Source organism: Rhizobium sp. Rhizsp82 (genome assembly GCF_047325115.1).
In the GTDB taxonomy this organism is placed as follows: Bacteria; Pseudomonadota; Alphaproteobacteria; order Rhizobiales; family Rhizobiaceae; genus Rhizobium.
This window is the reverse complement of sequence record NZ_CP168571.1, coordinates 658,424-771,749: the sequence shown is the minus strand read 5'-3', so window position 1 is coordinate 771,749 and position 113,326 is coordinate 658,424. Positions and strand designations below refer to the sequence as shown.

107 protein-coding genes (2 of these 107 cut by a window edge) are annotated in these 113,326 nt (G+C 62.5%); 46 read left to right on the top strand and 61 right to left on the bottom strand.

Annotated elements, in window-relative coordinates:
- Window positions 1-268, top strand: partial view of a cation:proton antiporter gene (locus ACEN84_RS27800; RefSeq protein ID WP_413712445.1) — the end only. 1,274 nt of this gene lie to the left of the window's left edge; only the last 268 of its 1,542 coding nucleotides appear in the window; its start codon lies off the left edge, out of view; its stop codon occupies window positions 266-268.
- A 3-nt stretch (window positions 269-271) separates the two neighbouring features.
- Here the strand turns inward: ACEN84_RS27800 and ACEN84_RS27795 are convergent, their stop codons facing one another.
- From ACEN84_RS27795 to ACEN84_RS27785, 3 genes are all read right to left on the bottom strand, one after another.
- Window positions 272-967, bottom strand: a complete 696-nt coding sequence (locus tag ACEN84_RS27795; protein WP_413712444.1) for a RibD family protein — start codon at window positions 965-967, stop codon at window positions 272-274.
- Between the two features lie 83 nt (window positions 968-1,050).
- Window positions 1,051-1,545: a GyrI-like domain-containing protein gene (locus tag ACEN84_RS27790; RefSeq protein ID WP_199628172.1), complete on the bottom strand. Its 495-nt coding sequence runs from the start codon at window positions 1,543-1,545 to the stop codon at window positions 1,051-1,053.
- 75 nt (window positions 1,546-1,620) lie between these two features.
- Entirely contained in the window at window positions 1,621-2,445 is an 825-nt protein-coding gene (locus ACEN84_RS27785) for a helix-turn-helix transcriptional regulator (RefSeq protein WP_413712443.1), read from the bottom strand.
- Between the two features lie 98 nt (window positions 2,446-2,543).
- Here ACEN84_RS27785 and ACEN84_RS27780 point away from each other — a divergent pair, with 98 nt between their 5' ends.
- Window positions 2,544-3,431, top strand: coding sequence for an SDR family oxidoreductase (locus tag ACEN84_RS27780; protein WP_413712442.1), 888 nt, complete (start codon window positions 2,544-2,546; stop codon window positions 3,429-3,431).
- A gap of 39 nt (window positions 3,432-3,470) precedes the next feature.
- Here ACEN84_RS27780 and ACEN84_RS27775 read toward each other — a convergent pair whose 3' ends face one another.
- Window positions 3,471-3,593, bottom strand: a complete 123-nt coding sequence (locus tag ACEN84_RS27775; RefSeq protein ID WP_281438222.1) for a hypothetical protein — start codon at window positions 3,591-3,593, stop codon at window positions 3,471-3,473.
- 81 nt (window positions 3,594-3,674) lie between these two features.
- A complete protein-coding gene (locus tag ACEN84_RS27770) occupies window positions 3,675-4,052 on the bottom strand; it encodes a response regulator (RefSeq protein WP_112711070.1) in 378 nt (125 codons plus the stop codon).
- A 192-nt stretch (window positions 4,053-4,244) separates the two neighbouring features.
- On the opposite strand from ACEN84_RS27770, the gene ACEN84_RS27765 reads away from it, so the two are divergent.
- Both ACEN84_RS27765 and ACEN84_RS27760 read left to right on the top strand, forming a co-directional pair.
- Window positions 4,245-4,400, top strand: a complete 156-nt coding sequence (locus ACEN84_RS27765) for a LuxR C-terminal-related transcriptional regulator (protein WP_413712441.1) — start codon at window positions 4,245-4,247, stop codon at window positions 4,398-4,400.
- 107 nt (window positions 4,401-4,507) lie between these two features.
- Window positions 4,508-4,858, top strand: coding sequence for a hypothetical protein (locus tag ACEN84_RS27760; RefSeq protein ID WP_413712440.1), 351 nt, complete (start codon window positions 4,508-4,510; stop codon window positions 4,856-4,858).
- 41 nt (window positions 4,859-4,899) lie between these two features.
- On the opposite strand, the gene ACEN84_RS27755 is transcribed toward ACEN84_RS27760, so the two are convergent.
- On the bottom strand, window positions 4,900-5,769 hold the full coding sequence (locus tag ACEN84_RS27755; protein ID WP_413712505.1) for an MYG1 family protein: 870 nt from the start codon (window positions 5,767-5,769) through the stop codon (window positions 4,900-4,902).
- A 193-nt stretch (window positions 5,770-5,962) separates the two neighbouring features.
- Between ACEN84_RS27755 and ACEN84_RS27750 the strand changes: the two genes are divergently transcribed.
- Complete coding sequence (locus tag ACEN84_RS27750; RefSeq protein ID WP_203430757.1) at window positions 5,963-6,298, top strand: hypothetical protein; 336 nt, start codon at window positions 5,963-5,965, stop codon at window positions 6,296-6,298.
- Between the two features lie 44 nt (window positions 6,299-6,342).
- On the opposite strand, the gene ACEN84_RS27745 is transcribed toward ACEN84_RS27750, so the two are convergent.
- The 9 genes from ACEN84_RS27745 to ACEN84_RS27705 form a co-directional block, all read right to left on the bottom strand.
- A complete protein-coding gene (locus ACEN84_RS27745) occupies window positions 6,343-9,480 on the bottom strand; it encodes an efflux RND transporter permease subunit (RefSeq protein ID WP_112711075.1) in 3,138 nt (1,045 codons plus the stop codon).
- Window positions 9,481-9,489: 9 nt separating this feature from the next.
- Window positions 9,490-10,725 carry an efflux RND transporter periplasmic adaptor subunit gene (locus ACEN84_RS27740; protein ID WP_413712439.1) on the bottom strand — a complete coding sequence of 412 codons (1,236 nt, stop codon included), beginning with the start codon at window positions 10,723-10,725 and terminating at the stop codon, window positions 9,490-9,492.
- 153 nt (window positions 10,726-10,878) lie between these two features.
- Complete coding sequence (locus ACEN84_RS27735) at window positions 10,879-11,433, bottom strand: PadR family transcriptional regulator (protein WP_199628176.1); 555 nt, start codon at window positions 11,431-11,433, stop codon at window positions 10,879-10,881.
- A gap of 98 nt (window positions 11,434-11,531) precedes the next feature.
- Complete coding sequence (locus ACEN84_RS27730) at window positions 11,532-12,449, bottom strand: succinylglutamate desuccinylase/aspartoacylase family protein (RefSeq protein WP_413712438.1); 918 nt, start codon at window positions 12,447-12,449, stop codon at window positions 11,532-11,534.
- 26 nt (window positions 12,450-12,475) lie between these two features.
- Window positions 12,476-13,846, bottom strand: coding sequence for a dipeptidase (locus tag ACEN84_RS27725; protein WP_413712437.1), 1,371 nt, complete (start codon window positions 13,844-13,846; stop codon window positions 12,476-12,478).
- Window positions 13,843-14,589: an SDR family NAD(P)-dependent oxidoreductase gene (locus ACEN84_RS27720; RefSeq protein ID WP_413712436.1), complete on the bottom strand. Its 747-nt coding sequence runs from the start codon at window positions 14,587-14,589 to the stop codon at window positions 13,843-13,845. The genes ACEN84_RS27725 and ACEN84_RS27720 overlap by 4 nt, the downstream gene beginning before the upstream one ends.
- The gene (locus ACEN84_RS27715; protein WP_413712435.1) at window positions 14,586-15,602 is read right to left on the bottom strand and encodes a ketopantoate reductase family protein; all 1,017 of its coding nucleotides are present in this window, start codon (window positions 15,600-15,602) and stop codon (window positions 14,586-14,588) included. The genes ACEN84_RS27720 and ACEN84_RS27715 overlap by 4 nt, the downstream gene beginning before the upstream one ends.
- Window positions 15,599-16,300, bottom strand: a complete 702-nt coding sequence (locus ACEN84_RS27710) for a creatininase family protein (RefSeq protein ID WP_130281402.1) — start codon at window positions 16,298-16,300, stop codon at window positions 15,599-15,601. The genes ACEN84_RS27715 and ACEN84_RS27710 overlap by 4 nt, the downstream gene beginning before the upstream one ends.
- A gap of 14 nt (window positions 16,301-16,314) precedes the next feature.
- Window positions 16,315-17,325, bottom strand: a complete 1,011-nt coding sequence (locus ACEN84_RS27705) for a GntR family transcriptional regulator (RefSeq protein ID WP_413712434.1) — start codon at window positions 17,323-17,325, stop codon at window positions 16,315-16,317.
- Window positions 17,326-17,498: 173 nt separating this feature from the next.
- On the opposite strand from ACEN84_RS27705, the gene ACEN84_RS27700 reads away from it, so the two are divergent.
- From ACEN84_RS27700 to ACEN84_RS27675, 6 genes are all read left to right on the top strand, one after another.
- Window positions 17,499-19,076 carry an ABC transporter substrate-binding protein gene (locus tag ACEN84_RS27700; RefSeq protein ID WP_413712433.1) on the top strand — a complete coding sequence of 526 codons (1,578 nt, stop codon included), beginning with the start codon at window positions 17,499-17,501 and terminating at the stop codon, window positions 19,074-19,076.
- Window positions 19,077-19,156: 80 nt separating this feature from the next.
- The gene (locus ACEN84_RS27695) at window positions 19,157-20,095 is read left to right on the top strand and encodes an ABC transporter permease (RefSeq protein WP_413712432.1); all 939 of its coding nucleotides are present in this window, start codon (window positions 19,157-19,159) and stop codon (window positions 20,093-20,095) included.
- Window positions 20,092-20,940 (top strand): ABC transporter permease, encoded by an 849-nt coding sequence (locus tag ACEN84_RS27690; protein WP_413712431.1) that lies wholly within the window; start codon window positions 20,092-20,094, stop codon window positions 20,938-20,940. Before ACEN84_RS27695 ends, ACEN84_RS27690 begins: the two co-directional genes overlap by 4 nt.
- Entirely contained in the window at window positions 20,937-21,944 is a 1,008-nt protein-coding gene (locus ACEN84_RS27685; protein ID WP_413712430.1) for an ABC transporter ATP-binding protein, read from the top strand. The genes ACEN84_RS27690 and ACEN84_RS27685 overlap by 4 nt, the downstream gene beginning before the upstream one ends.
- On the top strand, window positions 21,941-22,948 hold the full coding sequence (locus ACEN84_RS27680; protein ID WP_413712429.1) for an ABC transporter ATP-binding protein: 1,008 nt from the start codon (window positions 21,941-21,943) through the stop codon (window positions 22,946-22,948). The genes ACEN84_RS27685 and ACEN84_RS27680 overlap by 4 nt, the downstream gene beginning before the upstream one ends.
- Window positions 22,949-22,960: 12 nt before the next feature.
- Entirely contained in the window at window positions 22,961-24,475 is a 1,515-nt protein-coding gene (locus ACEN84_RS27675) for a carboxypeptidase M32 (RefSeq protein WP_413712428.1), read from the top strand.
- Window positions 24,476-24,478: 3 nt separating this feature from the next.
- Here ACEN84_RS27675 and ACEN84_RS27670 read toward each other — a convergent pair whose 3' ends face one another.
- Both ACEN84_RS27670 and ACEN84_RS27665 read right to left on the bottom strand, forming a co-directional pair.
- Window positions 24,479-25,393, bottom strand: a complete 915-nt coding sequence (locus ACEN84_RS27670; RefSeq protein ID WP_413712427.1) for a proline iminopeptidase-family hydrolase — start codon at window positions 25,391-25,393, stop codon at window positions 24,479-24,481.
- A gap of 54 nt (window positions 25,394-25,447) precedes the next feature.
- Entirely contained in the window at window positions 25,448-26,230 is a 783-nt protein-coding gene (locus tag ACEN84_RS27665) for a LuxR family transcriptional regulator (protein ID WP_413712426.1), read from the bottom strand.
- A gap of 122 nt (window positions 26,231-26,352) precedes the next feature.
- Here ACEN84_RS27665 and ACEN84_RS27660 point away from each other — a divergent pair, with 122 nt between their 5' ends.
- The 6 genes from ACEN84_RS27660 (at window position 26,353) to ACEN84_RS27635 (ending at window position 33,759) form a co-directional block, all read left to right on the top strand.
- Window positions 26,353-27,243: a proline iminopeptidase-family hydrolase gene (locus ACEN84_RS27660; RefSeq protein WP_413712425.1), complete on the top strand. Its 891-nt coding sequence runs from the start codon at window positions 26,353-26,355 to the stop codon at window positions 27,241-27,243.
- Window positions 27,244-27,294: 51 nt separating this feature from the next.
- On the top strand, window positions 27,295-28,233 hold the full coding sequence (locus tag ACEN84_RS27655) for an ABC transporter permease (protein ID WP_413712424.1): 939 nt from the start codon (window positions 27,295-27,297) through the stop codon (window positions 28,231-28,233).
- A complete protein-coding gene (locus tag ACEN84_RS27650; protein ID WP_413712423.1) occupies window positions 28,230-29,081 on the top strand; it encodes an ABC transporter permease in 852 nt (283 codons plus the stop codon). Before ACEN84_RS27655 ends, ACEN84_RS27650 begins: the two co-directional genes overlap by 4 nt.
- Window positions 29,078-30,787, top strand: a complete 1,710-nt coding sequence (locus ACEN84_RS27645; RefSeq protein ID WP_413712422.1) for a dipeptide ABC transporter ATP-binding protein — start codon at window positions 29,078-29,080, stop codon at window positions 30,785-30,787. The genes ACEN84_RS27650 and ACEN84_RS27645 overlap by 4 nt, the downstream gene beginning before the upstream one ends.
- An 18-nt stretch (window positions 30,788-30,805) precedes the next feature.
- Window positions 30,806-32,320: an ABC transporter substrate-binding protein gene (locus ACEN84_RS27640; RefSeq protein WP_413712421.1), complete on the top strand. Its 1,515-nt coding sequence runs from the start codon at window positions 30,806-30,808 to the stop codon at window positions 32,318-32,320.
- A 68-nt stretch (window positions 32,321-32,388) separates the two neighbouring features.
- Window positions 32,389-33,759: an amidase gene (locus ACEN84_RS27635; RefSeq protein WP_413712420.1), complete on the top strand. Its 1,371-nt coding sequence runs from the start codon at window positions 32,389-32,391 to the stop codon at window positions 33,757-33,759.
- Here ACEN84_RS27635 and ACEN84_RS27630 read toward each other — a convergent pair.
- Genes ACEN84_RS27630 through ACEN84_RS27595 form a run of 8 tightly spaced genes read right to left on the bottom strand, consistent with a single transcriptional unit; the run spans window position 33,743 to window position 44,011 of the window.
- Complete coding sequence (locus ACEN84_RS27630; RefSeq protein WP_413712504.1) at window positions 33,743-35,602, bottom strand: ABC transporter ATP-binding protein; 1,860 nt, start codon at window positions 35,600-35,602, stop codon at window positions 33,743-33,745. The two genes, ACEN84_RS27635 and ACEN84_RS27630, sit on opposite strands and share 17 nt — an antisense overlap.
- Before the next feature lie 38 nt (window positions 35,603-35,640).
- Window positions 35,641-36,519, bottom strand: coding sequence for an ABC transporter permease (locus ACEN84_RS27625; protein WP_413712419.1), 879 nt, complete (start codon window positions 36,517-36,519; stop codon window positions 35,641-35,643).
- 3 nt (window positions 36,520-36,522) lie between these two features.
- Complete coding sequence (locus tag ACEN84_RS27620; RefSeq protein ID WP_413712418.1) at window positions 36,523-37,455, bottom strand: ABC transporter permease; 933 nt, start codon at window positions 37,453-37,455, stop codon at window positions 36,523-36,525.
- A 12-nt stretch (window positions 37,456-37,467) separates the two neighbouring features.
- A complete protein-coding gene (locus ACEN84_RS27615; protein WP_413712417.1) occupies window positions 37,468-39,084 on the bottom strand; it encodes an ABC transporter substrate-binding protein in 1,617 nt (538 codons plus the stop codon).
- 33 nt (window positions 39,085-39,117) lie between these two features.
- Window positions 39,118-40,233 (bottom strand): mandelate racemase/muconate lactonizing enzyme family protein, encoded by a 1,116-nt coding sequence (locus ACEN84_RS27610; protein WP_413712416.1) that lies wholly within the window; start codon window positions 40,231-40,233, stop codon window positions 39,118-39,120.
- 21 nt (window positions 40,234-40,254) lie between these two features.
- Complete coding sequence (locus ACEN84_RS27605; RefSeq protein WP_413712503.1) at window positions 40,255-41,724, bottom strand: NAD-dependent succinate-semialdehyde dehydrogenase; 1,470 nt, start codon at window positions 41,722-41,724, stop codon at window positions 40,255-40,257.
- 11 nt (window positions 41,725-41,735) lie between these two features.
- A complete protein-coding gene (locus ACEN84_RS27600) occupies window positions 41,736-42,986 on the bottom strand; it encodes an iron-containing alcohol dehydrogenase (protein WP_413712415.1) in 1,251 nt (416 codons plus the stop codon).
- A 20-nt stretch (window positions 42,987-43,006) separates the two neighbouring features.
- Window positions 43,007-44,011: an Ldh family oxidoreductase gene (locus ACEN84_RS27595; protein ID WP_413712414.1), complete on the bottom strand. Its 1,005-nt coding sequence runs from the start codon at window positions 44,009-44,011 to the stop codon at window positions 43,007-43,009.
- 83 nt (window positions 44,012-44,094) lie between these two features.
- Here ACEN84_RS27595 and ACEN84_RS27590 point away from each other — a divergent pair, with 83 nt between their 5' ends.
- Window positions 44,095-44,790, top strand: a complete 696-nt coding sequence (locus ACEN84_RS27590; protein ID WP_413712413.1) for a GntR family transcriptional regulator — start codon at window positions 44,095-44,097, stop codon at window positions 44,788-44,790.
- A gap of 29 nt (window positions 44,791-44,819) precedes the next feature.
- Here the strand turns inward: ACEN84_RS27590 and ACEN84_RS27585 are convergent, their stop codons facing one another.
- The 4 genes from ACEN84_RS27585 to ACEN84_RS27570 all read right to left on the bottom strand — a co-directional run bounded on the left by ACEN84_RS27585 (window position 44,820) and on the right by ACEN84_RS27570 (window position 49,998).
- A complete protein-coding gene (locus ACEN84_RS27585; RefSeq protein ID WP_413712412.1) occupies window positions 44,820-45,977 on the bottom strand; it encodes a mandelate racemase/muconate lactonizing enzyme family protein in 1,158 nt (385 codons plus the stop codon).
- A 41-nt stretch (window positions 45,978-46,018) separates the two neighbouring features.
- Window positions 46,019-47,104, bottom strand: a complete 1,086-nt coding sequence (locus tag ACEN84_RS27580) for an ABC transporter ATP-binding protein (RefSeq protein WP_413712411.1) — start codon at window positions 47,102-47,104, stop codon at window positions 46,019-46,021.
- A gap of 14 nt (window positions 47,105-47,118) precedes the next feature.
- Entirely contained in the window at window positions 47,119-48,600 is a 1,482-nt protein-coding gene (locus ACEN84_RS27575) for an ABC transporter permease (RefSeq protein ID WP_413712410.1), read from the bottom strand.
- A 270-nt stretch (window positions 48,601-48,870) separates the two neighbouring features.
- Entirely contained in the window at window positions 48,871-49,998 is a 1,128-nt protein-coding gene (locus tag ACEN84_RS27570) for an ABC transporter substrate-binding protein (protein WP_413712409.1), read from the bottom strand.
- A gap of 178 nt (window positions 49,999-50,176) precedes the next feature.
- Between ACEN84_RS27570 and ACEN84_RS27565 the strand changes: the two genes are divergently transcribed.
- On the top strand, window positions 50,177-50,917 hold the full coding sequence (locus tag ACEN84_RS27565; RefSeq protein ID WP_413712408.1) for a GntR family transcriptional regulator: 741 nt from the start codon (window positions 50,177-50,179) through the stop codon (window positions 50,915-50,917).
- A 19-nt stretch (window positions 50,918-50,936) separates the two neighbouring features.
- Here ACEN84_RS27565 and ACEN84_RS27560 read toward each other — a convergent pair whose 3' ends face one another.
- Both ACEN84_RS27560 and ACEN84_RS27555 read right to left on the bottom strand, forming a co-directional pair.
- Window positions 50,937-52,355 (bottom strand): family 16 glycosylhydrolase, encoded by a 1,419-nt coding sequence (locus ACEN84_RS27560; protein WP_413712407.1) that lies wholly within the window; start codon window positions 52,353-52,355, stop codon window positions 50,937-50,939.
- 298 nt (window positions 52,356-52,653) lie between these two features.
- Window positions 52,654-53,658, bottom strand: coding sequence for a GlxA family transcriptional regulator (locus ACEN84_RS27555; protein WP_413712406.1), 1,005 nt, complete (start codon window positions 53,656-53,658; stop codon window positions 52,654-52,656).
- A 232-nt stretch (window positions 53,659-53,890) separates the two neighbouring features.
- Between ACEN84_RS27555 and ACEN84_RS27550 the strand changes: the two genes are divergently transcribed.
- Both ACEN84_RS27550 and ACEN84_RS27545 read left to right on the top strand, forming a co-directional pair.
- Window positions 53,891-55,990, top strand: coding sequence for a putative bifunctional diguanylate cyclase/phosphodiesterase (locus ACEN84_RS27550; RefSeq protein ID WP_413712405.1), 2,100 nt, complete (start codon window positions 53,891-53,893; stop codon window positions 55,988-55,990).
- 435 nt (window positions 55,991-56,425) lie between these two features.
- A complete protein-coding gene (locus tag ACEN84_RS27545; protein ID WP_413712404.1) occupies window positions 56,426-57,256 on the top strand; it encodes an inositol monophosphatase family protein in 831 nt (276 codons plus the stop codon).
- Here ACEN84_RS27545 and ACEN84_RS27540 read toward each other — a convergent pair.
- The 6 genes from ACEN84_RS27540 to ACEN84_RS27515 form a co-directional block, all read right to left on the bottom strand.
- Window positions 57,253-58,101, bottom strand: coding sequence for a glycerophosphodiester phosphodiesterase (locus ACEN84_RS27540; RefSeq protein WP_413712403.1), 849 nt, complete (start codon window positions 58,099-58,101; stop codon window positions 57,253-57,255). The two genes, ACEN84_RS27545 and ACEN84_RS27540, sit on opposite strands and share 4 nt — an antisense overlap.
- Window positions 58,094-59,170 (bottom strand): ABC transporter ATP-binding protein, encoded by a 1,077-nt coding sequence (locus ACEN84_RS27535; RefSeq protein WP_413712402.1) that lies wholly within the window; start codon window positions 59,168-59,170, stop codon window positions 58,094-58,096. The genes ACEN84_RS27540 and ACEN84_RS27535 overlap by 8 nt, the downstream gene beginning before the upstream one ends.
- A 33-nt stretch (window positions 59,171-59,203) precedes the next feature.
- A complete protein-coding gene (locus ACEN84_RS27530; protein WP_413712401.1) occupies window positions 59,204-60,034 on the bottom strand; it encodes an ABC transporter permease in 831 nt (276 codons plus the stop codon).
- A complete protein-coding gene (locus tag ACEN84_RS27525; RefSeq protein ID WP_413712400.1) occupies window positions 60,031-60,921 on the bottom strand; it encodes an ABC transporter permease in 891 nt (296 codons plus the stop codon). Before ACEN84_RS27525 ends, ACEN84_RS27530 begins: the two co-directional genes overlap by 4 nt.
- The gene (locus ACEN84_RS27520; protein WP_413712399.1) at window positions 60,921-62,066 is read right to left on the bottom strand and encodes an extracellular solute-binding protein; all 1,146 of its coding nucleotides are present in this window, start codon (window positions 62,064-62,066) and stop codon (window positions 60,921-60,923) included. The genes ACEN84_RS27525 and ACEN84_RS27520 overlap by 1 nt, the downstream gene beginning before the upstream one ends.
- A gap of 154 nt (window positions 62,067-62,220) precedes the next feature.
- Window positions 62,221-62,973, bottom strand: a complete 753-nt coding sequence (locus ACEN84_RS27515) for a phosphodiester glycosidase family protein (protein ID WP_413712502.1) — start codon at window positions 62,971-62,973, stop codon at window positions 62,221-62,223.
- A 169-nt stretch (window positions 62,974-63,142) separates the two neighbouring features.
- Here ACEN84_RS27515 and ACEN84_RS27510 point away from each other — a divergent pair, with 169 nt between their 5' ends.
- On the top strand, window positions 63,143-64,297 hold the full coding sequence (locus ACEN84_RS27510; protein WP_112711105.1) for an MFS transporter: 1,155 nt from the start codon (window positions 63,143-63,145) through the stop codon (window positions 64,295-64,297).
- An 8-nt stretch (window positions 64,298-64,305) separates the two neighbouring features.
- Here ACEN84_RS27510 and ACEN84_RS27505 read toward each other — a convergent pair whose 3' ends face one another.
- Genes ACEN84_RS27505 through ACEN84_RS27485 form a run of 5 tightly spaced genes read right to left on the bottom strand, consistent with a single transcriptional unit; the run spans window position 64,306 to window position 69,203 of the window.
- Window positions 64,306-65,073: an SDR family NAD(P)-dependent oxidoreductase gene (locus ACEN84_RS27505; protein ID WP_413712398.1), complete on the bottom strand. Its 768-nt coding sequence runs from the start codon at window positions 65,071-65,073 to the stop codon at window positions 64,306-64,308.
- Between the two features lie 3 nt (window positions 65,074-65,076).
- On the bottom strand, window positions 65,077-66,135 hold the full coding sequence (locus ACEN84_RS27500; RefSeq protein WP_413712397.1) for an ABC transporter ATP-binding protein: 1,059 nt from the start codon (window positions 66,133-66,135) through the stop codon (window positions 65,077-65,079).
- Window positions 66,136-66,156: 21 nt separating this feature from the next.
- Window positions 66,157-66,987 (bottom strand): carbohydrate ABC transporter permease, encoded by an 831-nt coding sequence (locus ACEN84_RS27495; protein WP_413712396.1) that lies wholly within the window; start codon window positions 66,985-66,987, stop codon window positions 66,157-66,159.
- Window positions 66,988-67,015: 28 nt separating this feature from the next.
- Window positions 67,016-67,951, bottom strand: a complete 936-nt coding sequence (locus ACEN84_RS27490) for a carbohydrate ABC transporter permease (RefSeq protein ID WP_413712395.1) — start codon at window positions 67,949-67,951, stop codon at window positions 67,016-67,018.
- 1 nt (window position 67,952) lies between these two features.
- Window positions 67,953-69,203 (bottom strand): extracellular solute-binding protein, encoded by a 1,251-nt coding sequence (locus ACEN84_RS27485; RefSeq protein WP_413712394.1) that lies wholly within the window; start codon window positions 69,201-69,203, stop codon window positions 67,953-67,955.
- A gap of 141 nt (window positions 69,204-69,344) precedes the next feature.
- On the opposite strand from ACEN84_RS27485, the gene ACEN84_RS27480 reads away from it, so the two are divergent.
- Together ACEN84_RS27480 and ACEN84_RS27475 are read left to right on the top strand one after the other, a co-directional pair.
- Window positions 69,345-70,238, top strand: a complete 894-nt coding sequence (locus ACEN84_RS27480) for a BadF/BadG/BcrA/BcrD ATPase family protein (RefSeq protein ID WP_413712393.1) — start codon at window positions 69,345-69,347, stop codon at window positions 70,236-70,238.
- 20 nt (window positions 70,239-70,258) lie between these two features.
- Window positions 70,259-71,284, top strand: coding sequence for an SIS domain-containing protein (locus ACEN84_RS27475; protein ID WP_413712392.1), 1,026 nt, complete (start codon window positions 70,259-70,261; stop codon window positions 71,282-71,284).
- 2 nt (window positions 71,285-71,286) lie between these two features.
- Here the strand turns inward: ACEN84_RS27475 and ACEN84_RS27470 are convergent, their stop codons facing one another.
- Window positions 71,287-72,504, bottom strand: coding sequence for an ROK family transcriptional regulator (locus tag ACEN84_RS27470; RefSeq protein ID WP_413712391.1), 1,218 nt, complete (start codon window positions 72,502-72,504; stop codon window positions 71,287-71,289).
- Window positions 72,505-72,607: 103 nt separating this feature from the next.
- Between ACEN84_RS27470 and ACEN84_RS27465 the strand changes: the two genes are divergently transcribed.
- Complete coding sequence (locus ACEN84_RS27465) at window positions 72,608-73,657, top strand: phosphotransferase (protein WP_413712390.1); 1,050 nt, start codon at window positions 72,608-72,610, stop codon at window positions 73,655-73,657.
- Window positions 73,654-74,961 (top strand): aspartate aminotransferase family protein, encoded by a 1,308-nt coding sequence (locus tag ACEN84_RS27460; protein WP_413712389.1) that lies wholly within the window; start codon window positions 73,654-73,656, stop codon window positions 74,959-74,961. Before ACEN84_RS27465 ends, ACEN84_RS27460 begins: the two co-directional genes overlap by 4 nt.
- On the opposite strand, the gene ACEN84_RS27455 is transcribed toward ACEN84_RS27460, so the two are convergent.
- A complete protein-coding gene (locus tag ACEN84_RS27455) occupies window positions 74,958-75,866 on the bottom strand; it encodes a LysR family transcriptional regulator (protein ID WP_413712388.1) in 909 nt (302 codons plus the stop codon). The genes ACEN84_RS27460 and ACEN84_RS27455 overlap by 4 nt on opposite strands.
- 214 nt (window positions 75,867-76,080) lie before the next feature.
- On the opposite strand from ACEN84_RS27455, the gene ACEN84_RS27450 reads away from it, so the two are divergent.
- Complete coding sequence (locus tag ACEN84_RS27450) at window positions 76,081-77,196, top strand: acyl-CoA dehydrogenase (RefSeq protein WP_413712501.1); 1,116 nt, start codon at window positions 76,081-76,083, stop codon at window positions 77,194-77,196.
- Between the two features lie 11 nt (window positions 77,197-77,207).
- Window positions 77,208-78,368: a CaiB/BaiF CoA transferase family protein gene (locus ACEN84_RS27445; protein WP_413712387.1), complete on the top strand. Its 1,161-nt coding sequence runs from the start codon at window positions 77,208-77,210 to the stop codon at window positions 78,366-78,368.
- Here ACEN84_RS27445 and ACEN84_RS27440 read toward each other — a convergent pair.
- Complete coding sequence (locus ACEN84_RS27440) at window positions 78,362-79,390, bottom strand: GlxA family transcriptional regulator (RefSeq protein WP_413712386.1); 1,029 nt, start codon at window positions 79,388-79,390, stop codon at window positions 78,362-78,364. The genes ACEN84_RS27445 and ACEN84_RS27440 overlap by 7 nt on opposite strands.
- Before the next feature lie 189 nt (window positions 79,391-79,579).
- Here ACEN84_RS27440 and ACEN84_RS27435 point away from each other — a divergent pair, with 189 nt between their 5' ends.
- From ACEN84_RS27435 to ACEN84_RS27400, 8 genes are all read left to right on the top strand, one after another.
- Window positions 79,580-81,208, top strand: coding sequence for an ABC transporter substrate-binding protein (locus ACEN84_RS27435; protein ID WP_413712385.1), 1,629 nt, complete (start codon window positions 79,580-79,582; stop codon window positions 81,206-81,208).
- Window positions 81,209-81,420: 212 nt separating this feature from the next.
- Window positions 81,421-82,434 (top strand): ABC transporter permease, encoded by a 1,014-nt coding sequence (locus ACEN84_RS27430; protein WP_413712384.1) that lies wholly within the window; start codon window positions 81,421-81,423, stop codon window positions 82,432-82,434.
- 4 nt (window positions 82,435-82,438) lie between these two features.
- Window positions 82,439-83,281 (top strand): ABC transporter permease, encoded by an 843-nt coding sequence (locus ACEN84_RS27425; protein ID WP_112711112.1) that lies wholly within the window; start codon window positions 82,439-82,441, stop codon window positions 83,279-83,281.
- Window positions 83,282-83,284: 3 nt separating this feature from the next.
- A complete protein-coding gene (locus ACEN84_RS27420; protein ID WP_413712383.1) occupies window positions 83,285-84,295 on the top strand; it encodes an ABC transporter ATP-binding protein in 1,011 nt (336 codons plus the stop codon).
- Window positions 84,292-85,320: an ABC transporter ATP-binding protein gene (locus tag ACEN84_RS27415; protein WP_413712382.1), complete on the top strand. Its 1,029-nt coding sequence runs from the start codon at window positions 84,292-84,294 to the stop codon at window positions 85,318-85,320. Before ACEN84_RS27420 ends, ACEN84_RS27415 begins: the two co-directional genes overlap by 4 nt.
- Complete coding sequence (gene otnK / locus ACEN84_RS27410) at window positions 85,320-86,654, top strand: 3-oxo-tetronate kinase (RefSeq protein WP_413712381.1); 1,335 nt, start codon at window positions 85,320-85,322, stop codon at window positions 86,652-86,654. The genes ACEN84_RS27415 and otnK overlap by 1 nt, the downstream gene beginning before the upstream one ends.
- A 3-nt stretch (window positions 86,655-86,657) precedes the next feature.
- Window positions 86,658-87,314: a class II aldolase/adducin family protein gene (locus tag ACEN84_RS27405; protein WP_413712380.1), complete on the top strand. Its 657-nt coding sequence runs from the start codon at window positions 86,658-86,660 to the stop codon at window positions 87,312-87,314.
- A gap of 93 nt (window positions 87,315-87,407) precedes the next feature.
- Window positions 87,408-88,646 carry an aminotransferase class III-fold pyridoxal phosphate-dependent enzyme gene (locus ACEN84_RS27400; protein WP_112711117.1) on the top strand — a complete coding sequence of 413 codons (1,239 nt, stop codon included), beginning with the start codon at window positions 87,408-87,410 and terminating at the stop codon, window positions 88,644-88,646.
- A 60-nt stretch (window positions 88,647-88,706) separates the two neighbouring features.
- On the opposite strand, the gene hydA is transcribed toward ACEN84_RS27400, so the two are convergent.
- The 5 genes from hydA to ACEN84_RS27375 form a co-directional block, all read right to left on the bottom strand.
- Window positions 88,707-90,101 carry a dihydropyrimidinase gene (gene hydA, locus ACEN84_RS27395; protein ID WP_413712379.1) on the bottom strand — a complete coding sequence of 465 codons (1,395 nt, stop codon included), beginning with the start codon at window positions 90,099-90,101 and terminating at the stop codon, window positions 88,707-88,709.
- Complete coding sequence (locus ACEN84_RS27390) at window positions 90,102-91,361, bottom strand: cysteine desulfurase-like protein (protein WP_413712378.1); 1,260 nt, start codon at window positions 91,359-91,361, stop codon at window positions 90,102-90,104.
- A 29-nt stretch (window positions 91,362-91,390) separates the two neighbouring features.
- Window positions 91,391-92,128, bottom strand: coding sequence for an amino acid ABC transporter ATP-binding protein (locus ACEN84_RS27385; RefSeq protein WP_112711120.1), 738 nt, complete (start codon window positions 92,126-92,128; stop codon window positions 91,391-91,393).
- The gene (locus ACEN84_RS27380; RefSeq protein ID WP_112711121.1) at window positions 92,125-92,799 is read right to left on the bottom strand and encodes an amino acid ABC transporter permease; all 675 of its coding nucleotides are present in this window, start codon (window positions 92,797-92,799) and stop codon (window positions 92,125-92,127) included. Before ACEN84_RS27380 ends, ACEN84_RS27385 begins: the two co-directional genes overlap by 4 nt.
- A gap of 71 nt (window positions 92,800-92,870) precedes the next feature.
- Window positions 92,871-93,665 (bottom strand): transporter substrate-binding domain-containing protein, encoded by a 795-nt coding sequence (locus ACEN84_RS27375; protein WP_413712377.1) that lies wholly within the window; start codon window positions 93,663-93,665, stop codon window positions 92,871-92,873.
- A 165-nt stretch (window positions 93,666-93,830) separates the two neighbouring features.
- Here ACEN84_RS27375 and ACEN84_RS27370 point away from each other — a divergent pair, with 165 nt between their 5' ends.
- The 4 genes from ACEN84_RS27370 to yghU all read left to right on the top strand — a co-directional run bounded on the left by ACEN84_RS27370 (window position 93,831) and on the right by yghU (window position 97,066).
- A complete protein-coding gene (locus ACEN84_RS27370; RefSeq protein ID WP_112711123.1) occupies window positions 93,831-94,520 on the top strand; it encodes a FadR/GntR family transcriptional regulator in 690 nt (229 codons plus the stop codon).
- A gap of 112 nt (window positions 94,521-94,632) precedes the next feature.
- On the top strand, window positions 94,633-95,415 hold the full coding sequence (locus tag ACEN84_RS27365) for a pyrroline-5-carboxylate reductase (protein ID WP_413712376.1): 783 nt from the start codon (window positions 94,633-94,635) through the stop codon (window positions 95,413-95,415).
- Between the two features lie 36 nt (window positions 95,416-95,451).
- A complete protein-coding gene (locus ACEN84_RS27360; RefSeq protein WP_413712375.1) occupies window positions 95,452-96,141 on the top strand; it encodes an HAD-IA family hydrolase in 690 nt (229 codons plus the stop codon).
- Window positions 96,142-96,172: 31 nt separating this feature from the next.
- Complete coding sequence (gene yghU / locus ACEN84_RS27355) at window positions 96,173-97,066, top strand: glutathione-dependent disulfide-bond oxidoreductase (RefSeq protein ID WP_112711126.1); 894 nt, start codon at window positions 96,173-96,175, stop codon at window positions 97,064-97,066.
- Between the two features lie 75 nt (window positions 97,067-97,141).
- On the opposite strand, the gene ACEN84_RS27350 is transcribed toward yghU, so the two are convergent.
- Window positions 97,142-97,720 (bottom strand): TetR/AcrR family transcriptional regulator, encoded by a 579-nt coding sequence (locus tag ACEN84_RS27350; protein ID WP_413712374.1) that lies wholly within the window; start codon window positions 97,718-97,720, stop codon window positions 97,142-97,144.
- A gap of 126 nt (window positions 97,721-97,846) precedes the next feature.
- On the opposite strand from ACEN84_RS27350, the gene ACEN84_RS27345 reads away from it, so the two are divergent.
- Window positions 97,847-98,407 carry a DUF308 domain-containing protein gene (locus ACEN84_RS27345; protein WP_413712373.1) on the top strand — a complete coding sequence of 187 codons (561 nt, stop codon included), beginning with the start codon at window positions 97,847-97,849 and terminating at the stop codon, window positions 98,405-98,407.
- A gap of 34 nt (window positions 98,408-98,441) precedes the next feature.
- On the opposite strand, the gene solA is transcribed toward ACEN84_RS27345, so the two are convergent.
- The 6 genes from solA to ACEN84_RS27315 all read right to left on the bottom strand — a co-directional run bounded on the left by solA (window position 98,442) and on the right by ACEN84_RS27315 (window position 104,240).
- Window positions 98,442-99,584, bottom strand: coding sequence for an N-methyl-L-tryptophan oxidase (gene solA, locus ACEN84_RS27340; protein WP_413712372.1), 1,143 nt, complete (start codon window positions 99,582-99,584; stop codon window positions 98,442-98,444).
- Window positions 99,585-99,601: 17 nt separating this feature from the next.
- Window positions 99,602-101,089: an HAL/PAL/TAL family ammonia-lyase gene (locus ACEN84_RS27335; protein WP_413712371.1), complete on the bottom strand. Its 1,488-nt coding sequence runs from the start codon at window positions 101,087-101,089 to the stop codon at window positions 99,602-99,604.
- Window positions 101,086-101,862 (bottom strand): ABC transporter ATP-binding protein, encoded by a 777-nt coding sequence (locus ACEN84_RS27330; RefSeq protein WP_112711131.1) that lies wholly within the window; start codon window positions 101,860-101,862, stop codon window positions 101,086-101,088. Before ACEN84_RS27330 ends, ACEN84_RS27335 begins: the two co-directional genes overlap by 4 nt.
- A gap of 13 nt (window positions 101,863-101,875) precedes the next feature.
- A complete protein-coding gene (locus tag ACEN84_RS27325; protein ID WP_112711132.1) occupies window positions 101,876-102,580 on the bottom strand; it encodes an ABC transporter permease in 705 nt (234 codons plus the stop codon).
- The gene (locus ACEN84_RS27320; RefSeq protein WP_413712370.1) at window positions 102,580-103,305 is read right to left on the bottom strand and encodes an ABC transporter permease; all 726 of its coding nucleotides are present in this window, start codon (window positions 103,303-103,305) and stop codon (window positions 102,580-102,582) included. Before ACEN84_RS27320 ends, ACEN84_RS27325 begins: the two co-directional genes overlap by 1 nt.
- A 95-nt stretch (window positions 103,306-103,400) precedes the next feature.
- The gene (locus tag ACEN84_RS27315; protein ID WP_112711134.1) at window positions 103,401-104,240 is read right to left on the bottom strand and encodes a transporter substrate-binding domain-containing protein; all 840 of its coding nucleotides are present in this window, start codon (window positions 104,238-104,240) and stop codon (window positions 103,401-103,403) included.
- Window positions 104,241-104,415: 175 nt separating this feature from the next.
- Here ACEN84_RS27315 and hutC point away from each other — a divergent pair, with 175 nt between their 5' ends.
- Entirely contained in the window at window positions 104,416-105,171 is a 756-nt protein-coding gene (gene hutC, locus ACEN84_RS27310) for a histidine utilization repressor (protein WP_130281490.1), read from the top strand.
- 15 nt (window positions 105,172-105,186) lie between these two features.
- Here the strand turns inward: hutC and ACEN84_RS27305 are convergent, their stop codons facing one another.
- A complete protein-coding gene (locus ACEN84_RS27305) occupies window positions 105,187-105,414 on the bottom strand; it encodes a helix-turn-helix domain-containing protein (RefSeq protein WP_203430617.1) in 228 nt (75 codons plus the stop codon).
- A gap of 252 nt (window positions 105,415-105,666) precedes the next feature.
- Between ACEN84_RS27305 and ACEN84_RS27300 the strand changes: the two genes are divergently transcribed.
- The 4 genes from ACEN84_RS27300 to ACEN84_RS27285 all read left to right on the top strand — a co-directional run bounded on the left by ACEN84_RS27300 (window position 105,667) and on the right by ACEN84_RS27285 (window position 111,926).
- Complete coding sequence (locus ACEN84_RS27300) at window positions 105,667-106,797, top strand: calcium:proton antiporter (RefSeq protein WP_112711137.1); 1,131 nt, start codon at window positions 105,667-105,669, stop codon at window positions 106,795-106,797.
- Window positions 106,798-106,812: 15 nt separating this feature from the next.
- Window positions 106,813-107,373, top strand: coding sequence for a DedA family protein (locus ACEN84_RS27295; RefSeq protein ID WP_112711138.1), 561 nt, complete (start codon window positions 106,813-106,815; stop codon window positions 107,371-107,373).
- A gap of 157 nt (window positions 107,374-107,530) precedes the next feature.
- Entirely contained in the window at window positions 107,531-108,733 is a 1,203-nt protein-coding gene (locus ACEN84_RS27290) for an efflux RND transporter periplasmic adaptor subunit (protein WP_413712369.1), read from the top strand.
- A 40-nt stretch (window positions 108,734-108,773) separates the two neighbouring features.
- Window positions 108,774-111,926 carry an efflux RND transporter permease subunit gene (locus ACEN84_RS27285; protein WP_413712368.1) on the top strand — a complete coding sequence of 1,051 codons (3,153 nt, stop codon included), beginning with the start codon at window positions 108,774-108,776 and terminating at the stop codon, window positions 111,924-111,926.
- A 10-nt stretch (window positions 111,927-111,936) separates the two neighbouring features.
- Here the strand turns inward: ACEN84_RS27285 and ACEN84_RS27280 are convergent, their stop codons facing one another.
- The 3 genes from ACEN84_RS27280 to ACEN84_RS27270 all read right to left on the bottom strand — a co-directional run.
- Window positions 111,937-112,266 carry a hypothetical protein gene (locus ACEN84_RS27280; RefSeq protein WP_413712367.1) on the bottom strand — a complete coding sequence of 110 codons (330 nt, stop codon included), beginning with the start codon at window positions 112,264-112,266 and terminating at the stop codon, window positions 111,937-111,939.
- The gene (locus ACEN84_RS27275; protein WP_413712366.1) at window positions 112,263-113,051 is read right to left on the bottom strand and encodes a DUF2092 domain-containing protein; all 789 of its coding nucleotides are present in this window, start codon (window positions 113,049-113,051) and stop codon (window positions 112,263-112,265) included. Before ACEN84_RS27275 ends, ACEN84_RS27280 begins: the two co-directional genes overlap by 4 nt.
- Before the next feature lie 207 nt (window positions 113,052-113,258).
- A protein-coding gene (locus tag ACEN84_RS27270; protein WP_413712365.1) for a cysteine rich repeat-containing protein crosses the window boundary here: on the bottom strand, window positions 113,259-113,326 show its end. The gene runs 733 nt beyond the window's last position; only the last 68 of its 801 coding nucleotides appear in the window; its start codon lies beyond the right edge, outside the window; it ends in the stop codon at window positions 113,259-113,261.

The window sequence follows — 113,326 nt, the reverse complement described above, 5'->3', positions numbered from 1 at the left end:
GGAACCGGAAACCGGCGCCGAGGCCGACGCCTTGCGCTCCGTCTACAAGGATCATCACGCCCGAGCGTCCCGAGAGCCCGACCGAACACCCTCCGACCGGCGCCGAAACCTGGCGATGGCGGTCGTCATCGCCCAGCGCCAACGTCTCGAAGAATTGCGCGATGCCGACCAGATCGGCCCGACGCAATATCTCGAGCTGCAGGAAGACCTCGACTGGAAGCAGCTCTCCGTCGGCACCGACGAAGAGCGGCGGATCACCGAGAGCTGACGCTCAGCCTGGTGACTGCACCTTGTAGCGCAATGCCACGACACCGTGTTCACGCGCTTTGGCCGATTGCAGCGAGAGCTGCACCTTGCCCTTCAATCCACCCTCGAAGGCGATGATCGCCTGTCCGCCGGTGGCATCGATCGCCGGCGCCAACAGCAGGTAGATCTCGTCGACTAGACCCTCGGCGAGGAAGCTGCCATTGATGCCTGCGCCGCCCTCAAGCAGCAGGCGCTCGATTCCGAGCTCGCTATGCAGCGTCTCAAGCGCCGCCCTGAGATCGATCGCCGGACTATCAGAGACGATGTAGGAAACGCCGTCGCCCGCCAGTTCGGCCAGATGGCTGTCACTGACGCCACTGCCGAGCAGCACGACGACATGGTCGCCGCCGATGTCAGGCGCTTTGAAATGCAGCTTCGCGCCGGGATCGACACCGATCGCATAGACCGGCGCATCCTTCCGGGCGAAATGGAACGGACGCTTGACGTCGCCGGCAACAGCCGGCGGATGAGGCGTACCCTTCGCCATCTCCGCCATCGTGATGCGACCGACGAGCCAGGCATCGCCCCGCAGCGCCTCATGCGTCTCCTCATAGATCGACGACCACTCCTTGCGCCCGGCATCGGGATTGTCGGTCCAGGTGCTCGGGTGCAGGCCACCGTCTATGGAAGACATCATCAGGCAGGTCACATGCGGCTTCATCAGGTTTCCTCGATTCGAAAAGCGTTCGGGGAAACGCCCGATAACGGCGAAAGTTCAGAGCCTTGGCGATCCCGGACATGATCCTAGCCGCTGGCGAGCTTGAACAGCAAGGTGGTGCGCAGCTTCGCCGGATCGGGCTCATCGACGGGGTTGTTGTGATAGTGTTCCAGCCGGGCTGCGAAGCGATCTCCCTCAGACGTTTCCTCCATGTCCCAGCGAATGCCGCGCTCTTTTGCCCAACCGATCAGCATCGCCGTGACCTCATAGAGATCGTCATAGGGGCCGGTATAGGTCGTCTCGATATAGCGCCCACCCGGCAACTCGCCTTCCATCAAGGCGCCGGACAGCGGGATGGCCGCATCCGTCGTCATCCCTATCTCGATCTCGAGGTCAGGCATGTCGATCAGGTTATATTTGATGAACTCCATTCCGTCGGCGGCGACGCCGGCATTCGCGAATGCGGCGAACAATTCTCCGAAGGCCGGGCCGACGGCGTCTCCGAAAGGCATCGTAACCTTGCGGCGCACCGCGACATAGCGCTGCGGGCCGCGTTCCGTCTGGCGTGGCAATGTGAGCATGACGTCCTCCTCTATTCCAGACAAGGACGACTGGTGCCGGCGGCATCCGACACGGGTGCCGCATTTTTGCGCCGCTCACTCCTGCCCGTTGGCGAGCTTGCGAATCCGGTCCGCGGTGGCGGGATCAACAGGGTGATAGATCACCAGCCCGAGATCCGGCCGGCCATCGACGGAAAAGGCGGAATATTCGAGCTCGATCGGGCCGAGCTTCGGATGCTGCAACCGCTTGACCCCGTCACCATGGATGCGGACGTCATTCTCCTTCCAGTGATGGGCGAAATCGGGGCTGGAGGCCGAAAGCTCTTCCACCAGACGGCTGACTTCCGAGCCCGCCCCGGCGCGCGCCACATCGGCGCGAAATGCCGCGACGACGAAGCCGGCGAGCGTCTGCCAATCGTGCTGCTTGGCGCGGATCGCAGGATTGGAGAAGATCAGCCGGAGGATGTTGCGCTGCTCCGGCGGGATCGTGCTGTAATCGGTCAGGACAACGGCGGCAGCACGGTTCCAGGCGACCACATCCCACATCGCCGTCTTGATGAAGGCGGGACTGGAATCGAGCGAGTCAAGTAGCCGCTGCAGCCGCGGCGTCACACCTTCGACGGGCGTGTAGCGCACTTCAGGCGGACGGCCGAGGCCGAGCATGAAGAGATGCTCGCGCTCCGGCTCGGTCAGCATCAGCCCGGCCGCGATCCGGTTCAGGACGTCGGCAGACGGCGCGCCGCCGCGCCCCTGCTCCAGCCAGGTGTACCATGTGGGGCTGATATTGGCGCGCTGCGCCACCTCCTCACGGCGCAATCCCGGTGTGCGCCGGCGGCCGGAAAAGCCGAACGCGGCCGGGTCGAGCCGGGTACGGCGATCCTTCAGAAAAGCGGCGAGCGAACCTGCATTGTTGATCGGCATGGCGATCCTGTTAGCGATTATACTAGGATAAAGTCACTACTTTAACAGGATGGATAGTAGCCGATAATGGGCGCAGATCAAACATGAGGAGACATGCTGTGCGCATTTTCTTGACAGGAGCAACCGGCTTCATCGGTTCGGCCATCGTGCCCGAACTCATCAGTGCCGGCCACGAGGTCGTCGGCCTGACGCGCTCCGATGACGGGGCGCGGGCGCTCGAAGCCGCGGGGGCAACCGCCTATTTCGGCACGCTGGAAGAACCCGACAGCCTGCGCCGCGGCGCGCTCGAAGCCGACGGCGTCATCCATACGGCCTTCGACCACGACTTCTCGCGCTTCGTCGCAAATTGCGAGAAGGACGGTCGTGTGATCGCGGCGCTCGGCGATGCCCTCGAAGGCTCCGACCGCCCGTTGCTGATCACATCAGGGACCGGCATGGGCAATGCCGAATTCGGCGAACTGGCGAGCGAAGACGTCTTCAACACCAGCCATCCCAACCCGCGCATTACCTCCGAGCTTGCCGGTCAAAAGCTGCTCGAAAAGGGCGTCAACGTCTCGGTGGTCCGGCTGCCGCAGGTGCATGATACGCGAAAGCAGGGCCTGATCACGCCACTGATCGAGATCGCCCGCGACAAAGGCTTTGCCGCCTATCTTGGCGAAGGCCGCAACCGCTGGCCGGCCGGCCATGTCTCGGACGTCGCGCGCCTCTATCGCCTCGCCGCCGAACGGGGCGAGCGCGGCGCGCGCTACAATGCCGTCGCAGAAGAAGGCATCGATGCCCGGACGATCGCCGAAGCGCTCGGCCGCGGTCTCGGCATCCCGGTCAAATCGCTCACCGCCGAGGAGGCACCCGGTTATTTCGGATGGATGGCGATGTTCGCCGGCATGGACTTCCCGGCCTCGAGCGCCAGGACACGGGAAAAGCTTGACTGGCACCCATCCGGCCCCGGCCTGATCGCCGATCTCGATGCCATGAACTACAATTGAAGCTGATGCAGCCGGGCGGCAAAGCCCGGCTGCAGACTCCTATTGCGCGGAAACGCGCCAGACGGTGTTGCCGAAATCACTGGCAACCAGCAGCGCCCGGCGAATGGCGCGCAGCGACGCCTTGTAACGCTGAATTGGGATGCCTGAAGTTGAATATGTCATGGTCCTCACCCGAGCGGGGCCCTGCCCGCCCGGATCAAACCTTACGCAATTCAGTTTGTTCAGGCGTTCACGCGATTGAGACTAGAGCGCAGACGCCCGGGCCGGATGCCCGCGCCGCCAGTCTTCTGCCGCCTGCAGCGCGGTGGCGATCCGCTCGTCGCTGAACGGTTTGCCGACAACGGCGAAGGCGCCATCAAAACCTTGCGATACAGCCTGCGGCGCGCCCGTCACGAAGATGACGCTGATGCCGAAACGGTCGATCAGACGGCGCGCCAGCTGCGTTCCGCTCGTTCCATCGGACAAGCCCACATCCACAAGCGCCACATCCGCCCGTGGCGCAAAGGCCAGCGCCTGTTCGATGGTCGCCGCCGGACCAAGGGCGCGGTGGCCGCTTTCGGTGGTTATTCGTTCCAGTTCGAGGGCGATGAAGCCCTCGTCTTCGACAATCAAGACGTTCATGTTCCTATCTCCTCGCGTCAGGAGGAGATTGCCCGCGCCGGGCGATTTTCAAGCGAGGCGATCGGGATTTTCGCGCAACATGAAATCTGATCGCATTTGCGCGATCAGGCCGTGCAATCCGGCCGCTGGCGTACCATATTAAAGGGTATGTCGATCCAGGTCACAAAACGCGAGAAGGAAATCCTCGAGCTGATGAGCGCCGGCAAGACCGCGCAGGAGATCGCCATGATTCTCGGTTGCTCCGTGCACACGGTGCGCACCCATATCGACGCCCTGAAGGACATTTTTGCTGTTTACAAGGACACCGCGCTCGTTGCGGCCGCCCTGCGCAAGGGCGTCATCGATTGACTTTCAGGCTGCCGCACTGAAAAGCATGCGGCTTCGTGCGTGGCCATCAGTTCGCCACGATGCGCTACTTTAGCTTCGCCTGTCTGCCCCAAAACGAGAATCATTGAATGACAAATCTTACGAAAATCGGCCTCGGCCTGCTTCTGGCAGTGGCTGGCGTCGTCTCGACGTCGAGCATCGCTTCCGCGCAGTATTACGATCCCTATGACCGTCCGCCGCCGCGTTTTGCGCCGCAGCCGGATTGGCGCCGCCCTCCGCCGCCCCCGCCGGGTTACGGCCGTCCGCCGCGCGGCTGCGATCCGCGCTGGGCTGAAGACAAGGCCCGCGATTTCGGCTTCCGCCGTGCACGCGTCGTCGACATCACGCCGCGCCGCGTCATCGTCCAGGGCTGGACGCGCCGCGGGCAGGATGAAATCAGCTTCGCCAATGTGCGCGGCTGCCCGGTTATCGGCCGTTAATTCTGAAATCGCTGACGTCCCACCGGGACGTCAGCCTCTCTTCAGGCCGAGGTGACGTCTTCGACGGCAAGACGTGCCAGTTCCAGAGCCGCCTCGCGGGTCTTCGCCGCGGCGATGAACCGGCCCTTGTGGCAGAAGGTAGCGCCGGCAACGCCGGATGCCTTTTCCAGCTCCCCATTCGAAAGTCCCGCCCATGCCGCCGGCAGATCGGCGCGCAGCTCGAAACCCTCGTCGGCACGGCGGATCCCGGTAACGCACCAGTCGTTTTCGCGAGGATGGACGACGAAGAGCAGATGTTCCGCGCCCGCCTTGATGATCGCCGGACGGAAAGGCATGCCCATCGGCAGTTCCAGAACGCGGTTGTCGCCCGTCGTCTTGATCGCTTCCAGCACCAGCGCCTCGGCGCGAAGCTTGGCATCCTGAACGCGGATGCCGCCTTCAACGAAGATCGCGGCAACGGCGAGCGCCGCATGGAACGCCCGCTCGTCGGCATCCTCGCCGCGCGCATCGAAAGACGGCTTCAGCGTGTCGAAAAGCGCAGGCAGCGTCAGACCGGCGAGTTCGCCGGCGATCGACGGGTCGATGGCGCCGTTATCGACGAGATCGATCGGCAGCACGAATTTCCGGTCGAAAGCCGCATGAACCGCAGCCGCCCGTTCGGCAGGAACGCCGAGTGCTGCAAGATAATCCATGCCGTACTGCCGCCAGATCAGGCCGAACGAGCTGAACGGCCGACCGTCTTCGCGCACCGGCGCGCCGCGCTGATGATGGTCGAAGATGCGAAGCTCGGGATCGAAGGCGCCGCCGACGTCATAGACGATGCGATCGGCTGCCGGTGCAATCCATTCCGGGCTGCGCGACCGCACGATCCTGGCTGCAGGAAACAGCTTCGTCAGCACGACGCTCGACATCAGCTCGTCGGCATGGAAGCCGCCGGAATGGGTGACCAGAAATTCAATGTTCACGTGAAGACCTTCGACAGGGAGATGTTGCCTGAGCCAATAGCCGCAGAGCGCCTGAAGCTCAATCGCTATCCGCCCACTCTCTGGCGGATCGGTACCGATTCCGGCATAGTCCCGATATCAGCGGTTGGCGGAGGCGCGTTTGGTCGAGAAAATATCGAAGATTTCCGCATCCGCGGCGCCGATCGCAACACGCATCGAACACAGCATTTCGGTGGCAGAACCCGAAATCGCATGGGCAGCACGCCGCCAGGCGGAAATCGACGAGGGGCTTGAGGACCGCAGGAAGTCAGGCGAGCACCCGCATCCAGAAAGTAATGCCGAAGACGCCGGCAGCCGCCATCTCGATCTGCATCACTCCGAAAGCCCGGAGCAGACCGACGACGCCGAGAAGCTGTCGGGCGAGAGCGAGCGCATCGGCACCGGCAATCTTGATGAAGAAGACGTGCCGTTCGGCGAGCATTCCGGCTACATCTGAAGGACTGGCCTGAGGCGCAGCGATGCGCGCCTCAGGCCCTGATATCACTTCGCCTCGGCGACGGCCTCGCCGGGCTCCTCTTCCACCGGCCGCGCCTTGAACACGCGACGGACGGTGACGAAGAGCAGCGGGATGAAGAAGACGCCGATGACGGTGGCCGAAATCATGCCGCCCATGACGCCGATACCGATCGAGTTCTGGCTGCCCGACCCCGCGCCGCTTGCGACCGCCAGCGGCAAGACGCCGAGGATGAAGGCGAGCGAGGTCATCAGGATCGGCCGCAGGCGCTGGCGCGCCGCCTCGACCGTCGCCGTGACCAAATCCTTGCCGGACTTCTGCTGATCGATCGCGAACTCGACGATCAGGATCGCATTCTTCGCCGCAAGGCCGATCGTCGTCAGCAGGCCCACCTTGAAGTAGACGTCGTTGTTCTGGCCGAAGAGCAGCGCCGCGGCGAGCGCGCCGAAGACGCCGATCGGAACGGAGAGCATGACCGCAAACGGGATCGCCCAGCTTTCATAGAGGGCTGCAAGCGCCAGGAAGACCACGAGGATCGAGATCGCGTAGAGCTGCGCTGCCTGGTTGCCGGAGAGACGTTCCTGCGCCGAAAGGCCGGTCCACTCGTGGGTGAAGCCACCCGGCAACTGCCCGACGATCGCGTCGATCTCGTTCATCGCATCACCCGACGAAACGCCCGGCGCCGCAGCCCCCTGGATTTCGACGGCGGACGAGCCGTTATAGCGTTCCAGACGCGGCGAGCCGAACTTCCAGTGGCCGTCGGCGAAGGCCGAGAACGGCACCATCTCGCCATCGGAATTCTTCACATACCACCGGTCGAAATCCTCGGGCTGCATGCGGAACGCCTTGTCGGCCTGGACATAGACCTTCTTGACGCGGCCGCGGTCGATGAAGTCGTTGACATAATTGCCGCCCCAGGCGGTCGACAGCGTCGTGTCGATATCCGAGAGATTGAGGTTGAGCGCGCTCGCCTTTTCCTGGTCGATATCGACGGAATATTGCGGCGAATCCTCCTGGCCGTTCGGGCGCGTGCCGACGAGCTTGTTGCTCTTGCCTGCGGCAGCGAGAAGCTGGTTGCGCACCTGGATGAGCTGCTGGTGGCCGGCGCCGTTCATGTCCTTCAGATAGAAGTCGAAGCCGGCATTGTTGCCGAAGCCAGGGATCGCTGGCGGCGACAGAGCGAAGACATTGGCGTCCTTGATCTTCGAGAATGCTCCCATCGCCCGCTGCGCAATGGCCTGAGCCTTCGCCTGCGGCGTCGTTCGCTGGTCGAAATCCTTGAGCTTGACGAAGGCGAGGCCGACATTCTGCCCCTGCCCGCCGAAGCCGAAGCCGACGACGGCCATGACGCCGGTGACGTAATCCTTCTCATCGTTGAGATAGTGGTCCGTCACCTGCTTCAGCACCTTCTGTGTGCGGTCGGCGGTGGCGCCGACAGGCAATTGGACGCTGGTGATCAGGATGCCCTGGTCTTCATCCGGCAGGAACGAGCTCGGCAGACGGGTGAAGAGATAGCCGGTTGCGACAGCAATCAGCAGGAACATGGCGATGAAGATGCCGGACCTGCGGATGATGCCGCTGACGCTGCGCTGGTAGCCGCGAGTGCCACGGTCGAAATTGCGGTTGAAGAAGCCAAAGACGCCGCGGCTCTTGGCACCGTGCTTCGGCTTTTTCAGGATCGTGGCGCAAAGCGCCGGCGTGAGGATCAGCGCGACGACTACCGACAGCAGCATGGCCGACACGATCGTCACCGAGAACTGCCGGTAGATGACGCCGACCGAGCCTGAGAAGAAGGCCATCGGGATGAACACCGCTGAAAGCACGGTCGCGATACCGATCAGCGCACCGGTGATTTCCTCCATCGACTTGATGGTCGCCTCGCGCGGCGAAAGCCCCTCTTCCTCCATCACGCGCTCGACATTCTCGACGACGACGATCGCGTCATCGACCAGAAGACCGATTGCCAGCACCATGCCGAACATCGTCAGCGTATTGATCGAGTAGCCAAAGAAGGCGAGCACGCCGAAGGTGCCGAGCAGCACGACAGGAACCGCGAGCGTCGGAATAAGCGTCGCCCGGAAACTCTGCAGGAAGACGAACATGACGATGAAGACAAGAACGATCGCTTCAACGAGCGTCTTCACCACGTCTTCGATCGACAGCTTGACGAAGGGCGTCGTGTCATAGGGATAAACGACCTCGACATTCGGCGGCAGCGTGCCGCGCAGCGTCTCGACCGTCGACTGAACCGCCTCTGCCGTATCGATGGCGTTGGCGCCGGAGGCGAGGTTGATCGCCAGGCCGGCGGCCGGATTGCCGTTATAAGTCGAGAAGCTCGAATAGCTCTCGGCGCCGAGCTCGACGGTCGCGACGTCGTTCAGCCGCACCAGCGAACCGCTGCTGGCGCTCTTCAGGATGATGTTCTGAAATTGCTCGGGCGTCTGCAGGCGACTCTTTGCCGTCACCGTCGCATTGAGCTGCTGGCCCTTGCGCTGCGGCAGCGCGCCGAGCTGGCCGGCGGCGACCTGGGTATTCTGCGCCTCGATCGCGTTCGTCACATCGCTGACCATCAGCGAGTATTTCGCGAGCTTGTCCGGATCGACCCAGATGCGCATCGCGTAGCCGGAGCCGAAGAGCTGCGTGTCGCCGACGCCGGGAACGCGCTTCAGCGTGTCGTTCAGCGAGCTGTTGACGTAGTCGGCCAGGTCGGTCGATGTCAGCTTGCCGTCCATCGAGACGAAGCCGATGACCATCAGGAAGTTCGAGGTCGACTTCGTTACCGTCAGACCGGTGTTCTGGACGCTCTGCGGCAGCTGCGCCTCGACGAGCTGCAGCTTGTTCTGCACCTGCATCTGCGCAACGTCGGGGTTGGCGGCGCTGGTGAAGGTCAGCGAGATCGAGGCCTGACCGGTCGATTGCGAGGTCGAGGTCATGTAGTCGAGATTGTCGATCCCGGTCATGCCCTGTTCGATCACCTTGGTGACGGAATTTTCGACCGTTTCGGCGTCGGCACCCGGATAGGTGCCGGAAATGCGCACGGTGGTCGGCGCGATCTGCGGATATTGCGAGATCGACAGTGTCGTGATCGACAGGATGCCGGCAAGCATGATGACGATGGCGATGACCCAGGCAAAGACCGGCCTGGCAATAAAGAACCGGGACACGGGCTTACCTCACTTCGTTACCGGCGTGTTCGCCGCTTCCTTGACCGGGGCAGCCTCAGCAGCATCGGCCTGCTTGATCTCGCCGGTCGCGTCGTCGAGCGTCACGTCGTCGACCTTGACATCCTGGCCGTCCCTGACGCGCTGGATGCCCTCGACGATGACGCGGTCGCCATCATTGATGCCGCCGGCCACCAGCCAGCTGTTGCCGATGCTGCGCTGAACGCTGAGCGTCCGCCGCTGCACCTTGCCGTCCGTGGAAACGAACATTGCCGTCGGATCGCCCTTGGTGTCGCGGGTGACTGCACGCTGCGGCACGAGGAAGCTGTTGGGCGCCACGCCCTCTTCGATCGTCGCGCGCACATACATGCCGGGCAGCAGCAGCCGGTCGGGATTGGGGAAGGTCGCGCGCGCCGTCACGGTTCCCAGCGTCTGCGAGACGGAGGATTCGAGGAATTCGAACTTGCCGGGCTTGTCGTATTTCGAGCCGTCCTCGAGCTTGACGTTGACAGAGACATTGTCGCCCGTCGTCTTGATCCGTCCATCCGCGATCGACTTGCGCAGGGCGAGAAGATTGGTGCTCGATTGCGTGACGTCGACATTGATCGGGTCGAGCTGGTTGATGGTGGCGAGCGCCGTCGTCTGCTCGGCGGTGACGAGCGCGCCGACCGTGACAGCCGATGCGTCGATGCGGCCACCGATCGGCGCGCGGATCTTCGTATAGCCGAGGTTGATGCGCGCGGTCTCGAGGGCAGCGCGCGCCGAGGCGACATCGGCGAGAGCCTGCGCCAGCGTCGAGCGGGCGTCGTCGAGATCCTGCTTGCTGACCGCGGCCTGAGAGGTCAGGCCCTGGTAGCGATCGACCTTCGCTTGGGCGCTCGGAACCGCACCTTCAGCCTTCTGAAGCGTGGCAACCGAGCTGTCAAAGGCTGCCTGGTAGGGGCTCGGCTCGATTTCGTAGAGAACGTCACCTGCATTGACCTCGCTGCCCTCCTTGAAATTGCGGGCGCGGATGATGCCGCCGACCTGGGGGCGGACCTCGGCGATCAGCGATGCGGCGGTGCGGCCCGGTACTTCGGCGGTGATCGTCACCGATTGCGGACGCAGCGTCACGGCGCTCACCTGCGGCTTGGCATCGGCGACGGCTTTCTGCTGCTGCGGCGCCTGCTCGTTGCAGGATGCGAGCGCAAGCGTGAGCGCGGTGGCATAACCAAGGTTCGCAAGCCATCTGGTCTTGGCGATAGGCATTCAAGGCTCCTGTGTCGCCTGACGATCGCTTGGGAGGCAATGCAGGCAGTTCGTGATTTGTAATGACGGCCGCCGCTATAACGGCGGACCGCGAAATCGGTTTCGTCCGCACCCCGCCGCAGCTCGTCAAAGCGCAGGCGGCACGGCAAGCTCTCAGCTCTGCTCGATCTTGCGGGCTGCCTCATCGAGAGCCTCGGCGACAGCGCTGATCGTCTCCTTGGTGACGGCGCCTTGCCGCAATTTCATCCGCAGAGCCATTTTGATGTTTTGCATGCCGCGCACCACTTCATCGGGCGCGTCGCGCGGCGGACCACGCTCACCGGCGATGACGGCGCGCGCCAGGATATCGTCGATCTGCTTTCTGTTGGCATCGACGAAGAGCCGCCCTTCCGCCGTCGGCCGGTAGAGCTTGCGGCCGCCGTCTTCGAGGGTGATCGAGGCGTAGCCCATATCGTCGAGCCAGGAGAGCGTTGGATAGATGACGCCGGGGCTCGGTGAATAGCTGCCGCCGAGACGCTCCTCGATCGCCTTGATCAGTTCATAGCCGTGCGCCGGACGCTCGACGATCATCGCCAGGATAAGAAGACGCAGATCCCCATAGTCGAACAGCCGCCGCCCGCGCCCGCCACGCGGATGGCGCCCGGGGTGATCCTCCCGCTCGTCTTCAGGGCGGGCATCATCGGAAAAATGCAGGTCTCGGCCGGTCATGCGGCGGAACCTATCGTCCCGATATATCGGCAATCAAGATATATCGCGATATATGACGAAAATTTAATCTCGCGTGACGGTTCCGTGATGCGCGGGCGTCAGACCGGTGTCCCGACGCCAAGCAGCGCTTCCTTCTCGTTCACCGAGAGGCTGGTCAGCCGGTAGAGAATGAAGCCTGCTTTTTCCGAGCGGATGGTGGCCAGCGTTTCGCCGAAGACGTTCCTGATTTCGCCAAGCACCTCGCCTGCAATCACGGGGTCGCCGAGATCCTTTGCCGGATACCAGAGGCCTTTGACGGATGCGGTTGGTACCCACATGGTCACGACGTCAAGCTTTGTTACCGGGGCCTTGCCCGGGAGCATGCCGATATGCTGCATCACCCGGCGGATACCGTCGGTCATCTGCGTCACCGTCGTCTCGCCCCAGAGACCGTTGCCGCTGACCTCCGGCAGGATGCTGGGAATGCCGAGCTTGTGAGAGGCATCGACCGTATAGCCCGAACCGCCGGCTGCGACCGCGATCTTGATGCCGAATGCGGCAGCAAGCGCCTGCGATTTCTCGCAACCGGCCGGGAAGATCGTGAAGGGTTCGAGGCCCTCGTCGAGATCGCCGCCATGGCAATCGATATAGGCATCGGCCTTCGGGAAGACTTCTGTGACCAGCCAGTGGGCAAGCTGCTCGCTGGTCGTGCCGTCAGGCTTGCCGGGGAACATCCGGTTCAGGTTCTTCCCGTCCTGCGGCATGATGTAGATGTTTCGCCGGTGAAAGGCCTCGACATTGAGGACCGGCAAGACGAGCAGCGTGCCCCTGATCTCCTCCGGCCGCGTCTTCATCAGCCGCACAGCCGCCTCGATCGAGCAGTATTCCGAGCCATGGACGCCCGCGGTGACCAGCAGGCATGGCCCCGCCTCGGCTCCTTCGATGATTGCATAGGGGATTTCGAGTTCCGCCGTCGGCTTGATATGGCCGAATTCGGATCGGGGCTTTCCGGTTCTCAAGGCTGGCAGGGCGGTCATCGCTTATCCTCCATCACTAGATCGTCTCAGGCGGCGGCAAGCCGCCGCAGCAGCATGGTCCAGGCGCGCATGCCCAGCTTGAAATTCGACAGCCGGAAGAATTCGTTCGGTGCGTGGTAATCCTCATCCGCCGTCGAAAATGAGAAGAAGATCGCCGCGCAGCCGAGATGCTTGCGAAAGGCGCTGCCGATCGGGATCGTCGCGCCCATGGCAACACGCAGCGGCTTCTGGCCGAGCAACTCGCCAAGCACCTCTTCCGAAATCTTCAGCGCCGGCAGATCAGGATCGACGAAATCGGCCTCGCTGCCCGGCCCATGGCGATGGATTTCCAGCTGAAAACCCTTCGGCAGGCGCTGCTGCAGGTGGCGGGTGATCGCAGCGATAACCGTATCCGGCTTCTGCCCGGCAACGAGGCGGCAAGTGATCTTGGCGCCAGCGGTATTCGGGATGACGGTCTTGGTGCCCTTGCCCTGATAGCCCCCCCAGATGCCGTTGAACTCCAGCGTCGGCTCCAGCCACTGGCGGATCAGCAGTTCGCGGCCGGTATTGATCGGATCGCCGGCGCTAACGCCGATCTCGCGGTAATAGGCGGCACTGTCGAAATTCGAGGCGTCGATCGCTGTCAGGATGCGTGGATCGGGCGGTGTGGCACCATCGAGAAAACCTTCGACGCTCACCCGGCCATCCGGGCCATGCATTGAAGAAAGCAGTGCCGAAAGCGCAGCAATCGGGTTCGGTGCGCTGCCGCCGTGGCGGCCGGAATGCAAATCCTTGGCCGCGCCCGTCACGGTGATATCGAGGGCAGCCAGACCGCGGCTTGCGACGGTGATGGACGGCTTGTCCGGCCGCCACATGGCGCCATCGGCCGAAAGCACCAGATCGCAGCGGAGCTTCTCGCGATACTTTTCCAGCGTCGGCGCAAAATGCGGGCTGCCGGATTCCTCCTCGCCCTCGATCAGCACCTTCAGATTGACCGGCAACCTGCCTTCGACGCGCATGAAGGCTTCGGCGACGAGGATCGGGATCAGCAACGGCCCCTTGTCGTCCGAGACGCCGCGGGCATAGAGCCTGCCATCGCGCTCGTCCGGCTCGAAGGGCGGGGTCTGCCATTTCTCCAGCGGGTCCGGCGGCTGGACGTCATAGTGGCCGTAGACGAGGAAGGTCGGCAGTTTGGGATCGGCGATGATCTCGCCATAGACGGCGGGATGGCCGCCGGTTTGTAGCATCTCGACGGAAGCGAAGCCTGCTTTCCGCAGCCGCTCGGCCACGAAGGCGGCCGCCTGATGGATCCCATCGATGAAGGCCGGATCGGTACTGACGCTCGGAATCCGGCAAAAAGCCTTCAAGTCTTCGAGGGCTGCCGGATAATTCTCTTCCAGATAGGTCTCGACGCTCATTTTCCGCCATCCACGCTGATCACCTGGCCGGAGACCCAGCCGGCATAATCGGAGGCGAAGAACATCACCATAGCGGCAATATCTTCCGGCACGCCGAGGCGCTTCAGTGCAATGTTCTGCAACAGCCGCGCCTGCCCTTCCTCGCCCATAGCATCCCACTGCCGCTCGGTCGTGGGGTTGGAGCGGACGAAGCCGGGCGCGACGTTGTTGACGGTGATGCCCCAGGGGCCGAGCTCATGGGCGAGCTGCCGCGTCAGGCCGATCTGCCCGGCCTTGGCGCTGGCATAGGCCTGGATGCCGGTCAGTGAAATACCGAGGCCGGCGCCGCTCGAAATATTGATGATGCGGCCGGACTTGCGCTTCTTCATGACAGGCGCGACCGCCTGCGACATGAAGAAGGCGCCGGACAGATTTACGTCGAAAATCGTCTGCCAGTCGCTCTCGGATATTTCCTCGATCGGCCGGCCGACCTGGCCACGCACGCCGCCGGCATTGTTGACGAGGATGTCGACATCGCCGAACCCAGGCACCAGCGCTTGGACATCGGTGCGATTGCCGACATCGAGCACATGGGCGCTCGTCCTGTCGCCGCAGAGTTTCACCGTCTCCGCCAGCCCCGCCGCATTGACGTCGCAGACATGGACCCGTGCGCCGCGGCTCGCAAACCCCTCGGCAATCGAGCGGCCGAAGCCATGCGCTGCCCCGGTCACGACCACCGTCTTTCCTTCGAAGGAAATGTTCATGCCAGCCTCGCAAGCTCTTCGATATTCTCCATCGAAAGCGGCCGTTTGCCGTCCTCGATCTCGTGGATCATCTCGATGACCCGGGCGGCAAGCGGTGTCGGCACGCGCGATTCCTTGCCGATCTCGACCACCGGCAGCACCTGCGCATCGACCTCGGTCTTGCGCTTGCGCACCGCGAGATCGCGCCAGATGCCGGAATGTGATTTCACCGATTTGCGGTTGTGCACCGACATGTCGTCGAAGGACTTGTTGGTCTGCTCTGGCGTCGCCAACGGCCCGAAGGCTGCCGGATCGAAACCGTCGAAGGCTTCCAGCCGGATATTGTTGATGGCGGCGACGGTCGCCACTTCGAGCGCCAGCTTGCGCAGCACCGGTCTCGCGACCGGATCGTCGAGCACATCGGCGATGCTGTCATTGGTGAGCGCGGTCCCGAAGAGCAGCGCGCCGTAGATCAGTTTGCCCCAGAGAAAACCCCAGATATTGTTGGTGATCAGCGCCTTGGGCTCGAACTGCTTCATCAGGTCGTAGATATCTTCGGCCCGGTCCGTAAACCGCCCGTCGAGCTCGCCGATCACCACGGCGCCGTGACCGCTATATTGGACGACACCGGGTTCCAGATAATCGGCGCCGAAATTGACGAAGCAGCCGATGACCCGGTTTTCGCCGGTGATCCGCGCGATCACCCGCTCGTTGAGGCCATTCTGCGCCGAGACGACATAGCCGTCGGAGGCGAGATGCTCGACCAGCATCTGTGCTGCCGCTTCGGTGTGATGCGCCTTCACGCAGAGGAATGTCCGGCTGTAGGTGCCCTTGAGATCCTCGGGCAGACAGGCCTTCGCCTGCACCACGTCCTCGAAGATCGGGCCGACGATCTTCAGCCCCTTCGCATTGATGGCATCGACATGGTCCTTGACGTTGTCGACGAAGATCACCTCATGGCCGGCCCGGATGAAGGCGGCGCCCAGCGTGCCGCCAATGGCGCCCGCGCCCCAGATCAGGATCGGATCGCTCACGCCCAGCCTCCTTCGAGAAGCGCGCGGGTCTCTTCGACTGCCACATCCCAGATTGCCTGCATTTCCTCATCTGGCCGCTCGTAATAGCCGCCGAAATTGCCGTCGCCGAGATAGGCCTTCACGGCGTCCGGCGACATCACCCGCATGCGGGCCAGATCGATCATCGGCTTCTGCTGCGTCGGCTGCTTGACACCTTCAAGACGCGTCCAGGGGAAGTTCTCCATCCAGGAGGCATGCGAGGCGACCGTATCGATTTCCTGTACCTTGGCGAAGGTCTTCGGCGAGTTCCACCAGTTGTGGAACTTGACGGCCGTGTCGGGATTGTCTGCCATCCACTCGATCGCCATGCTGCCCGCCGGCTGATTGCCGCCGTGACCGTTGACGATGAGGATGCGGCGAAAACCCTGCAGCCTCAGCCCATCGAGAATGTCACGCACCAGCCGGATATAGGTCTCCTGCCGGATGCTGATCGTGCCGGGATATGAGAGGAAATACGGCGTGATGCCGTATGCGACGACCGGGAACACCGGAATGCCGAGCGGCGCCGCCGCATCGGCCGCCACCTTCTCGGACAGGATGGAATCGACCGAAAGCGACAGGCCGGCATGCTGCTCGGTGCTGCCGAGCGGCAGGATCGCCCGGTCATCGGTCTTCAGATAGGCTTCGATCTGCTGCCAGTTGGTCTCCGATACTCTCATCGCATCTGCCTTTCCTAGACCTTCGCGTCGGCCTCGTTCCGTTTCGGGCTTTCCTCGCCCTGCGCCTGGACGCCCGCAGCACGGATGATCGGCACGATCACCCGTTCGATATCGGCGGTATCAGGAGCATGACGGTATTCGATCGCCTGCACGCCCTCGGGCAGCAGGCCGGTGACGCTCTCGGCGCCGGATGCGTAGATGACGACCGAGACCTTCAAGAGCAGCTCTTCGAGGTCCTTGGCCTCCAGCGTCGTGGCGCTGATCTCGCTGACATGCGGGGCGAAGCGCTGCACGCCGCTCTTCATGATCGGCAGGAAATCCGGGAAGCGGGAGACCACGGCGATCGAGGCCAGCGAATCCAGTGAGGCCAGCGCCCGGCGCGTCTCCTCCGATGGCGTGAAGCTGATCGTCACCACCTTGGTATTGGCAACCAGCGTCGCCACTTCGCGATGCCGGTTCGCAAACGTCACAGCAAGGTCGGCGGAATTCGCCCGCGCCTTGGCGGCTGGATCGCGCTCGATCGAGGCGACCGTCAGCGGCTCCACCGTCACCTCGCGGCCGAGACGGGCGGCGATGAAGCGAGCGTAACTCGCCGTCGCATCCTGGAAGATGCCGATCATGACGATCCGCAGCCGCGGACCGATGCTGTCTCGATAGAAGGCCCGCGCGTTGACGAGCGAGACGAGGTCGGCAGTGCGGATGCCGAGCCGCTGGCTCTCGTCGATCAACTGGTCGATATGGAGATGCAGATCGGTGGTATCGGCGCGCGCCGCAAGCCGCGCCTGGTGGCTGTCGCTGACGAAGGTGCCGGAACCGGGACGCGTATCGATCAGCCCCGCGGCCTTGAGATCGGCATAGACCTGGCTCACCGTCATCGGTGCCACGCCGACCTTTTCCGCCAGATCCCGAACTGATGGCAGCGCTTCGCCGGGCGCCAGTTCACCGCAGGCGATACCGTATTCGATAAGGCCCTGAAGCTGCGTGCGCAGCGGAACTGGCAAATCCCGGTCGATGAAGAAATCCATGAAATCCGTTCGGCTAGCTGTTCTATTTATATATAACGGTTAGCTCGAAATCCGCTTGCAGGCAAGCGAAGCGTCTTAGGGTTGCTGGATAAAAACTGGTTGACAGCCATTTTTTGGCGTGAAATCGTTATAGCCAATAATAACAGTCAGACCAAATATAAAAGGGGAATGCCATGAGAATGATCGCTCGGGCGGCCATTGCCGCTGCAGTTCTATTGAGCACCGGTGTGTCTGCATTTGCCCTGGAGCGGGGCGGCACGCTGGTCTACGGCCGTTATGCCGACAGCCTGTTTCTCGATCCGGTGCTGAACGACGCCAATGTCGATATCTGGATCCTGTCCAACCTCTACGACACGCTGCTTCTGCCGACCGATGACGGCAAAGGCGTGCAGCCGGGTCTCGCCAGCGCCTACAAGCTTGCCGACGACGGCATGAGCGTGACGCTGACATTGCGCGACGGCATCAAGTTCTCCGATGGCTCCCCGATCACCCCCGGCGACGTCGCCTGGTCGCTGAAGCGCGCCTCCAAGAAGGACAACGGCATCTGGGGCTTCATGATCGAGTCCATTGATGACGTGACGACCGAAGGCGACAAGACCGTCATCATCAAGCTCAAGCATCCCGATCCAGCCATTCTGGCAGCGCTCACCGTCTTCAACACCGGCATCCTGCCCGAGAAGACATTCGAGGCATCGCCGGGTGCCACGGAGGAGGAAAAGGCCAAGGCCTTCGCCGAGCATCCCGTCGGCTCCGGCCCGTTCATGCTGAAATCCTGGGATCGCGGCTCCAGCATGAAGCTGGTGCGCAACGAATATTACTGGGGCAAGGGTGAGGACGGCAAACCGCTGCCTTATCTCGATGGGATCGATTTCGAGCTCATCCCGGATGATGCCACGCGCATCCTCAAGCTGACCTCTGGCGAAATCGACGGCGCCGAATTCATTCCCTATTCTCGCGTCGAAGAGCTGAAGTCGGCCGGCAATCTCGACATGGAGCTCTTCCCGTCGACCCGCGTCGAATACATTACCCTGAACGTGCGCCCGCAGCTTGGCGGCAAGGACAATCCGCTGTCCAACGTCAAGGTGCGCCAGGCGATGAACTATGCCGTCAATAAGGACGCGATCATCCAGATCGTCACCCACGGCGTCGGCACGCCGCAGACCTCCTACATGTCGACGGCAACGCCGCTGCATGTCGGCGACAAGCCGCTCTATCCCTATGACATCGAGAAGGCGAAGAGCCTGATGAAGGAAGCGGGCTTCGGAAACGGCTTCTCGACCAGCATCCTCGTTCTCGCCGGCAACCAGGACGAAGTCGGCATCTCCACGGCGCTGCAACAGATGTGGGCGCAGATCGGCATCAAGCTCGAGCTGCAGCAGGTCGACAACCCGACCCGCACCCAGCAATATCGCGACGGCACGTTCGTGATGCGCAACGCGGCCTGGACCGACGATATCGCCGACCCGAACGAGATCACCTCCTACTTCGTCTATTCGAAGACGATCGACGCGCTGCATAGCGGCTGGAAGAACGACGAGGCCGACCAGCTCTTCGAAGCGTCGCAGAAGGAAATGGATCCGAAGAAGCGCGCCGATCAATATGCAAAGATGCAGGAGATCTACAACGATCAGGGTCCGATCGTGCCGCTCTACGAGACGCCCTATCCGGTCGCTCTCAGCAAGAAGGTTCACGGCTTCCTGCAGATCCCGCTTGGCAACAATATCTTCGCCAAGACCTGGAAGGACAAGTAACGCCTGACCTCAGCCTGCTGCGCGGGCCTCACAGCGAGGCCCGCGGCCTTTTTCGACCAGAGGAAGACCAGGAGCGGCTATTGCCCCTTTTCAGTTTTATTATCCGCCGCATACTGCAGATGATCCCGACGGTGATCTTCATTCTCATCGTCACTTTCGTTCTCGTGCGCCTGCTGCCCGGCGACCCCGCCAGCGCCATGCTCGGTGATCGCGCGCTCGATGCCGATGTCGAACGCATCAATCGACAGCTCGGTCTCGACCAGCCGCTTCCCGTCCAGTTTCTCTATTATGTAGAACGCATCGTGACCGGCGACCTCGGCAACTCAATCGGCCTCAAGGTTTCGGTCATGTCGCTGATTCTGCAGCGCCTGCCGGTCACCCTGATGCTGACCTTGATGTCGGCAGTGATCGCGCTCGCCCTCGCCGTGCCGCTTGCCTTCGTTGCAGCACTGAAGCGCGAGCAGCTGCCCGACAGCATCATTCGCGGCACATTCCAGGTCGGGCTTTCGATGCCGGTCTTTTATGTTGGCATCGTGCTTCTGACGGTGTTTGCCGCACAGCTGAAGCTCTTCCCGGTCGGCGGCTATGGCGACAGTTTCGGCGACCGGCTATACCACCTCTTCCTGCCCGCCCTCACGCTGGCGCTGAGTTTCGCCGCCGTGCTGATGCGCAATCTACGCGCCTCGATCATCGGCGTCATGAGCGCCGAATATGTCGATTTCGCCACCGCTAAAGGCCTCCGGTCGCGCGTCATCCTGATCCGACACATCCTGCGCAATGCGCTGATCTCCACGGTGACGCTGTTCGGCCTGCAGATCGGCTCGCTGTTCGGCGGCGCCGTGATTACCGAGACGGTCTTTGCCGTTCCCGGCGCCGGACGCCTGCTGATCGACAGCATCTATGGCCGCGACTACCCAGTCCTTCAGGGCCTGACCATCGCGCTGGCCATCCTGGTTTCGCTCACCTTCCTGGTCACCGATATCGTCCAGGCCTGGCTCGACCCGAGGATTGCCCGATGAGCGCGCCCACGGCCAAAGCCGCTCACAGCCTCGTCCAGTGGCGCAAGCCACCCCGCTCGCTGATCTGGGGCGGCATCATTCTCGGCCTCAGCCTGATCGTGGCGATCTGGCCGTCGCTGTTTGCTCCCTATGATCCAACCAGCTTCGACTACAACGCGCTGCTGAAACCGCCAAGCGCGGCGCATCCCTTCGGCACCGACAGTTTCGGCCGCGATGTGCTGTCGCGCGTCATCCATGCCTATACGCTCGACATGCAGATCGCCGTCTTCGCGACGATCGGGCCCTTTATCTTCGGCACCATCGTCGGCGCCTTCATCGGTTATGCCGGTGGCATCTGGGAGGCGATCTTCGGGCGTATCGTCGATGCGACCATCACCTTCCCCTTCCTCGTGCTGGTCATCGCCATCGTCTCCGTGCTCGGCCCCGGCCTCGGCAACATGTATGTCGCCGTCGGCGTTGTCGGTTGGGTCTTCTATGCCCGGCTGGTCGCCGCCGAGATCAAAGTGCAGAAGCGGCTCGATTATGCCGATGCCGGCAAAGTCATGGGTTACGCGCCGCTGCGCATCGTCTTCCGCCATCTGCTGCCGAACGCCATCACCCCGGCGATCGTCTACTGGATGACCGACATGGCGCTCGCCATCCTGCTCGGCTCAAGCCTCGGCTATCTCGGCCTCGGCGCCCAGCCGCCCGCGGCCGAATGGGGCGTGCAGATCGCCGACGGCAAGAACTTCATGAACACCGCCTGGTGGATTTCGGTCTTCCCGGGCGTCGCGATCGTCATCACCGGCCTTGGCTTCAGCCTGGCCGGGGACGGCGTCGCCGAACTGTTGAGGGTCAGACGATGATGGGCGCAGCCAGCGAAAACAGCGGACTGATCGTGCGCGGCCTGACGACGACCTTCGATACGCCGCGCGGCCAGGCAATCGCTGCCGCCGATGTCGATTTCGACGTCGCGCCGGGCGAAGTCGTCGGTCTCGTCGGTGAATCCGGTTCCGGAAAGAGCGTTACATTGCGCTCCATCATGCGCCTGATCCGCGAGCCCGGCCATGTCAGCGGCCGTGTCGAGTGGCGCGGGCGCGATCTGGTCGCCATGCCGGCTGAGGAACTGCGCAAGGTGCGCGGCGGCGAGATCGCAATGATCTTCCAGGAGCCGATGACCGCGCTCAACCCGGTTCTTCCTGTGGGCGTGCAGATCGAGGAAAACCTCGTTGCCCATACGACACTCAATGCCCGCGATCGCAAGGCGCGCGCCCTCGAACTGATGAACATCGTCGGCATTCCCGCCGCCGAGCGGCGTCTGCAGGAATATCCGCACCAGTTTTCCGGCGGCATGCGCCAGCGCGCCATGATCGCCATCGCGCTCGCCTGCTCGCCCAAGCTGTTGCTCGCCGACGAACCGACAACGGCGCTCGACGTCACCATCCAGGACCAGATCCTGAAACTGCTGCTCGACCTGCGCGATCGTCTGTCGATGAGCGTCGTGCTCGTCACCCACGATCTCGGCGTCGTTGCCGCCACCTGCGACCGGATGGCCGTGATGTATGCCGGAAGGATCGTCGAGACCGGGACGGTCGCCGATGTCTTCCGCCAGCCGCACCATCCCTACACGCGCGGGCTGCTCGGTTCCGTGCCGCGCTCGGGTGCGGCGCGCACCGCGCTCCAGTCCATCGAGGGAACGCCGCCAAGCCTCACCAACCTGCCCGAAGGATGCGCCTTTCATCCGCGTTGCAGCTTTGCGACCGAGCGCTGTCTGAAGGAACGGCCGCCGCTGGAAACGGTGGGCGCTCCAGGGCGGGCGGCCGCATGTTTCCATCACAGCCAGGTGGCCGCAGCGGAGGCGATCCTTTGAACGCGACCCTCCCCATCCTCTCCATTGACGGCATCTCGAAGCGTTTTGCCGGCCCCTACTCCCTGACGCGGCGCCTGCAGGGCAAGCCGCCGCTCGCCGTCCAGGCGCTGCGTGATGTGACGCTGGAAATTCATCGCGGAGAGACGCTTGGCATCGTCGGCGAGTCCGGTTGCGGCAAGTCCACGCTGGCGCGCTGTCTCGTACGGCTTCACGAACCAGATGGCGGGGCGATCCGCTTCGAGGGCGAAGACATCGCGCGCCTGCGCGGCGGCGAGCGCCGTGCCTTCAACCGGCGGGTCCAGATGATCTTTCAGGATCCCTACGGCTCGCTCAATCCGCGCATGACGGTGCAGCAGATCCTCGGCGAAGCGCTCTCCGTCCACAGGATGCGGCCAAAGGCCGAGATCCCGAACCGGATCGCCGAACTCCTGGAGCTGGTGCGGCTGCCGCAGGATGCCGCGGCGCGCTATCCGCACGAGTTCTCCGGCGGCCAGCGGCAGCGCATCGGCATTGCCCGAGCGCTTGCGGTCGAGCCCGATGTGATCGTGGCCGATGAACTGGTCTCGGCGCTCGATGTCTCGGTGCAGGCGCAGGTCGTCAACCTGTTGCTCCAACTACAGGAACGGCTGCATCTGACCGTCGTCTTCGTCGCCCATGATCTCAGACTGGTGCGGCACATCTCGCATCGCGTCGCGGTCATGTATCTTGGCCAGGTCGTCGAGGTCAGCACCTCGGAAGCCCTCTTCACCGCGCCGCGCCACCCCTATTCGAAGGCGCTGCTCGATGCCGCGCCGGAGCTCGACCCGTCGCGCCGCAGCCGAACGGTTGCCGCTCGCGGCGAGTTGCCGAGCCCGCTCGACGTTCCGCCCGGCTGCGCCTTCGCCAGCCGCTGTCCGCATGCTTTCGACCGCTGCCGGATCGAACGCCCGCTTCTGACGCCGCGCGGCCACGGCCAGCTCGCCGCCTGCCACATCGAGGATTTCGGCGCCCCTCCGGCGCAGTAAGGATTTGAGACAATGACCTATGCCAGTTTCGAAGCTGAGATCGCCCGGATTAACGATGTGCTTTGCGCCGTGAACCTGCTGACCTGGGATGCCCGCACGATGATGCCTCCGGGCGGTGTCGATGCGCGCGGCAAGCAGATCGCCACGCTGGTCGGCCTCGCCCGCGATCTCGCGACCGGCGACAGCCTTCAGCGCGCGATCGAGGATGCGCGGGCCGAACTCGCGGGCGCGGCACTTGGCGACCGCCGCAAGCTTGCCATCAAACAGGCCGCCGAAGCGATCGGCACGCTGTCACGCATTCCGGCAAAGCTGGTCAGCGACGCGGCCGAGCTGAAGACCGTTGCCCAGGCGGCCTGGAGCAGGGCGCGTGCCGCCAATGATTTTGCGGCCTTCGCGCCGATGCTGGAACGGACGATGGAGATGCAGCGCGAGATCGCTGCAGCGATCGGCTATGCCGAGCATCCCTATGACGCGCTTGTCGGCACTTACGAGCCGGGTATGACCTGGTCGCGGCTACAGACGATCTACGAAGAGCTGCGCGACGGCCTGCTTCCGTTGCTCGCCCGGGCCAAGGAAGCGAGCGTTCGCTCCGAAATCCTCGACCGGGCCTACCCGGTCGAAAAGCAGCGCGCCTTCTCAAGCCTGATTTCCAGCCGCTTCGGCTATGATTTCAACCGCGGCCGCCTCGACGACACCGTCCATCCTTTCGAGATTTCCTTCACCCGCTCGGATGTGCGCATCACCGGCCGCTTCCGCGAGACCTGGCTGCCGGGCGGCCTGTTTGCCGTTTGGCACGAGGCCGGTCACGGCATGTACGAGCAGGGTATATCGGAGGAATTCAGCCGCTCGGTCTTCACCACCGATTTCGTCAATCTCTACGCCGTCGGCGGCACCAGCTTCGGCACGCATGAATCGCAATCGCGCCTCTGGGAGAACCGCGTTGGCCGCTCGCGCCGCTTCTGGGAACTGAACTTCACCGATCTGCAGAAGACCTTCCCCGACCAGCTCTCGGACGTCACGCCCGAAGATTTCTGGCGGGCCGTCAACGCCGCCCACCCCGGCTTCATCCGCGTCGAGGCCGATGAACTGACCTACGACATGCACATCATGCTGCGCTCCGAAATCGAGGCAGGGCTGATGGCGGGCGACATCCGGGTGAATGAGCTGCCGGCGATCTGGCGCGAGAAGATCAAGGCCTATCTCGGCCTCGACGTGCCCTCCGATACGCTCGGCGTGCTGCAGGACGTTCACTGGTCCTCCGGCATGGTCGGCTCTTTCCCGACCTATACGATCGGCAACATCATGTCCTCGCAGTTCTTCGCCGCCGCCTGCAAGGAGCACGCCATCGCCGACGGGCTTGAGAGCGGCGATTACCTACCGCTGAAGACCTGGCTGAACGGCAACGTCCACCAGTTCGGCCGGTCGAAGAGCGCGAGCCAGCTGCTGATGGATGCGACGGGATCGGATCTGTCGACCACGGCCTATATCGCCGACCTCGCACGCAAGGTCGACGATCTCACCGCGTAATCGTCAATCGTATTTCGACAAGAAGCCGGAGACGGTGGCGAGGCAAAGCTCCTTTTCCTCGACATGCGGCATATGGCTGGAATGCTCGAACAGTACCCATTCGCAACCCTTGACCCGGTCGACATAGGGCTTGACCACGAGCGGCGTCGCCTCGTCGTATTTGCCGGAGATCAGCAGCGTCGGCGCCTCGATCAGCGGCAGCCGGTCCTCGATTGTCCAGTCCTTCATCGTGCCGATGACGTGAAATTCCGTCGGGCCGTTCATGTTGCGGTAGACGGTATTGTCCTCGTCCATGGCCGCGAAAGTGCGCGCCACATCGTCCGGCCAGGGCGTGACGCGGCAGACATGCCGGTCGTAGAAGACACGCGAGGCGGTGATATATTCGGGATCGGTGATCGTTCCGGCTTCTTCGTGCTTCAGCAGCGTGTCCTGCACATCCTGCGGCAGCTCTTCGCGCAGGCGATTGGCCTCCGCGACCCAGGTATGCATGTTGGCGGGCGAATTGGCGATGACGAGGGCCTTAAGGCCCTTCGGCTGGCGCACCGCATGTTCGGCGCCGAGCATCCCGCCCCAGGACTGGCCGAGAAAGGCGTAGCGATCCTGAATGCCGAGATGCTTCAGGAGCGTATCGAGTTCTTCGAGGAACAGCGCGGGCGTCCAGAAATTCGGTCCCTTCTCGGGGAGCCGCGTCGAATGACCGTTGCCGAGTTGATCGTAATGGATGACGGCACGGCCATCGAGCGCGGCGATACCCTTGAAGGAATCGACATAGTCGTGCGTGCAGCCGGGACCGCCATGAGCAACGACGAGCGGCAGCTTTCCCGAATCCAGTGGACCGGTGATGCGATACCAGGTGCGGTAATCGCGAAAGGGCAGATAGGCTTCTGTCGTCTGAACGGCGGCCACTGGCGTCTCCATCGTGGGGGCAATGATGGAAAAAACATAGCGGCGCCGCAAAGCCGAAGGCAGCTATCAGAAGTTATAGGATGGACGCTCGTCGAGAAGCCGGTAATGCGTGGCGCGCACGACCGCCTGCGTGCGGTTACGGGCGCCGAGCTTCTTGGCCGCGGCGTTCAGATGCATCACCACAGTCGGCACCGACCGGTCGATGATCCGCGATATCTCCTTGGCCGAAAGGCCTTCGGCGGAATAGCGCAGGCATTCGCGCTCGCGCTCCGTCAAGCGGATCTTGCCGACGCTGCGGGCCTCGGCATCGAAAAGCGAGAAGGCGGCCTCGTGGAAGACATGCGCCAGGAGATTGAAATCGGCGATATAGCGCAGCGCATGCCGCTCGAAATCGCCATTGGCGCCGAAACGGATGCCGGTCACCGTCGCATAGTCGCCGCCCGGCATATGGACCGGCACGGTTACACCCGTCGACATGTCTCGTTCGTTGAGAAAGCGGGTCACAGGCGCCGTATCGGCGCTCATGAAGCGGCTGATCGGCGTGTCGGCGTCTGCGTCATAGTTCCAGTAGAACGGCGCCGACGTCCGCAGCGCCACCTGCTGCACCGGGTCTATACGGAAATAGCCGCGGTCGAACCAATATTCCCGCATGTCCTCGGAAATGTTGCGCAGCTTCAGCAGCGACGGGATCATTACCTCGCCGTCGAGATCATAAGGCACCGGCGTGTAATCGTAGATCAGGGCCTCGAAACCGAGCGCCTTCATGGCCTCGAAAACCTGGTCGATCCGCCCCTCCAACGTCTGGTGGGCTGAGAATTGCCGTCTGATCGTGCCGATCTCGTCAAGCATGGCAGGCTCCATCGGTGGCTCACCACCTATCACTTCTTATAGCTGGCAAAGACTGCGGTTTAAGATAAAAATTTAGCCATGCCCAATTATTGAGCAAGCGAAATCTTCTGCCGGAGCGGTCAATGTGGCGTGAAATCGAGCCTGAGGCGCGACATGAAATCGAGGTCGACGGCCACAAGGTGATAGCCTACAGCTTCGGGCGCGGAAGCGAAACGGTTTTCTGCCTGAATGGCGGCCCCGGTCTGCCCTGCGATTATCTGCGCGAAGCCCATTCCTGTCTGATCGACAAGGGCTACCGCGTCGTCGCCTTCGACCAGCTCGGCACCGGCGCTTCGGACCGCCCCACCGACGCCTCGCTCTGGACGATCGGCCGCTATGTCGAGGAGACGGAGACCGTGCGCAAGGCGCTCGGCCTCGGCAAGGTCCATATGCTCGGCCATTCCTGGGGCGGCTGGCTGGCGATCGACTATGCGCTGACCTATCCCGAAAACCTCCAGACGCTCATCCTCGAAGATACCGTCGCCGACATGCCGCATCTGATCTCGGAACTGGAGCGGCTGCGCGCCGCACTCGGTCCGGAAACGGTGTCGATGATGCAGAAGCACGAGGCGCAGGGCACCTACAATCACCCGGAATACCTGGCGGCGGTCACGATCCTCAACTATCGCCACGTCTGCCGCCTGCCGGAGTGGCCCGCCCCCGTGCGCCGCTCGCTCGACGACTGGAACATGGGTCCCTACGAGACCATGCAGGGGCCGAACGAGTTTCTGTATATCGGCAATCTGAAGGACTGGAACCGCATTCCCGACCTGCCGAGCGTGACTGTCCCGGTGTTGATCACTACCGGCGAGCATGACGAACTGACGCCGGCCTGCGCGCTCAGGATGAAACTGGCCCTGCCGAATGCCGAGCTCAAGGTTTTCGCCAATGCCAGCCACATGCCCTTCTACGAGAACCCGAAGGATTATTATCCGGCGCTGATCGATTTCCTGTCGCGGCATGGGGCAAGCTGATGCAGTGTAGCGAGATCGAAGCCCGGCGAAGACAGGGGGGCCAGCGCCGCCATGCATCGTTATAAATTCATATTGACCCGTCCATTTCAGTTTCTGCCTGTTATTTTCGGCATTAGCGTTATCACTTTCATCCTCGTGCGCCTGATCCCCGGAGACCCGGCTCGCAATATTCTCGGCACCCGCGCCACACCGACCGCCCTTGCCAATATCCGCGCCCAATACGGCCTTTACCAGCCGATGTGGCTGCAATATTTCTACTTCCTGAAAAACCTCGGCAACGGCGAGATGGGCAAGTCGATCCTCTACAAGATCGATGTCCTGCCGCTGATCGCCACCCGCATCGAGCCGACCATCGCGCTGGTTCTCACAAGCGTCATCCTGTCGATCCTGATCGCTGTACCAATGTCGGCGATTGCGGCGCGAAATGCCGGCCGCGCTCCCGACCATGCGGTGCGCGTCATCTCCACCTTCGGCATCGGCTTTCCGCCATTCTGGCTCGGCCTGATGCTGATCATCCTGTTCAGCGTCGAACTCGGCATTCTGCCGGTCTCCGGCTACGGGACGACAATCGGCGACAAGCTCTCGCATCTGATCTTGCCGAGCCTCACCGTGGCGCTGTCGCTCTCGACGGTGCTGACCCGCAGCCTGCGCTCGGCGATGCTCGAAGCCCTGAAATCCGATGTGGCAACGGCTGCTCGCGCCCGCGGCATGCCTGAAAGCATCGTCTTCTGGCGCCATGTGCTGCCGAATTCGCTGGTACCGACGATCAATCTGCTCGCCGTCAATATCGGGTGGCTGATCGGCGGCACCGTGGTGGTCGAAAGCGTCTTCGCCCTGCCCGGCATGGGCCAGCTTCTGGTGCGCGCCATCTTCTCGCGCGACTATATGGTGGTTCAGGGCGTCGCCATGACATTCGCCTGCGCCACCGTTCTCGTCAATTTCCTGGCTGACATCGTCACCGTCGCCGTCGATCCGCGGGTGAAACTATGAGTGTCGGCACCTTCTCCCCCGCACCAATTGCCTGGCGCCGTTTCTTCGGCCGCCGCCTGACGCTGGTCATCGGCGCCGGCATGCTGCTGTTCTTCCTGCTGCTGGCGATCGGCGCACCCATCATCGCGCCCTATGACCCTATCCTGCAGAATGCCGACGCCCGGCTTCAGTCGCCGTCACTGGCGCATCTGTTCGGCACCGACAATTTCGGCCGTGACATCCTCTCGCGCGTCATCTGGGGCACCCGCATCGACCTGCAGATCGCCGTCATCGGCGTGCTCTTCCCGTTCCTGATCGGCACGACGGTCGGCACCGTCGCCGGCTTCTTCGGCGGCATCGTCGATGCCATCTTCATGCGCATTGTCGACATCATCCTCGCATTCCCGTTTCTGGTGCTGATGCTGTCGATCATCGCCATTCTCGGACCGGGGCTGAGTAGCTTCTATATCGCCATGGCGCTGGTCGGCTGGGTCTCCTATGCCCGCCTGATCCGCGCGCAGATGCTGGTCCTGAAAAGCTCCGACTATGCCGTCGCAGCCGTCAGCCTCGGCTTCAGCCGCACGCGCATCATGTTCCGCCATCTGCTGCCGAACGCCATTGCAGGTTCGATCGTCTTCTCGATGTCGGACGCCACGCTTGTGCTGCTGAGCGGCGCAGCGGTCAGCTATCTCGGCCTCGGCGTGCAGCCGCCCCTCGCCGAATGGGGCGTCATGGTCGCGGAAGGCCAGAGCTTCATCACCACGGCATGGTGGATCACGCTCTTCCCGGGCCTGTCGATCGTCTGCCTCGCCTTTGGTTTCAGCATGCTGGGTGATGCGCTCGGCGAACTTCTTGGGGTTCACGAATGAGCGCGTCCGTGCTTTCCGTTCGCGACCTGACGGTCAAGGTCCATCTCGACGGCGGGACGCGAACGCTGATCGACAACGTCGCGCTCGATCTCGCCAAGGGCGAGATCCTTGGCCTCGTCGGCGAGAGCGGCTCGGGCAAGAGCCTGCTCTGCCGCTCGCTGGTGCGGCTGATGCCGTCGTCGCTGATCAAGATCGAGCAGGGCACGGTCCTTCTCGAAGGCCGCGATCTGACCGCCGTCAGCGATGCCGAAATGCTTCAGGTGCGCGGCGGCGAGATCGGCATGATCTTCCAGAACCCGACCAGCCATCTCGACCCCGTCATGCGGATCGGCGACCAGATCGCCGAGGGCATCCGCTATCATCAGGGACTGGGCGCAAGAGAGGCGCGGGCCGCCGCCGTCGAAATCCTGACGCAGGTCGGCTTTCCCGATCCCGCCAGGCAATATGACAGCTATCCGCACGAGTTTTCCGGCGGCATGCGCCAGCGCGCCATGATTGGCGTGGCACTCTCGTGTAACCCGAAAATTCTGATCGCCGACGAACCGACCACGGCACTAGACGTCACGATCCAGGCGCAGATCCTGAAGCTCCTGATGGATATCCGCGACAAGCGCGGGCTGTCGATCATCCTCATCACCCACGATCTCGGCATCGTCGCCCAGACCTGCGACCGCATCGCGGTGATGCGCAACGGCAAGCTCCTGGAACAGGGGCCGAAGCGGACGATCCTGTCGCGCCCGCAGGATCCCTACACGATCAACCTGATCAACAGCCACCCCTCGATGCCCGATGAGGCGGCACCGCCCGTAGCCGTGATCGCGCCAGCCGAGACAGCCGTTCGCCCGCTGCTCGAAATCGACGATCTCCATGTTCGCTTCAAGACCGGCGGCAGCCTGTTCAAGGCGAGCACCAAGACCGTGAGTGCCGTAGCCGGTGTGAGCCTGCGCGTCATGCCCGGCGAGACAATCGGCATCGTCGGCGAGTCCGGCAGTGGCAAGAGCACACTGGCGCGGGCCATCTTGGGCCTGACCCCGATTTCCGCAGGCCACGTCTCCTTCGACGGCATCGATCTGGCGCAGCAGCGAACCGCCGGCCTTGCGAAGCTGAGACGCGAAGCGGCCATGGTCTTCCAGGATCCCTATAATGCGCTGAACCCGCGGCTCACCATCGGCCAGATGCTCGGTGAGGTGCTGAAGGTTCAGGGCAAGGTGCCCGTCGCCGGCATTCCGGCACGGATCGGCGAACTGCTCGATCTCGTCGGGCTGGAGCGTGAATTCGCCAGCCGCAAACCGCGCAGCATGAGCGGCGGCCAGTGCCAGCGCGCCGGTATCGCCCGGGCGCTGGCCGTCGATCCGAAGCTTGTTATCGCCGACGAGTGCGTCGCCGCGCTCGACGTGACGATCCAGGCGCAGATCATCGCGCTGTTCCGCGAACTGACGGCGAAGATGAACCTGACGCTGATGTTCATCGCCCACGATCTGGCGATCGTCCGCAATCTCTGCGAACGCGTCGTGGTCATGTATCACGGCGAAATCGTCGAGGAAGGGCTATCCGAAGAGGTCTTCTCGCGGCCGAAACATCCCTATACCGCGGCGCTCATTGCCGCCATTCCCGACATCGATCCCGACCGGCCGCTTCTCGGCGGCTCCAGCATCGGAGAAGACATGCCGTCGATGCCGGCTCAGCCTGCCAAACGCATACCATAACAAAGAAGGGAACAGCACATGACCAACAGGTGGAAATCAATCGGACTTGCCGCATTCATCGCCGGCCTCTCGCTGACGGCAAGCTATGCCGAAGCAGCCGGCGTCCTGACCATCGGCCGCCGCGAGGACTCGACGACCTTCGATCCGATCAAGACGGCTCAGAACATCGACAACTGGGTATTCTCGAACGTCTATGATGTGCTGGTGCGCGTCGACAAGACCGGCACCAAGCTGGAGCCCGGCCTTGCCGAAAGCTGGACCACCTCGGAAGACGGCCTCACCTATGTCTTCAAGATCCGCGACGCCAAGTTCTCCGACGGCTCGCCGCTGACGGCCGAAGACGCCGCCTTCAGCCTGCTGCGCATCCGCGACGACGCGGGCTCGCTCTGGAGCGACAGCTACAAGGTGATCGACACCGCCGTCGCCACCGATCCGCATACGCTGACCATCAAGCTCAAGAACCCATCGGCGCCGTTCCTGTCGACGCTGGCACTGCCGAACGCCTCGGTGATCTCCAAGGCGGGCATGGAATCGCTGGGGCCTGACGCCTATGCCGAAAAGCCGATCGGATCCGGTGCCTTCACCGTCGATGAATGGCGCCGCGGCGACCGTATCATCCTGAAGAAGAACCCGAATTTCTGGCAGGCCGACCGCGTCAAGCTCGACGGCGTCGAGTGGATCTCGGTTCCCGACGACAACACCCGCATGCTGAACGTCCAGGCTGGCCAGCTCGATGCGGCGATCTTCGTGCCCTTCTCGCGCGTCGAGGAGATGAAGAAGGATGCCAACCTCAACGTCCTCATCGATCCGTCGACCCGCGAAGATCACCTGCTGATCAACCATGCCCATGGCGATCTTGGCAAGAAGGAGGTTCGCCAGGCGCTCGATCTGGCCATCGACAAGAAGGCGATCGTCGATGCCGTGACCTTCGGCCAGGGTACCATCGCCAATTCCTATATCCCGAAGGGCGCCCTCTACTATTACGCCGACAACCTGCAGCGCCCCTATGATCCTGAAAAGGCAAAGAAGATGCTGGCCGACGCCGGCGTTTCCAACCTGACGCTGAACTACCTGATCCGTGCCGGCGACGAAGTGGACGAGCAGACCGCGGTTCTCGTGCAGCAGCAGCTCGCCAAGGCCGGCATCACCGCCAACCTGCAGAAGGTCGATCCGAGCCAGGAATGGGACATGACGGTTGCCGGCGATTACGACATCTCGGTCAACTACTGGACCAACGACATCCTCGACCCGGACCAGAAGACCACCTTCGTGCTCGGCCATGACTCCAACAACAACTACTCGACCAACTACAAGAACGAGGCGGTGAAGGAACTGGTCGCCAAGGCACGCCTGGAACTCGACCCGAAGAAGCGCGAGCAGATGTATGTCGACCTGCAGAAGACCGCGAAGGACGACGTCAACTGGATCGACCTCTACTACAGCCCCTACATCAACGTGGCGCGCAAGAATGTCGAGAATTTCTACCAGAACCCGCTCGGCCGCTTCTTCCTGGAAGACACCGTCAAGAACTGAGGCATAGAGCTGAACACCGCGTTCCGCCGCTGACCGGCGGCGGAACGTTTTTCCTGGAGGAGCGGGCGATGGCTACCGATGAAACCGCCTTTATGAGCGTGAGCGAACTCGGGCGCGCCTATCGCGCCGGCACGCTGTCGCCAGTCGATGTCGTCACCGCCGCGCTTCAGCGGCTCGAGGCGCTCGAACCCGGCCTCAACGCCGTCGCCCACCGGCTGGACGCATCGGCACTGGCAGAAGCCAAGCGGGCAGCGGAAGAGCTGCGCGCCGGTAACGATCGCGGTCCGCTGCATGGCATTCCTGTTGCGATCAAGGACCTGATCGAGGCCGAAGGCGCGCCGACCGGCTATGGCAGCAAGGTACGGGCACCTGTGATCGCGGACGCAGACGCTCTGCTGGTACAGCGGCTGAGGCAGGCCGGCGCGATCATCTTCTGCAAGGCGAACCTGCTCGAATATGCCTATGGCATTGCCCATCCCGATATCGGACAGACCAACAATCCGCATGATACCCGACGCACCTCCGGCGGCTCCAGCGGCGGCTCGGCGGCGCTGGTTGCCGCGGGCATCGTGACGCTGGCGATCGGCACGGATACCGGCGGCTCGATCCGCATCCCGGCCTCCTATTGCGGCATCGCCGGACTGAAGCCGAGCTTCGGCCTAGTGCCACTCGACGGCGTCTTCCCGCTGTCCTGGACGCTCGACCATGCAGGGCCGCTCGCCCGCGATGTCGCCGATACGGCGCTGCTGCTCGAAGCGCTGAGCGCCACTCCCCTGCCGCTGACCCCGCCATCGCTATCAGGCATCCAATTCGGCGCGGTGCGCTTTCACTGCGAAAGCCCGGAGCTGACACCGGCGGTCGCCGCCAATCTCGCCTGGGCGCTCGATCGTCTCGCCGCGGCTGGCGCCATCGTCAAGCCGATCGACATTCCGGAACTCGCCCGCGCCAATTCCGAACTGCGCCGCATCATCCTGCCCGAGGCTTCCGTCATCCACGCACCACTCCACGCCGAAAATCCGGCGGGCTATGCACCGCGCACCCGGGCGCAGGTCGAAGCCGGTTTCGAGGCGAAAGCCGTCGATTATCTCAGCGCCCAGGGTTTCCGTGCCGAACTGCGCAATGCCGTCGAAGCCGCTTTCGGTAATGTGGATGTGCTGATCGGCCCAAGCGTCCCCTTCCCGTCACCGGTCGAGGATCCTGAATTCACCGAGGATGGCGAGGAAGGCGAAATGCTCTCCAGCGGCTTTGCCAACATGACCGGCCAGCCCTCGATCAGCATACCCTCCGGCATGGACGGCCACCTGCCGCTCGGCCTGCAACTGACCGGACCGCTCGGCGCCGACCACCGCCTGCTGCAGATCGCCTTCGGCGTAGAGACGGCGCTCGCAGCATGGCGAAAGCCGTCAACAGCGACACGAACTACTACTCGTCGATCATGACCTTGTGCGTTTCCGTGACATTCCGATAGGTCCTTTTCGGCGGCATGTAGTCGATCGGCCGTATGGGGTTTTTGACCTCATGAGGCTCCAGCTGCCGTTTCGACTGCCGCCTCTCCGGATCGGGGATCGGGACGGCGTCGAGCAGCTTGCGCGTATAGGGATGCTGAGGGTTCCCGAATATCTCTTCCCGCGTTCCCGTCTCGACGATCTCGCCGAGATAGATCACCGCAACGCGGTGGCTGATCCGCTCCACGACCGCCATATCGTGCGAGATGAACAGATAGGAAAGGCCGAGGCTTCGCTGCAGCTCCATCATCAGGTTGATCACCTGCGCCTTGACTGACACATCGAGAGCCGCCACGGATTCGTCGGCGACGATCAACTTTGGAGACAGCGCAAGGGCGCGCGCAATGCAAATGCGCTGGCGCTGCCCGCCGGAGAACTGATGCGGCAGCCGCCCGGCCATTGCGGGGTCGAGACCAACCTTGATCAGCAGGTCGGCTACCAGCCGCTCAGCCTCCTGCTCCGTTCCCAATCGATGTGTCAGAAAAGGCTCGGCAATCGCCTGCCCGACCGTGCGCCGCGGGCTGAGGCTTGCGAAGGGATCCTGGAAGATCATCTGGATATTGCGGCGCGCTACCCGCAGCTGTTCCGCCGGCATATCGATCAGCTCGTCGCCGCAGAGGTGGACCGAACCGCCCTTCGGCTCGATCAGCCGCATGATGGAACGGCCGATCGTCGATTTGCCGCAACCGGATTCTCCGACCAGCGACAGGGTTTCGCCCTCACGCAGATCGAAGGAGACGTCCTCCACTGCGTGGATCCGGCTGGACACCTTACCCAGCAATCCGGCACGTATATCGAAGCGGGCGCTGAGATTTCTGACCTCCAGTAGCGGCTTGCCAGCAGCGGTAGCCTCCGGCCTCGCCACATCCTGCTGGGTGATCTCACCCGAACGCTTGTCGGCGATCGGAAAAGGTTTTGGAGCGAACTCCCCCTTCATCGCTCCCAGCACCGGCACGGCGTGCAGAAGCGCGCGCGTATAGGGGTGATTGGCCTTGCGGAATATCGCTTCGGTCGGCCCTGTCTCGACCGCCTCGCCTTCCAGCATGACGACGGTGCGTTCGGCGATCTCGGCGACGACACCCATGTCATGGGTGATGAACATCACGGCCATGTTCTCCTCATCCTGCAATTGCTTGATGAGGTTGAGGATCTCGGCCTGGATCGTGACATCGAGCGCAGTGGTCGGCTCGTCGGCGATCAGCAGCTTCGGCTTGCAGGCAAGCGCCATGGCGATCATCGCGCGCTGCCGCATGCCACCGGAGAAATTATGCGGATAATCATGGTAGCGCCGTTGCGCGGCCGGAATCTTGACGCGCTCCAGCAATCTCAGCGCTTCAGCTTCGGCCTCCTGCCCGCCCAGCGACCGGTGAACCGTCAATGCCTCGACGATCTGCTCACCGATCGTGAAAACCGGATTGAGGCTGGTCATGGCCTCCTGGAAAATCATCGAGATCCCGTTGCCGCGGACCTTGCGCATCTCTTCTTCCGGTAGGCTGAGAAGCTCACGGCCATTCAGCCGGACGGCCCCTTCGATCCTGGTTTTCTCGTCAGGAAGCAGCCGCATGATCGAGAAGGCGGTCACGCTCTTGCCGGAGCCGGATTCGCCGACGATCGCCAGCGTCTCTCCGGCGCGGATGTCGAACGAAATGCCCTTGACGACGCTGTTCCAGCCGCCGGCCGTGCGGAATGATGTCCTCAGGTTCTCGACTGCGAGAACCGGCGACGATCCTATGTCGGAGAGAACCGGGTTGTCTGTGAGCGCTCCGTTTGTCGCCATGGCGGTCACCGCGTCCTTTTCCTCAAGATTGGTCGCCGTCATTCGGCAGCATCCGGATCAAGTGCATCGCGCACGGAGTCGCCGATGACGTTGAAGGCAAGCACGACAATGGTGATCGAAGCACCGGCGCCGATGATCGACCAGGGCGAGCCGAAGACATTGCTGAGCCCGTCGCGGATGATATTGCCCCAGCTTGCCTGCGGCGGCTGCGTTCCGATGCCAAGAAAGCTGAGCGCCGCTTCGAGACGGATCGCCGATGCGATCCACAGCGTCAACAGCAGGACGATCGGCGCCGAGATGTTCGGCAATATGTGCCTGGTGATGATCACGGGCGTGCGCACGCCGATCGCGATGGAGGATTCGATATAGGGTTCCTGCTTGATGGAGAGCGTCGAGGCGCGCGACACACGCGCAAAACCCGGAACGAACGCAATCGTCAGGACGGCAACGACATTCCAGAAGCCGCCGCCAAGTGCTGCCGAAATGATGATCGCCAACAGCAATTCCGGAAAGGCCATCATCAGATCGATGAGGCGCGTGACAATGCGGTCGGTGATGCCGCCGAAATAACCGGCCATGACACCAAGCGTGGTGCCGATGATCGCCGCCAGGGCGGGCGCGATAAGCCCGAATATAAGGGAATTTCGCGAGCCGTAGATCAGTCGCGAAAGAACGTCGCGGCCGAACTGGTCTGTGCCCAGCCAATATTCCGCCGAGGGATAGGCGCTGATGGCAAAATAGCTCTGCTTCAGCGGGTCGTAGGGGGCAATCCAGGGCGCAAAGGCCGCAATGCCGCAGAAGATCAGGATGACGATCGACGCCAGGATCGTCGAGGGCTTCGACAGGATCGCCTGACGGATGATCCGGAAATAGTTCGTCTCGAGGACGATGACCGGGGCGTTGTCTGCAAGAGCCATGTCTTATCCCCTGATGCGTGGATCGACGAGCGTGTAGACGATGTCGACGATGAGATTGATGAGGACGACGAAGAAGGCGAAGACGACGACACCGCCCTGGATGAGCGGATAGTCGCGCACCGAGATCGCGTTGATCAGCGTCTCGCCGATGCCTGGCCGGTTGAAGACGAGTTCGATCGCAACCGAACCAGAAAGCGTTGCCAGCAGGCTGAGGCCGAGACCGGTCACGACCGGCAACAGCGCGTTACGAAGACCGTGTTTGTAGATGATCTTGCTGCGCGGAACGCCCTTGGCCTTGGCGGTGCGCATGTAATCCTTGGACAGTACTTCCAGAAGCGAGGTCCGCGTCAGGCGGCCGAGGAAGGCGATCTTGACCATCGCCAGCGTCACCGCCGGCAGGATCAGATGGTAGATGCGATCGATGAAGCCGTCGCCACCGCCGTTGATCGGGAACCAGCCGAGATTGAGCGCGAAGGCAATCAACAGGAGCGCGCCGAGATAGAAGTCAGGAATGGCATAGCCGATCAGCGAGAAGATCCGCATGCCGGAATCCGGCAGACGGTTGCGTTTGACGGCGGCGAGAACGCCGAAGGGAATGCCGAAGACGACGCCGATCAGGGTCGCGCAGATCGTCAGCTCGATCGTGTAAGGCAGGCTTTCCGCCAGGATATCGGCAACCGGCCGGTGCTGCATCAGCGATTGGCCGAAATCCAGACGGATCATATCCCACAGGAACGAGAAATATTGCTGCCAGAGAGGCGCGTCGAGACCGGTCTGCGACCGGAACAGCGCGAGCTGTTCCGGCGTGGCATAATCTCCGAGCGCCACCAGCGCCGGATCGCCCGGCAATATCCGCAACGCCACGAAGACGAGCGTCAGCACCAGAAATACCGTCGGGACGGCGTCCAGAAGTTTTACGGAGATAATACCGGGCATGACGACCTCGCCTCAAGCGACGCGCTTGGCTTTGGCAAGCGACCAGTATGCGGGACCGGATTCGACCTTATAGCCGATATCGACCCGCGGGTTTCTGGCGATGACATAGGACAACGCGATGATACCGAGCAGCGGGAGATCAGTCAGGACCTTCTTTTCCGCCTCCTGGATGATCGCGATGCGCTTGTCGAAGTCGGGCTCGTTCTGAGCCTTGGTGAGAAGGTCATCGATCCCGGGTATGGCGACGCCGTAATGGCTGTAGTTCCCCTGCCCCTTGCCGTCAGCCTTCACCTCTGCAGACGCGGCGAGCTGTGAGGCGAGCGTCAGGGTCGGAACGGGCGGGAAGCTCGAAGAATAGAGTGCGAGCGCGTTCTTGTCCTGCCGGTTGTCGGAGTGGAAGGTCGTGTGATCGATGATCTTCAGGTCGAGATTGATCCCGGAGGCGCGAAGCTGCTCCTGGATCATCAGCATGATCGACGCATAGTCTTCACGCTGGCTGACATAGCAGGGAATGGTCACGCCATCAGGGAAACCGGCTTCTGCCAGCAACGCCTTGGCCTTCGCCGGATCGGGCTTGTATTGCAGTTCCGGCGGGAGGTCTTCCACCTTCACCGAACCGGCAAACTGCGAAGCGATAACGCCGACCATCGGACTTGCGATGCCCTGGAAGGCGGCGGCGATCGCCGCATTGTCAATGCCATAGCGGATGGCCTGGCGAACCTTCAGATTGTCCAGCGGCTTGCGCGTCAGATTGATGTTCAGCGTATTGTGCGAGCCGGGCGCCGTCGCGTCGAAGATCGTGTCGGCGGAACGCTGCTTCATCGAATTGATCCAGCCCGGCGCGCGAACGCCCTCGATCATGTCGACCTGGCCTGAAGCGAAGGCCAGCGTGCGTGCCGTCGTATCGGCAATGAAGGTGATGCGCAGGTTCGGTGTTGCGGCCGGTCCATCGAAATGTTCCGGGAAGGCCGTCAGCAGCAGACCTTCGGTCGGGCTGAACGACTGCAGCTGGAACGGACCCGTGCCGATCGGATCGGTGTTGTAGGCATCGCCCTTTTCTTCGAACGCCTTTTTCGACATGATCGAAACGCTAAGCGTCGAAGCGCAGCTGCCGTTGAAGAGCGGATCGGCGCTTTTGAGCGTGAAGCGGACCGTCATCGGGTCCACCGCCTCACAGGTGGCGATATTCGAATAGAAGACCTTGTTTGCGGTCACCTGCTTCGGATCGAGCTGGCGCTGGAAGGTGAAGACGACATCGTCTGCGGTGACCTCCCCATAGTTCTTGTGGAACTTCACGCCCTTGCGGATTTTATAGGTCCAGGTCTTCGCATCCGCAGAGGATTCCCAGCTTTCCGCGACGCTTGGCAAAAACTCGTCGGGCTTGACCGCCCAGCGGCCTTCCGGAGGCTTCACCAGCGTATCGAAAAGCTGGTTGATCGCCCAGTTGTCGCCGCCGTTGAGGCCGGTCTGCTGCGGGTTTAGACCGACCGGTGCTCGCGACGCCAATGCGATGGTGATCGTATCATTGTCGGCGGCCTGCGCCGCCTGAAACCCGAAGGTCGAGGCGACGGCTGCGGTGGTGGCCAAGAGGCCGGATTGAACGAGAAACTCTCTGCGTGATGTTGTCATATTCCTTCCTCCCAAGGATATTGTTTTCGCGGACTAGTTCTGGATCGGGATCTTGCGCCGCTCCATTTCAGCCGCATCGAATTCCATGCCGAGGCCTGGTGCCTGCGGCAGTTCGAACCGGCCGTTCTTCGGCTCCGATGGATTGACGAATACGGAAGCTCCTCTCTCCCAGTTATCCGCCAGCTCCACAGGCTTGGCCAAATGCATGATCGTGCTGAGGACATGCATATTTGCGAGATGCCCGACGGTCGGCTGCGTCTGGTGTGGCACGAGTTCGACGCCCGCCGCATGTGCGACCGCTGCACATTTCATAAGGCCAGTGATCCCGCCCATCTTGATGATGTCGGGCTGCACCATGCGGACGCCAGCATCGATGAGATCGCGAAGCGCCTGCAGCGTGTATGTCTGCTCACCTGCCGAAACGGTGATGTCGAGACGCTGCGCCACCTCTCCCATGGCGCGCACGTTGTAGTGCTGGACCGGCTCTTCGAACCAGGTATAGCCGAGATCCTCCAGCACGCGGCCGACACGCATGGCGCCGCCGACGGAGTAACCATTATTCGCATCGAAGCCGAGAACGAAATCGTCGCCGAGCAGCTTGCGGACAGCCTTTGCCTTGGCGATATCTCCAGGAATATCGACGTCCTGCCGGCTGCGGTCGCCATCCCAACGGATCTTGACGGCGGCGGGGTTTTCCTTGGCGAGGCGCCGTTCGACCACGCGCACCACCTCGTCCACCGTTCGAGCAGCGTTTCCGCCGACGGAGGCATAGCAGGTCAGGCTGGTCTTCCAGGCGCCGCCGAGCAGCTTGTAGACCGGCTGGCCGAGATATTTGCCCTTCAGGTCCCAGAGCGCGATATCGAGCGCTGCAAGTGCTGACGTCGTGATGCCTTCGGGTCCCAGCTTGACGCAACGATGAAAAAGCTCGTCCAGCAAGACAGCATGATCGAGCGCATCCTTGCCGATCAGGAACGGCGCCATGTCTCGCGCGATGACGACGAGCGAGGCATAGCCTCCCTGCATCGGTGACGCTTCACCGAGGCCGAACAGGCCATCTTCGGTCTCGATGCGGACAAAGGCGCTTTTCGATGCATTCGGGCCATCGCCCAGCGCCAGTTGAAATGGCTCGATCTTTGTTATCTTCAACATATTTCCTCCCAATGCTGCCGATCACCATGTGACGGCGATGTATTTCGTCTCCGAGAATTCCAGGATGCCGTGATGGGCGCCCTCCCGCCCGAGACCGCTCTGTTTGACACCACCGAAGGGAGCCGCCGGATCGGAGACCAGGCCGCGATTGAGCCCGACCATCCCGGCTTCCAGCCTTTCGGAAACCCTGAGACCACGTGCGAGGTCACGGGTGTAAACATATGAAATCAGACCGTATTCTGTGTCGTTTGCTGCTGCGATCACCTCCTCCTCTGAGGTGAAGGTCGTCAGCGCTGCGATCGGTCCGAAGATTTCCTCGCGGGTGATGGTGGATTCGGTTGCGACATCGCGAATGACCGTCGGCGGATAGTAGAAGCCGTCCCGCGCAAGCGGCTTGCCACCGGTCAGAACCTTTGCGCCGCGGGAAGCGGCATCGGCAACGAGACCATCTATACGGTCGAGTGCCTTGCGATTGATGACCGGTCCGCATTGCGTCGCCTTGTCGTATCCGGGGCCGACAGCCATGGCGCCCATCCGGGCTGCAAGCTTTGCGGCAAACTCATCGACCACGCCCGCCTGGACGTAGAAACGGTTGGCCGCAGTGCAGGCCTCGCCGCCATTTCGCATCTTGGCGATCATCGCGCCGTCGACCGCAGCATCGATATCTGCGTCATCGAAAACAATGAAAGGTGCGTTGCCGCCAAGCTCCATCGAGCAGGAGATCACGGTATCGGCTGCCTCATGAAGCAGCTTGCGGCCGACCTCTGTCGAGCCGGTGAAAGACAGCTTGCGGACGCGGGGATCGTGGAGCATCTTGCTGACGACAGGGCCAGACCGTTCCGTCGTGATGACGTTGACCACGCCATCGGGCACGCCGGCCTCGGCATAAAGGGCGGCAAGCGCGTATGCGGTGAGCGGCGTTTCCGTCGCCGGCTTCAGGACGCAGGTGCAGCCGGCGGCGAGCGCCGGAGCGATCTTGCGTGTCGCCATTGCCGCAGGAAAATTCCAGGGGGTGACAAGAACGGCGACGCCGATCGGCTGGTGCTGCACGATGATCTTGTTCGCGCCCGAAGGCGCCGTCGAGATTTCGCCGTTGAGGCGCACCGCCTCCTCCGAAAACCAGCGGAAGAACTCCGCGGCATAGGCGACTTCGCCCTGCGCGTCGCTGAGGGCCTTGCCGTTTTCGAGGCTGATGAGCTCGGCCAGCATCTGCTTGCGTTCGATCATCAGCTCGAAGCAGCGCCGCAGAATTTCCGAGCGTTTGCGTGGGGCCGTCGCTGCCCAGCCAGCCGCTGCCTGGTGAGCGGCGGCGACGGCATCCAGAGCGTCCTCGATCGAGGCATCCGCGACGGCAGCAATCACAGCCCCCGTCGACGGGTCGATGACATCGAGCCGCTTGCTTGTGCTTCCGCTACGCCACGTGCCGCCGATGAACAGGTCCGTCGGAACAGCATCAATATCGAAGCCGATCTCAGGTTTGATCTTCTCCATGAGGGTCATGGTCAGCTTGCCTTCCTTAAGCGAGAGTCGGCCCGCAGGCCGTCGCGGTTGCCGCCGAACGAGGCTTCCACGAGAATTTTCATTGTCTCAAGTTCGAGTGGCCGCGGATTGTTCTTGATCAACCTGGCGCTTCCCATCGCCTGCTCAGCAACCTGCGGCAGCTGTCCGCTGGTGACGCCGAGATCGGCGATCGTTCTGGGAATGCCGATATCAGCAAACAGCGCTGCGACGGCGTCGATCGTGGCATCCGCCTGCTGCTCAAGCGAAGCGGTCTTGATGTCCAGTCCCATCGCCTGACCGATCTCGGCCAGTTCGGGTTCGCAATAGCCGCGATTGAACTCCATCACATAGGGCATCATCACAGCGACGCCGGCGCCGTGCGCAGTATGGGTCATGGCTCCCACCGGATACTGGACGGCGTGGGCCGCCGCTGTACCAGCAGTGCCGAACGCGAGGCCGGCTGCCGTCGCTCCGAACATCAAACGCTGCCGGGCTTCGAAATCCTGCCCGTTGTCGCAAGCTCGCTTCAGGCTCGCCGATATGTGCTGGATCGCCAGCAAGGCATAGTGGTCGCTCAGTGCGTTCTTGCCGAGAAACACGTGCTCGTGCGCGATGGTCCCGGTCGGCTCGCGCCGCACGGTGGTGAAAGCCTCGATCGCATGCGTCAAGGCGTCGGCTCCAGATACCGCCGTCAGCCCCGGTGGGCACGAATAGGTCAGCTCCGGATCACAGATTGCCGTGTGGCATATGAGATGGGGGCTGGCGATGCCGACCTTGACCGCCCTGTCCGGATCGGTGATGACGGCGACAGGCGTCACTTCGGAGCCGGTACCCGCGGTGGTCGGCAACAGGATCAGCGGCAGGACTGGCCCGGGAACCTTGAACTCGCCGTAATAGTCTGACGCCCGTCCCCCGTGGCTCAAGAGCAGCGCGGCGACCTTGGCGGCATCCAAGCAACTGCCTCCGCCAATGCCGATGACCATGTCTGCGCCGAAAGAGGCTCCGGCCTCCAGCGCACTGTTGATGCATCCGAGCGGCAGCTCGGCGATCGTCTGATCAAAGACCTTCACATCGATGCCTGCCGCCTTCAGGCTGTCGATGAGCACCCGAAAATCCTTCTCGGCGCTCAACCGCTCGTCGGTGACTACCAGGGCCTTGCGGCCAAGCGTCGATGCAAATCCGGGCAAGGCGGCGCGCTGGCCTGTGCCGAAGACCAGGTTTCGCGGGCTGCGTAAAGTTCCAAACAGCGACAACGTCCTTCCTCCCGGTTTCGCTAGGCTGTTGCTTCAAGACAGGCGAGCGCCTGCAGGCGCGCTAATACTTCGTCGGCGATCGGAATTCCTTCCCTCAATCGCTTGTCCCGGCAGGCCCTTCCGCGTTCGCCGGGTATCAGGACCTCCGAAAACCCGTCTGCCGGCGGCAGCGTCCGGATTTCCTCGAGATAGGCCTGCAGATCGCGCCTCGGCCCGTCGATGACGATGAAGACATCACCCTTGTTGCAAATGCTGTCGTCGTCGAGCGTGCCCTTGACATCCCGGCCGATGGCCGCGCCGGAAAGACTGCTGACGATCAGTTCGAATGCCAGACCGAGCGCATAACCCTTGGCCTGGCCGAAGGGTCCGATCGCGCCCTGCTTGGCGGCAGCGGCGTCGGTCGTCGGGTTTCCGGCGCCGTCCACAGCCCAGCCCTCAGGGATCGGCTCTCCGCGATTTGCGTGATCGTGGATTTCCCCCATCGAGACGACGCTCGTCGCGGTGTCCATCATGAAAGGCGCGCTACCTGTAGGGATGCCGATGGCGATCGGGTTGGTTCCGAGCATCGCCCGTCGCCCACCCCAGGGATGAACGAGCGCCTCGCTGGTCGAAAGGGCGATCACCGTATAACCTTCTTCGGCGACACGCTCGGCATACCATCCCAACATCCCGATATGGTTTGAATTGGTGATCGCAGCGAGGACGACGCCGTTTTCGCGGGCGCGCTGCTTCAGGGCCTCCAGCGCGGCATTGGCAACCACCGGGCCTAGCCCACGCTGGCCATCAACAGCAAGGAATCCGGGCGAACGCCAGACGTGCTCTCCGATAGCATCCGGATCGGTCACACCGTTTCTGATCCGCTGGACGATGCGCTCCAACCGCAGAAGACCATGTGAGGGAACGCCGCGAAGCTCAGCTTCCATCAGCAGGTCGACCTGCTGGCGGCGATGATTGCTGGCGACGCCGGCACGTTCGAGAACGTTACCGGCCAGAGCCCCGAGCTTGCTTGCTTCAACAACAGTCACAATATAAAATCCGATCGGATATCTGATTGCGATGTGCGCACCATGCTGCTAAAAGGATGGGGCGTCAAGGAGCAATTTGAAGAATGACAAGAGACCTGAAGGGCACCCCTACTGGAGAGACCGGACTTCTCCGTCGCCCACCGCGCCTCGGCGAGGAAGTCTACAACGCCATCTACGCGCAGCTGATGTCGCTGAAGATCCCGCCGGGCGGGCGCATCTCCGTCGATAACCTTGTGCGCGAGCTCGGTGTCTCCCAGACGCCGATTCGCGAGGCGTTGTCGCGGCTGGAGGCCCAGGGCCTCGTTATCAAAACGCACCTGATCGGCTACAGCGCCGCGCCGCAATTGGATCGGCAGCGGCTGGAACAGCTTTACGATCTGCGCCTTCTGGTGGAGCCGCATGCGGCCGCCCGCGCCGCCGAGGCGATGAGCGAGGAGGCAATCGCCGCACTGGAGGCGATCGACGTCGAGATGCGCTCCGTGCGCAATGGCGACGCGAGACTTGCCTATGGGCAGTTCGCGCAAAGCGATGGCACGTTCCACGACATGATCGCCCTCGGAAGCGGCAATGCGCTGATCCACGAAACACTGGCCCGGCTCCACACGCATGTGCACCTCTTCAGGCTCTATTTCCATGCAAGAGCAACGAGCGACGCCAATGCCGAACACGCCCTGATCATCCAGTCGATCAAGGCGCGCGATCCGCAGGCTGCCGAACGGGCAATGCGCGAGCACATCGAGCGCTCGCGAACGCGCTTCATGACGATTTTTCAGCTGTGACGGGAGCCGTCACAGCTGACCTTCGTGACTCATTGATCAACAACCGATCCATCCGCATGCAGGCGGGTGTGCAGCTTTCTTGCCCTGTAAGGATAGTTTTTCGCAGCATCCTCGCGCAGGCTGATGCCGATCCCCGGTTCGTCGCTGATCGTCAGGAAGCCATGCCCATCATGCCGCGAGGCGCCAGTCAGGAAGCTGTCGCTATCCGGCCGCTTGTCGGTCACGTCCCAAGTATCGTTCGGGAACTCCTGCAGCACGAAATTCGGCGCTGTCGCGGCAATCTGCAGGCAGGCGGCGGTGGAGACCGCACTCAGCGGATTATGCGGGACGACACCGACATGCGAGGCTTCGGCAAGTGCCGCGATCTTGCGCGCTCCCGAGATACCGCCAACCAGGCAGACGTCCGGCCGCACCATCTGCACCGCGTTGCGGGCAAGCAGCATCTGGAACTCCCACAATGTCGTCATACGCTCGCCAGTGGCGATCGGAATGCCGATCTTGTCAGCGACATAACCCATCTCATCGAGATTGTCCGGCGTGACCGGATCTTCCATGAAGAGCGGGAAGAATTCCTCGATACCCCGGCCGAGCTGAACCGCCTCGAAGGGCGTCATCTGCCGGTGGATCTCGATGCAGAGATCCATCTCGCGCCCGGCAATCCGCCGATATTCACGAACCGTGTCGATCGCGTCGCCGATCTTTTGCGCATGCGTCTGGAAATATGGAACCTCGCGGCGGGAATCCAGGAACGGCGTCAGGTGACCGACCGCCGTGAACCCCATTTTCTTGGCGTTCTCTATCCCTGTGAACAATTCGTCCTTGGTCTCGCCGAAGACATGATAGTAGGCGCGAGCCTTTTCACGAACCTTACCGCCGAGCAATGCGTGAACCGGCGCTTCGAAATGTTTGCCGGTGATATCCCAGAGCGCGATATCGATGGCGCTGAGCGCCGCCATAATCGCCGCGCCGCGGAAATGTGCCCAGCGATACATATATTGCCAATGGTGCTCGATGCGCAGGGGGTCCTGACCGAGAAGGTAATCCTTGAAGCGCGTGACCGCGCCGGCGGTCGCTTCATGGAACCCCCAGGCTCCACCCTCACCTAGCCCGACCAGCCCGTTGTCGGTCCGGATCTGGACGAAGAAGTACTTGTCGATGAAAATGCTCTCGATGCTTTCAATACGCATGGTCAACCCTTCCGTCTTTCAGGCCTAAGGAGGCGTCTGGCCTATTGCTCTGCAATGATGATGACGTCGTCCGGCTCGATCCGGACCTTGATGCTCTCGCCAACGAGCGGCGGTCTTCGCGCCGGCAACTCGGCCCTCAGCCTCACGTCACCTACCCGCAACGTGCAGGTGATCAGCGGACCGAGGAAACCGACTGTCTCGACCGTGGCATCGAAGACATTCACCCCGTCGGCGCTCTCGCTGGCGCGCGTGATGCTTTCAGCGCGGATGCAGGCGATCACCTGCCCCGAGGCGCGAATATCGCTCTCTCGCGAGAAATGTCCTTCTACGGTTATACCGCCGGCAAGAGCCACGAGCGCCGACCGGTCGGGCACTGAGCGAATGACGGTGGCGTCGACGATGTTGGCATTGCCGATGAATTCCGCGGCGAAGCGGCTCGCCGGTCGCTCGTAGAGATCGCGCGGCGTTCCTGATTGGACGATGCGGCCGTCCTTCATCAGGATGATGCGATCGCTCATCAACATCGCTTCCGACTGGTCGTGCGTGACATAGAGCGACGTCTGACCAAGCCGCCGCTGCAGGTCGACGAGCTCGAAACGCATGCGATCGCGCAGGCCGGCATCAAGATTGCTCAGCGGTTCATCGAAAAGAAGGAGTTTCGGCGACGTGACGACCGCGCGCGCTAGGGCCACACGTTGCTGCTGACCGCCGCTGAGCTCGGTACCGTACCGCTGCGCAAAGCCGTCGAGCCCAACGAGCTTGAGCGCTTCGCCAACCTTGCGCTTGATGTCTGCCACCGGCTCGCGACGGGTACGCAGGCCGTAAGCGACATTCTCGAAGACCGACATGTGCGGCCATACGGCGTAAGACTGAAAAACCATGTTGATGCCGCGCTTGTCCGGCGGAATATCGCTGCCATCCGACGCCATCATCGTATCGCCAAGGCGGATCGTCCCACCGGAAGAGCTTTCAAGACCCGCGATGCACCGAAGCGTAGTGGTTTTCCCGCAGCCGCTCGGACCGAGCAGCGATACAAATTCACCATCTTCGACTGAGAAGGAGATGTCACTGACGGCAACCACAGCGCCGTAGGAGACGACAAGATCTTCGACATTCAATCTGGCCATTGTGCTTTCCTTTCTCAGGCCGCCTGCGACAGCTTCACGCGCAGCACGAACCGGCCGACAAAGATGCCAAGACCAAGAATTGCTGTTTGAAGGAGGCCGATGATGGTGGCGTTCTGGACGTTTCCGAATTCAAGATAGTCCCAGGACATCACCGACAGGACCTTGTTGCTCGGAGAGGCAAGCAGGATCGCGGCGCTGATCTCCCGGATCGAGAAAATGAACACCAGTATCCAGGCGGAAAGCACGCCGGGCTTGATCAGCACGAAGGTGATCTTACGGGCCGTATGCCAGTGCGAACCGCCGCAGACGGCCGATGCTTCTTCAAGCGATTTGTCAATTTGGATCATCGACGTGTCGATCATGCGGTAGGCAAAGGGGATGTAGGAGGCAACGAACGCGATCACGAGAATCCAGATCGTCCCGTATGCAGGCGTCATCAGGTAGGTCCAGAAGATCCCGGTGCCGAAGACGATCCCCGGTACAGCGATCGGAAACATTGCGACATAGTCAAGGAAGCCACTACCGCTGACCCGCAGACGGCGCACCGCATACGCGATGGCAATGCCGAGCGCCACGCAGAGCGTCGGCGACAGAAGGCCGACAAGCAGCGTGTTCCAGATCGATTGCTGAACCGCGACGGAGCCGAGGACAGCCTTGAAATTTGCGAGCGTAAAGTTTGCATCGAGGATCGACGACGACGTGAAGCTGGTAAAGGCCACATAAAGCAGCGCGAGATATGGCAACACGATTGCCAGCAGCACATAGAGGAAGATGAAGGCAAGCGCCGGGACCTGAAAACCCCGCAGCCTGACGAGGCGAGTGCGGTAGCCTCTCGCCGTCACGGTCACGAAGCGTGTGGCGACCCTGGACGCATAGCGGTAGCAGGCAACACCGAGAAGCGAGATCCAGAACAGCAGCGTACCGATGGCCGCTGCGCGCGGGTAATCGAGCGGAAAAGTCGCCACCGCCCGGTAGATATCGACGGCAAGGAACGGCATCGCCTGGGTGCCGCCGAGGGCTGCGGGAATAGAAAAAGTGCCGCAAGTCAGAACGAAGACGAAGAAGAATGCCGAGATGATAGCCGGGCGCACGATCGGGAACGTGATTTTCCAAGCCGTGGCGAAGGTTCCCGCTCCGTTGAGATATGAGGCTTCCTCCATGGAAGGATCCATGCCCTTGAGCGCCGAGGAGACCGTCATGTAGGCATAAGGCACGTTGTAGAGCGCCATGATGAGAATGACGCCGGTCGCCGTCACGACATTGACGATACTGCCCTCGATCCCGAAGACATTTCGGGCCATGACATTCAACAGCCCGGCGTTAGGCGATGCGAGGATCAGCCATGCCAAAGCGCCGACAAACGGCGATAGATAGAGCGGGGCAATGACGCATTGCTCCATGAAGCTGCGCATGCGGATATCCGTGCGGGCCAATAGCCAGGCCAGCGCAATGCCGGCAAGGCAGGCGATCAGCGAAACCAGCAGAGACGCACCCACCGTCACTGCAAGCGTTCGGAGAAACGGCAATGTCGTATAAACCGCTTCGAAACTACGCAGCGAAAATTGAGATCGAGGATCGACGAAAGTTCCGGTCCGTGCTGCGCCAAGAAACATCAAGACGATGGGCAAGAGGACCAGGATCGTCAGAAGGAGACCGAGGCAGATAGGAAGAGCGAGCCCTCCCCTTCGGCGGCGACGGCGAACCGTACGGTGACCGATGCCGGCCACCGTCTGTGCAGATGCTTGCGATATCGACACGTCAGATCCTCAGCGACCGTAGATCTGGTTCCATTCGGCGATGATCGGCTTCGCCGGATCGACGTAGCCCGGGTCATTCAGATAATCGAGGTAGAGATCGGCTGGATCGGCGTACCAATCCTCCTTGTACCAGTCGGCCTTGCTGGCCTTGCGCGGATCTACGGTATCGTCGCGTGCCGATGACACACCCGAGAGCTTGAACCATTCGGCCTGGCCTTCCGCGCTTGCTGCCCATTCCTGGAAAAGCTTGGCGGCATTCGAATGCGGTGCATGCGCCGAAATTGCCTGGACGGTCAGGTTCGCCGGTGTCGGACTCGGGAAAATCCAGCGGATCGGCGCACCCTTGAGGTAGAGATTGCCCATATCGCTCTGCGACGCCTGATCAACGATCGCGTGCTCTCCTGCCCCGAGACGGTCATACATCGGCGACTTACTCTCGTAGATCTGCGGCTTAAGCGCGGCAAGCTTCTTCTGGTAGGTAGGCCCGAACTGATCGCGTTTTCCGCCGAGAAACATATAGACGAAGGAATAGCTGCTGCCGCCCGAAGCCGGCGTTGAGCTCGCATAGCGACCCGCCCAGCGCGGATCTGTCAACGCCTCCCAGCCGCCCTCACGAATGAATTTGTCTTCCTCTGGCGTGACCTTCTGGCTGTTCCACGCAATCCCCATGGCGTTAACGAAGATCGTGTACCAGATGCCTTCCTTCTTCATCGACGGCTTGATCCCTGCCCCGGATGGCGGGGTGTATTCGCCGATCAGACCTTCATCATGAGCAGACTCGATCAGCACCGTGTCGGTGATCTGAATGACATCGGCCATATGCTGGCCCACGCGCTCCTCCGTCAGCCACCGGTCGAAGAGCGGATAGCTCGGACCGCGCACGTTCTGCGTCGTGATGCCGTATTTTTTGGTGAAGGCCGAAGTCCATGTGCCGGTAATGTCGATTGCTGTCGTGTGATAGTAAGTCAGCGTGCCCTCTGCCTTGGCAGCGGCGACGAGATCGGCATCCGGCCCCGTTTGGGACAGCGCTGGCTTAACCGCCGGAATGAGGGTCGCTGCTGCGCCGAGAGCACCGAGCTGCAGCAAATGTCTACGAGATATGCCCCGATCGAAGCCGGGAATGGCCTTCATCGTCATTGCAATTCCTCCCTAGCGAGACGCTGGGCTCCTCTTCCCGCGCCTTCTAATCATATATTTGCGCAAATATAGGAAGTGTCAATTCGGAATTGGCTATTTGCGCAAATATATGATCTGATGCATCAGAAAGCGAAGCTCGCTATTGTGAGAACTTCGAATCGATGCCGAGGGAAAAGACATGAAGGCGCCAACCGGCCCCGCGGGGATACCGCCGCTGAATGAACCTGTTTATCTTCGCGTCAAGCGGGCAATCCTGGCCGACCTGGTTGCCGGGGCATTTCTGCCCGGAATGCATCTGACGATCGACACCCTGACGTCACGCTATGGCGTAAGCCACATGCCAATCCGTGAGGCTCTGCGCCAGCTGGAGGGCGAAGGCATCCTGATCTCGCTTGCCCATCGCGGTTTCAAAATCGAGAGTGTTACGGAAGACTATATTCGCAACATCTACGACATTCGCGTCGGCATTGAATCGCTACTCGCACACCGTGCAGCAGAACTCGCTACCGATGACGACATCCGGGACATCAGGGAGATGCACGAAGCGCTGTGCGTGATGATCCGCAGCGGCGGCGGTGTTCCCGCGGCGCTTGAAAACGTCAAGTTTCACAAACGCCTCTATTCTATCGCTCGCAATCCGGAGGCGGAGCTCATTCTCGAAGGCAGAACCCGTGTTGTCAGAACGGTTGGCGACGGGCTTGGCGGTTATACGCCAGAAGTCTTCGAGATCGTCATCGCCGAGCACGAGAAAATGGTCGAAGCGATGGAGCGCAAGGACCCAAAGGCCGCGCGCGACGCGGTCTTTGACCACGTTACCGCCGCGCGCGATCGGCTGCTCAGGAAGATGGCGCTCAGCCACCGGTTCCCCCCGGACGGAGCGACGGAGGATACAACCGAGACAAAGCTGGCCTCAGGGTAGGCCGCGTAACGGCCGGGCTCTAGACATAAAACTCCACCGCCGGTTCCGGCGGCACCGTGCTGTCGGTCAGTTCATAGGCTCGGATATAATCGATGTTCATCTCCGAGCCTCCCGCCAGACCGTCGGCGGGTGAACCTGCGGCACCGCCGACGGCGAGGTTGACGAGCATGTACATCGGATCGTGCATGTCGTCGGGGGTGTCTGCCTGGGCGACGGCGACGTCGTCGAAGTACCAGGTGATGTGGTCCTCGTCCCAGAGGACACCGTAGTTGTGAAAGCCTTCGGTGCTTGCGACTTTCACCGGCGTTGAATCGATGATGTGCGAGCCGCCGTCGTCGCTATGGACTGTTACGTTGACCGTGTTCGGATCCTGGCCGCGCATTTCCACGACATCGAGCTCCGGCGGCCATGAGCCGTCTTCCGGCAGCAGCCAGAAGGCTGGCCAGACACCCTGATCATCCGGCATATCGGCGCGGATTTCGAAATAGCCGTAGGTCTGTGAGAAGGAGGAATGGGTGTTGAGCAGACCCGATGTGTAGTCATAACCGTCGATCTGCTGCTGCAATGCCGCCGATGCCGGGTTGGCGGAAATCGTCAGGATGCCGTCGTTCACGCTGAAGGGATTGGCGGATGCCGTCGGTTCGTAGGAAGGGTTGATGTACCATTGCTGCTCGCCGTTGCCGCTCAGGGTTCCGCCGCGCTCCGGCGCCCACCAGAACTTGGCGTCCCAAGTGCCCTGATCGCCATCTCTCAGCGACAGGTTGTTGAAGTCGTCGTTGAACGAGAGCGAAAGATGCGAGCGGTCGAGCGTCAGCTGGAATTGAGCGGCGCTCAGCTGATCGATATCGGCATTGGCGAGAACCAGGCTCTCGCCGTTGCCGGTGTCGATGCGGACATCGACGCCCTCCTGCGTCGAATGCGCGACGAGATCGGCAAAGGACGAGAAGCTGTCCATTCGGATCACGTCGTCGGCGCCGAAATCGGTGATCAGGTCGCTACCGCTGCCGTGGTTGAAGACGAAGGTATCCACCCCGCCGCCGCCGATCAGCACATCGTTGCCCGCGCCGCCATCGATCGTCTGGCTGCCGGAGGCGCCGGAGATGATATTGTCGCCGTCATTGCCGAAGGCATAGCGGCCGTTGCCCGTCACCGTCAGGTTCTCGAAGTTATCGGGCAGCGTGTAGTCCATCCAGGTGTTGATCGTATCCGTGCCGGAATCCGCCTGCTCCACCGCGGTGTTCTTGGCGGAATAGAGGTAATAGATGTCATCGCCGGTGCCGCCCTGCATGGAGACTTTCACGGCGCTGTCGCCCCACATGGAGTCATTGCCCGCCGTGCCCGTCTGGACCGGGCCGGCCTTGGTTGCGGAGAACCATGCGGTCGATGAGCCGCTGTAATAGAGGGGTCTGCCGACGGCGTTCACGATAGAAGTGGTCATCTCAGCTCCTTCGGTGGATTCTGGCTGGCCGCTTGGGATCGGCTTTCAGCCGCTTTTCGCGCATTCCAGCGCGACTACAAACGAAGGTTGAGGCATTGACTGCGGAAAGGCGAGCGCCAATGGATGGCGCGAGACCAGCGCGACATTGTCTTGCCAACATGCCGTTAACGCCGCAGCGCCCCGAAATGAAGGCGAGCGGCGGCACTGTGCCGATACCGCACCGCAGCACGCGCTACTGAGGCTTTCCATGCCGGTTTGAAGCAACGCAGCGCGCGATACTGTGGCGGCCGTTCAGGCGTCAGCTCAGAAGACCGCTGAGCTTCAGGTTCTTGCGCACCGTCGCCGGCGGCATGTCGAAGCGCTGGCGGAACTTCTTGATGAAATGCGAGGAGTTCTGGAACCCGGCGCGAATCGCGACCTCGGCGAGCGGGATCTTGGTGGTCTTGACGAGGCGCATCGCCTCGTCAAGCCTCACCGAAAGATAGGCCGACGCCGGGGAGACGCCGAGCGCGGTGCGGAAGGAACGCTCCAGCTGGCGCCGCGACAAGCCGCTCTGCGCGGCGATATCCTCGATATCCAGCAGGTCTTCGACATGCTGCTCCATGGTCAGCAACGCTTTCTCGACCCGTGCATCGTCGATCGTGCCGCGCCCGAGCGGATTGCGCGGCTGCATTTCCTTGGCATCGCGGCGGCGGGCGATCTGCAGGATCTCGAGCGCGTTCTTCTCTGCGAATTCGCCGACATGCCGATTGAGCAGGAAGGCAGCAAGATCGGCGGCACTGCTGCCGCCGGCGCAGGTGATCACCTTGCCGTCTTCGACGAAGAGCTCATGCGAGGTGACCGAAATCTCCGGGAAGCGCTCGCGGAAATCGCCGTGATGCAGCCAGCTGACGCAGGCCCGCTTGCCCTGCAGAATCCCGGCCTCGGCGAGGATGAAGCTTCCGGTGCAGAGGCCGATGATCGGCACGCCCGCATGCGAGGCGTTAACGACATAGGCGACGGCCTGGCTGTCGAGCACCTCGACCTTCTCGTTGATCCGCCCGCCGACCACGACGATGTAGTCGAAATCCGTCGGCGGCTTCAGCGGCGCATTCGGCGGCACCTGCACGCCAGAGCTCGAGGTCACGAAATGCTTGTCGGCGCTCATGACCAGCCAGTCGCATGCGATCCGTCCGGAATTGTCGCGCTGGTCGCTGCCGAGCCGCAGCGTATCGACGAAGAGCGAGAAGGCACTGAGCGTAAAATTCTTTGCAAGCAGGAAGCCGATTTTCAGCTTCAGGGAATTCGCTCTGTTTTCACGCATGGGAAAGTCCGTCCGGCAGCCTGGTGCGCCGATTATAGGATGGAAGATGAACCGGGCGCGAGATCGTTTGCGACTGCAGGCGGCGCTGGCGGCATCGTTCGAAGCAGGCTAGCGGGTGTCCTGTAGAGGCGACATTTGTACGCAGCCATACACGCCAAAAAGGACGGATTTCCTTCATGGTTGCATAAGAGGTTGTCTTTATCGTCCGGTCGAAATCAGTGAGACCCCGGCAATGACAAAGCAAGCGGCACCCTCTCCAGCACCGGCATTCGACCCCGCCGGCGACCTCGAAAACATGATTGCCGCGCTGCGCGGCCAGCATGCCGAGCTCGTCGAACGTTATGAATGGTTGGAGGCGATGATCAATCATGTGCCCGACTTCATCTATGCCAAGGACAGGCAGGGGCGTTTCCTCTTCGCCAACCGCGCGGTGGTGCTGAACAACGGCTTCGAGACCGTCGGCCAGCTGATCGGAATGACGGATGGCGAGATCCATCCGCACACCCATGCCGAGGATATCGATGCCGTCGAGCAGCGCGTCATCGAGACCGGGAGTTCCGATCTCGGTGTCGAGGAGCGCCGCATGAAGGGCGAAGGCTGGCTGATGATGTCGCGCGTGCCGCTGCGCGACCGCACCGGCGCGATCATCGGCGTCGTCGGCGCCTCGCGCGATATCACGGCGCGCAAACGTGCCGAAGAGTTGATGGCGGCGCAAACGAGGCTGCTGCAGGATGTGGCGCGTGGCGTCGAGCTCAATTCCTTCCTGAAGGACGCGCAGCTGCTGCTGGAGCGGCTGCTTCCCGGGCGATCGGTCAGCATCGTTCTGGACGGAGTCGAGGATGCCGGTATCGAAGCCCCGCGAATGGAATTCCAGATTGCCTGCCGCGATGGCAGCAGTCACGGAAGCCTGTTGGTATCGGAGAGAGAATGCCCGGGGGAAGCCGGGCTCTCGGAATTTCTGGCCGGCGTCGCCCAGACCATCGGTATTGCGATCGACCGCCATCGCGACACCGCCAGGATCGCCTTTCTCGCAGAACACGATGCGCTGACCGGCCTGCCGAACCGAACGCTGCTCGACCGCAAGCTCGGCGATCTCCTCGCGGTCGACGAGAATGCGGTCTGCGTCGCCTTCATCGATCTCGATAATTTCAAGCTCGTCAATGACAGCCTCGGCCACACGGCGGGCGACGAGCTTCTGAGGATCGTTGCGGCGCGTATCGCGGCGGAAATCGGCAGCAAGGGGCTGGTATCGCGGATCGGCGGCGACGAGTTCATCGTCGTGGTCGAAGCGAGCGGCAACGATCCGTTGCCGCGGCTGCGCAAGATTGCCGATGCGATCGCCCGTCCCTGCAACATCGACGGCGTCGAGATCAGAGTGACCTGCAGCATCGGCGTCGCCTCGTCCAGAGAGCATGGGCGGGCGGCGAGCGAGCTTGTCGCCAATGCCGACATGGCGCTCTACCGCGCCAAGGATGCCGGCCGCAATGCAATCCAGCTCTTCACACCTGAAATGGCCGAGGCGGCCCGCCACAAGCTGCTGCGCATCGACGATCTCCGCCGCGCCGTTGCCGAAGATCAGTTCCTGCTGCATTTCCAGCCGCAGAAGCATATCGCCAGCGGCGAGATTTCGGGCATCGAGGCGCTGCTGCGCTGGCAGCATCCGCAGGCGGGGCTGATCTCCCCGGCTGAGTTCATTCCGCTTGCCGAAGAGACCGGGCTGATCGTCGAACTCGGCGAAATCGTTCTCGACAAGGCCTGCCGCCAGCTGCGGGCGTGGCTGGATAGCGACCTGCCCGCGGTGCGCATGGCGGTGAACGTGTCGGCGCGGCAGTTCCGCGAGCCGTCGCTTCCCGCGAAAGTCGCCGCAGCGCTTTCCGCCTCGGGCCTCGACCCGGCGCTTCTCGAGCTCGAACTGACCGAAAGCCTGATCATGGAAGACGTCGACGGAGCGATCGCCCGCATGCGCGAGCTGAAGCGGCTCGGCGTCAGCCTGTCGATCGATGATTTCGGAACCGGCTATTCGAGCCTCAGCACCCTGAAGCTCTTTCCGCTTTCGCGTATCAAGATCGACCGCTCGTTCATCACGGACATTCCCGGCGATCCTGGGGATATGGCGATCACCTCGGCAATCGTTGCGCTCGGACATACGCTCGATCTGGAAGTGATCGCCGAAGGCGTCGAGACGGAGGCGCAGGCGGCGTTTCTGGCGGAGACGGGTTGCGACGCACTCCAGGGCTTTCTCTTCGCCCGACCGCTGCCCGCCGCTGATATCGGCAAACTGCTGGCAGGGTCCGTCGTGGTGGAGAAACGCAGAAAGAAACGACCGGCCTGACGCTCGGTTACAATGGGTCGCATTTGTTGACGGAACGGCGGCCGTGCCTTGGCGGTTCTCTCCTTCGAAGGAGTACACAAATGACCAAGGCAATGACCGAACCCTATTCCATCCGCACGCTGGGCCTCCAATATGGAATCGAGCCCGCCGAGGCAGAGCGGCTGCTCGCCCGGTTTGCTTGCTCGAAGGTGGAAATGGACCGGTTGCTGACCGCCCGCGGCAGAACGGCAAAACATCGCCGCCGCGAAATGAATACGCCGGTATCACAGGCGGCATTCGGCATTGGATTGGCATGCCGGCGCTTGACTGCGAAGGCTTCAGTTCCAAATGAGATCATGACCTTAAGGCATTTCGGCCCTAGGGTCGCAAAACTGTCATGTCCCTCTGCAATGGGTCGGCATGCAAATGGAATAGAATCCTTCCCCACAGGTTCCCATGACATCTCCCAGTGCCGAACATCGCCTCCCGTCAGGCGCCTCCGAACGCCTTCAGCTGCTTGCAAGCGCCGTCCTCAAGGCGGGTGAGCTCGCCAGATCCTCGCTCAAGCGCCGCCGCATCACCGAGATGCTCGCCAAGGCGCCGCGTGACTACCAGACCGAAATCGATGTCGCCGTCGAGCGCATCATCGTCGATGAGATGGTGAAGGCCTTTCCCGGTTATGCGATCCAGGGCGAGGAAGCCGTCGGCAACCGTCAGGCGGGGCCGGATACGCCCATCATCTACATCGACCCGATCGACGGCACCACCAACTATGCCTGGGGCATTCCGCATTTCGGCATGACGATCTCGATTGCCGAACACGGCAAGGTCGTCGCCGGTGTCGTCTATGACGCGATGCTCGACGAACTCTTCAGCGCGGAAGTGGGCCGCGGCGCCTATCTCAACGGCGAGAAGATCAGCTGTATCGACAATGGCGACATCGAGAACGTCCTGATCGGCGCAGGCCTGCCCGTCCCCGGCCAGGTCAAGGCGGTGAAGAAGGAAACCTATCTCTCGGCCTTGCAGCGGCTGATGGACCAGACGGCTGGCGTGAGACGGCTCGGCTCGGCAGCGCTCTCCATCGCCTATGTCGCGTGCGGGCGTCTGGATGGCTTCTTCGAGGACGGCCTGTCCCTGCACGACTACGGCGCATCGGCTTTGCTGGTAGAAGAGGCGGGCGGCAAGGTCTCTGCCTTTTCCGGCGGCCCGGTGACACCGAATGGCGATATCCTCGCGGCCAACACCGCGGTCCATTCCTGGCTGGTCGACGGCTTTCGCGGAGGTTAGTGACTGGACGCGATCAATGCGTCGAGGCCAACCGGGTCATCGGTGGTGATCTGGTCGGCCTTCAGCGCCAGCAGGCGGCGAACATCCGGCAGGACATCGGGAATGGCGCGATTGATCGTATAGGCGTCGATCGTCCGGCCGGCCTGATGAAAGGCGCCGATCATGTCGAAGCCTGCCGCATCGGCAAACAATACCAGCTTGTGATGCAGATAGATCATCGTGGCCTTCGGCGCAGCCTCGAGAGCACCGGCGACGAAGCCCGCAAAATCGCGGCTTTCCATGAGACGCTCGATGGCGCCGTCATGGCAGGGATCGTAGCCGACGGGCATGGCGGGGACGGCGCGCGACAAACGCTCGACGGCCACCGCATCACCCCCTGAAAGAATGACCGATTTCGCCACCGGCGAGATCGCCTTGGCAAAGGCGGCGACATCGGCTTCGCTGATGCGAACCGAATATTCCTTGAGATCGAGCTGCAGCACCGCATCCGGATGGCAATCGATCTCCTCGAGCAAGCGCCCGAGATCGTCGATCAGCATGACCGGGTTACCGGTCGGCTGGCCCTCGTGGTCGCGAAGATAGAGGCTGCGGAGACAATCGGCCGAGGCATCGGCGACAGCGCCCTCCCCCGTCGTCGCCGGATGCAGCACGTCGTCATGCAGGACGGCGAAGCCATCGCCCGCAAAGCAGACAAGATCGATCTCGACGCTGGCGCCAAGCGCCATGCCCTCGGCGATCCTTTGGCGCGTGAAGGAGATATCACCGGCCTGCCGGTGGCCGCGGTGCCACTTTAGCCAGGTGAGATGCCCGTCCGTCTTGATTGCTACGCCCTTGGTGTCAGACATGACCGAATACTTGCCTCTGTCCCTGATGGCCGGCTTGCGGCGATTGATAGACGAGGCCGTTATCGCGGAATGCGAAGTAAGCTGCAACTTTCGGCTCGACGAAACTGCCCTTCGACCAATTGGTATCGGGCGCGGTCATCGATTTCAGGCGGCTGCCGTCGGCGAGATCGATATCGACAAGCTTGTGGGTGCCGAAATCGATCGTGCGATGTACCGATGCAGCCTTCTTCTCCGAAGGCGAAAGCGACAGCGCCTCGGGCCGGAAGGCAATCTCCACCTCACCGTCGCTGACCGGAACGGAAAGCGGAAAGGCCGGATGCTCGCTGATCCCGTTCCTGACCGTCGTGCGGACGAAATTCATCGAGCCGATGAAACCGGCAACAAAGGCGGTTTGCGGCTCGCGATAGATGATATCGGGTGGCGCGATCTGTTCGGTGCCACCGTCGCGCATGACGACGATACGATCGGCGAGCGCCAGCGCCTCATCCTGCCCGTGAGTGACGAACAGAGTGGTGATGCCGAGGCGCTGCTGGATATCCTTGACCTCTTCGCGCAAGCGTTCGCGCAGATGCTGGTCGAGGCTGGCGAAGGGCTCGTCGAGCAGCAGGATCTTCGGCTCCAGCACCAGCGAACGCGCCAGCGCCACGCGCTGCTGTTGCCCGCCGGAGAGCTGTGTGGTCTGGCGCTTGCCGTAGTTCGAGAGACCGACGAGCTCGAGCGCGCCTTCGACGCGGTCGCGGATTTCCGCTTTTGGCAAATGCCGCAGCTTCAGGCCGAAGGCGATGTTGTTGAACACGTCCATATGCGTCCAGAGCGCATGGCTCTGGAAAACCATGCCGGTCGGGCGCTTTTCCGGCGGGAGGCCGGTAACATCCTTGGCGTCGATCAGGATGGAACCGCCGGTTGGGCGTTCGAAGCCGCCGATCATGCGCAGCAACGTCGACTTGCCGGAGCCGGAGGGGCCGAGAAGGCAGACGAGCTCGCCATCCTCGACATCGAGCGAGAAATCGCGCACGGCGAAAGACGTGCCGAAGCTCTTCGAAACGCCGTTGATCGTCAAACGTGCCATTTGCAGCCTCTCTTCGGGCAGAACCCAATCATACTATGCACCGAAGCCCCGGGCGAATGCACCCGTTCCGACAACGCGTCGGGCAAACATCAAGGCGATGAAGGACGGCACCCAGAGCATCACCGAAAGCACGGCGCCATATTGGACGACGATCTGGTTGTTGATGAAGGTGATCATCAGCACCGGCATGGTGCGGATCTCAGGCGCGCCGATCAGCCAGGCGCCCTCGGTTTCATAAAAGGTGCCCACGAAGGTCAGAAGCAGAGCGGCGGCGATCGTCGGTCCCGCCTGCGGCAGGGTGATCGACCAAAAGACCCGAAGCGGCGTGGCGCCCGCATCCCGCGCTGCCTCCTCCATCCGGCGATCGACATTCTGGAAAGCCGCAACCGGAATCCAGATCATCAGCATCAACGTGCCGACGAGCTGGATCAGCACGACGCCCCAGAAGGTGCTGATCAGCCCCAGCTGCAGGAAGATGCCGGCGATCGCCACCAAGAGGCCGAATTTCGGGAAGGCGTGCGACGCCAGGAAGGACAGGAAGAGAATATTGCGGCCCGGAAACTTCATCCGCGCGAAGGCATAGGCCGCCGGGAGGCAGATGATCGCCGAAAGGACGGTGACCGTCGCCGTCAGCCGCAGGCTCAGCGTCAGCGCATCCCAGACATCGGCACGCGACAGCGTCTGATGCCAGAAGCGCAGACCGAACTGCTGCGGAATGACGGAGGGATAGCGCCAAACCTCGGTAAAGGCCCAAGTGCCGACGACGACCAGCGGCAGCGCGATGAACAGCGTCAGCAGGACCGCAAAGCAGATGCCGGTCCAGTCGATCCCGGCGCGTGAAGCGGTGTTTTCAACCGGCGTCATCGGCGGCCCTCCCGGTTTCTGGCGATCGAGCGCACATAGAAGATGCCGAAGACGAGGCAGAAGGCGAATGAGATGACGGCCTGCGTCAGCGCGTTCAGCGGATCGTTCATGTCGGAGAAGGTGCGCTGCATGAACGGACCCATCATCTCGGGCGAAGCCGGACCGAGCACGTAAGGCAGCGTGAAGGACGAGAAGATGCCGAGAACGGCGAAGGATGCGGTGACCAGCAACGAATTGCCCATGCGCGGCATGATGATCGAGATGAAGACGCGGAAAGGCTTAGCGCCGACGTCGCGTGCGGCCTCGATCGAGCTTTTCGAAATGCTGCTCAGCCCGGCCGTCAGCATCAGCACGGTCAGCGGCAGGTTGTCCCAGACGAGGCCGATCACCGGTCCCCAGGGCGTCAGATAAGGCGACGGCAGCTTCGGCAGGCCGACGGCATTTAACAGGATGTCGACGGTGCCGTTCGGACCGATGGTGCGGATCAGCGCGTAGGACAGGATGATCGACGGCACGAACATCGGGAAGATCGCCAGCCCCTGGACATAGCCGGCAAGCCGTCCCTGCGAGAAACGCAGGTAGAGCGCGATCGGCAAGCCGATGACGACGAGCAGCAGGCCGCAGACGAAGGTGGTCCAGAGCGTGACCCAGAGATTGGCGAGGCTGTAGCTGTCGGTGAAGAAGAATTGGTAGGAAGCGAGCGAAAACTCAGAGCTTCCATCCGCCTGGCGCACGAAGATCGTGCCCATGACCGCCGAGATGATCGGGTAGACGATCAGCCAGCCGAGAAGCAGAACCGGCAGGGCGACCAGAAGCAGCCCCGCCGAGGCACTCTTGGCCGGCGCGCCTTCACGCGCCGGCGATTGTACCGGTATCCGTCTGCGCATCAGGTGCGGCTGATGTTCGGAGCGACGTTGCGGTACCAGCCGTCATTGATGTTGGTTTCCCAATCGCCGCTCGGGAAGACCGGAATGGTCGTCGGGATGACGTCGGCGTACTTCTTGCGCAGTTCGTCCGAGATGTGATCCCAGGAAACGCCCGGGAAGCCGCCGATCTCGGTGATGATCGCTTCCTGCATCTCCTTGGTAAGCAGGAAGGCCGCGAGCTTCAGCGCGGCATCCTTGTGAGCGCCGTTCGAGAAGACGGTCATGCGCGAGAAGCCGCCGCAGAGCGCGAGGTCGCTCAGCTGAACGAGGCCGGTCGCCTCGGGCAGAACGCCCTGCGCGATCGCCTGCAGGATCTGGTCGGACCAGACCGGGGTCATGGTGACGACGCCCTGTGCCAGAAGCTGGATCGACTGCGTGTTGCCGGCGGTGTAAGCGCCCTTCTCGTAGAGCGACGGGGCGAGATCGGTCAGGATCTTCCACGCCGGCGTCAGCGTCTGGTTGGCATAGTCGGCGGTGAAGTTGTCGACGGTGAACTTCTTCGGGTCGCGGCCATTGGCTTCATGGATGGCGCGGCGAACGAAATTGCCGCCGGAACCGCCCTTGTCAGGACGGTTATAGATGAACTGGCCCGGGTTCGCCGTGATCCAGGCCGTCAGCTGTTCCCAGGTCTTCGGCGCGTTCTTCGGGTCGAGCTTGGTCGTGTCGTAAGCGAGCAGAACCTGCGAGCCGCGATAGGGCAGCGAATATTCGCTATCGACGCTCAGCGGGTTGACGTGATCGAAGCCCTCGATGTTCTCGGCCGAGAACTTGACCCAGAGGCCGGCATCGATGCCGCCAGCCGGAAGGCGCGGGTCGAAATGTTCGAAAATGTCGGCCTGCGGATCGGTCTTGCTCTTCAGAGCAGCGAGGCCGCGGTCGGCGATGGCGCGAAGACCGGTATTGTCGCCGGCGTCGGTGACCTTGATCGCCAGCTCGGGGTGAGCCTTCGAAAAGGCCGGGACCACGATGTTCGACCAGAAATCGATGATGTTGGCATCGGAGCCGCTATAGAGATCGATCGTCTCTCCGGCTGCAGAAGCAAAGCGCGGCATTGCCAGGAGGCCCGCTGCGGCCGACGAAGTGATAAGAAATTCGCGTCTGTTCATGACCTTTTCCTCTTCTGCAGGCTGCTCCCCGGCGAGCCTTTCGGGAGGTAGCTATCGCTGCCGCGTGACACGGCAATGACAAAAATGCACTTTTTGCACGCCTGTGCATTTATTGGCCGGAATGCCGGGCTCTGAAGAGCATTATCTGGATCGCTTACTGAACAAATCCAGCGATCGGCCCATATCCGCCGTGCCAGGAATAGTCATTGCGGCCGAGCGCCGGATTGAAGAGGCCGCTGCCATTGCCGCCATCGAGGAAGAGAGCGTTCGGGCAATGCAGGCCATCGCGGAAAAAGCGGGCGAAATCGTGGAAGTTCACGCTGTCTTCGCTGATCGCAAAGCGGACCTTGCCGCCGTCACAGACACCCACGCCGCTCCGGCGCGTGCGGTCGGACGAACCGGGGATCAGTGCGGGGTGCAGCCTATTGTTGATCACCAGCATCGGACCGGATTGCGTCGCGAATTCCGCAGCCGGCTTCTGCTTGATGAACCCGTCAGTCGAAAGGATGCCAGCCCCGGCTGAGCCCCAATAGAGAACGCCGTTCGGCTGCTTGTAGAAATTCGGGATCTTGCCCGGCTCGCCCGTCCTGGTGCCCATCTCGGCCGGGCGGAGTTCCTGCCCGTTCTCGACATAGAGACCGAGCGGCGTGAAATCCGGCTGATACATGCCGGCATTGATCGCAAAGACCAGCGTCTTGCCTTTCGCCGTCAAACTGTCCGCCAGCTGCGAGAATGTCCGGTAGGGCTGACCATCGGCGCCTCTCCAGAAGAGCTGCAAACTACCCTTGGCGGCGTCCGGCGAGCAGACGATATAGGACTGCTGCTCGAACGGCTTTCTCTCGCATATCTGTGCGCTCTCCTGCGCAACCGCGGTGCGGATGCCGATGACGGGCGTGAAGAACGACAGGAGAGCGAGGACTGCAGCGCCGAAGACCGTAGCATGAAAGCAACACGGATTTTCAAATTTTAGCAATATGTTAGCGGCCTTCCACCGATCCGGTTTCCTGTGCTACTGACGACTTCTCTTTGTACGCCCTGAAGCGGGCGCAACCATCAGCCGAAGACCGCGAGGCATCATGTCAATCCAGCCGCAGCAGCGGATCTACATCTGCTTCTTCCTGTTCGCTGTCTCCATGGGCGCGATGCTATCACGCCTGCCCGATCTGCAGGAGAGCCTGCAGGTCGATAAATCGGAACTCGGGCTGACGCTGATTGGCGCTGCGATCGGCGCGCTGGTGTCGTTGACCTTCTCCTCGCCGCTGATCGCCCGCTTCGGCGCCCGCAAAACCGCATTCCTGACCGTTCTCGGGACCTCCGCTTTGCTCGCGCTCGTTCCCTGGGCGGGCAGCGCGCCCCTCGTCTTCGCGATCCTCTTCTGCGAAGGCCTGCTGGCCGGCGCGCTGGAGATCAATCTCAATGTCGAGATCGACCGCGTCGAGGCAAGGCTCGGCAAGGGCGTGATGAACCGCGCCCACGGCTTCTGGAGCCTGGGCTTCTTCGTCACCGCGCTGGTATCTGCGGCTCTTCGCCAGGCCGAAGTCTCGGTCCATATGCATCTCGGCCTGACCTTCGCGTTCGTCCTCGTGGTCGGCACCATCGCCATTTCAGGCATGCAGAACGCGCCGGTGCGCCAGACGGCGGAACATGCGGATGCCGGCCACATCGCGCTGCCGACGCGCGGCTTGTTGCCGCTTTGCGCCATCGGTATCGCGGCCTTCCTCGTCGAGGGTGCCGGCATCGACTGGTCGGCGATCTACATGCGCGACGTCTTCCAGTCCGTGCCCTTCATCGGTGGTCTCGGCCTGACGCTGTTCACCTTCTTCATGGCCGTCACCCGCCTTTTCGCCGACCCGTTCGTCGACCGCTTCGGCTCGCGAAACGTCGCCTTCGTGCTGCTTCTGGTGTCGGCCGCAGGCCTCGCCGCCGTCTGGCTGGCGCCGCATGAATATGTGGCACTCCTCGGCTTCGCCCTGATGGGCTCAGGCTGCAGCGCGGTCTACCCGCTTGCAGTCTCGGCGGCTGCCCAGCGCCGCGACCGCGCCTCACATCTCAACGTCGCGGCCCTCGCGCAGATGTCCTTCGTGGTGTTCTTCCTCGCCCCGCCACTCCTCGGCTTCGTCGCCGAACATTTCGGCATCCGCTCCTCCTACCTCGTCTGCCTGCCGGTGATCATCCTGGCCTTGACCTGCATCCGGGCGCTTTCCGCACAGCGGAAGCTGGCGGTGGCTTGAGGCGAGCCTCAGCCGCCGACGAGGCCAGCACCGCTATCGATCACCAGGCATTGGCCAGTGATGCAGCTTGCCTTCTCCGTGAGCCAGAAGATCGCTTCGGCGATATCGGCTGCTGCGGGCATGCTTTGCAGCGGCGCGGCGGCGATCAGGCCTGCCTTGAAGGCCTCATATGACGGCTTGTCGTGCCAGGCGAGTGCCCAGGTCGTATCGACGAACCCGGGGCAGACGGCATTGACGCGGATGGCGGGCGCCAGCGACCGGGCAAGGCCGCGCGTCATGGTGTTGACCGCCCCTTTAGACGCCGCATAGGCGAGCGACGAGCCGTCGCCGGAAAATGCGGAATCCGAGGAGACGTTGACGATGGAGCCGAGCGCCGCCTTTTGCAGATGCGGCGCCGCCGCGCGGATCATCTGGTAGGTACCGGCAACGTTGACGCGGAAGATCGCGTCGAAATCTTCGGCATTCGATGCCTCGAGATCGCCGGCAGGTGCCTGGCGGGTGACGCCGGCATTGTTGACCAGGGCGTCTATCCGTCCGAATTGTTCGACGGCTACTGCGGCAATCGCCCGGCAGTCGGCATCCTCGGCAATATCGCCACGCACGCTGACCGCATTGGCGCCAACCGACCGGCATTGTTCGACGATTTCGTCCGCACCCGCCTTGTTGCGGCTATAATTGACGACGACGTCGTAGCCAGCGGCGGCGAAGACAGTCGCGGTCGCAGCGCCGATCCCTGACCCGGCGCCGGTGATGATCACGCTCTTCCTGTCACTCATCCCCTACCCCTCGATCCTGACGCGCTGTTCGCGCTCATCGAAGAGGCAAACCTTGGCGGTGTCGTAGGCGAGATGAACCTGCTGGCCCGGGCGCACCGGCAGGCGCTCATGGGCAAGCACGGTGATCTGCTGGCGACCGGCGGTGACGATGACTTCGGTGCTGGCGCCGGTCGGCTCGACGAGATGAACGGTTCCCGGGACGCCCTTGTCCGAGAGGACGATATGCTCTGGTCTGATGCCGTAATGGATCCTGCTACCATCCGTGACGGCGGCTGCGGGCATAAAAAGGCGAACGCCGTCATCCGTTTCGAAAGCGCCCTCGGCAACCTGGCCGCCCAGGATGTTCATCGCCGGCGAGCCTATGAACTGAGCAACGAACATGTTGGCGGGGTTATCGTAGAGCTCGAGCGGCGTGCCGGCCTGCTCGACGATGCCCGACCGCATCACAACGATGCGGTCCGCCATCGTCATGGCTTCCACCTGATCATGCGTGACGTAGACCGTGGTCGTCTTCAGGCGCTGGTGCAGCGCCTTGATCTCGGCACGCATCTGCACACGCAGCTTGGCATCGAGGTTAGAGAGCGGCTCATCGAACAGAAAGACCTTCGGATCGCGGACGATGGCACGGCCCATGGCAACGCGCTGGCGCTGGCCGCCCGAAAGCTGGCGCGGATAGCGCGACAGGAGCTCCCTAAGCCCGAGAATATCGGCGGCCCGCATGACTTTCTCATCGATCTCCGATTTTGCCACCTTCTTCAGTTGCAGCGCAAACTCCATGTTTTCGCGAATGGTCATGTGCGGATAGAGCGCGTAGTTCTGGAAGACCATGGCGATGTCGCGCGATTTCGGCGCCACGTCATTGATCACGTTGCCACCGATCGCGATCTCGCCGCCGCTGATATCCTCCAGCCCGGCAATCATTCTCAGCAGCGTCGATTTTCCGCAGCCCGAGGGGCCGACGAGGATGACGAACTCGCCATCGGGAATATCGACAGAGACATCCTTGATGACGCTGGTTTGTGCGTAGCTCTTGCTGACGCTACGGATCTGCACTGAGCTCATGGCGATCGATATCTCCTCAAATTACTTGACGGCGCCCTGGGTGATCCCGGCGATGAATTGTTTTGACAGCACGATGTAGAGGAGCGTGATCGGGAGGGCTGCCAGCGTCAGGCCCGTGAACATCACGCCCCAGTCCGTCGTGAACTCGCCGATGAAGACGGTAAGGCCCTGCGGCAGGGTCTTCAGATTGTCCGAGGTGATCAGGATCAACGGGAAGAAGAAGTCGTTCCAGATCGGCACGGCATTCTGGATCGCCACGATCACCATGGCCGGCCGCGCCAGCGGCAGCATGATCTTCAGCATGATCAGCAATTCGCTTGCCCCATCGATCCGGGCGGACTCCTCGAGCTCACGCGGCAGGGTTCTGAGGAATCCCGTCATGATGAAGACGGCAGACGGCAGCCCCATCGCTACATAGACGAGCACGAGCCCGGCATAGGTATCGACGAGATGCAGGGCATCGAGCTGGATGAAGAGCGGAATGATCGCCAGCTTCAGGGGAACGGTCATGCCGCTGATGAAGAACATCAGCACGGCGCCGCTCAACCGGAATTCGTAGCGCGCGATCGCATAAGCCGCCATCGTGCCGAAGACGAGGATGAGAATGATAGAAGCCGCCGTCACGCCGAAGGAATTGAGCATGTAGCGGACGAAGTTCGTCTCGTCCCAGACCTTCTGCAGATTATCGAAGCCGAAGCTCTGCGGCAGGGCGAAAGGCGAGGTGAAGATCTCGGCGTTCTTCTTGAACGAAGAGAGTACCATGACCACAAGCGGATACAGCATGATCAGGGCATTCAGCACCAGCACTGCCTGAATGAAGCCGTTCTTGATCCATTCGTTGGAATTCTTCATGTCGGTTCCCGGAAATGGCTTAAGCGGCCTAGAGCTGAATTTCACGCCGGCGCAGGAAGCGCAGCGCCACGAAGGAGAAGCCGGCAACGAAGAGGAACATCAGCACCGCAAGCGCACTGCCCTGGCCGAAATCCTGAATACCGTTGGTGACGCTGCCGAAGGCCGTCCGGTAGAAATAGAGGCCGAGCACGTCGGTCGAGCCGCCGGGAGAACCTGTCAGCCCCGCCATCACATAGGGGATCTCGAACCAGTTGAAGCTGCCGATGAAGGTGAGGATGCAGACGATCGTGACGCTCGGAGCGATCAGGGGCCAGATGATGCGGCGCAGGAGCACATAGTCCCCTGCCCCATCCAGACGTGCGGCCTCGATGACCTCAGCGGAAATCCGCTGCATGCCGGCGAGCAGCACCAGAGTCGGAAAGCCCAGCCAATGCCAGATATTGGCGAAGACGATGCTGCCGAGCGCCGTGCTTTCATTGCCGAGCCAGGCCGGCCCCTGAATATGAATCAGTGCCAGCGCCCCGTTCACCAGGCCGAACAGCGGGTGAAGGAAGAGCTTCCAGAGAAAGCCGACGATGACGGAGGACAGCACGACCGGAAGAAAGACGATGACCTGGTGGATACGGTGACCGGGCAAGCCCTTCAGAAGCGCGAAGGCGATCAGGAAGGCGGTGCCGTTCTCGAATATCATCAACGACACGAAGACGATGACGTTGTGCCAGAAGGCGTTGTACGTCCAGTCGCTGTAGGGCTCTTCGAACAGAACCTTGCGGAAGTTTTCGAGCCCGATGAAATTCGACGGCAAGAGGCCGTTGAATTCGTAGAAGGCAAAGCGAAGGGCCGATAGCAACGGCCAGACGACGAAGATCGTCATCACGGCCAAGGCCGGAAACAGAAGCAGGAAAATCCACACCGACCGGCGCTGCGGCAGAAAGGTCGGGGCGCGGCGCCGGTCGGTGTTCATCTTACTTCCCCTGGAAAGCCTTGTACCACTTGGCGAGACCATCGGTCAGGTCGGCGCCAAGCTGATCGGGCGTGATGCTGCCGGACATCATCTTCGTAATGTCCGTCTGCAGCAACTCGGAACCGGTAGGCTTCTGGAAGCGGAAATAGACGACGTTGATATGCGGCATCGCCGTCTCGTTGAGCTTGGCGACTTCGGCAAGCAGCGGGTCCTTCACCTCGACGCCCTTGATCGGCGAGATATTGCCGAGCAGTGCGGTGAACTTGTCGCCGAACTCCTTGGTGCCCATCCAGGCAACAAGCTTGAGCGCGGCTTCCTTGTTCTTCGAGGCCGCATTGACCGCATAGCCGCCGTCATAGAACTTTGTTGCCTGCGGAATGTCGCCTGCCTTGGCAGCCGGCGGAGCAATGAAGCCCATGTTGATCTGCGGGTTCTCGCCCTTGTAGGTGGCGATATCGAAGCTGCCACCGGCAAGCATTGCGGCGCGACCGCTGACGAAGAGCTGGCCTGCGGTATCGTAATCGATGCCTTCGAAGCCCGGCGGCATGTAATCGCGCAGTTCGAGCAGCTTGTTCAGGGCCGCGATATAGCGCGGATCCTTGAAAGTCGCCTTGCCGGTCTTCAGGTCGGAGACGAAATCCTGGCCGAGGAACGGTCCGGTAAAGGAAGCAACGAACATTTCGTTGAACCAGCTGGTGCCGAGGCCGTTGGCAAGCGGAATGATACCCTTTTCCTTGAGGGCTTTCGAAACGGTGATGAACTCATCCCAGGTCGTCGGAGCCTTCAGACCAGCCTTTTCGAACACGTCCTTGTTGATGAAGAGGCCGAGTGTCTGCGAGGCAAACGGCAGCGAATAGACCTGACCATCGGCGCGATAGGTACCCGACAGCAGAGCATCTGCGGACATATTCGCGAGCGAAGGCATGTTGGAGCTGTCCTGCTTCACGAAGTAGCCGGACTTTACGAACTGCTCGAGCCAGCCATAGGCATGCGTATGGATGACATCGCCGCCCTTGCCGCCGGCGAGCGCCGTCGAGACGATCGTCGGATAGTTCTCGTCCGGGAAGGACTCGAACTTCACGTTGATGTCAGGGTTCTTCTTGGTGAAGTCGGCGAACAGCTCGTTGTAGGCCGCCTTGTCTTCCTGACGCCAGGTCCAGAAGGAAATGTCGGTTGCATAGGTAAAGGGAGCGGAGAGCCCCCAGGCAATTGTCGCTGCCGTCAGCAGCCCTGCGATCGATCTCACTCTCATTTGCGCTCCCCTTTTCGTTTTCTAGGGCGTGTTCACGATCATTAGCAAATCATAGTTCTTGCGTTTTGGCTAGATAGTTTGTAAAGCTGCCTAACTATATTTTTTAGCTCCCCCAGACTTCATGCGGAAGGCATATATTCCATGGTGAAAAGCGGCCTCATAGCCGGCGTCGATATCGGCGGCACAAAGACGCATCTGCTCGTCAGTCAGGGCGCAGAGGTGATCGCCGACAAGGTCGTTCCGACCGCGGATTGGCGCAGCTGGGACCGTGCGGCCGACGCCGCGGCGCTCGCCGCCCTCATCCTGGAGACCGCAAAGGCTGAACCGGCAGCCGTCGCTCTCGGTGCGCATGGCTGCGATACCGACTGGCATTGCAAGCAGATGGAAGCCGATCTCGGCGCAAAGCTCTCCGGCAAGATCAAGGTCGTCAACGATTCCGAGCTTCTGGTGCCTGCTGCGGGCTTTGCAAGCGGGATCGGCGTCGTCTCCGGCACAGGTTCGATCGCGGTATCGCGCAATCATGACGGCGAGATGCTGGTCGCGGGCGGGTGGGGCTGGATCCTTGGGGACGAAGGCAGCGCGGCGGCACTCGTGAGAGAGGCCGCCCGCGCGATCCGCAACGCCATCGACCATGGCGAGAGCGGCGACCCGCTTGTGAACGGGCTGATGGCGAAATTGGACACGACCGACGCCACGAAGATTGGCCGCCTGCTGAACGAGACGCGCGGCGCGGCGATCTGGGGCAGCTATGCCGATGCGGTCTTCGATGCCGCGGCGCAGAAATCGCCGCTTGCGATCACTGTCATCGAAGAGGGCGCGAAGGCCCTTGCCCGCCTTGTCGGCATCCTGATCAGCCGCGGCGCCGATGCCAGCCATGTCGTCATCGGTGGCGGCGTCGTCGTCGAGCAGCCGAGCCTTTTCGAGGCGTTCAAGCACGCGATGGCTGCGGTCTCGCCGGCAAGTGAGATCACCCTGCTGCGCGCGGCACCGGTCAACGGCGCCCTGGCGCTTGCCGGCCGTCTGCTTGCCGGCTGACAGAAAACGAGGACAGACGAATGGAACGTATCGGCTACAGAAACGCGGTTGCCCGCCAACCCCAGAGCCTCACCGAGGGGCTCGATATCGTGCGCGGCGCATTGGCGTCGCTCGACCTTCAGGCCTTCAAAGGCAGGAGCGTGGGCTTCGCAGGGATCGGCGCCAGCTATCAAGCGGCCATGGTAGGGGCCGCCTATCTGCGCGATCTCGGCATCGCCTCCTTCCCCTATTGCCCGACGGACCTCTACGGAGCGCTCGACAGTGCTGCCGGCGCCTTCGTCGCGCTCTCGGCCTCAGGCCAGAGCCGCGAAATATCCGATGTTATGCGGCTTCGACCTGATCTTCCCAAACTTGCCATCTGCAGAGGCAGCGAAAACCCGCTGGCCGAACTGACCGGTGCGGTTCTTCCGACCGGATCCGGCTCCGACAACGGCGCGAGCTCCACGGGCTATACCGGCATGCTGCTCGCGATCGGGCTGCTCTGCGAACGGCTGGCAGGCGGCCACTCTTCTCCCGAGTGGGACCGCCTGCCGGCTGCCGTTTCAAAGACGCTGGAAACCGCCAAGGCCTCTGCCGCGAAGGCTGCCGCCCGGCTTGGCGCATGCAGCTCCATCGATCTCGTCGGCGCAGGTACAGGCTTTGCCAATGCCGGCGAAGGCGCGATGCTGATCCGTGAGGCCGTGCGCCTGCCTGCCGCCGGCTGGGACACGATGAACTATCTGCATGGGCCGATGGAATCGCAGGACAGCCGCACCGGCGTCATCGCCTTCGGCAGTGGCCGCGAAGTGAAGATCGCCGAGGATATGGCTGGCTTCGGCTGCCCCTCGGTGCTGATCACCGAACGCGACGATGTCGCCGAGCGTGACAATCTCGTGGTCATCTCCGTGCCAAGCCTTCGCCATCCGGTCGCCGATGCGATCATCCAGATCGTCGCCCTGCAGATGATCGTCGGTGACATGCAGGATGCCGCGGGCCTGACCAACATCACCTTCCGCTACCGGCAGACCGACACCAAGCTGAAGCCTTGGTCGCCGACGGAGGTATAATGTCAACCCGCCGCTTGCTCCGCATCCTCGTCCGGAATGGAACCGGGCGGCAGGACGAGCGTGGCATCGGGCGTCTCGCCGAGGATCTCGGCGAGCGCATAGTCGGCAGCAAGGCGGGTCGCCCCCAGCACCGTGCCGTTGACGCCGAGACCGCTGACGGTGATCTCGGTTGCCCAGGTGAGATCACGGGCAACGTGGCGCACCTCTTCCAGCATCAGCGGGTTCTGGCCGACGCCGCCGCCGAGAACGACGAGACCGGGATCGAAGAAGCCGATGCAGCCGGCAACCATGCGGCCGATATCAGCGGCATGTTTGTTGACCCAGACAAGCGCCTCCTGCTCGCCGGCCTGCGCACGGTCGAAGAGTTCGCGGGCGGTTGCGGGCGGTTCGCCGGCACTTGCCGGCCAGCCGGCCACGCATCGCTCCATCAGCGCGTCGGAGCCGAGATAATGCTCCAGACCTTCCCGCTCTGGCGTGCTGTCGGCGGACCATGGAAATGGCAGGCGCCCGGCTTCCCCGGCCGCTCCGTTGAAGCCGCGGAAGAGCTTGCCGCCGATGACGATGCCGAGACCGATGCGTACGCCGATCTGCAAAAACAGGAAGATGTCGCGCCCGTGCGCCGCGCCCTCGCGGAGCTCACCGAAGGCGGCGCAGTTGACGTTGTTTTCGAGCAGGATCGGTGCGTCGATCGACTGGCGCAGCCGCTGCAGCACGGCCTCCGGGCCCTTGCGACGGTTGAAGCCGAGGCGATTGCGCGAAACGATACGCGGAACGGCGACGGCAACGCTGCGCAGGTTCTTGCTGCGCTTGCCGACGGCAAGAATTGCGGTCTTGGCCGCCTCGTCGACGATCGCCGCGATTTCCTCGATGGTCGCGCGCTGCTGCTTGACGATCTTGAGTTCGGCAGTGGCAAGCGGCGTTCCGTCAAGCCACTGCGCCACGGCGCGCACCTGGGCAACGCCGACATCGATGCCAATCACGTAGCCAGCCTCGGGGCCGAGCGCATAGACGGTCGCGGACCTGCCCATCGCGCCCTGCTGCGAGCCGATCGGCGCGACAAGGCCGAGCGCGCCGAGTTCGTTCATCACCGCCGTCATCGTCGGCTTGGAGAGATTGAGCATGGCGCCGAGCCGCGGCCTGGTGATCGCGCCGGAGGAGGCGAGGACGCGCAGGACGGATCGGGAGCTTTCGGTCAGCGGAGGCGTATTTGCGGGGGGCATTGCATCTCTTTCATCCGGCCGCGGCCGGTCGCTGCTTCATCCAAATCACGCAGCACGGAATTTGAAACATTCTCCGTGGTGTGGTGTCAATAAAGGCAAGCCCATGTCCAACACATCAGAAGCCGACGTACAGAATGCGCTGACTGCGAAGCTGGATCGCACGCCGCTATCGCGTGTGGAATCCATCGCCGCCCAGTATTTCTGCATCGCCGGGCGCGCCAGCGTTCTCTCCAGCGAGCGTGACGAGACCTTCCTGATCGAAACCGCCGATGGGATGCGCGCCGTCCTGAAGATCGCCAATACCGCCGAGCGCGCCGACATCCTCACCTTCCAGACCGATGCCCTTCGCCACCTCGAGCGCAAGCCGATCGAGCTGCCGCTCCCGAAGGCGATCCCGGCCTCGAACGGACACTTTCTGCTCAAGCTCTCCCTTGGCTCCGATCTGCGCTTCGTGCGGATGCTGACGTTCCTCGATGGCGTCCAGCTGCACAAGGTGCCGAAATCGGCGGGCCAGATGCATGCGCTTGGCGTGAACCTCGCCCGTCTCGGTCAGGGACTGGCGGACTTCCGGGCGGCCCCGCCAGTGCAGCAATTGCTCTGGGATATCTGCAATGCCACAGCACTGCGCCCTCTCATCGGGCATGTCGCGCCGTCCCGCCGCGCCCCTGTACTTTCTGCTCTCGACGCTTTCGACCGTCTGGCTCCCGCAATGAGCCGGTTGCCGCGGCAGGTCATCCACAATGACTTCAATCCGCACAACATTCTCGTTTCGTCCGACGATCCCACCGAGATCACCGGCGTCATCGACTTCGGCGATCTGGTCGAGGCGCCTCTTGTCAACGATCTCGCGGTCGCACTCTCCTACCAGGCAGGCGGCGAAAACGGCATGGAGAACATGCTCGCGATGCTTCGCGCCTATCACTCGATCAGGCCGCTATCGCAGGCCGAGCTCGCCGCCCTGCCCTGCCTGCTCAGGACGCGTCTGGCGATGACCGTTCTCATCCCCGAGTGGCGGGCCGGGCTTTATCCGGAGAACCGCGACTACATCCTGCGCAACCATCCCTCCGCCCTTGCAGGCCTGAACCGCCTGGCGGATCATAGTGACGAAGCGCTTGCCGCGCTCTTTCAGCAGACGACTGGAGATCTCTCATGACCATGGCCAATGCCTTCGGCACCGGCGATTTCGAACGGCTGAACCCCGCCGAGCAATCGATGATCCGGCGCCGCGAAAAAGTGCTGGGACCGGCCTACCGGCTATTTTACGAGCGCCCGCTCCATTTCGTCCGCGGCGAAGGCGTCTGGCTCTACGATGCCGATGGCCGCGCCTATCTCGATGCCTATAACAACGTCGCATCCGTCGGTCACGGCAACCCGCAGGTGCTGGAGGCGATCACCAAACAGGCGGCGACGCTGAATACTCACACCCGCTATCTGCATGACAACATTCTCGACTATGCCGAAGCGCTGACGGCCACCTGCCCGGATGAGCTCAGCCAGGTCATGTTCACCTGCACCGGCAGCGAGGCCAACGACCTCGCCGTCCGCATCGCCCGCAGCTATACCGGCGGCACCGGCGTCATCGTGACGCGCCACGCCTATCACGGCGTCACCGCCACGGTCGCCGAGTTCTCGCCCTCGCTCGGTCCACATGTCGATCTCGGCCCGCATGTTCGTACCGTCCCAGCGCCCGATCCGTCACTCGCGCCGGAGCAGGTCGGACAAGCATTCGCCGAAGGTGTCGAAGCCGCGATCGCCGATCTCAAGCGGCACGGCATCAAGCCGGCAATGCTGATCGTTGATACGATCTTCTCCAGCGACGGCGTCATCGCCAACCCGCCAGGTTTACTGAAGCCCGCCGTCGATGCGATCCGCCGCGCGGGCGGCATCTTCGTTGCCGATGAGGTCCAGCCGGGCTTCGGGCGTACGGGCGATGCGATGTGGGGTTTCCAGCGCCATGGCCTGATCCCCGATCTCGTTACGGCCGGCAAACCGATGGGCAATGGCTACCCGCTGGCCGGCCTGATCGCCAGACCGGAGATCATCGCCGAGTTCGGCAAGAATTCCCGCTACTTTAACACCTTCGGCGGCAACCCCGTCGCCGCTGCCGCAGGCATGGCCGTCCTGCGCTATATCGAAGATCAGAAACTGATCGCCAACGCAGCCAACGTCGGCGGCTATCTGCGGCAAGGCCTGGAAGAACTCGCCACCCGTTTCGATGCCATCACATCGGTTCGTGGTGCCGGCCTCTTCATCGGCGCCGACATCGAGCAAGACGGCCAGCCCTCTGCCCACCTCGCCTCGCGCATCGTCAACGGGCTGCGCGAAAGACAGGTCCTGATCAGCGCCAGCGGCCCTGACGCCAATGTCCTGAAAATTCGGCCGCCACTGGTATTTTCGCGGGAGAATGCGGATCGCTTCCTTGAAGCGGCCGAGGAGACGATACGCGCGGTCGGCTAGTCGGCGATGCCCCAAGGGCTCTCATCCACCACCTTCGCCAGCCATGAGCGGAACGACACGAGCGGCGGGTAGCTGGCGCGCGATTGCGGCCAGGCGAGCCAATAGGTTCCGGTGCCGGTGATGGACGGCTTGAGGAGCGGCTGGAGTCGGCCGGCCTGGATTTCGTCCTTCGCCAGATAGTCCGGCAGCAGCGCCACGCCGAGGCCGGCGATGGCGGCCTGGGTCATCGTGGCGAATTGGTCGAAGAGCATGCCGGTGACGCCGCGCGGCTTAATGCCCTGCGCTGCGAACCAGATCGCCCAGGCGCTGGTGCGGGTCTCCAGCTGGAGGAGCGGCAGATCGAGCACATCCTCGGGCATGCCGACCGGCCTTTCCTGCAGCAGCGCTGGTGAGATGCAGGCCGTCAGACGCTCGTCGAAGAGTTTGAGATGATCGGCCTCTCGCCAGTCGGCAGTGCCGAAATGGATTGCGGCGTCAAAGCCTTCGGCGGCGAAATTGAAGCGCTTGAGGCGCGTCGCCAGATTGACGTTGATCCCAGGGTGATCCTTCAGGAAGCCGCCGAGCCGCGGCGCCAGCCAGCGGGTGCCGAAAGCCGGCAGGATCGCTAGCGTCAGCGTGCCGCCGCCAGGATTAGCCGAGAATTCCATGCTGCCGCGCTGGATCAGGTCGAGTGCGCGGGTAATGTCGCGGCCATAGGCCTGCGCCGCCTCGGTCGGCACGAGACGCTGCTTGTGGCGTTCGAACAACGCCCGGCCGAGCTGCTGTTCCAGCGTCTGGATCAGCCGGCTGACCGTGCTCTGCGTCAGGTTCAGCTCCCGGGCGGCCGCTGCCGTGGAGCCGTTCCGCAGCACCGCCTCGAAGGCCGAGAGATGGCTGATATGAGGAAGAAATCGTCTCTGGCGCATCTCTAACCTATGCATGCCATGCATCAACTTATGTGTAATTATGGTTTTCGTGGCTAGCGCGCAATTGATAAATGCATAAACTCGAATGGTATCACGTCGTTTGCCGCGAGGATCGCTTTTGTCCAGTTCTCCCAACACCGCCCGCAAGTCCTCCAGCGCTTTCGTCTGGAGCGATCCCTTCTTACTCGACGAACAGCTCTCCGAAGATGAGCGGATGATCCGCGACTCGGCCGCCGCCTTCGCCAAGGCCGAGCTGCTGCCGCGTGTCCAGGAAGCCTATCTCGACGAACAGACCGATGCCGGCCTTTTCAAGCTGATGGGCCAGACCGGCCTGCTCGGCGTCACGCTGCCGGAGGAATACGGCGCCGCCAACGCTTCCTACGTCGCCTACGGCCTTGTCGCCCGCGAAATCGAACGCATCGACTCGGGCTACCGTTCGATGATGAGCGTCCAGTCTTCGCTGGTCATCTACCCGATCTATGCCTACGGCTCCGAAGAACAGAAGAAGAAGTATCTGCCGGGCCTCGTCTCGGGCGATCTGATCGGCTGTTTCGGCCTAACCGAGCCGGATGCAGGCTCCGATCCGGGCGGCATGAAGACCCGCGCCGAAAAGATCGAGGGCGGCTATCGCCTGCGCGGTTCCAAGATGTGGATTTCCAACGCGCCGATCGCCGACGTCTTCGTCGTCTGGGCAAAGTCGGAAGCCCATAACAACGAGATCCGCGGTTTCGTGCTCGAAAAGGGCATGAAGGGTCTTTCGGCGCCGAAGATCGGCGGCAAGCTGTCGCTGCGCGCCTCGATCACCGGTGAAATCGTGCTCGACGGCGTCGAGGTCGGCGAAGATGCGCTGCTGCCCAACGTTTCTGGCCTGAAGGGTCCGTTCGGCTGCCTGAACCGCGCCCGCTACGGCATTTCCTGGGGCGTCATGGGAGCGGCCGAAGATTGCTGGTTCCGCGCTCGCCAATACGGCCTCGACCGCAAGCAGTTCGGCAAGCCGCTCGCCGGCATGCAGCTTTACCAGAAGAAGCTCGCCGACATGCAGACGGAAATCGCGCTCGGCCTGCAGGGGTCGCTGCGCGTCGGCCAGCTGATGGACCAGCACAAGATGGCGCCGGAAATGATCTCCATCGTCAAGCGCAACAATTGCGGCAAGGCGCTCGACATCGCCCGCCAGGCCCGCGACATGCACGGCGGCAACGGTATCCAGATCGAATTCCACGTCATGCGTCATTCGCAGAACCTGGAGACGGTTAACACCTACGAGGGCACGCATGACGTCCATGCGCTGATCCTCGGCCGCGCCCAAACGGACATCCAGGCCTTCTTCTGAGCCACATCGACATGGCAACGCCCCTCAGCGGAATACGAGTGGTCGAACTCGCACGCATTCTGGCCGGCCCCTGGGCCGGACAGACGCTTGCCGATCTCGGCGCCAGCGTCATCAAGATCGAATCCCCCGAGGGCGACGACACCAGACGCTGGGGGCCTCCCTTCGTCGAGGCCGGCCAGGAAACGACGGCCGCCTATTTCCATGCCTGCAATCGCGGCAAGCTCAGCGTCACCGCCGATTTCAATGCACCCGGCGATCTCGAACATATCAAAGAGTTGATCCGCGGCGCCGATGTGCTGATCGAGAACTTCAAGGTCGGCGGCCTTGCCAAGTTCGGACTGGATTATGGCGCGTTGAAGAAGATCAATCCGCGGCTGATCTACTGCTCGATCACCGGCTTCGGCCAGTCCGGCCCCTATGCCTCGCGCGCCGGCTACGATTTCATCGTGCAGGGCATGGCCGGGATCATGCATCTGACCGGCGAGCCCGAGGGCCAACCGCAGAAGATCGGCGTTGCCTTTGCCGATATCTTCACCGGCCTCTATTCCGTCATCGCCATCCAGGCGGCGCTGGCCCTGCGCGAGAAGACCGGCGTTGGCCAGCATATCGACATGGCGCTGTTCGACAGCACGGTTGGCGTGCTCGCCAATCAGGGCATGAACTATCTTGCCTCCGGCGTCTCGCCGAAGCGTCTCGGCAATGCCCATCCGAATATCGCCCCCTACCAGGTCTTTCCGGTTGCCGATGGCGACGTCATCATCGCCTGCGGGAACGACAGCCAGTTTGCCAAGCTCGCAGCGATCCTGGGCGTTCCCGAGCTCGCCGCCGATCCGCGCTTCACATCCAATCCGAGCCGCGTTCACAACCGCGCCGCCCTGACCGAGATTCTGGAGCTGCAGACGAAGCGCATCACCCGCGATCAGTTGCTTTCCGGTCTGGAACGCGCAGGCGTACCCGCCGGCCCGATCAACGACCTCACCGATGTCTTCACCGATCCCCAGATCCTGCATCGCGGCATGGTGGTCGAAAACGACGGCGCGCCCGGCATCCGCACGCCGATCGTCTTCTCGGACGCATCGCTCGACACATCACGCCGCTCACCGGCTCTCGGGGAACATGCCAATCTTCTCGCCGGCGGCTGGGAGATGCTGGAGAGCGAAGAGCGTCAGTAGAGATTGCGGCCGTACATTGCCGAGCGGTTCCTGGCGAAATCGCCGCGATATTCCTGCGGGCTCTTCTGATAAACGGCATAAAACGCCCGGTAATAGGCTGACGGCGTCGCAAAGCCGCTCGCCAGCCCCGTCTCGCGAATGCTCATCGAGCTATAGAGCAGCAGCTCCTTCGCGTGCTGAAGGCGGAACCCCATATACATCTTCTTCGGCGTGGTATTGAGGTAGCGTTTGAACAGATACTGGAGCTCGCGGGCCGATATGCCGCAACGCTCGGCCACGCTGTCCATATCCAGCGGATCCTCCACCGTTTCCTGCATGATGCGCTGCGCCTTGAGAAGGATCGGATTGGCAAGCCAGGACTGGCCGTTGACGATCTCGCGCTGGCGCGTCTCGGCGGCGCGCGGCGCGGTGTAGACGAGCTCGTTGCAGACGAGATGATAGAGCGTGTCGCCGCACATTCTCCTCAGCAGCGCCATCGAGCAATCGAGGCTCGATGCCTGTCCGGCACAGGTCGAGCGGTTGCGGTCTATGACATAGAGCTGCTCGACGATGGTGCCGCCGGGCGCCAGCTCCTTCAGCGACGCCATGCCGGTCCAGTGTCCCGTAGCGGTGTAGCCGTTCAGCAATCCGGCCTCGGCAAGCACCAGCGGCCCAGTATCCATGCCGCACAGATGTGCCCCGCCCGCCGCCTGCCGCCGCAGCCAGCGAAACAGCTTTCCCTTGGCATCATCTGCCACCGTATAGGTGAACATTAGCAGGATCAGATCGTATTTCTTGGGGTCGTCGAAGGTCGCCGTTCGCGGCACGGCGATGTCCATGCTGCTCGGCGTATCGCGCGGATCGCCGGGCATGAAATCGATGCTGAAGAGCTGCGCCTTGCCCACCCGGTTGGCAGCGCGGAACGGCTCGACAGCCACAAGAATACTATGGAGCGAGGGCTCTCTACCCACGATTACGGCAATCGATCTCCGGCGTTCGGCACCATCCGGAAGCGTGCTCACAAGGCTGCTGGTAGCGTCCATTTTCCCAACCGCAGGCATCACAGAAACATGATGAATAAAGCGACATTTGTATTCGTTTATTGCACGATATGGTTCGCGATTGTCAATTTGGTCCGAAAAGATCGGTGCCATTATCCACCTGCGCAGACCACAAAACGCAACAAAGATCGGCGCGCACAAGGCCTCAGTGGTGGAACGGGAGTATATTCAATGTTACTCAAAATGCCGGAATTTCATTTTACCAACAAGCGCCGATATGCGGGCGCGACGGCGATTGCGGCCGCGCTTTTTGCGTCGGTTCTCGCCGCCCCCGCCGCAGGTTTTGCGCAGGATGCAGGCAAGCCCGTCGTGATTGCCCGCGACATGGACCTCAACTCGCTCGACCCCTCCAGGGCCTTCTGCGACACCTGTCAGATCTACCTGAGCTCGGTCTATGACCGCCTCGTCGATCTCTCGCCCGACAACAAGCTCGTGCCGTCGCTCGCCAAGGAGTGGAGCACGAGCGCCGACCAGAAGGTCATCACCTTCAAGCTCGATCCGGCCGCGAAATTTTCCGACGGTTCCGCCGTCGAGGCCAAGGACGTCAAGTGGACGCTCGAGCGCCTGAAGAACATGAAGGGCGGCATGGCCTACCTTCTCGACAACGTCACCTCGATCGAAGCCCCGGACGCCGCAACCGTCGTCGTGACGCTCTCGGCGGCAAACTCCGAATTCGTGGGATCGCTGACGGCCCCCTATGCCGGCATCATCAATTCCGATCTCGTCATGCAGCATGGCGGCGATGCTGGAGCCGATGCGAGCGCCAAGGACACCGCCGAACAGTGGCTGCTCGCCAATTCGGCAGGCGCCGGCCCCTACGTTCTGTCGAACTACAGCCCAGACCACGAACTGCGCCTGAAGCGCAACGAAAACTACTGGGCCAAGAAGCCTGCCGTCGGCGAATTCGTCTTCCTGCAGACCAAGGATGCCGTCAGCCAGACGCAGCTCCTCGAAAGCGGCAGTGCCGATATCGCCACGCAGGTCGACCCGACCACGGCGAAGAACATCACCAATCCTGATATCGTCGTCGATACCAAGCCGTCCTTCAACATGGTCTATATTGCCATCAGCCCCGGTGCCAAGAACCTGCCGCACCCGCTGAATGCCAAAATCCGCGAAGCGATTGCCAGCGCCATCGACTATGACGGCATCATCGACCTGACCGTCGACGGCAAGGGCAAGCGCCTGAGCTCACCGATCCCGACCGGCTTCCCCGGCAGCGGCACTGGCGAGGCGCCGAAATATGACGTCGAGAAGGCCAAGAAGCTGATGGCCGAAGAAGGCGTGACCGACGGCTTCACGCTCGACGCGACCTACCCGAACGTCAACCAGTACGGCGTCGACTACTCGCTGATGATGCAGAAGATCCAGCAGGATCTGGCCGAGATCAACATCAAGCTCGAGCTGAAGCCGGTCGAATTCTCGGTCTGGCGCGAGAAGATCAACAGCGACGGCATTCCGCTGACCGCCGTCTTCTTCGCCCCTGACTATTACGGCTCTTCGCAATACGCCCAGTATTTCGCGATGATGGACGGCACCGTCTGGTACAAGCGCGCCGGCGGCAAGGCCGACCCGGCACTTGCCAATCCGGAAACGCCGAAGATCCTGGCGGAAGCCCTGTCTGCCGGTGGCGACAAGAGCGCCGAACTGTTCGGCAAGCTCGGCGAGACCATGGCCACCGACCATGTGATCGTGCCGATCGTCGCTCCCGATGCGGTGCTGGTCTCCCGCAAGGGCGTCTCCGGCCTGCGCTTCTCGGCCTGCTGCAACATCGTCCTCTCGGACATCAAGGCCGACTAAGCAACGGCTGACCATCTGCTGCCGCTTTGCCGGAGGCTATCCGCCTCCGGCAACCAGAGCCGCTTGGCCCGGATCGAACCCTTCGCGGAAGCGCATGTTGCGCAGCCGATTGGGCAGGCGCGGCTGTAGCAGTAGAATGCCGCTTGCAGAGAAACGGTACCGCCGCCGCAGGCCCAACCCGCGGCGGACAGTAACAGGAAAGTTTCCGTCAGATGACCCGGTATGTTCTTCGAAGGCTGATCTCCATTCCCCTCTTGCTGCTCGGCGTGGCAACGGTCGCCTTCCTGCTGTCGCACTTCACCCAGGCAGACCCGCTCTCGGCTCTCGTCAGCGAGCGGCAGATGAACAATCCTGAAGTCGCCGCCGCCGCCAAGCAGCGATGGGGCCTCGACCGGAGCGTCCCCGAACAATATGCCGTCTACATCAAGAACCTCGTTTCCGGCGATCTCGGCATCTCGTTCCGCACGCGCCGCCCGGTACTGACGGATATCGCCGAGCGCCTGCCCGCGACGCTCGAGCTCGTCATCTTCGCCATGCTGTTCGGCACGCTGAGCGGTATCGCGCTCGGCGTCGTCGCCTCCCGGTTCCGCGACCGGCCGGCCGATTATCTGGCGCGCTTCTTCGCGCTGTTCGGCTCCACGGTTCCGGTCTTCTGGTCCGGCCTGCTCTTCCTCTATCTCTTCACCGTCAAGTTCGGCGTCATTCCCGGACCGGGACGCCTCGATGCCCGCGCCGTCGCACCGGAATTCGTCACGGGAATGTACACGATCGACGCGCTGATCGCCGGGCAGTTCGCCACCTTCTTCAATGCGCTGGAGCATCTCGTCCTGCCGGCCTTCGTGCTCGGCTGGTCGGTCACCGGCATCATCTCCCGCCTGGTGCGCGCCAGCATGCTCGATGCGCTCGGGCAGGACTACATTCTCGCGGCCCGGGCCAAGGGCGCTGGTGAGGCGCGCACGTTGCTGCGCCATGCGCTTCCCAACGCGATGATCCCGACGCTGACGATCATCGGCTATTCCTTCGCCTACCTGATCACCGGTGCGGTGCTGACCGAAGCGGTCTTCGCCTGGCCGGGCATCGGCTCCTATGCCGTCGATTCCGCCCGCACGCTCGACTACCCGGCGATCATCGGCGTCTCTCTCATCGGCGCATCAGCCTTCCTGCTGACGAACCTGGTCACCGACGTGGCCTATGCCTTTGCCAATCCTCGCCTGAAGTTGGGATGATCCGATGTCTCTGTCGATAAGCACCTCAACACAGCGGTTCTCGGTCATCACGACACGCCCGGTCCTCACAATCGGTCTGGCGATCGTCTTCTTCTGGGTCTTCGTCGCGCTGACGATCGATATCTGGAGCGTTTACGATCCGCTGAAGATCGTCGGCCGGAAACTGCTGGAACCCTCCCTTCAGCACTGGCTCGGCACCGACGCGCTCGGGCGTGACGTGCTGACGCGCACGCTCTACGGTGCGCGCTATTCGATCGCCATCTCTGTCGTCGTCGTGGTCTGTTCCGTGGCCATCGGCTCGGTACTCGGCGCCATTGCCGGCTTCTTCGGCGGCTGGGTCGACGGGTTGATCATGCGTCTCGTCGACGTGACGCTCGCGTTTCCGCCGGTTCTGCTCGCCATGGCCGTCGCAGCCTCGCTTGGCCCCGGGCTGCAGAATGCCGCGATCGCGGTGATCGCCGTGTGGTGGCCGGTCTATGCCCGGCTGATGCGCGGACAGGTGCTCGATGTCATCTCGCGCGACCATATCGAGGCGGCGCGCGCCGGTGGCGCCACATCCTTCCGGCTGCTCACCAAGCACATCCTGCCGCTGTCCTGGACGCCGACGATCATCAGCGCCACCATGGATTTTGGCCAGGTCGTGCTGCTCGCCGCATCGCTGAGCTTCATCGGCCTCGGCGCCCAGCCGCCGAGCCCCGAATGGGGGGCGATGATCTCCGATGGCGCGGCGCATTTCTATTCCTGGTGGGTCGCCTTCGGTCCCGGCATCGCGATCCTGTCGCTCGGCCTCGGTTTCAATTTCATCGGTGACGCCCTGCGCGACATCCTCGATCCCAGGGAGCACTGATCGATGGCCAACACCGAACCATTGCTTGAAGTCAACGATCTCAAGGTAACGCTGCGCAATGGCGTCGAGATCGTCCGCGGTGTCGATTTCGTCGCCGAAGCCGGCAAGGTCGTCGGCATCGTCGGCGAGTCTGGCTCCGGCAAATCGATCACCATGCGCGCCGTCATGGGCCTCGCCCCCGCGCAGTCGAAAGTCTCGGGCTCGATCAAGCTGCGCGGCGAGCAACTCATCGGCGCTCCCGAGCGCCGCATGCAACGGCTGCGCGGCAGCAAGATCGGCCTCGTCTTCCAGGATCCGATGACGGCGCTGAACCCCGTCATCACCGTTGGCAAGCTGATCGCCGAGGCGGTGCGCCTCCACAATCCCGGCATGTCGGCGTCGGCCTCCAGGCAGAAGGCGATCGAGCTCCTGACGCTCGTCTCCGTTCCGCAGCCGGAGGTGCGCGCCAATCAATATGTGCACGAGTTTTCAGGTGGCATGCGCCAGCGCGTGATGATCGCCATGGCGGTCGCCAACAATCCCGAAGTGCTGATCGCCGACGAACCGACGACGGCACTCGATGTCACCGTGCAGGCGCAGATCCTCGAAGTTCTCAAGGACCTGCAGAAGCAATTCTCGATGGGGCTGGTGCTGATCACCCACGATCTCGGCGTCGTTGCCGGTGCGGCCGACACCGTCATCGTCATGTATGCCGGCAAGGTGATGGAAAAGGGACCGGTTCGCGAGATCTTCTACAACTCGCGCCATCCCTATACGCGCGGGCTTCTCTCCTGTCTGCCGACCATCAGCGGCAAGGAAGGCGCGCTGCAGCCGATCCCAGGCAGCCCGCCGCTGCTCAGCACCCGTCCGCAGGGCTGTCCGTTCCATCCGCGCTGTTCCATGGCAAAGGACATCTGCCGGTCGCAGGAGCCGGCGCTCCGGCAGGCCGATGGCGTCATGAGCGCCTGCCATTTCGCCGCCGAGCTTGAGACCATCGCCTCCGAGCAACCGATCCCAAGCGTGAGGCACTCATGAAGCCTGCCAGCACACCAGAATCCGGCGCGCCCGAAACGGTCCTGACCGTTCGCGCTGTCACCAAGAACTTCCCGGTCAAGGGCGGCCTCTTCGGCTGGCAGTCCGTTCGCGAAGTCAAGGCCGTCGGCGGCGTCTCCTTCGATCTCCTGAAGGGCGAAACGCTCGGGCTCGTCGGCGAATCCGGCTGCGGGAAATCGACGCTCGGCCGTTGCCTGCTGAGGCTTGTCGAGCCCACTTCGGGCGAAGTCCGCTTCAAGGGCACCGACCTCTCGACGCTCTCGGCCGACGAGATGCGGCAGTTCCGCCGCCACCTGCAGATCGTCTTCCAGGACCCGCTCGCCTCGCTTCATCCCCGTATGCGCATCCGTGACATCATCGCCGAGCCGCTGCGCCTAATCGGCATGACCGGCAAGCCGGCACTGGAGCGGGCTGCCGAGTTGCTGGACCTTGTGCGCCTGGCGCCGGAGCACGGCGACCGTTTCCCGCATGAGCTTTCGGGCGGCCAGCGACAGCGCGTCGGGATCGCCCGTGCGCTCGCCCTTAACCCGGAAATCCTGGTGCTCGACGAACCGGTCTCGGCGCTCGACGTTTCGGTTCAGGCAGGCGTTCTCAACCTGCTCGACGAATTGCAGCAGAAGCTCGGCATTTCCTACGTGTTCATCGCCCACGATCTTGCGGTCGTGCGCCACGTCTCGGACCGCGTCGCCGTCATGTATCTCGGTCGGGTCGTCGAGATCGGCGAGGCCGCGAATATCTATGAGCGGCCGGCGCACCCCTATTCCAAGGCGCTGCTGTCAGCCGTGCCACTGCCCGATCCTGATATCGAACGCGAACGCCAGCGGATCACTTTGAAAGGCGATGTGCCGAGCCCGCTGAACGTTCCCTCCGGCTGCCCGTTCAGGACGCGGTGCTGGAAAGCGCAGGATGTCTGTGCGACGGCCGTTCCCGAACTCGCCGACATCGAACAGGGCCATCAGGTCGCCTGCCACTTCCCCGATATCGAAGCAGACAAGGCGGTAGCGTGATGGCTGCAGGAAAAAATACGCACCCGCTGCTCCTCGGCGTCATCGCCGACGATCTGACCGGCGGCCTCGAACTCGCCTCCATGCTGGTCGCACGCGGCATCCCCACGTCGCTCTCCATCGGCACTAACCGGCCGGCGAAGGTCGAGATGGCGCATATCATCGCGCTCAAGTCGCGGGTCATTCCGGTCGATCAGGCCGTCCAGTCGGCCATGAGCGCCCTGGATATCCTTCTCGATCACGGTGCCCGGCAGATATTCTTCAAATATTGCGCCACCTTTGACTCCACGCCGGCAGGCAATATCGGCCCCTGCGCCGAAGCGATCATGGAGCGGCTTGGGGTCGACAAGGCGCTCTTCGTTCCCGCCCTTTGCGAGACGCGCAGAACCGTCTTCCAGGGTCACATGTTCGGCGGCGCCGAGCTTCTCGGAGAATCCCCCAAGCGTTTCGACCCGCTGACGCCGATGACGGATTCGAACCTTGCCCGCGTCCTGCAGGCGCAGAGCCGCCGCTTCGTCGGGCTTGTCGATTACACGGTGGTCGACAAGGGACCGGAGGCGATCCGCGCCAGTATCCATGACCAGGCGGAACGGTCCGGGAAATCGCTGTTCATCGCCGATACGCTCTACGAGCATCATCTGGCCACACTCGCCCGCGCCGCCGCCGATATGCGCCTGCTGACCGGCAACTCCTCGGTCGCTGCGCATCTGCCTCCGGTCTGGCTGGAGCAGGGATTGGCGAGCGAGCCCTCGACAATCCGGCTTGGCGGTGTCGAGGGCCCGGGCGCGGTGCTCGTCGGCAGTGTGGCGCCGCAAAGCGCTGCTCAGCTGACGGAGTTCGCGCGCGACAATCCGGCCTGCACGCTCGATATCGCCCGCGCCTATACCGGCCATGACCTCGTCGCAGAAGCCCGCCAGTTTGCAGCCGCTGCGATCGCCGATGGACGCAGTTTCGCGATCAGCACCGCGCTGCCGCAGGAGCGCATCGACGCTTTGCAGGCCGAGCACGGCCGTCTCGAAATCGCCTCCCGGGCCGAGGAAATCCTCTCGGAGATCGCCAACGCGATTGTTCTGGACCTCGGCGTGCGCCGTCTTGTGGTCGCCGGCGGCGAGACATCGGGCGCCATCGTCAGGGCGCTCGGGATCAGCGACATGCAGCCCGGCCCCTATCGCGAGCCCGGGTTCTCCCGGGCCGTCGCCACCCAACCCTTCCCGATCGCGCTGATGCTGAAATCCGGCAAGCTCGGCAGCCTCGACCTCTTCGCTTCGGCGCTGGACGATATGCGCCGCCCAATCGTCGAGGAACCCATTCTAACCCGCTGGCCCCCGAAAGGCTGACCCATGACTGAAACGTCCGAACACCTTCGCCAGTCGCTCGTCGACGCATCGAGAGAAGCAGAAGCGCTTCGCCTGAATGCAGGCACCTCCGGCAATATAAGCGTCAGGACGGATAAGGGCATGCTGATCACGCCGACGGGCGTTCCCTCGAAGTCGCTACGCACCGACATGATCGTCGAGATGGATCTCGACGGCGCCTGGTCCGGCGAAATGACGCCCTCGAGCGAATGGGCGCTGCATGCCGCGATCTACAAGGCCCGCCCGGAAGTTCAGGCGATCGTCCATGCGCATCCGGATAATTGCGTCGCGCTTTCCTGCGCCCGCGAGCCGCTTCCGGCGTTTCACTACATGATCGCCGGCTTCGGCGGCGACGATATCCGCTGCTCGAAATATGCGGCCTTCGGCTCGCCGGAGCTCGCCGGCGTCACGGTCGAGGCGATCGAGGGACGGACGGCCTGCCTGCTTGCCAACCACGGCATGGTCGCCGTCGGCGCAACGGTCGCGGAGGCCTTCGGGCGCACGGTGAAGCTGGAGACGCTGGCGCGCCAGTACATCCTCTGCCGCTCCTTCTCGCAGCCGGTGGTGCTGACGCCGGACGATCTCGTGGAGGTCAAGGAACGCTACAAGACCTACGGCCGCCAACCCGTGCGCGCCTCGTGACCTGCCTATTCACCAACACCCGCCCGCCAGAACTCAATCACGTCATCAAAGCGATCCGCGCCCCCGGCGCCATGACAATGCAGGGAGAATGAAATGGAGCATAGCTTGAACAACAGCCGCGACAGCGAGCTGCTTGCGCGCGCAAGCAAGGTCGTCCCGAACGGGATGTGGGGCCATATGGCAACCCGCGCGATCGGCCCCGGCTATCCGCAGTTCTTCTCGAAATCCGACGGCTGCCGCGTCTGGGACGCGGAAGGCAACGAGTATATCGATTTCATGTGCGCCTGGGGTCCGAACCTCCTCGGCTACAAGAACGCTGAGGTCGATGCGGCCGCGCTCGCCGAAATCGCCAATGGCGACATCAATAACGGCCCAACGGAAAAGATGGTCGAGCTCGCCGAGCTCTTCGTCGATACGATCGATTACGCCGACTGGGCGCTCTTCCAGAAGAACGGCACCGACGCCACGACCACCTGCGTCACGGTCGCCCGTGCCACGACCGGCAAGCGCAAGATCCTGGTCGCACGCGGCTCCTATCACGGAGCGGTGCCGTGGTGCTCGCCCTCGGTCGTCGGCGTCACCACCGAAGACCGCGCCCACGTCATTCTCTTCGATTACAATGATGCCGCGAGCCTGGACGAGGCCGTCGCCGCAGCCGGAGACGATCTCGCCGCCATCCTGCTCACCGCCTTCCGCCACGACCTGAACCGCGATCAGGAAATGCCTGATCCGGCCTTCCTCAGGCATGCGCGCAGCATCTGCGACAAGACGGGTGCCGCCCTCATCCTCGACGACGTCCGCGCCGGCTTCCGCCTCGATGTCAGGGGCAGCTGGGCCAAGCACGGCGTCAAGCCGGATCTCGGCGCCTATTCGAAGGCGATCGCCAACGGCTGGCCGCTCGCCGCCGTCGCCGGAAGCCGCCGCATGCTGGACGGCGCCTCGAAGATCTTCACGACGGGTTCCTTCTGGTATGGCTCCGCCTCGATGGCGGCCAGCATCAAGACCATCGGCATCCTGAAGGAAACCGACGCGCTTGCTCATATCGAAGCGATGGGCGCCCGTTTCCGCGACGGCTTTGCCTCTATCGCCAAGGGGCACGGCTTCGTTCTGCACCAGACCGGCCCCGTCCAGATGCCGATGCTGCGCTTCCAGGACGACCCGGACCTGCAGATCGCCAACGCCTTCTGCGCTGCCGCGCTCCGCTATGGCATCTACCTGCATCCGAAGCACAACATGTTCCTTTGCAGCGCCCACCAGGCCGATGACATCGACCAGGCGCTCGAAGCCGCGGACAAGGCGATGAAGGATATTGCCCACCTGCGCGGGGCATGACGGAATCGAAACGGAGCTTGCGGCGGTTGGCGCCGCAAGCTCCGCTGAAATAGGCAGCGTTTAGCTAGACCGCTTGCGCTTGAGATAGGCGCCCTGGCCGAGCGTGCCGGTCGAGGATGGGCCGTCGACGATCGTCTTGCCGCGCAGCAGCACCCGGACCGGCCAGCCGCGGACATCGAGACCATCATAGGGCGTATAGTCTGCCCCATGGTGCAGAATATCGTTGGCTATTGTCACCTGCTTCTGCGGATCCCAGAGCGCGATATCGGCGTCGGAGCCGATCGCGATCGTGCCCTTCTGCGGATAGAGGCCATATTGCCTCGCATGATTCGTCGATGACAGGGCGACGAAGCGGTTGATGTCGATGCGGCCCTTGCTGACGCCTTCGGAAAACAGGATGGGGAGCCGCGTTTCGACGCCCGGGATGCCGTTCGGGATCCAGCGGAAATGACGTTTGCCTTTCTCGTTCAGCTTGCCGCTGTCATCGTCATAGCGGAAAGGGCAGTGGTCGGAGGAAAAGAGCTCGAACGTGCCGTTCTGCAGCCCTTCCCAGCAGGCCTCCTGGCTTTCCTTGTCGCGCGGCGGCGGCGAGCAGACGAATTTCGCGCCTTCGAGTTCGGCGGCATCGAGATCATCGGCAGTCAGAAGCAGATATTGCGGGCAGGTCTCGCCCGCCACCTTGCTGCCCCGCTTGCGGGCACGCTCGATCTCCTCCATCGCCTGCCGGTTCGAGACATGGACGATAACGATCGGCGTTCCGACGATTTCGGCGAGCGACAGGGCACGATGCGTCGCCTCGCGCTCCGCGGCGGCCGGCCGGCTCAGTGCGTGGAATTTCGGAGCCAGCTCGCCATTCTGCTCGTGCTTGCCGATGAGATAGCGGATCGCATCCTCATTCTCGCAATGGACCATTACGAGGGCACCGGATTGCCTGGCACTATCGAGCGTATCGAGGATCTGGTCGTCCCGCAGGCGGAGGTTTTCATAGGTCATGAAAACCTTGAGCGAGGTATAGCCATCCTCGACGAGCGCCGGCAGCTCCTGGCCGAGCACGTAGGATGTCGGGTCGGTCACAACCAGATGAAACGACACGTCGATATAGCACTCGCCCTCGGCCTTCGCATGATAGGCCTTCAGCGATTCACGCAGGGTCGTGCCCTTCTCCTGCATGCAGAAGGTCAGAACCGTGGTGTTGCCGCCGAAGGCTGCCGAGAGCGTTCCGCTTGCGAAGTCATCGGCCATGACGATGCCGTCGCCTGATGGCTGGGCGAGATGGACATGGCTGTCGATCCCGCCCGGCATCACATAGAAGCCTGAGGCATCGATGATTTCGTCCGCGCCATCAAGAGAGGCTGCAAGTGCCACAATCTTCCCATCGCGAATGCCGACATCGCTTTGAAACGTATCGCTGGCAGTAACGACGGTGCCGTTCTTGATGATCGTGTCGAAATGCATTCAGGCAGCGCCCCGCTTCTGATCGGCGAGGATCTCGTCGAGGGCGGCAATCAGCCGGTCGACCTCACCGATGGTGTTGTAGTGAACCATGGAAACGCGCACGGCGCCGTTATATTGCGGCAGGCCGACATGATCGCCGAGGCGGCGCGCATGAAAATCGCCGAAGCGGATGGCGATCTTGTAGGCATCCATCGCCTTGCAGATATCTTCCGAATTCCGGCCTTCGAAAACAAAGCTGATCGTCGGAATGCGCCGGCCGTTGCGGTTGGCGGTCTCGCCAATGATGCGGCAGTCGTTGCGGCTGCGCAGATAGGACAGCAGACGTTCGGTCAGCGCGTTCTCCTGCACGGTGATCGCTTCGAAGGCGGCGAGAATCAATTCGCGCGGCGAGCCCTTCGAACCCGCTTTCGTGCCGAGTTCGCAGAGATAGTCGACAATGCCGGTCACCGCATAGGCAAGCTCATAGTTCGGATTGCCCGGCTCCAGCTTGCCCGGCACTTTGTCGCGCCCATAGAAGAAGTGATAAAGCGGATCGAGCTCCAGCAGATGCTCGTATTTACCGTACATCATCGCGTAATGCGGGCCGTAGGTCTTGTAGAAGCTGAACACGTAGTAATCGACATCCATGGCCTGAACGTCGACGGCGCGGTGCGGCGCATAGGCGACGGCATCGACGCAGATGCGGGCGCCATGGGCATGCACGATCTCGGCGATCTCGGCGATCGGGTTGATGGCGCCGAGAATGTTCGACACATGGGTAACGCAGACGAGCTTGGTCTTGTCGCTCAGAAGCGGTTTCAGGTCGGCGACATCGAGCTCGTAAGTCGTGGTATCGAGCGGCCAGAACTTGATGACGACGCCCATGTCGCGCAGCCCGTCCCAGGGGCCGATATTCGACTCATGATCGGAAATCGTCACGATGATCTCGTCGCCGGCCGAAAGCTGGCTGCGCATCGCGCGGGCAAGGTTCTGAAGCAGCACCGTGGTCGAGCTGCCGAAGACGATCTCTTCCGGCCGCGCGGCATTGACAAGATGGGTCGCCGCGATGCGGCTGTCCATCAACGCCTTGGCCGCCTGCTGCGAAACATCGTAGCTGCCGCCGATCTGGACGTTCTTGTCGTAGAGGAACGTGTTGATCCGCTCGACGGCACGCTTGAGGATCTGCGAGCCGCCGGCATTGTCGAAAAACACCCAGCCGTGATCCAGTCCGGGGAATTGGCTCCGGACGAAATCTATGTCGAGTTGCTGCTGCGTTTCCATTGGGTCCTCCGGAACCTTGTCTTTTCTTGTCAGTGATTGAGAACGGCGCGCAGGAAGCTTCGCGTGCGTTCCTCGCGCGGATTGTCGAAAATCTCGGCCGGCGTACCGGCCTCGACGATGCGGCCGCCATCCATGAAGATCACGCGGTCGGCGACCTGCCGGGCAAAGCCCATCTCGTGGGTGACGACGATCATGGTGACGCCGGTACCGGCAAGCTTGCGCATGACATCAAGCACTTCGCCGACCATTTCCGGGTCGAGCGCCGATGTCGGCTCGTCGAAGAGCAGTACGCGCGGCTCCATGGCAAGCGCCCGGGCAATCGCCACGCGCTGCTGCTGGCCGCCGGACAGCTGTTCGGGATATTTGTCGGCCTGTTCGGTGATGCCGACGCGGGCAAGCAGGTCCCTTGCCTTGCGCGCCGCCTCCTCGGGTGGCGTACCGCGCACGCGCATCGGCGCGATCATGATGTTCTTCAGGACGCTCAGATGCGGGAAGAGGTTGAACGACTGGAAGACCATGCCGACCTCGGCCCGCACCCGAGCAAGGTTGCGGCCGCGCTCGACCTTGATGCCGTCGACTTCGATGCGGCTTTCGCTGGAGAAGCTTTCCAGGTGATTGATGCAGCGGATCAGGGTGGATTTGCCCGAGCCCGATGGGCCGATGACGCAGACCACCTCGCCTTCGGCAATCGACAGGTCGATGCCGTGCAGCACCTGGAAATCGCCGTAGGATTTGTCGAGCTTCTGGATGTTGACGATGGTTTTCATCTGCGCCTCCCCGCACTGAAGCGTTTTTCGAGCCGGGCGACGATGATGACCATCGGCCAGAGGAAGGCGATGTAGATGACCGCGGCGCCGATCAGCGGCGAAGGATTGGCCGTCAGCGCCTGGGCCTGGGTTGCCTGCTTGAGAAGATCGGGCATCGCCACCACGGAAGCGAGCGCCGTATCCTTCATGACGTTGATGCAGTTGTTGGTGAGCGGCGGAATGACGATCTTGACCGCCTGCGGCAGGATGATCTCTGCCATCATGTGCCGGTAGGAAAGGCCGAGCGCCTCCGATGCCTCGAACTGGCCGCGCGGAATGGCCTCGATGCCGGCGCGGAAAATCTCGGCCGTGTAAGCCGTCGAGACCAGCGTCAGCGCGCTGACCGCCGAGACGAAAGGCGAAAGCCGGATACCGACGAACGGCAGGGCATAGTAGATGACGATCAACAGAACGAGCAGCGGGATCGAGCGGAAGATATCGATATAGATCTTGGCAAGCGCCTGGATCACCGGATGCCCGTAAAGCCGCAGCAACGCTAGGATCAGACCGCCGATGAGGCCGCCGACAATGCTGACGAGACCAAGCTCGAGCGTAATCCACAGGCCGGAGAGCAACAGCGGAAAGGAACGCTCCAGCACCGCCAGATTGAAGAAGGTTGTGAAAATATCCATTGAAAAACCGATCAGCCGTTTCGGGGCGGATGACGGGCGAACCCGTCATCCGTATCCTTGACCATCCGGCCTTATTTTGCGGCAGGCATGTCTTCGACCTTCACGGTCGAGGTCGAGTCTTCGGCCTTGGCGCCGAACCAGGTTTCATGCAGCTTGGCGATGAAGCCCTCGCCCTTCAGCGTCGTGATCACGTCGTTGACCTGTTTGGCAAGCGGGTCGCCCTTGTTGAACATGATCGAATACTTTTCGCCGGTCGGAATGCGCTCGACGACTTTGATCTCCGGCTTGTCCTTGACGTAATACTGGAGCGCCGGGATATCGCTGATATAGCCGTCGATACGGCCGGCGGCGAGATCGAGCATCGCCGGCTGCAGTCCTTCGAAGCGACGGATTTCGCCGAGGCTGTATTTGGCGGTATTGTTGGTCGCCCACATGTCTCCGGTCGAGCCGGTATCGACGCCGACGACCTTGCCGCTCATGCCCTTCAGGTCCTTGATGCCGCTCGCGGCCATGACCGTCAGCGACTGGTCGCTGTCATAATAGGGCTGGGCGAAGCTGACCGATTCCAGGCGCTTCTCGGTGATGGTGATCGAGGAGACCGCCATGTTGATGCGGCCCGACTGAACGGCCGAGAACAGACCGTTGAACGGAATGTTGACGAACTCGACGGACTTGTTGAGGCGCTTGGCGACCTCGGTGACGAGATCGACCTCGAAGCCGACAGTCTTGCCGGTCTCGTCCTGAAACTCCCACGGGACGTTACCGATATTGGCGCCGACCGAGAGATCGGCGGCATGGGCGGCGGCTCCGGCGAACGCCAGGACGCCGGAGAGCATGACAGTCTTCAAAATCGAAAAACGACGCATTTAGGTTCCCCTTGTTTTGTATTGCGCATTTTTGCTATTGGTCTAACCGGTCTGACCAGTCAGGCCAAATCAAGCACGCTCTCTTGTCATTTGCAAGCGACTGATGGATTTAAATGCTGGGACAATCCGGGTGGCCTCACCCGACACGCCGAGAGAATGGAAAGAATGCTCAACAGGACATTGGTACCGCAATCGGCGGCACGCCTGATACAGGACATGATCCAGAGTGGAGAGCTCGCCGCCGGCGAGAAGATCCCCTCCCAGCGCGAGTTTTCCACAAAGCTCGGCATCAGCCGTGCATCGCTGCGCGAGGCGCTGCTGACGCTTGAAACGCTCGGCCTTATCAAGACGGAAGCCGGCCGGGGAACCTTCGTCGCCGAGCGTGGCGGCGCCGCAAACAGCGGCATGGCGCCCTGGCGCTACTCCGACAGCTACTCGGTCTTCGATGTCTTCCAGACCCGCATTATGCTCGAAGGCAATATCGCGGCGTTGGCCGCTGGGCGCCTGACCGGCAACCAACTGCAGGCAATGGAAGCGGCGACTAAGCAGATGGAGGATTGCTGGGCGAAGCAGGATCTGCTCGCCAATGTCGAGGCCGATCTCGAATTCCACGCCATCATCGCATCGGCCTGCAGCAACGCCATGATGCGCGCGCTCTACCAGGTGGTCCGCGAACAACTGACGGAGACGCAGCGCCAGCCGATTCCGATCACCGAGCCCGCCCGCATGAAGGCCTCGATCGCCGAACACCGGCGGATCATTGCGGCCCTGCGCGACAACGATGCTGTGCGCGCCCGCCAGGAAATGGAAAACCACGTGCTCAACACTGCACGCTGCGCCGGTCTCAATCCGTAAAGCGCGCGGATACGGTTGTCTCCGCCGGGATTTCTCACTAGCATCCGGCGCGACCTCGGCTGCCGGTCGTCGGCGGCCGACATTTCCTGTTATCTGACAACGGCATACGAGCATGTCCCTCCCGCAAAACATCGGCTTTATCGGAACAGGCGCCATCACCGACGCGATGGTGCGCGGTCTTCTGATCGAGCCTGCCGCCGCGGTGCAAGCCGTAGTGTCCTCTCGCAGCACGGCGATTTCCGCCAAACTTGCCGCCGATTTTCCGGCTGTCCGTGTCAGCGATGACAATCAGGATATCGTCGATAGCTGCGATGCTGTCGTGCTTGCCATCCGCCCACAGGTCGCCGAGGAAGTCGTGCGCCCGCTTCGCTTCCGGGACGGCCAGACGGTCATCAGCGTTATCGCCGCGACAGGGCGCGACGCGCTTCTGGACTGGATCGGCGCCGATGTACGCTTGACGCAGGCGATCCCCCTGCCCTTCGTCGCCAGGCGCAGCGGCGTCACCGCCGTCCACCCGCCGGATCCGCGGACGGCCGCGATCTTCAACCTGATGGGAAATGCCGTCGAATGCGAGACCAAGCAGGAATATGATCTGCTTGCCGCAGCAAGTGCGCTGATGGCGACCTATTTCGGTATCATGCAGCAGACGACGGAATGGCTGGAGACCAAGGGACTGCAAGCCGAAAAAGGCCGCGCCTATCTCGCGCCACTCTTTGCGGGCTTGTCTGAAACGGCTGTACTTGCCGGAAGCCACGTCGACTTTCAGGAGATGAGCCGTGAATTCGCAACCGCAGGCGGGCTGAACGAGCAGGTCCTGCGCGACTTCAAGGACAAGGGCGGAGCCGCGGCGCTGACGCAGGCGCTCGATCGCGTGCTCGGCCGTATCACCGGCTGATATCCCCGGACCCTCTACGCAATTCAAGGAGCCAAGATGTTTCCCGAACCCGGCAAGAAGTTTGCGGCATTCCTGTTCGATATGGACGGCACGATCCTGAGCTCGACGGCGGCCGCCGAGCGCGTCTGGGGCGCATGGGCGGAGCGGCATGGGCTCGATCCGGTAAAGTTTCTTCCGACGATGCACGGAAAGCGCGGCGTCGACACCATCCGGCAGCTCGGCCTGCCGGGTGTTGATCCCGAGGCGGAAGCCGAAAAAATCACGCAGGCCGAGATCGAGGATGTTGAGGGCGTCGTCGCAATCCCCGGTGCCGCCGATTTTCTCGCCGCGCTGCCTCCGGAGCGCTGGGCGATCGTGACCTCATCGACCAAGGCGCTGGCTCTGCGCCGCCTCGCCGCTGCGGGCCTCACCGTCCCGCGCTATATGGTGACCAGCGAGGATGTTTCGGTCGGCAAGCCCAATCCGCAGGGCTATATTCTCGGCGCGGAGAAACTCGGCGTCGCCGCGTCGCAATGCCTGGTTTTCGAGGATGTCGAAGCCGGCGTTCAGGCGGGTTCCGCAGCCGGCGCATCCGTCATGGTGATCACGGCGGCCGGCCACGATCTGCACCTCCCTGATTATCCGTCGATCAATGACTATATGTCCGTCGAACCTTCGATAGACGGCGACGGCCTGATATCGATCGTCCAAAGGAATGACTGCCCCCGGCGGCGGCCTGCGCTATAGTCCGTGCCGATAAATCAAGAGGATAGCGAGAATGAGCGACAAGAATCCAGCCGACAATTTTCCCGCCGGATACCAGGTTCCCAAGGTCTGGACGTGGGAAAAGGGCAATGGCGGCCAGTTTGCCAATATCAACCGGCCGATCGCCGGTCCTACCCATGACAAAGAGCTTCCGGTCGGCAAGCATCCGCTGCAGCTCTATTCGCTGGCAACGCCGAACGGCGTCAAGGTCACCATCATGCTCGAAGAGCTGCTGGCGGCCGGCCACAAGGGCGCAGAGTATGACGCCTGGCTGATCAAGATCGGTGACGGCGACCAGTTCGGCTCCGGCTTTGTCGAGGTCAATCCGAACTCCAAGATCCCGGCGCTTCTCGACCGCTCGACGGCGGAACCGACCCGCGTCTTCGAAAGCGGCTCGATCCTGCTCTATCTCGCCCGCAAGTTCGGCGCCTTCCTGCCGCAGGAACACAAGGCCCATACCGAGACAATGAACTGGCTCTTCTGGCAGATGGCCTCGGCGCCCTATCTCGGCGGCGGCTTCGGCCATTTCTATGCCTATGCGCCGATCCACATTCAGTATGCGATCGACCGCTTCTCGATGGAGGTCAAGCGCCAGCTCGACGTGCTCGACCGGCATCTCGGCACCCACCGCTACATGTCGGGCGATGAATACTCGATCGCCGATATCGCCATCTGGCCGTGGTATGGCAACCTTGCCCAGGGCAAGGCCTATGGCGAAGCCGGCACCTTCCTCGAAGTCGAAAGCTACAAGAACGTGCAGCGCTGGACGGCCGAGATCGCTGCCCGCCCCGCCGTGAAGCGCGGCCGTATGGTCAACCGCGTCTTCGGAGAGCCTTCAGAGCAGCTTCGCGAGCGCCACGACGCCTCCGACTTCGAGACCAAGACCGCCGACAAGATCTCGTCCTGACGAATAGAAGACATAACCGGCCGGAGAGGAACGTGGCAGACGCCACAGCCTCTCCGGCCGGCATCAAACCGGGTACTATTGCGGCTCGAGCCGCTCCATCTGCGGGCGCATGATGGCGCGGAAGATATCCGGATCGGCAAAAGCGCGAGCCGACAGCAAGGCGCCGTGAACCGCCGCCATCAGAATTTGCGCCTCTTCTTCCGGCGACCCCTTGAGGCGGAACGCCCCCTTGTCGACACCGGACTGCAGCACCGAAGCCAGCCATTCCGAGAGGTTTGCGAAATGCCGGCGGACCTGCGCCGCGACTTCGTCGGGCAGCATCTGCATCTCGCTCGCCAGCATGGCGCAGACGCAGAAGGGCTGAGCACCATCCGTCACGCATTGCTGCCAGTAATCGAGATAGGCGCCGATCTGCGCTGCGGGATCGTCTACATGCGTTTTGATCGACTGCAGTCCGTCGCGGGCGCGGCCGACATAGCGCTCGACGAGCACCGAGACCAGATGCGCCTTGGTCGGGAAATGGTGGTGGATGCTCGCCCTGCGGATGCCTATGGCATCTGAAATATCGCCGTAGCTGAAGCCGTTATAGCCGCCTGCCACGATCAGTTTCTGTGCGTGATCGAGTATCGCGTCTGCTGTCGTCATCTGGTTCATCCCGATTATCTACCTGCTAGTAGGACGACCAGTCAACGCTGCCATCACCCACCTGCCGAAACGATCTGTTGACATCCATAATTAGCCTACCTATTAGTAGGAAGACATCAACATAAGGATTTCATCATGCAAGTTCAATCGTCGGCGCAGTCGAGCTGGCTGCGGTCCTATTATTACGCCCGTGCGGCTTTCTCGGTTGTCTGGGTGGGTGCAGCGATCCTGGCGGCAGGCCAGCCGTCCATCGCCGCCTTGCTGCTCGTCATCTATCCGGCCTGGGATGCACTCGCCAATCTGATCGATGCCCGCGCCAATGGCGGCCTGGCGGCAAATAGGTCGCAGAGCCTGAACGTCGCGACCAGCACGATCATGACCATCGTCGTCATCGTCGCTGTCATGAAGGACAGCTACGCGGTCCTCGCCGTCTTCGGCGTTTGGGCGATCCTGTCGGGCCTGCTGCAGCTTTATACGGGTGTCCGCCGCTGGCGTTCCTACGGCGCCCAGTGGGCGATGATCCTCAGCGGCGCCCAATCGGCGCTCGCGGGGGGATTCATGATCGGCAAGTCGCTGGGCTCCATGCCGCCATCGATCCTCGACATCGCCCCCTACGCCGCCTTCGGCGCCTTCTACTTCCTCGTCTCGGCCATCTGGCTCACCGTTTCCGCCTACCGGCAGAAGGCAAGCGCTTGAGGCTGATAATGGTGCCGGCTGGAGCGCGGCACCATCATCCCTTCGGAAAATGCCGTTCGAACGAGAAGAGCGACGTCGGCAGTTTGGTGCCGCCGTCGAGGGCGAGGTCCGAAAGGATTTCGCCGATGACGCTGGTGGTTTTGAAGCCGTGGCCGGAGCAGGCAGAGGACACCACGACGTTGCGGTTGCCGGGGGCGAAATCGATGAGGAAGTCCTCGCTCGGCAGCATCGTGTAACGGCAGGTCGTGGCGCGGATACGATGCGAGGCGGCCTTGGGAAGGCGCTTTCGGGCGAAGGTGTCGAGCAGCTCGGTATCGGCGCCGTTGACGGGCGGATTGGGCAGCGTGGGGTCGATCGGCTCGCGGAAATGCGCATGGCGGCCGATCTTCACGCCGTCGGTGCCGATCGCCGGAAAGCCGAAGAAGGAGCCGTTCTCGCCGTCGTCGCGCAGGAAGCAGGTCATCCGGCCCGGCTGGGCGATGAAGCCGTCTTCCGGCTGATACCAGGCGACAACCTGACGGATCGGCTGCGCCTTCGAGACGAGTTCCGGAACGAGTTCGGCAATCCACGCTCCCGTCGCGACGATCACCTTCTTTGCACGGTAGCGGCCATTGGCTGAGACCACGGTGACGCCATCCGCATCCGGCGAAATGGCCTCGACCCGTTCGCCGAAATGCAGTTCGGCGCCATCACCAGCCGCAAGCTTGAGAAAGCCCATGATCGCCGCCTCCGGGCGGATATAGCCACCTTCCGGATCGAGGAGGCCGATCTCGTCATCATCGAGCGCGAAGGCCGGATAGCGCCGCGCCATTTCTTGCTTGTCGAGCAGCTCATGCGTCAGGCCGTGCATCTTGCAGGAGGCGAGCGTGCCGCTGACGATCTTACTGTCGGGACGGCCGATTTGGAGAACACCCGTCACAGTCAGGATCTCTTCCCGAAGTCGCGCCTCAAGCGCCCGCCAGTTCTCATAGGCGCGCTTCAGCAGTGGCACATAGGATGGGTCCTCGAAATAGCCGAGCCGGATCAGGCGGCTGTCGCCATGCGAAGAGCTTAGCGCATGCGCCGGATAATGCGCTTCGATGCCGATCACCCTGGCGCCGCGCGAGGCGGCGAAGGCCGCGGCAGCACTGCCCATTGCGCCGAGGCCAATGATGGCAACATCGAATTCTGCGGGCATAGCTCTCGTCTCTCGCATTATTGCGCCGGCATCTGCGCGGCGATCAGGGATTTCAGTGTCTCGATATCCGCGCCAAGCGGGCGGTCATCTTCGTAATGGGCAGTCACCGAACGGATGGCCGAATGGATCGCATCGGTTCCCTTGGCGCGGGCTCCGCTCTCCGTCAGGAAATCATGCGCCTGGGCTGCCGCCATCAACTCGATCGCCAGGATATGCTCGGCATTGTCGATGATGGCCAGCAGCTTGTTTGCGGCGGCCGTCGGATGCGCAAGAAAATCCTCCTGCAGAGCCGAGGTGATGCCGCCATCCGTTGAGGCGGGGGCGGCCAGACGGCGGTTCTCGTTGCTGAGCGCCGCCGCGGTATATTGCGCGATCATGAAGCCGGAATGGCTCCCGGCGTCGCTGGCGAGAAAGGCCGGCAGGCCGCTGACCAGCGGATTGACGAGGCGATCCGTCCGGCGCTCGCTCATTGCCGAAAGCTGGGCGAGCGCGATTGCGAGGCTGTCCGCCGCGAGAGCGAGAGCCGGAGCAACCGCATGCGCCTCGGAAGAGACGACAGGATTTTCCGGCGTCCCCGAGACGGCGGGATTATCGGTGACCGAAGCCAGTTCCCGATCGGTGACCGCGCCGGTCTGCTCGAAGACATCCCAGGCAGCGCCATGGGCATGCGGCACGGCGCGCAGGCTGAGTGCATCCTGCGTGCGCTTACCGGCGGCTTTGGCGATCAAGCCGCTACCGGCGAGGCGAGCCCGCAGCCCAGCGCCGACCTTGGCGATGCCCTTGGATGGCCGCAGCGCCAGGACGGCCTCATCGAAAGCCGCCATCTGACAGCCAACGGCCTCGAGCGTCAGAGCGGCCGCCGCATCGGCCCAGGAAAGCAGACGCTCGGCGCGGCCGAGAGCGACAGAGAGCAGGCCAGTCGCACAAGCCGTTCCGTTGACAAGGCTCAGCCCTTCCTTGGCGCACAGCACCAGCGGCTGCAGCCCGATCGCGGCAAGCGCCTCGCGTCCGGCTTTGCGCTCGCCCTTGATCGTCGCATAGCCCTCGCCGATCAGCACCAGCGCGGTATGGGCATTGTGGGTGAGATAGCCCGCCGATCCCTTCGAGGGCACTTCGGGGATGCAATCATGCTCAAGAAACGCGGCCAGCGTAGCGACGATCTCCGGACGGACACCCGAATGCCCATGCGAGAAATTGGCGATCTGCGCGGCGATGATGGCGCGGACTTCGCGTGGCGCCAGCAGCGGGCCAACGCCGCAGGCGTGGCTCAGGATGATGTTTCTGGACAAACGGCTCTGCGATTGCCGGTCGACGACCGTATCGGAAAGCGCGCCGACGCCGGTATTGATGCCATAGGCGCGGGTTCCCGCCGCAACGATGCTTTCGACGATGGCGCTGGCATTGGCAAGCCGCGCTGCGGCTTCCTTCGAGACGGACAGCGTCTCCCCGTCCCCGACCCTGGCGACGTCCCGCCATGAAAGGCGGTCTGCAACGACGATGCTCATTGACCGGTTCCGAAGTGACCGATGAACTGGCGGAAAGCGGGCGTTGCGCCGCTGCCGAACATCTCATCCGGCGAACCGCTGCTTTCCACCAGCCCCTCACGCATGAAAACGACACGGTTGGAAACGTTGCGAGCAAAGCTCATTTCATGGGTGACGACGAGCATGGTCATCCCCTCTTCGGCGAGCGCGCGCATGACGCGGAGAACTTCGCCGACCAGTTCCGGGTCGAGGGCCGAGGTCGGCTCGTCGAAGAGCATGACCTTCGGTTTCATGGCAAGCGCCCGGGCGATGGCGGCGCGCTGCTGCTGGCCACCCGAAAGATGCGCCGGGTAGGCATGGCGCTTGTCGGCGATGCCGACCTTTTCCAGCAGCACTTCGGCCTCGGCGATGCATTCCGCCCTGGGGCGCTTCAGAACGTGAACGGGACCTTCGATGACATTCTGCAGGATAGTCATGTGGGACCAGAGATTGAAGCTCTGGAACACCATGCCGAGTTCCGAGCGGATATGATCGACCTGCTTCTGGCTCGCCGGACGCGCGCGGCCATTCTTGTGCACCATGCGGATCTGCTCGCCATCCACCCAGATCTCGCCATCGCTGGCGGTCTCCAGAAGATTGATGCAGCGCAGGAAGGTCGACTTGCCGGATCCCGAAGCGCCGAGCAGCGAGATCACATCGCCATCCTGCGCCTCCAGCGAGATACCGCGCAGAACCTCATGCGTGCCGAAGCTCTTGCGAATGTTGCGAACGGAAAGACGGGTCACACCGGGCATAGTGATTTGCTCCTTAAGCCTTGAGTGCCGGCGGCACGGCGCGGCGGTGTTTGGAGAGCGAATATTCGAGCAGGGCCATGGCCTGCAGGATGAGGAAATTCAGGATGAGATAGATCAGCGCGGCGCAGAGGAAGACCTCCATCGTCCGGTAGGTCTGCGATATCAGGCGCTGTGCAACGCCCGTCACCTCCCAGACCGTCACTAGGCTCGCCAGCGCCGTCGATTTCATCATCAGCACGATCTCGGTCGAATAGGCCGGCAGCGCGTGGCGGAAGGCGATCGGCGCAATGATGCGGCGAACCATCAGGAAGCCGGACATGCCGATGGCGCGCGCTGCCTCGATCTCCTTCGGCGAGACGGCGCGGATGCCGCTGCGGAAGATCTCGGCCGAATATCCGGCAGTGCAGAGCGCCAGAGACAGCACCGCGCAGACGACCGGCTCGCGCAGGAACGGCCAGAGGAAGGAATAGCGGATGAAGCCGAACTGGCCGAGCCCGTAGAACACCAGGAACATCTGGATCAGCAGCGGCGAGCCGCGGAACACGAAGATGTAGCCCTTGGCGAAACCGGAAAGGATCGGATTGCCGCTGACGCGCATGGAGACGATGACGAGGGCCAGCAGGCCGCCGAAAAAGATCGACAGCGAAAACAGCATGAGGGTCGTCGGAACGGCCTTCAGCAGCGTGACCATCGTGGATGTGAGAAACTCGATATCCATCACGCCTGCCCCATGGCAGCCGGCGCCAGGCTGCGGTTGGCGCGCCGCTCGGCGCCGTTGAAGATGCGGTCGGACAGGCTGGTCAGCAGCAGGTAAAGCAAGCCGCCGGCGATGAAGAACAGGAAATACTGGCGGGTGGAGCCGGCGGCGACCTGGCTGGTGCGCATCAGCTCCGCAAGACCGGTCACCGAAATCAGCGCCGAGTCCTTCAGGCTTAGCTGCCAGACATTGCCGAGCCCCGGAATGGCAAAGCGCAGAACCTGCGGCATGATGATCCGGCGAAGCCGCATCATGCGGTGCATGCCGATTGCCGAGGCGGCCTCGAGCTCTCCCTTGGAGATCGCCAGATATGCGCCGCGATAGACCTCGGCCTGATAGGCGCCGGAAATAATACCGACAGCAAGCGCGCCGGCAGCAAAGGACGGCAGGCCGAGAAAGCCTTCATAGCCCAGCGCCCGGCCGATCGCGGTCACCGCCGACGAGCCGCCGAAATAGATCAGGTAGATGATCAGGAGCTCGGGGACACCGCGGAAGACGGTCGTATAGATATTGCCGATGGTGACCAGCAGGAAATTGCCGGACAATTTCGCCGAGGCGATGATCGTGCCGAGCACGGCCCCGATCAATAGCGCCGTCGCGGTGACGGCGAGTGTCATCAGCGTCGCGACGAGGAGCAGCGCGCCCCATCCATTTTCACCAAAGCCCAGGAGTCCCAGGGTTGCCATAGGTCCGATCCCCCGTCCGTTACGGCAGCAAGACAGCAATGATGACCTCCGGCTTGCGCCGGAGGCCGCGTAGCGGCGGCGTCAGCCGCCGGCGATCATTGCGGGCTGACGTCGACCTTGAACCACTTCATCGAGAGGTTCTTGACGGTGCCGTCGGCTAGCGCCGACTTGATGGCTTCGCTGAGCTTGTCGCGCAGGTCGGTATCTTCCTTGCGCACGCCAAGTCCTTCGCCTTCGCCCCAGATGGAGCCGGCGATCTCGGGGCCGGTGAAGGCCAGCGTATCGTTTGCGGATGCAAAGGCGTTGTTGAAGTAGACGGCGTCGTCGAAACCGAGGTCGATACGGCCGTTCTGCAGATCGAGATCGCGGTCGGCGCCGGTCTTGTATTCACGGACTTCGGCGATCGAACCGAAATTGTCATAGACGAACTTGGCATAGACGGTCGCCGCCTGGATGCCGATCGTCTTGCCCTTGAAGGCTTCCTTGAGGGCTTCGATTTCCTTCACGCCGGTCTGGCCGGGTGTCATCTTGATCACGGCGCCGGTTCCGGCCGCGTTGGCAAGGGGGCTGTCCTTTGCCGTTGCGAAGGCTGCGGGCGTCGCAGCATAGGGAACGGTGAAATCAATGATCTTCTTGCGCTCGTCGGTGATCGACAGCGCATCCATGATCACGTCGAACTTGCCGGCGTTCAGCGCCGGGATCATGCCGTCCCAGTCGGAAGCGACGAGCTTGCACTCGATCTTGGCGCGTTCGCAGAGCACCTTGGCAAGCTCCGGCTCGAAGCCGCCGAGCGTGCCGTCTGCATTGGTCATGTTCCAGGGGGCGTAAGCGCCCTCAAGCGTAATGGTCGCCGTCTTCCAGTCCTTTGCCATGACCGGAGCGGAGAGCGCTGCCGCGATGGCCGCACCCGCAAGAATGGTATGATGGAATTTCATTGTGTTACTCCTCTGAAGCTCGCTTTGACTTGTCGTCACCCACCGATCTGCGCCGGCTTGCCTCCGTCAGCGTCAGCAGCGGAAGTTGTATATGGTACCATATGAAAAAATTTGTGTTATGCAAGAATTAAGTTTAGATTTTTGGCGATTGATCATCGTGCCCGGGGATTAGGCAATGAAACGCAGCGGCGAGATGAAAAAAGAGCTGGCAGCCAATGACGCTACGCCGCTCTACGCAGGCGTCAAACAGATCATTCTGGACAGAATCCATAGCGGAGAGTGGCCACCGAAATATCGCGTGCCCTCGGAAAACGAGCTGGTACTGGAACTCGGCGTAAGCAAGATGACGGCCAACCGGGCGCTGCGCGAGCTTGCCAATGAGGGCGAGCTGATCCGCATCCAGGGCGTCGGCTCGTTCGTTGCCGAACGCAAGGGCGTATCGGCGCTTTTCGAAGTCCGCAACATCGCCGAAGAGATCGCCGAACGCGGCCATTTGCACGAGGCGACGGTGGTTTCCCTGGCCAGAGCCTCCGCTTCGCCTGACGTTGCCGATGCGCTCGGACTGGAGATCGGCTCGGCGGTTTTCCACTCGCTGATCGTTCACAGCGAGGACGGCGTACCGGTCCAGATCGAGGATCGCTACGTTCATCCCGAGGTCGCGCCCGACTATCTGGATCAGGATTTTTCGGTGATTACGCCGAACGCCTATCTATCGGCGATCGCGCCCTTGAGCGGGTCCGAACATGTCGTCGAAGCGACAGTTCCGCTTCCCTGGGAATGCAAGCTGCTGATGATCCTGAAGACCGAACCGTGCCTGACGATCCGGCGCCGCACATGGTCGGGCCGGCGAGTCGTATCGACAGCCCGCATCGTCTATCCCGGTCATCGCTACCGCCTGGAAAGCCGCAGCGGCATCCTGCCGACCGGCTAGTTGTATATGGAACATTCAGATACCGAGAGCGGCCAACGGCAGTCCGAGCGCTGAGCCCATGCGGCGAATATGCTGCCGGTCCTGATCCTTGCCGCTTTCCAGCGCCACGATCTCGCTGACGGTCAGACCGGATGTTTCGGCCATGTCGTCTAGGGAATAGCCCTTGCTGCGGCGCGCTTCGGCAAGCAGCACCGGGACACCTGTTACACTCTTAAATTCGCTGATATTGGCGGCCATGTTCATTGATGAATCTCCTGTCGGCTGCGGAGAAACGCGGACGATGGCCTGCGGTTCCCAAGCGCTGGCGCTGGTCACAAGACCATGACCGCCACGCCGGTCTGGATGCCGGACTGCCCCTCTTCCGCACGCACCCTCGCCGAAGATCGCAAAGACGTGTACGCTCCTGCCGGCGGGAGGAGCCGCCGAAGAATTGGGGGATGCGATGGCGTTGATGCATATTCGGCGGCGGAAACTTCCAAGAGGGCTGCCGTCGTCATGACCAACAGTCTGGCCGTCCCCTCTTTCGGCATCGCACGGCTCGTGCGCGAGGAATGGTTTCTGGGCATCGGGCTCGTCACCAGCGCCATCATCCTGCTCTTCGAAGACGCGCTGTTCGACCATTTGACCAACCCGGCCTGGTTTGCCGTCATCTTTCTCTGGATCTTCGCAGCCGTGCTCGGTTCGGCGCTTTCGGTCGTCCGCCATGCCGATCATCTCGCCGAACAACTTGGCGAACCCTACGGCACCTTGATCCTGACGCTGGCGATCACCTCGATCGAGGTCATGGCGATTTCCGCGGTGATGATCCATGGCGCCAACAACCCGACGCTTGCCCGCGACACGCTCTTTGCTGTCGTCATGATCATTCTGAACGGCATGGTCGGGCTATCTCTGCTGGTCGGCGGCTGGCGGCGGCCGGAGCAGCAGCACAACATGCAGGGCGCCAATGCCTATCTCGGCCTGATCGTGCCGCTGGCGGCGCTGAGCCTCATCCTGCCGAGCTTTATCCACGCCGACGGCAGCCAGGCCTCGACACCGCGACAGATGATCTTGGTGGTCATTTCGGTCGGCCTCTACAGCATCTTCCTGATGCTGCAGGCAGGCCGCCACCACCGCTATTTCAGCGAAGAGGGCGAAGCGGGGCAGCCGAAGCATCGCGCGCCTCTCCGGAAGGGCGCGATCTTGCTCCATGCCCTGCTGCTCTTCGCCTATATGGTGCCCGTCGTTTTCCTGGTCGAACAGCTGGCCCGGCCGATCGACTACATCATCGAGACGGTGCATGCGCCCGCAGCCATCGGCGGCATCATCATGGCCGTGCTTGTCGCAACGCCCGAGGCGCTGAGCGCCGTCCGCGCCTCGATCGCCAACAACCTGCAGCGCTCGGTCAACATATTCCTGGGCTCGGTGCTCTCGACCATCGGCCTGACGGTACCGGCCATGCTGCTGGTTGCCCATATTTCCAGCCATCCGATCAGGCTTGGCCTGGAAGGCACCGATCTGGTGATGCTGACTTTGACATTGGCCGTCAGCATGATCACCTTCGCCAGCGGCCGCACGCATATGATGCAGGGCGCCGTTCATCTGGTGCTTTTCCTTGCCTATGTTCTGCTGATCTTCCAGCCGTGACCGGAGCCAGCGACCATGACCCTTGAGCTTCTGATTGCGAAATACGGCCTGCTGGCCGTCTTTCTCGGCGCCGGCATCGAGGGGGAAACCATGGTCATTCTCGGCGGCGTCTTCGCCCATCGCCACCTGATGACCTATTGGGAAGCGGCAGCAGCCGCGGCCGCCGGGTCCTTCATCGCCGACCAGCTGTTCTTCTTCACCGGCCGCCACGCGCGGCGCTGGTCGCGCATCCGCAAGCTCGTCGATCAACCGGCCTTCCAGCGCGCCAACAGGCTTCTCGAGCGCTATCCCGCGGGCTTCATCTTCGCCTTCCGCTTCGTCTATGGCCTGCGCACGATCAGCCCGGTTGCGATCGGCATGTCGAATGTCCCGACCGCCACCTTCATGGCCGTCAACGCGGTCGCCGCCATCATCTGGGGCACGCTGTTCACAGCCATCGGCTATCTTTTCGGACAGGGCATCGAGCAGATCTTCGGCCACCTGCCGCTGCACCGGCACGTTCTCGTTGCCATCGTGGCAGTGGCGGCCCTGCTGATCGGCGGCGCATTCACCTATCGGAGGCTCCGCGCCGCCTAGCCCATTCGCCTTAGCCCGCCATGTTAGCAGGATCGATAGCGGGCTATTGCAATTCTGAAAAATACGGCTTCATATTGTGATAGCTTTGAACCTTGCAACCCTTAGGTTGCCGGGGACGCGCATAGGGACTGCAGCTCGTAGATTATGAGGTGACAGGGTGCGTGAGGGAGGGTCTCAGGGTTTTCATCTGCTTGCCGCGCTCCTGTGTGCGGCCGGGCTTACCGCCTGTGACGGCAACGGCAACACCTATGTTGCGCCGCCGCCCGCCAAAGTGCGCATGGCGCAGCCGCTGCAGCAGAACGTCACCAAATATTTCGAGCTGACCGGCAATACCGCCGCCTTCAAGTCGGTCGATATCGAAGCGCGTGTTCAGGGTTTCGTCGAGACGATCGACTACCGCGACGGCACCGCGGTCAAAGCCGGCGACAAGCTCTTCGGCATCCAGAGCAACACCTATCAGGCGCAGCTCGATCAGGCGCAGGCGACGCTGACCTCGGCTCAGGCCGCACAGGTCGGCGCCAATCAGGAATATACGCGCCAGGTCAATCTGAGCGCCCAGAAAGTCGGCACGCAGACGGCGCTCGACAACGCCAAGGCAACGCTCGACCAGGCGAATGCCACCATCCTGAACGCCCAGGCGAGCCTCGAACTGGCAAAGATCAATCTCGGCTACACGACCGTCACCGCTCCGTTCGACGGCACGGTCACCGCGCATCTTGTCGAGATCGGCACGCTGGTCGGCGTCTCCGGGCCGACGACGCTCGCGACCATCGTCCAGCTCGATCCGCTCTATGCCAATTTCAATGTCAGCGAGAGCCAGGTGCTGATGATCAAGCGCGAGCTTGCGGCGCAGGGCCATACCTTCAAGCAGACCGATCTTCCCAACATCCCGATCGAAATGGGCCTGCAGGGCGAAACCGATTATCCCTTCAAGGGCCACCTCGATTATGCCGCCCCACAGGTTGACGCCTCGACCGGGACACTGGCGGTTCGCGGCGTCGTGGAGAACAAGGATCGGGCGCTGCTGCCCGGGCTGTTCGTGCGCGTGCGGGTACCTGTCGGGCATGAGGACAAGGCGCTTCTGGTGCGCGACGACGCGATCGGCATCAACCAGCAGGGCAACTACGTGCTCGTCGTCGGCAAGGACGATACCGTCGAGCAGCGGCTAGTGAAGACAGGCCAGAGCGAGGGCCGCCTGCGCGTCATCGAATCCGGGCTCAGCGCTGAGGATTGGGTCGTCACCGAGGGTTTCCAGCAGGCCGTTCCCGGCAACAAGGTGGCGCCCGAGAAGGCGACGATGGAGATACCGGCAACGGCTGACGCCTCCGGGGCCGCGGCGCCCCAGGCCGGTGCCCAATGAGCCCCCGCCCTCCTTCGGCTGATATTCCCGGGAGGCGCGCATGATCTCCCGCTTCTTCATCGAGCGGCCGGTTCTCGCCAATGTCCTGGCGCTGGTCTTCGTGCTGATCGGCGCCGTGGCGCTCTTCCAGCTGCCGGTCGCGCAATATCCGAATGTCGTGCCGCCGACCGTGCAGGTGACGACCCGCTATCCGGGCGCCAGCGCGAAGACGCTTGTCGATACGGTGGCCCTGCCGATCGAGCAGCAGGTCAACGGCGTCCAGAACATGCTCTACATGCAGTCGACCAGCGCCAGCGACGGCACATATTCGCTGACGGTGACCTTCGCCATCGGCACCGATCCGGATCAGGCGCAGGTTCTGGTGCAGAACCGCGTGGCGATCGCCATGTCTTCGCTGCCCGACGCCGTTCAGCTCCAGGGCGTGACGACGCAGAAGAAATCGACCTCGATCCTCGAATTCGTCAGCCTCACCTCCCCTGACAGCCGCTACGACAGCCTGTTCCTGTCCAACTACGCCGTCATCAACCTGCAGAACGAGCTCGCCCGCCTGCCCGGCGTCGGCAATGTCTCGGTGTTCGGCGCCGGCCAGTACGCGATGCGCATCTGGATGAATCCCGAGCTCCTCAAAGCGCGGGGGATGACGCCGCAGGACGTGATCAACGTCGTGCAGCAGCAGAGCCAGGAAGTGACGGCTGGCCAGATCGGCATTCCACCGGTGCCCGCGGGGCAGGATTTCCAATATACGCTGAACGTCAACGGACGCCTGAACGAGGCGGCCGATTACGAAAACATCATCGTCAAGGTGGACGACCAGAATGGCGGGCGGATTACCCGAGTCCGCGATATCGGCCGTGTTGAGCTCGGCGCCCAGACCTATAGCCAGTCCTTCATGCAGAACGGCCGTCCGGCCGCTGGCATCGGCGTTTTCCAATTGCCGGAAGCCAATGCGATCACCGTTGCCAAGGACGTCGCGGCCAAGATGGCCGAGCTCTCCAAGAGCTTTCCGCCGGGCCTTGCCTATGACGTCCCCTTCGACACCACGAAATTCGTGACCGCCTCGATCGACGAAGTCTATGTGACGCTGATCGAGGCCGGTGTGCTCGTGCTGATCGTCATCCTCGTCTTCCTGCAGGACTGGCGGGCGATGCTGGTTCCGGCAACCACGGTTCCGGTCACCATCATCGGCGCCTTCGCGGCAATGGCCGCCCTCGGCTTCACGGTTAATCTCTCCACCCTCTTCGCCATAGTGCTGGCCATCGGCATCGTCGTCGACGACGCGATTGTCATCGTCGAGGGCGTGGCACGGCATATCGAGCAGGGCATGTCCGGCCGGAAGGCGGCCGAGAAGGCGATGGACGAGCTGTTCGGCCCGGTCATCGGCATCACGCTGGTGCTGATGGCGGTCTTCATTCCCGCCGCCTTCCTTCCGGGCCTCACCGGTCAGCTCTACAAGCAATTCGCGCTCGTCATCGCCGCCACGGCGCTGATCAGCGCCATCAATGCCATGACGCTGAAGCCGACGCAGTGCGCCCTCTGGCTGCGCCCGCCGGTGCCACCGGAAAAGCGCAATGTCTTCTATCGCGGCTTCAACAAGGTCTATGACAAGGCCGAGCACGGCTATACCCGGCTGATCGGCGGCATGGTCCATCGCAGCGGCCTTGCCGTTCTCGCCGCCCTCATCCTGATGGGCGTCGCCATCTGGGGCCTCACCCGGCTGCCGACGGCCTTCCTGCCGCTCGAGGACCAGGGCTATGTGCTGATCAGCGTGCAGCTGCCCGATGGTGCCTCGAAGGAGCGCACTGACGCAGTGATGTCCGAGGTCGGCAAGATCGCACAGCAGACGCCTGGCGTCGATCAGGTGCTGACGATCAGCGGCATTTCCATTCTCGACAACAGCGCCAGCCTGCCGAATGCCGGTGTCGCCTATGTCGTGCTCAAGGATTGGGACGTCAGGGGCAAGGAAAAGGGCCAGGACCTTTTCTCGATCTACGAGCACCTGAACGGCGCGCTGTCCGATGTCCTGAAGGCGAAGACGCTGGTCGTCGTGCCGCCACCGATCCAGGGCATCGGCAATGCCAATGGCTTCACCATGCAAGTCGAGATCCGCAACGGCAATTTCGACTTTCCACTGCTACAAGCCACAGCCGATGCGATCGTCAAGAACGGCAATGCGCAGTCCTCGCTGCAGCGGCTCAGCACCTCGTTCCGCGCCGGCGTGCCGCAGCTTTCGGTCTCGGTCGACCGCATCAAGGCGGAAACGCTCGGGATCACCACCGGCCAGGTTTTCTCGGCGCTCTCAGGCTATGTCGGCTCGAGCTACATCACCCAGTTCACCAAGTTCGGTCGCACCTTCCAGGTCTATGCGCAGGCGGCACCCGAATTCCGCATTCGTCCCGAGGATATCCGCAACCTCAGCGTCAAGGCGGGCGACGGCACGATGGTGCCGCTCGGCACCGTCGTCGACGTGAAGAGCGTCCAGGGGCCGTCGCTGATCAGCCTTTACAATCTCTACCCGACAGCAACGATCGTCGGCGGCTCTGCAGCTGGCTTCAGCTCCGGCCAGGCGCTCGACGTCATGGAACAGATTGCCGATCGCACCCTGCCGCCAGGAGCGGGTTTCGAATGGACGGCGCTCTCGTATCAGGAGAAGGCCGTCGGCACGCAGATCTATTTCGTTTTTGGTCTCGCCATGCTGCTCGTCTATTTCGTGCTCGCCGGGCAATATGAAAGCTGGATACTGCCGCTCGCCGTCCTGCTTGCCGTGCCGCTGGCGCTGCTTGGCACCGTCGGGGCCTTGAGTGCCGCCGGCGTCGCCAACAACCTCTACACCCAGATCGGCCTCATCCTGCTGATCGCGCTCGCCTCGAAGAATGCGATTCTCATCGTCGAGTATGCGCGCGAGAAGCGGGCAGAGGGCATGGAAATCCTGGAAGCTGCCGTGGAGGCCGCCCGCCTGCGCTTCCGCCCGATCCTGATGACATCCTTCGCCTTCATCCTCGGCGTCGTGCCGCTGGTGCTGGCGAGCGGCGCTGGCGCTTCGGCCCGCAAGTCGATCGGCATCTCGGTCTTCAGCGGAATGATCGCTTCGACCTGCCTCGCGGTCCTCTTCGTGCCGTCCTTCTATGTGGTGCTGCAGCGGTTCGAGGAATACAGAAAGCGCCGGGCAAACCCGGCGCCTCAGGCAGCAGAATGATCAGCGCCGCCTATTGAACGACGACGCGCACATAGACGCCGCCGCTCTTGGCGTAATAGCCGGAGCCGCAGCGGTAGTAATAGCCACCATAGTAGGCGCCATAAACACAGCCGGCCGGAAGAACCGCAATCGTGGTCGTCGTCCACATGACGGTGCGGCGCGTCGTGCGCCGCGCAACGCCGGCATAGGAGAGCGGCGTCAGCGGCCGGCCGATTACGGCTCCGGCCGGTGTGGCGAACTCGACCGACACAGGCATCCATCCATCCGGCTTCACGTCAGCCTCGGCGAGGAGGAATGCGCCGCTCAGCGCAGCGAGAAGGAAAGGTTTGATGTATCTCATTTGACTTCTCCCGGCTGGGTGGGCGCAGGCAGTTCGTCGAGCGATTGCAGCTCGCTCAGATCCACCTTCTTGGCGTTGGCTGGAATCTCGATCTTGTAGGAGGCATTGGCGACCTCGGAGCCGGTCTTGAAATCGCTGATTTCAAGCGTGTATTGCGGCGCCTGGCCGACATGCTTGCTGGTGATGACGTAGCGGCGCGGGATCGGCTTGTCGCCGGACTGGATCCAGATCTGCCAGTCGATCTCCGGCGTGCGGAAGGTCAGATATTCGCACTCGACACCGCCGACATAAGCGCTTGAAACATGCTTCGCCGAAGTCACATCCGTCATCAGCAGGTTGAAGGCATTTGCCGCCAGGAGATCGGCGCCGGGCGCCTCCATTCCCGCGCCAATCAGCCGGTCGAGCAATTCATCCACCGACCCCTTCGCCTCGATCGACGCATAGGCATCGAGATTCTTGCCGTGCACCGTCAGCGTCGAACCGTCGAAACTGACATCGACATCGGCAAAGCCTCCGGTTCGCGTCACCCTCAGCTTGTCCGGCCGTGACAAACTGGCGGTACCGGAGCTGACGAATTGCAGCTTCTCGAAGTCGGGCGTGACGGCCTCGACCGCCGACTGATAGGTGAAGGACATCGTCTTCTGCGCCGCGAGATAATCCGACATGGCCTTCAGAATGGCCTCCGCATCATCCGCGGCCGCCGATTTGGGCAGGATCAGGCAGGCCGCGAGCGAGCCATAGACGACGAGACGTGCAAGCTTTCCGATGGGAGAAACCGATGACATGGCAATGCCTTCCATTTGGGTCTTGTTGTTTCATCGAGTATCCGCCGGCGCGGATCGGAGACGCCTTCCGTGGCGCTCCGGCATGCAGAAATTTCGGCAGGCGAAAGCACGGCGGAAACGCGCCGTGCGATGAGCGGGGATCATGGATCAAGGATGAGCCTCCGCTCCGCCTCCCCTCGAAGCGGATGGAGACATTAGGCAGCGTAGCTAGAGACCGTTGGTCAGCACATGCTGGCAGGTCGGCGACAGGCGCTGAAAATTCTCGCGCAGGCAAT

Bases quoted from the DNA above. Each gene is read 5' to 3' on its own strand.
- ACEN84_RS27795 (WP_413712444.1), bottom strand. From the start codon at position 967: ATGAAGCCGCATGTGACCTGCCTGATGATGTCTTCCATAGACGGTGGC.
- ACEN84_RS27790 (WP_199628172.1), bottom strand. From the start codon at position 1,545: ATGCTCACATTGCCACGCCAGACGGAACGCGGCCCGCAGCGCTATGTC.
- ACEN84_RS27785 (WP_413712443.1), bottom strand. From the start codon at position 2,445: ATGCCGATCAACAATGCAGGTTCGCTCGCCGCTTTTCTGAAGGATCGC.
- ACEN84_RS27775 (WP_281438222.1), bottom strand. From the start codon at position 3,593: ATGACATATTCAACTTCAGGCATCCCAATTCAGCGTTACAAGGCGTCG.
- ACEN84_RS27770 (WP_112711070.1), bottom strand. From the start codon at position 4,052: ATGAACGTCTTGATTGTCGAAGACGAGGGCTTCATCGCCCTCGAACTG.
- ACEN84_RS27765 (WP_413712441.1), top strand. From the start codon at position 4,245: ATGAGCGCCGGCAAGACCGCGCAGGAGATCGCCATGATTCTCGGTTGC.
- ACEN84_RS27760 (WP_413712440.1), top strand. From the start codon at position 4,508: ATGACAAATCTTACGAAAATCGGCCTCGGCCTGCTTCTGGCAGTGGCT.
- ACEN84_RS27755 (WP_413712505.1), bottom strand. From the start codon at position 5,769: ATGTCGAGCGTCGTGCTGACGAAGCTGTTTCCTGCAGCCAGGATCGTG.
- ACEN84_RS27740 (WP_413712439.1), bottom strand. From the start codon at position 10,725: ATGCCTATCGCCAAGACCAGATGGCTTGCGAACCTTGGTTATGCCACC.
- ACEN84_RS27735 (WP_199628176.1), bottom strand. From the start codon at position 11,433: ATGACCGGCCGAGACCTGCATTTTTCCGATGATGCCCGCCCTGAAGAC.
- ACEN84_RS27730 (WP_413712438.1), bottom strand. From the start codon at position 12,449: ATGACCGCCCTGCCAGCCTTGAGAACCGGAAAGCCCCGATCCGAATTC.
- ACEN84_RS27725 (WP_413712437.1), bottom strand. From the start codon at position 13,846: ATGAGCGTCGAGACCTATCTGGAAGAGAATTATCCGGCAGCCCTCGAA.
- ACEN84_RS27720 (WP_413712436.1), bottom strand. From the start codon at position 14,589: ATGAACATTTCCTTCGAAGGAAAGACGGTGGTCGTGACCGGGGCAGCG.
- ACEN84_RS27710 (WP_130281402.1), bottom strand. From the start codon at position 16,300: ATGAGAGTATCGGAGACCAACTGGCAGCAGATCGAAGCCTATCTGAAG.
- ACEN84_RS27705 (WP_413712434.1), bottom strand. From the start codon at position 17,325: ATGGATTTCTTCATCGACCGGGATTTGCCAGTTCCGCTGCGCACGCAG.
- ACEN84_RS27700 (WP_413712433.1), top strand. From the start codon at position 17,499: ATGAGAATGATCGCTCGGGCGGCCATTGCCGCTGCAGTTCTATTGAGC.
- ACEN84_RS27690 (WP_413712431.1), top strand. From the start codon at position 20,092: ATGAGCGCGCCCACGGCCAAAGCCGCTCACAGCCTCGTCCAGTGGCGC.
- ACEN84_RS27685 (WP_413712430.1), top strand. From the start codon at position 20,937: ATGATGGGCGCAGCCAGCGAAAACAGCGGACTGATCGTGCGCGGCCTG.
- ACEN84_RS27675 (WP_413712428.1), top strand. From the start codon at position 22,961: ATGACCTATGCCAGTTTCGAAGCTGAGATCGCCCGGATTAACGATGTG.
- ACEN84_RS27670 (WP_413712427.1), bottom strand. From the start codon at position 25,393: ATGGAGACGCCAGTGGCCGCCGTTCAGACGACAGAAGCCTATCTGCCC.
- ACEN84_RS27665 (WP_413712426.1), bottom strand. From the start codon at position 26,230: ATGCTTGACGAGATCGGCACGATCAGACGGCAATTCTCAGCCCACCAG.
- ACEN84_RS27660 (WP_413712425.1), top strand. From the start codon at position 26,353: ATGTGGCGTGAAATCGAGCCTGAGGCGCGACATGAAATCGAGGTCGAC.
- ACEN84_RS27655 (WP_413712424.1), top strand. From the start codon at position 27,295: ATGCATCGTTATAAATTCATATTGACCCGTCCATTTCAGTTTCTGCCT.
- ACEN84_RS27650 (WP_413712423.1), top strand. From the start codon at position 28,230: ATGAGTGTCGGCACCTTCTCCCCCGCACCAATTGCCTGGCGCCGTTTC.
- ACEN84_RS27645 (WP_413712422.1), top strand. From the start codon at position 29,078: ATGAGCGCGTCCGTGCTTTCCGTTCGCGACCTGACGGTCAAGGTCCAT.
- ACEN84_RS27640 (WP_413712421.1), top strand. From the start codon at position 30,806: ATGACCAACAGGTGGAAATCAATCGGACTTGCCGCATTCATCGCCGGC.
- ACEN84_RS27635 (WP_413712420.1), top strand. From the start codon at position 32,389: ATGGCTACCGATGAAACCGCCTTTATGAGCGTGAGCGAACTCGGGCGC.
- ACEN84_RS27630 (WP_413712504.1), bottom strand. From the start codon at position 35,602: ATGGCGACAAACGGAGCGCTCACAGACAACCCGGTTCTCTCCGACATA.
- ACEN84_RS27625 (WP_413712419.1), bottom strand. From the start codon at position 36,519: ATGGCTCTTGCAGACAACGCCCCGGTCATCGTCCTCGAGACGAACTAT.
- ACEN84_RS27620 (WP_413712418.1), bottom strand. From the start codon at position 37,455: ATGCCCGGTATTATCTCCGTAAAACTTCTGGACGCCGTCCCGACGGTA.
- ACEN84_RS27615 (WP_413712417.1), bottom strand. From the start codon at position 39,084: ATGACAACATCACGCAGAGAGTTTCTCGTTCAATCCGGCCTCTTGGCC.
- ACEN84_RS27610 (WP_413712416.1), bottom strand. From the start codon at position 40,233: ATGTTGAAGATAACAAAGATCGAGCCATTTCAACTGGCGCTGGGCGAT.
- ACEN84_RS27605 (WP_413712503.1), bottom strand. From the start codon at position 41,724: ATGGAGAAGATCAAACCTGAGATCGGCTTCGATATTGATGCTGTTCCG.
- ACEN84_RS27590 (WP_413712413.1), top strand. From the start codon at position 44,095: ATGACAAGAGACCTGAAGGGCACCCCTACTGGAGAGACCGGACTTCTC.
- ACEN84_RS27585 (WP_413712412.1), bottom strand. From the start codon at position 45,977: ATGCGTATTGAAAGCATCGAGAGCATTTTCATCGACAAGTACTTCTTC.
- ACEN84_RS27580 (WP_413712411.1), bottom strand. From the start codon at position 47,104: ATGGCCAGATTGAATGTCGAAGATCTTGTCGTCTCCTACGGCGCTGTG.
- ACEN84_RS27570 (WP_413712409.1), bottom strand. From the start codon at position 49,998: ATGACGATGAAGGCCATTCCCGGCTTCGATCGGGGCATATCTCGTAGA.
- ACEN84_RS27565 (WP_413712408.1), top strand. From the start codon at position 50,177: ATGAAGGCGCCAACCGGCCCCGCGGGGATACCGCCGCTGAATGAACCT.
- ACEN84_RS27560 (WP_413712407.1), bottom strand. From the start codon at position 52,355: ATGACCACTTCTATCGTGAACGCCGTCGGCAGACCCCTCTATTACAGC.
- ACEN84_RS27555 (WP_413712406.1), bottom strand. From the start codon at position 53,658: ATGCGTGAAAACAGAGCGAATTCCCTGAAGCTGAAAATCGGCTTCCTG.
- ACEN84_RS27550 (WP_413712405.1), top strand. From the start codon at position 53,891: ATGACAAAGCAAGCGGCACCCTCTCCAGCACCGGCATTCGACCCCGCC.
- ACEN84_RS27545 (WP_413712404.1), top strand. From the start codon at position 56,426: ATGACATCTCCCAGTGCCGAACATCGCCTCCCGTCAGGCGCCTCCGAA.
- ACEN84_RS27540 (WP_413712403.1), bottom strand. From the start codon at position 58,101: ATGTCTGACACCAAGGGCGTAGCAATCAAGACGGACGGGCATCTCACC.
- ACEN84_RS27535 (WP_413712402.1), bottom strand. From the start codon at position 59,170: ATGGCACGTTTGACGATCAACGGCGTTTCGAAGAGCTTCGGCACGTCT.
- ACEN84_RS27530 (WP_413712401.1), bottom strand. From the start codon at position 60,034: ATGACGCCGGTTGAAAACACCGCTTCACGCGCCGGGATCGACTGGACC.
- ACEN84_RS27525 (WP_413712400.1), bottom strand. From the start codon at position 60,921: ATGCGCAGACGGATACCGGTACAATCGCCGGCGCGTGAAGGCGCGCCG.
- ACEN84_RS27520 (WP_413712399.1), bottom strand. From the start codon at position 62,066: ATGAACAGACGCGAATTTCTTATCACTTCGTCGGCCGCAGCGGGCCTC.
- ACEN84_RS27510 (WP_112711105.1), top strand. From the start codon at position 63,143: ATGTCAATCCAGCCGCAGCAGCGGATCTACATCTGCTTCTTCCTGTTC.
- ACEN84_RS27505 (WP_413712398.1), bottom strand. From the start codon at position 65,073: ATGAGTGACAGGAAGAGCGTGATCATCACCGGCGCCGGGTCAGGGATC.
- ACEN84_RS27500 (WP_413712397.1), bottom strand. From the start codon at position 66,135: ATGAGCTCAGTGCAGATCCGTAGCGTCAGCAAGAGCTACGCACAAACC.
- ACEN84_RS27495 (WP_413712396.1), bottom strand. From the start codon at position 66,987: ATGAAGAATTCCAACGAATGGATCAAGAACGGCTTCATTCAGGCAGTG.
- ACEN84_RS27490 (WP_413712395.1), bottom strand. From the start codon at position 67,951: ATGAACACCGACCGGCGCCGCGCCCCGACCTTTCTGCCGCAGCGCCGG.
- ACEN84_RS27485 (WP_413712394.1), bottom strand. From the start codon at position 69,203: ATGAGAGTGAGATCGATCGCAGGGCTGCTGACGGCAGCGACAATTGCC.
- ACEN84_RS27480 (WP_413712393.1), top strand. From the start codon at position 69,345: ATGGTGAAAAGCGGCCTCATAGCCGGCGTCGATATCGGCGGCACAAAG.
- ACEN84_RS27475 (WP_413712392.1), top strand. From the start codon at position 70,259: ATGGAACGTATCGGCTACAGAAACGCGGTTGCCCGCCAACCCCAGAGC.
- ACEN84_RS27470 (WP_413712391.1), bottom strand. From the start codon at position 72,504: ATGCCCCCCGCAAATACGCCTCCGCTGACCGAAAGCTCCCGATCCGTC.
- ACEN84_RS27465 (WP_413712390.1), top strand. From the start codon at position 72,608: ATGTCCAACACATCAGAAGCCGACGTACAGAATGCGCTGACTGCGAAG.
- ACEN84_RS27460 (WP_413712389.1), top strand. From the start codon at position 73,654: ATGACCATGGCCAATGCCTTCGGCACCGGCGATTTCGAACGGCTGAAC.
- ACEN84_RS27455 (WP_413712388.1), bottom strand. From the start codon at position 75,866: ATGCGCCAGAGACGATTTCTTCCTCATATCAGCCATCTCTCGGCCTTC.
- ACEN84_RS27450 (WP_413712501.1), top strand. From the start codon at position 76,081: ATGATCCGCGACTCGGCCGCCGCCTTCGCCAAGGCCGAGCTGCTGCCG.
- ACEN84_RS27445 (WP_413712387.1), top strand. From the start codon at position 77,208: ATGGCAACGCCCCTCAGCGGAATACGAGTGGTCGAACTCGCACGCATT.
- ACEN84_RS27440 (WP_413712386.1), bottom strand. From the start codon at position 79,390: ATGGACGCTACCAGCAGCCTTGTGAGCACGCTTCCGGATGGTGCCGAA.
- ACEN84_RS27435 (WP_413712385.1), top strand. From the start codon at position 79,580: ATGTTACTCAAAATGCCGGAATTTCATTTTACCAACAAGCGCCGATAT.
- ACEN84_RS27430 (WP_413712384.1), top strand. From the start codon at position 81,421: ATGACCCGGTATGTTCTTCGAAGGCTGATCTCCATTCCCCTCTTGCTG.
- ACEN84_RS27425 (WP_112711112.1), top strand. From the start codon at position 82,439: ATGTCTCTGTCGATAAGCACCTCAACACAGCGGTTCTCGGTCATCACG.
- ACEN84_RS27420 (WP_413712383.1), top strand. From the start codon at position 83,285: ATGGCCAACACCGAACCATTGCTTGAAGTCAACGATCTCAAGGTAACG.
- ACEN84_RS27415 (WP_413712382.1), top strand. From the start codon at position 84,292: ATGAAGCCTGCCAGCACACCAGAATCCGGCGCGCCCGAAACGGTCCTG.
- otnK (WP_413712381.1), top strand. From the start codon at position 85,320: ATGGCTGCAGGAAAAAATACGCACCCGCTGCTCCTCGGCGTCATCGCC.
- ACEN84_RS27405 (WP_413712380.1), top strand. From the start codon at position 86,658: ATGACTGAAACGTCCGAACACCTTCGCCAGTCGCTCGTCGACGCATCG.
- ACEN84_RS27400 (WP_112711117.1), top strand. From the start codon at position 87,408: ATGGAGCATAGCTTGAACAACAGCCGCGACAGCGAGCTGCTTGCGCGC.
- hydA (WP_413712379.1), bottom strand. From the start codon at position 90,101: ATGCATTTCGACACGATCATCAAGAACGGCACCGTCGTTACTGCCAGC.
- ACEN84_RS27390 (WP_413712378.1), bottom strand. From the start codon at position 91,361: ATGGAAACGCAGCAGCAACTCGACATAGATTTCGTCCGGAGCCAATTC.
- ACEN84_RS27385 (WP_112711120.1), bottom strand. From the start codon at position 92,128: ATGAAAACCATCGTCAACATCCAGAAGCTCGACAAATCCTACGGCGAT.
- ACEN84_RS27380 (WP_112711121.1), bottom strand. From the start codon at position 92,799: ATGGATATTTTCACAACCTTCTTCAATCTGGCGGTGCTGGAGCGTTCC.
- ACEN84_RS27375 (WP_413712377.1), bottom strand. From the start codon at position 93,665: ATGCGTCGTTTTTCGATTTTGAAGACTGTCATGCTCTCCGGCGTCCTG.
- ACEN84_RS27370 (WP_112711123.1), top strand. From the start codon at position 93,831: ATGCTCAACAGGACATTGGTACCGCAATCGGCGGCACGCCTGATACAG.
- ACEN84_RS27365 (WP_413712376.1), top strand. From the start codon at position 94,633: ATGTCCCTCCCGCAAAACATCGGCTTTATCGGAACAGGCGCCATCACC.
- ACEN84_RS27360 (WP_413712375.1), top strand. From the start codon at position 95,452: ATGTTTCCCGAACCCGGCAAGAAGTTTGCGGCATTCCTGTTCGATATG.
- yghU (WP_112711126.1), top strand. From the start codon at position 96,173: ATGAGCGACAAGAATCCAGCCGACAATTTTCCCGCCGGATACCAGGTT.
- ACEN84_RS27350 (WP_413712374.1), bottom strand. From the start codon at position 97,720: ATGAACCAGATGACGACAGCAGACGCGATACTCGATCACGCACAGAAA.
- ACEN84_RS27345 (WP_413712373.1), top strand. From the start codon at position 97,847: ATGCAAGTTCAATCGTCGGCGCAGTCGAGCTGGCTGCGGTCCTATTAT.
- solA (WP_413712372.1), bottom strand. From the start codon at position 99,584: ATGCCCGCAGAATTCGATGTTGCCATCATTGGCCTCGGCGCAATGGGC.
- ACEN84_RS27335 (WP_413712371.1), bottom strand. From the start codon at position 101,089: ATGAGCATCGTCGTTGCAGACCGCCTTTCATGGCGGGACGTCGCCAGG.
- ACEN84_RS27330 (WP_112711131.1), bottom strand. From the start codon at position 101,862: ATGCCCGGTGTGACCCGTCTTTCCGTTCGCAACATTCGCAAGAGCTTC.
- ACEN84_RS27325 (WP_112711132.1), bottom strand. From the start codon at position 102,580: ATGGATATCGAGTTTCTCACATCCACGATGGTCACGCTGCTGAAGGCC.
- ACEN84_RS27320 (WP_413712370.1), bottom strand. From the start codon at position 103,305: ATGGCAACCCTGGGACTCCTGGGCTTTGGTGAAAATGGATGGGGCGCG.
- ACEN84_RS27315 (WP_112711134.1), bottom strand. From the start codon at position 104,240: ATGAAATTCCATCATACCATTCTTGCGGGTGCGGCCATCGCGGCAGCG.
- hutC (WP_130281490.1), top strand. From the start codon at position 104,416: ATGAAACGCAGCGGCGAGATGAAAAAAGAGCTGGCAGCCAATGACGCT.
- ACEN84_RS27305 (WP_203430617.1), bottom strand. From the start codon at position 105,414: ATGAACATGGCCGCCAATATCAGCGAATTTAAGAGTGTAACAGGTGTC.
- ACEN84_RS27300 (WP_112711137.1), top strand. From the start codon at position 105,667: ATGACCAACAGTCTGGCCGTCCCCTCTTTCGGCATCGCACGGCTCGTG.
- ACEN84_RS27295 (WP_112711138.1), top strand. From the start codon at position 106,813: ATGACCCTTGAGCTTCTGATTGCGAAATACGGCCTGCTGGCCGTCTTT.
- ACEN84_RS27285 (WP_413712368.1), top strand. From the start codon at position 108,774: ATGATCTCCCGCTTCTTCATCGAGCGGCCGGTTCTCGCCAATGTCCTG.
- ACEN84_RS27280 (WP_413712367.1), bottom strand. From the start codon at position 112,266: ATGAGATACATCAAACCTTTCCTTCTCGCTGCGCTGAGCGGCGCATTC.
- ACEN84_RS27275 (WP_413712366.1), bottom strand. From the start codon at position 113,051: ATGTCATCGGTTTCTCCCATCGGAAAGCTTGCACGTCTCGTCGTCTAT.